Here is a 115,343-nt window from a genome sequence, read left to right as displayed (position 1 = left end):
AACGCTCATAGACGTATCGGCCGGAGAAGAACAGCAAGGCCAGCAGTGGCAGGCAGACCACCAGCAACATTTTGTGCGCCAATCCCAGCTTCTTCATCGTTGCTCCCCATTCCATTGTTGAAGTGGTCAATTATAAGTCCGCGTGTCGATAATAGAATCGGCCAGCGTGCCGATGGTGGCCGATGAGGGACAAAGGCCGGCTTTTTTGCCATAATGCCGCCTCATTTCACGCCGACCGAGATACCATGACCGACGCTGTTCACACCCTCAAGGGCCGTTTTCGTGGCTTTTACCCCGTCGTCATCGATGTTGAAACCGCCGGGTTCAATGCCAGAACCGACGCCTTGCTGGAAATCGCCGCCTATACCCTCAAGATGGACGAGCAGGGCTGGCTCGTGCCCGACCAGATCTTCCATTTTCATGTCGAGCCGTTTGAAGGGGCCAATCTGGAAAAAGCGGCGCTGGAGTTCACCGGCATCGATCCCTTCAATCCGCTGCGCGGCGCCGTCAGCGAGAAAGAGGCGCTGACCGAGATCTTCAAGGGCATCCGCAAGGGGATGAAGGAGCAGGATTGCGGCCGCGCCATCATAGTGGCCCACAACGCCACCTTCGATCACGGCTTCGTCATGGCCGCCGCCGAGCGGGCCGGCCTCAAGCGCAATCCGTTCCATCCGTTTGCCACCTTCGACACCGCCACCCTCTCCGGCCTGGCGCTGGGCCAGACGGTGCTGGCCAAGGCGTGCCAGAGCGCGCGCATTCCGTTTGACAATAAAGAGGCGCACTCCGCCCTCTACGACACCGAGCGCACCACCGAGCTGTTCTGTCATATCGTCAACCGCTGGAAGAGCCTGGGTGGCTGGCCCCCGGCCCACCCGGACGAGGTGGCCGACGACGCCAGCGAGTAACGACGCCCCCTTCCCAAGAGGCTGCCACGGCAGCCTCTTTTCTTGCGCCATCTGGTTTGACCAGAATGTCGAAAAAAGGCCCATCCAGCACCGTTTTTTACCTCTCCCGACTCATTACCTGGGTTGAACCGCCGGGAATGCTGTAGATAGGCCATTCACCTGATTTTTTACTCGACATTTGTCACATTTTTCGCAAACTAACTGCCTTTCACACGACAGACAGCAACACAAACTATAAGGAAAGCAAATGAATCCTGTTGTTATCGCGGTGGCGCTGATGCTGGTGCTCAGCCTGCTGCGGATCAATGTGGTGGTCTCTCTCGCCATCGGCGCCATCGTCGGCGGCCTGATCGGCGGTCTCTCCCTCGAGCAGACCCTCGGCACCTTCAGCGGTGGCCTGGGTGGCGGTGCCGAGATCGCCCTCTCCTACGCCATGCTGGGGGCCTTCGCAGTCGCCATCTCCCGCTCCGGCATCACGGATCTGCTGGCGCGCAAGGTGATCAGCCAACTCGGCAAGGATGCCAGCAGCTCGCGCATCCTCTGGGTCAAGGCCCTGCTGCTCAGCTCGGTGCTGGGGGTCTCCATCTCCTCCCAGAACCTGATCCCGGTCCATATCGCCTTCATTCCCATCCTGATCCCGCCGCTGTTGCACGTCATGGCCCAGATGCAGATCGACCGCCGTCAGGTGGCCTGCGTCATCACCTTTGGCCTGACCGCGACCTATATGCTGCTGCCGGTGGGCTTTGGCGGCATCTTCCTCAACAACATCCTGGCCAAGAACCTGATCGACAACGGCGTGCCGGTCGAGCACAGCCAGCTGCCGCTGGCGATGGCCATTCCGGTGCTGGGCATGTTCGTCGGCCTGCTGATCGCCGTCTTCTTCAGCTACCGCAAGCCACGCCAGTATGATCTGGAGAAGATCCTGGCCGCCGAGCCGGAGACGGTCGATCTCAACCTCAACCACATCTGGGTCGCCTTGCTGGCCATCGCCGTGGCGCTGGGGCTGCAGCTGATGACCAACAGCATCGTGCTGGGAGCACTGGCCGGCTTCGTCATCTTCACCTGTGGCGGCGTCATCAAGTTCCGCGAGAGCCAGGATGCCTTCACCCAGGGCGTGCGCATGATGTCCCTCATCGGCTTCATCATGATCTCCGCCGCCGGCTTCGCCGCCGTGATGAAAGAGACCCACGGGGTGGAGAGCCTGGTACAGGCCGTCTCCGGCATGATGGCGGGCCACAAGGGGCTGGCCGCCTTCCTGATGCTGCTGGTGGGCCTGCTCATCACCATGGGGATCGGCTCCTCCTTCTCCACCGTGCCCATCATCGCCACCATCTATGTGCCGCTGTGCCTGCACCTCGGTTTCTCCCCGCTGGCGACCATCTCTCTGGTCGGCACCGCCGGCGCCCTGGGGGATGCAGGCTCTCCCGCCTCCGACTCGACCCTGGGCCCCACCTCGGGCCTCAACGCCGACGGCCAGCACGACCATATCTGGGACAGCGTGGTGCCCACCTTCATCCACTACAACATCCCGCTCATCATCTTCGGCTGGATTGCCGCCATGGTGCTCTAAGCCCCCAAGATAGATGCATAAACATAAAAGGCGACCTCAGGGTCGCCTTTTTGCTGCCTTCACCGCGATGGCATAGACCCGGACAATCCAGCTCGGGCCCCCCCTCTCAATCTGCTCTTGCTGCTGCACTCTTCCCTTTTATGCGGATGTGGCTCGCAGCCCCCCGCTACCCAGCGTTCACACGTATCTTCCCTGCCCCATCCCACTCCACACAGTCAGGACGATGTCAGACCAACCCATCGGCAACATCAACGGTGTGCCATGGACTGACCCTTTCACATCCCCTCATGCGGCGCTGCGGCGCCTCCTGGGTGAACGAGGGGCAACAAAAAGGCCGCTCGATGAGCGGCCTTTTTAGCTAGCAGTCAGGGTTTAGCTGTCGCGGCGCTTGCCACCGAATTTACGACCCTTGTCGAAACCGCCTTCACGGCGATCCTTGTTGAAGGGACGGTCACCCTGCGGACGGCGATCCTTGTTGAAAGGACGGTCGCCACGGAACGGACGATCACCGCGGGGCGGACGGGGAGCAGTGTTGCTGCCGGCCGGCACTTCGGTATAGCGGCTGATCTGCAGCGGACGCTGGCAGACACGGGCCTTCTTGATCACTTCCAGCACTTCGGCGCTCATGCCCTTGGGCAGATCGACGGTGGAGAAGTCATCGGCGATATCGATGTTGCCGATGAAGCGGCTCTCGATGTTCGCTTCGTTGGCGATGGCACCCACGATCTGGCCCGGCTTGACGCCGTGATGGGCACCCACGTCGACGCGGTAGCGCTCCATCTCCACGTCCGGGTTGTCTTTGAGCGGACGCGGCTCCAGGGACGGCATGCGACGAGCCGGGCGATCGCCACGGTCGGCGAAATCACGGCCACCACGGTCGTTGAAGTCACGACGCTCGAAACCACCGCGATCGTTGCCGGCGTTGAACACCGGATCCGGAATGGAGTCATCCAGCAGCAGCGGTTGGTCGCCCTGTACCAGCTTGGCCAGTGCGGCAGCCAGCTCCAGCGGATCGGCAGAGTCTTCTTCGATCAGCTCGTTCACCAGGTTCACGTAGATCTCGAGCTCTTCGCCCATCATGGTTTCGCGGATGCGTTCCTTGAACTTGGCCAGACGGTGCTGGTTGATGTCCTCGGTGCTCGGCATCTTCATCGGCTCGATGGCCTGACGGGTTGCGTGCTCGATGGCGCGCAGCATGCGACGCTCGCGCGGTGCCACGAACAGGATGGCTTCGCCCTTGCGACCGGCACGGCCGGTACGGCCGATACGGTGAACGTAGGATTCGGTGTCGTAGGGGATGTCGTAGTTCACCACGTGGGTGATGCGCTCAACGTCCAGACCACGGGCCACCACGTCGGTGGCGATCAGGATGTCCAGCTGGCCCTGGCGCAGCTTGTCGACGGTACGCTCACGCAGCTTCTGCGGGATGTCACCGTGCAGCGCTTCACAGGCGTGACCACGGGCAGCCAGCTTGCCAGCCAGTTCTTCGGCGGCGTTCTTGGTGCGTACGAACACCAGCAGGGCTTCGTAGGGCTCGACTTCCAGCAGACGGGTCATGGCGTCCAGCTTGTGCAGACCGGTCACCTGCCAGTAACGCTGACGGATGGTGGTGGCGGTCGCAGTCTTGGAAGCGATCTTGATCTCTTTGGGTTGCTTCAGGTGCTTCTGGGCCACACGACGGATCTGCTCCGGCATGGTGGCGGAGAACAGGGCAACCTGGCGACCGGCCGGGCACTGTTCCATGATCCAGTCCACGTCGTCGATGAAGCCCATGCGCAGCATCTCGTCCGCTTCGTCCAGCACCAGGGCTTTCAGGCCGGAGAGGTCCAGGTTCTTGCGACGGATCAGGTCCATCACGCGGCCCGGGGTACCCACGACAACCTGAGCACCGCGGCGCAGGGCGCGGGTCTGGGTTTCGTAGGAGGCGCCGCCGTAGATGGGCAGCACGTGGAAATCAGGCATGTGGTGGGCATAGCGTTGGCACGCTTCAGCCACCTGTAGGGCCAGTTCACGAGTCGGTGCCAGCACCAGGATCTGGGTGTTGCGGTTACCAGCTTCCAGACGAGACAACAGAGGCAAGGCAAAAGCAGCGGTCTTCCCTGTACCGGTTTGCGCCTGCCCCAGCAGATCGTGGCCCGCCATCAGGTGGGGAATTGCTGCGGCCTGGATGGGGGACGGGCGCTCATAGCCCACGTCCTGCAGCGCTTTCAGTACAGGCGCGGCCAGTCCAAGCTCACTAAAAAGGGGCAGTTGTTCGGTATCAGACATAGATTCTTCCAGATTAAGGCAGGCGGCTAACACCGCGGAATAGCAAAAAGGCGGCGATTATAGCGCCACTTTGTTCTGCTGTCTTGAAAAATGTGATAAGCCTCTCAAGACGTTGGCAATTATAGAGGGATCTTGCGACTATGGCTTGCTTATTTTTCACTCATGGTGCGTTATTGCAGATCACGCTTCGCCAGAGTCCTTGTCACGCTTGTGTTTGAGCACCGCCATGGTCAACCGGCTGGTGCACAATAAACGACCACGTTCATCGCGAATTTCTATCTGCCACACCTGAGTGGTCGCCCCCAGATGCAGCGGCGCGCAACGCCCCGTCACCACCCCTTCCCGCTTGGCCCTCAGGTGGTTGGCGTTGACCTCCAGCCCCACGCAATAACTATCAGGCCCGACCGCCATGTTGGCCGCCAAGGAACCCAGCGTCTCCGCCAGCACCACGGAGGCGCCGCCGTGCAGCATGCCAAGCGGCTGGTGGGTGCGGTGATCCACCGGCATGGTGGCCTCCAGCCAGTCAGGACCAAAGGCGGTATAGACGATGTCGAGGTGAGCCATCAGGGTGTTGCGAGAGCTGGCGTTGAGCCCTTCAAGGCTCATGGGTTTGCGCCAGATGGGGCTGTTTTCTTGACTCATGGTGAGCGGACTCCTTGCGTGATCAACGGGTTATCGCTGCGCCGTAGCGGCAAACCAGCAGTGTCGGCGAAAAAGGAGCAAAAAAAAAGATGCCCACGCTGGGGCATCTTGCATCGAGGTTGACTCTCACCAGGGATAGGTCACCCCCGGCCACTCGGCCCAGGGCTGGTCGCGCCCCGGCAGGCGCGGCTCGGACCACTGCCACACCTTGCCGAGCCAGGCGCGCAGTTCGGCCTCCAGTTCGGCATCGGTGAGCGGCGCCTCGGCCACCTTCCAGAAGAAGAGCTCTACCGCTACCTCCGGCAGCACCGAGGGATAGAGGTAAACCCCGCCCCAAAACTGCGGCTCCCTATCCGGGCTCCAGAGACCATAGGCAAAGGAGCGTTTGGCCAGAAACTCGGAGTGCTGCCATTCCAGATCGGCCTCGTGCTGGCTCAGGCTGAAATTGGCGGAGGGCCACACATCGTCCAGGCGAAACAGCTGATGAAGCTGCTCGCGCTCGCGCAGCATGGCGACGAACTCCACCACCGCCTGGGTCGGATTGACCGGCAGCAGCAGGAAGTGCGGGTGCCGGTAGGCTTGCGGCACCCGAAACCGCTTGGGGAGCGTCAGCATCAGAGCAGTTCCAGCAGGGCCTGCAGCGGGTGCTTGAGTTTCTCCCCCTCCATCCGCTTGACCTGGCTGCGGCACGAATATCCGGTGGCCAGACAACGGGCTTGCGGCAGGCGAGCCAGGGGCTCGGCCCAGCTCAGGCCATAGATGCCCTTGGAGTTATCCACCTGTTTGGCATCGTGGCCATAGGTGCCGGCCATGCCGCAGCAGCCCACCGACACCGGTTGCAGCGTGGCACCGAAGCGGCGGAACAGGGTACTCCAGTCACCGTGGGTGGAGGGCTTGGCGGTCTTCTCGGTGCAGTGGGCGAACAGATACCAGGGCTCGGCGCCGGCGTCCGCTTCTCGCACCGGCAACGCCTCGGCCGGCAAGGAGAGCAGCCACTCCTGGGGCAGCAGCACCTGGAAGTCGCCACGGGCGGGGCCGAGCGCCTTCACGTATTCGTCCCGATAGCAGAGCACCAGGGAGGGATCGACCCCCACCATGGGGATGCCGAGCGCCGCCACCTTGTTGAGGAACTGGGCGCTGCTGGCCGCGGTACGGGCGAAGGCGCGCAGGAAACCCTTCACGTGCTGGGGCTTGCCGTTGGGCTTGAACGGCAGCAGATAGGGCTGCAGGCCGAGCTTGCTGACCAGTTTAACCAGATCACGCACCACGGGGGCGTCGTAGTAGCTGGTGAAGGGATCCTGCACGATGAGCACCACTTTTTGACGCTGCTCGGGGCTCATGGCCTCCAACCCCGGCAGATCGAAATAGCGGGCACGATGGTCGCGCAGCTCCTCGGCCAGGGTCGGCACGCTCAATAGCGGCACGTCCACCATGCCGATGCTCTTCTCGGTCGCCTTCTGGGCCCACTCCTTCTCGAGGAAGAAGTTGACCAGTTTCGGTGCCTTGGCCAGCAGGGGGGCGTAGCTTTCCACCGTGCCGACGAAGTAATCCTTGGGGCCACGCAGATAACGGCTGTGATAGAGCTGCATGAAGCGGGCGCGGAAGGTGGGTACATCCACCTTGATGGGGCACTGGCTGGTGCAGGCTTTACACGCCAGGCACCCCTCCATCGCCTCCATCACCTCGTGGGAGAAGTCATACTCGCCGCGGGCGCGGGCCACCGTGTTGCGAAACTTGTCGACGATCTGCTTGAAGCGCAGACCGCCGCTTTGCAGCGCCACCTCCTCACTCAGCGGATCGAAGCCCTGCTGTGCCAGCTGGCGCAGCCATTCGCGCATCAGGCCGGCCCGCCCCTTGGGGGAGTGACGGCGATCGCGGCTGATCTTGACCGAGGGGCACATGGGGGAGTCGGTCTCGAAGGTGAAGCAGAGACCGTTGCCGTTGCAATCGAGGGCCCGGGTATAGCTGGTGCGCACCGCCAGCGGGATCTGGCGGTCAAACTTGCCGCGCTTGGGCCCATCCACCGACACCAGCTCGGCGCCGCTGCCATAAGGCATGCAGATCTTGCCCGGGTTGATGCGGTTGGCGGGGTCGAACGCCCCCTTGACCCGTTGCAGCTCCTCCCACAGCTCGCCGAAGAAGGCGGGGCTGTATTCGGAGCGAAAGCCCTTGCCGTGCTCGCCCCACATCAGGCCGCCGTATTTGGCGGTGAGCGCCACCACCTGATCGGAGATGCGCCGCAGCAGTACCTCCTGCTCGGGATCGCACAAGTCCAGCGCCGGGCGCACGTGCAGCACCCCGGCATCGACGTGGCCGAACATGCCGTAGTCAAGGCCATGAGCATCCAGCAGGGCTCGAAACTCCATGATGAAGTCGGCCAAGGATTCCGGCGGTACGGCGGTGTCTTCGGTGAAGGCCACCGGCTTTTTGCGCCCTTCGGCGTTGCCGAGCAGCCCCACCGACTTCTTGCGCATGGCGTAGATGGTCTCGATGCTGGCCAGGTGGTTGCACACCTGATAGCCGATGATCCCCGCCTCCCCCTTGGCCAGCAGGGCGTCGATGCGCCGGCACAGCTCGGCCACCTTGGCCTTGTGCTCATCCTCGTCAGTGTCGGCAAATTCGACGATGTTGAGCCCCTGCAGATCCTTGCCCGGCACCTCCTGAATGAACTCTTTGACCGAATGCCAGATGATGTCGGCACGGGCCAGTCCCAGCACCCGGGAGTCCACCGTCTCCACCGACAGCGCCTGGGCCTCGACCATAAAGGGGGCATTGCGCAGGGCCGACGGGAAGCTGTCGTACTTGACGTTGACCAAGGTGCGGTAACGCGGGATGGGAGTGATGTTGAGCCTGGCTTCGGTGATAAAGCCCAAGGAGCCTTCCGAGCCACAGAGCACCCGGCTGACGTCCAGGGTGTCGGTATCGGGCTGATAGAGGTGCTTGAGATCGTAGCCGGTCAGAAAGCGGTTGAGCTTGGGGAAGGTGGCTTCGATGTCGGCGCGCCGCTCGCGGCCGATGCGATAGAGGGTGCGATAGATCTCCCCCTCCCGGCTCTCCAGCGCCAGCTTGTCCGCCAGACGCGGGCCGGTCACCGGCTCGGTGGCCATGAGATCGCCGTTTTCCAGCACGGCTTTGAGGCCAAGCACGTGATCCGAGGTCTTGCCGTACACCAAGGAGCCCTGCCCCGAGGCGTCGGTGTTGACCATGCCGCCCAGGGTAGCGCGGTTGGAGGTGGAGAGATCCGGCGAGAAGAAGTAGCCATGGGGCTTCAAATAGGCGTTGAGCTGATCTTTGACCACCCCGGCCTGGGCCCGTACCCAGCCCTCTTCCAGATTAATTTCCATGATCTGGTTCATATGGCGCGAGAGATCGACGATAATGCCGCCGCCCAAGGATTGACCATTGGTGCCGGTACCGCCGCCGCGAGGGAAGAAACTCAAGGTCGCGTACTCGGGCCCCTGGGCCAGCTTGAGCATCACCGCAATATCGTCCGCACTGCGCGGATAGAGAACCGCCTGAGGTACTACCTGATAGACGCTGTTATCCGTCGCCATCGCCAACCGGCTTGCATAAGACTTTTCGATATCACCACGAAATGCTGATCGCGCCAGCAACTCAAGAAACTGCAGGGTTGTAGGTGACAAACTGTCCTGGTAATCGAGTCTCGGGATCATGAATCCTTGTTCCCTTCCTTTGCTTGATGCCGGAACTCCGGCGACAACGACCGTTCGGGCCAGCCTCTTCGCGGGCCCCCGAACCAGTCCGCTCACATGTGAGCGGGCAGTATATCAGCTAGAAAACCGCTTGCGCGCGCAATCTTCACCATTTGAAAGGAGGACTTTTATGGCTCATTACAGCCATGTTATCAGTACGCTTATTCGCACCGAAAAACAGGCGCTGACCCTGTCGCTGTTTGGTTGCATCACCTTTGCCATTTTCGGGATCGGCTATGGCCTGTTCGTCGGTTCCAACGCCATCATGCTGGACGGCATCTTCACCCTGTTCAGCATGGGCATGACGGGCCTGGGGCTCATCACCGCCTACCTGGTTACCCGTCCCTCCGACGCCCGCTTTCAATACGGCTACGCCCACTTCGAACCCATCGCCAACGTCATCAACGGCACCATCATTCTGCTCCTCTGTCTGGCGGCACTCTACAACGGCCTCACCACCCTGCTGGCGGGCGGACGGGAGATCGATCTCGGCCATGCCCTCATCTATGCCGTCGTCTCCACCTTCTTTTGCGGCATCATCTACCGGGTTGAGGCCGACGTGGCCGAGCGGGTCAACTCCGAGCTGGTGCGGGTGGACTCCAAGGAGTGGCTGGTCGACACCCTGCTCAGCACCACCCTGCTCATCGGCTTCGTGGTCGCCATCGGCCTCGATGCCATCGGCTACGGCCACTACAACCGCTACATAGACCCGGTACTGGTCTCGCTGCTGGCCCTGTGCGCCACCCTCATCCCCATCAAGGTGCTCGGTCGCAACCTGCGGGAAGTGCTGAAGATCGCCCCCAAGGGGGATGTCTCCCGGCTGGTGGCCAGCGAAGTCGAGGCCCTGCGCCTGCGCCATGGCATCGAATGCTACAGCCATCTGGCGAAAAGCGGTCGCCGCTTCGATCTCGAACTCAACATTCTGGTGGCCCCCGGCCAGGAGTGGCCCGTCGAGCGCCAGGATGCCCTGCGCCAGGAGCTCTGGTCTCGCCTTGGCGATACCCTGGGAGACGCCTGGCTATCGGTCTGCTTCACCCGCGAGAAACGCTGGCTGTAAGCCGCAAGGCGGGGCTTGCCTGGCAAGCTCCGCCCGCTCCTGTCGCCCCAGAGGGCGAGCGTGCCTTTCCCGGTGCTTCCCCCCCTCTTGCCAAATACGGGATTCCCGTTATCATCAGGGCTCACTTTTAACCCAAGGTTTTATTGCCCATCATGGACAATCCCCGAAGTTGCCCTTCGTTTCTTCCCGTCAAAGCCTATCTTTATCTGCTTAATCAGCGCCTCTGAATAACGCCATTGCCTTGCTGTCACTGCGGCCATCGTACGCCGTGCCTACTCTCTGCTCTGTCTGTTTTTTATTGAGGTCACTACATGGAATTGCTGCTGGATCCCCACATCTGGATCGGTCTGTTTACCCTGATCGTCCTGGAAATCGTGCTCGGGATCGACAACCTGGTCTTCATCGCCATCCTGGTGAAAAAGCTGCCCCCCGCCCAGCGGGACAAGGCCCGCGTCATCGGCCTGTCGCTGGCCCTGCTGATGCGCCTGGGGCTCCTGAGCGTGATGTCCTGGCTGGTCACCCTGACCACCCCCATTTTGCACCTGTGGGATCACCCCTTCTCCGGTCGGGACCTGATCCTGATGGGGGGAGGCCTGTTCCTGCTGTTCAAGGCCACCTCCGAGCTGCATGAGCGGCTGGAGGCCAAACCGCCCGAGGACGGGCCGGTCGGCGTCTACGCCAGCTTCGGCGTGGTGATCACCCAGATCCTGGTGCTGGATGCCATCTTCTCGCTGGACTCCATCATCACCGCCGTCGGCATGGTGGAACACCTCGGCGTCATGATGGCGGCCGTCACCATCGCCATGCTGGTGATGGTGCTTGCCTCCAAGCCGCTGACCCGCTTCGTCAACGCCCACCCCACCGTCGTGGTGCTCTGTCTGAGCTTCCTGCTGATGATCGGTTTCAGCCTGGTAGCGGAAGGGTTCGGCTTCCATATTCCGAAGGGTTACCTCTACGCGGCCATCGGCTTCTCGGTGCTGATCGAATTCTTCAACCAGCTCTCCCAGCGCAGTGCCGAGCGCCACGAGGCCAAGCAGCCCCTGCGCGAGCGCACCACCGCCGCCATCTTCAAGCTGATGGGCAGCAAGGCGTATCAGGACCGGCCGGACGACGATCTGGACGCTCCCGCCGCCGAGCCGGTGAGCTTTGGCGAGGAGGAGCGCTACATGGTGACCGGGGTGCTGTCGCTGGCCGAACGCTCCATCCGCACTATCATGACCCCGCGCTCCGAGATGGCCTGGATCGACGTCAACGACTCCAACGACGAGATCCGCGCCCTGCTGCAGCAGGAGCCCCACAGCCTGTTCCCGGTCTGTGACGGCGATCTGGACGAGGTGATCGGGGTGGTCAAGGCGCGCGACCTGCTGTTTGCCCTCAACGAAGGGCAATCCTTGAGCGAGCTGGCCAAGCAGAACGACCCCATCATAGTGCCGCAGACCATCAACGTGATTAAGCTGCTGGCGGAGCTGCGCCAGGCCAAGGGCAGCCTCATCCTGGTGGCCGACGAGTTCGGCGTGATCCAGGGGCTGGTGACCACCCACGACCTGCTGGAGGCCATCGTCGGCGAGCTGCCCGATGAAGATGAAACGCCGGACATCGTCCGCGATGGGGAAGGCTGGCTCATCAACGGCAGCACCAACATCCACCATGTGGAGCAGGTGCTGGAACACGAAGGGCTGGTGAGCGAGAGCGACGAGTACGTGACCCTGGCCGGCATGCTGCTCTCCCACTTCGGCACCTTGCCCGCCCCGGGCCAGCAGCTGCAACTGCAGCAGCTCGGCTTCGAGGTGGTCGAGGTGAGCGAGCGGCGCATCGAGCGGGTGCGCGTCATGCCGCTGGAGGCCTGACGCCATTGCGCGAACCATGCTGAACAAGGGGGCCTTGCTGGCCCCCTTCTTTATTCAGGCGCCTCCCCCTGCCACTCCCTCTTTTCACCATTGCTGTCATCAGCACAATTCTTTTCTGCAATTACCCCTCTTTTTCGCAAGGGATGCCGGCACTAGAGTGAGCCCATCATCATTATGAGGAATTCACCATGCACCACGATCACCTGTTCTGCCCCCTGCGTCTCGGCCAGCTGCACCTCAACAATCGCATCGTCATGCCCCCCATGACCCGCTCCCGCGCCAGCCAGCCCGGTGACGTGGCCAATGCCATGATGGCCACCTACTACGCCCAGCGCGCCGGGGCCGGCCTCATCATCAGCGAAGGCACCCAGATTGACCCCATGGGCAAGGGCTACGCCTGGACGCCGGGGATCCACAGCGCCGAACAGGTGGCCGGCTGGAAGCAGGTGACCGACGCCGTCCACGCCAAGGGCGGCACCATGTTCGCCCAGCTCTGGCACGTGGGCCGGGTCACTCACCCTGACAATATCGGCGGTGCCCAGCCCATCTCCTCCTCTGCCATTCAGGCAAAAGGGGTACGGGTATTCGTCGACAACGGCAGCGATGCCCCCGGGTTCGTCGAAACCGTCACCCCGCGCGCCATGACCCAGGCCGACATCGACGCGGTAGTGGGCCAGTTCCGTCAGGCGGCTCGCAACGCCATGCTGGCCGGTTTTGATGGCATCGAGCTGCACGCCGCCAACGGCTACCTCATCAACCAGTTCCTCGACTCCGAGTCCAACACCCGCACCGACGGCTACGGCGGTTCGCTGGAGAACCGGCTGCGCTTCTTGAAAGAGGTAACCGAGGCGGTCTGCAGCGAGATCGGGGCCGACCGGGTCGGGGTGCGCCTCGCGCCGCTCACCACCCTCAACGGCACCGTGGATGCCAACCCGCAGGAGACCTACCTGGCCGCCGCCCGCCTGCTGGGCCGGCTCGACGTGGTATACCTGCACATCGCCGAGGCGGACTGGGACGATGCCCCGCTGATGGCGGAAGGCTTCAAGCAGGGGCTGCGCGACGCCTTCCCCAACACCCTCATCTATGCCGGCAAGTACGACGGTGAGCGTGCCCGGGCGGCGCTCGAGGCGGGCTGGGCCGACATGATAGGCTTCGGTCGCCCCTTCGTGGCCAACCCCGATCTGCCCGAGCGGCTGCGCCACGGCTATCCGCTGGCCCCTCACGATCCGGCCACCCTGTTCGGCGGTGGCGAAAAGGGCTTGATTGACTACCCGACCTATCAGGCGGCCGCCCAGCCCCACACGGCCTGAGTCAAACCCGCCCAGGCATAAAAAACGCGCCCACCAGAGATGGTGGGCGCGTCGTTTCTGCCTGTCATGCTTGCCGGCACCACAAGCTAATGGAGGCTGACCCCGTAGCAGGCGGCGTAGCTTCTGATCTCCCGGGTCAGCCGCGCCTTGTCGGCCAGGCTCAGCCAGCTCGCCTCCACCGCGTTCAGTGACAAGCGGCAGAGCTGGTTCATGCTGGCCCCCAACTCATGGGCCAGGGCGTGGAAGTTGGCATTCATGTAGCCACCGAAATAGGCGGGATCGTCGGAGTTGATGGTGACGCACAGCCCCTGCTCCAGCAGCGCCAGCACGTTGTGGTGGGCCATCTTGTCAAACACCTTGAGACGGGTGTTGGAGAGGGGGCAGACGGTGAGCGGCAACCGGGTATCGGCCAGATAGCGCAGCAGATCGGGATCATCGACGCAGCGTACCCCGTGATCGATGCGCCGCACCTCAAGCTCCCGGATGGCCTGCCAGATGTAGTCCGCCGGCCCCTCTTCGCCGGCGTGGGCCACCACCGGCAACCCCAGCTCGCGGCAGCGGGCAAAGACCCGGGCAAACTTGCTGGGCGGGTTGCCCTTCTCCCCCGAGTCGAGGCCGATGCCGTGAATGCGCGACAGAAAGGGAGTAGCCTGCGCCAACGTGGCAAAGGCATCCTCCTCGCTCAGGTGGCGCAGGAAGCTCATGATGAGCCGCCAGCTGATGCCAAACTCCCGCTCTCCGCGCTGCAGCGCCCGCTCGATGCCGCCCAGCACGGTGGCGAAGGGCACGCCGCGGGCGGTGTGAGTCTGGGGGTCGAAGAAGATCTCCACGTGCACCACCTTGTCGGCGGCGCAGCGTTCCAGATAGGCCCAGGTGAGGTCGAAGAAATCCTGCTCGGTGATGAGCACGCTGGCCCCCAGGTAGTAGAGATCGAGGAAGGATTGCAGACAGTCGAACTCATAGGCGGCGCGCACGCTGGCCACGTCGGGCCAGGGCAGGGCCACGCCGTTGCGCTGGCCCAGGGCAAACATCAGTTCCGGCTCGAGCGAGCCTTCGATATGGAGGTGCAGCTCCAGCTTGGGCAGACCGGCAATAAAGTTATCCATGATGACGGCTCCATCGGTTCACAGACAGCGGGACCAGCCAGTGGCAGAGCGGATCCCTCCCCTCTGTCGTTCATTGTGCACCTATCTCTGTTTATGGGGGAGACTTGTCATCAAACAGACTTATAATGGCGTCACAAAAACAACATAACTATTTGAAGATCTTGAGAGTTGGCGCAACTTTCCGCCGCCTCTTGCGCCTACACAAGGAGTCCCCATGAAGAAAAACGTCATCTGCGACATCGACGGCGTCATCCTGCACAACAACGATCTGGTGCCCGGTGCCGACCGCTTCGTCCACCGCCTGCTGGAGCAGGGCAGCAAGCTGCTGTTTCTGACCAACTACCCGGCCCAGACCCAGAAAGATCTGCAAAACCGCTTCCGCTCCGCCGGGATCGAGGTGCCGGAGGAGTGCTTCTACACCTCCGCCATGGGCACCGCCGACTTTCTCAAGCGCCAGGACGGCAAGAAGGCCTATGTGATCGGCGAAGGGGCGCTGACCCACGAGCTCTACAAGGCCGGCTTCACCATCACCGACATCGACCCCGACTTCGTGGTAGTGGGCGAGACCCGCAACTACAACTGGACCATGATGCAGCTGGGGGCCAAGTTCGTCGATCAGGGGGCCCGCTTCATAGCCACCAACCCCGATACCCACGGCCCCATGATGCACCCGGCCTGCGGCGCCCTGTGCGCCCCCATCGAGCGGATGACCGGCAAGAAGCCGTTCTACGTCGGCAAGCCGAGCGCCTGGATCATCCGCGCGGCGCTCAACCGGATGGAGGCCCACTCCGACGACACCATCATCATCGGCGACAACCTGCGCACCGACATTCTGGCGGGCTTCCAGGCCGGCCTCGAGACGGTGCTGGTGCTCTCCGGGGTGAGCAAGGTGGCCGACATCGACCGCATGCCGTTTCGGCCGAACCACATCTTCGATTCAGTAGTGGATATCGACATCGTCTGATCCCTGCCGGCTGACGGGCCGGCCTGGCGCACGGCCCAGGTCGGCCTCGTTACCCCTGAAGGACGCGCAATGGAACCTGTCATGATCGCCGTGGCCTTCGGCTGCGGCATGCTGGTCAACCTCATCGGCCTGCCGCCCCTGCTGGGCTTTCTGGCGGCCGGTTTTCTGCTCAACGGCATGGGCTATCAGAACACCCCGGCCCTGAACGAAATCGCCGATCTCGGCGTCACCCTGCTGCTGTTCACCATCGGCCTCAAGCTCAACGTCAAGATCCTGATGCGGCGCGACGTCTGGGGCACCACCAGTTTGCACCTGCTGCTCTCCACCCTGCTGTTCACCGTGGTGCTGCTGGTGTGCAAGGGGCTCGGGCTGGCGCTGGCCATGTCGCTGGACTGGCGGCTGGCGCTGCTGCTGGGCTTTGCCCTCTCCTTCTCCAGTACCGTGTTTGCGGTCAAGGTGCTGGAGGAGCGCAGCGACATGAACGCCCTCTATGCCCGTCTCGCCGTCGGCGTGCTGGTGATGCAGGATCTGTTCGCGGTGGCCTTCCTGGCAGTCTCCAGCGGTCAGTGGCCCAGCATCTGGGCGCTCTGGATCCTGGGGCTGCCGCTGCTGCGCCCCTTGCTGCTGAAACTGCTGGAGCGAGCCGGCCACGGCGAGCTGCAGGTGCTGTTCGGGATCTTCCTGGCGCTGGTGGTGGGGGCTGCCGGCTTCGAGGTGGTGGGGCTCAAACCCGATCTTGGGGCGCTGGTGATCGGCATGCTGATCGCCTCCCACCCCGCCTCCGCAGGGCTGGCCAAGTCGCTGTTCAACCTCAAAGATCTGTTTCTGATCTGCTTCTTTCTCACCATCGGCCTCAACGGCCTGCCGACCCACGACACCATGTTGCTGGCGCTGGCGCTGGTGCTGGCCCTGCCGCTGAAAAGCGCGCTCTACTACCTGGTCTACAGCGGCGCCCACCTGCGGGTGCGCACCGCCCTGCTCTCCACCCTGGCGCTCACCAACTTCTCGGAGTTCGGCCTCATCGTCGCGGCCATCGCCGCCAAGGCGGGCTGGATTTCCCACGAGTGGCTGGTTGCGCTCTCCCTGGCGCTGGCGGCCAGCTTCATGATCTCGGCCCCCCTCAACGGCCAGAGCGAGCGCATTTACCATCGGCTCGGCAACTGGCTGCGCGGCATGCAGGCCACCACTTTGCATCCGGAGGACAGGCCCATCGAACTCGGTGATGCCGAGGTGATCATCCTCGGCATGGGGCGGATCGGTCAGGGCGCCTACTTCGAGCTGGAGAACAAGTACGGCACCGTGATCCTCGGGGTGGAGAACGACAGCGAGAAGCTGCCCACCCTGCGCGCCCAGGGCATGAACGTGATCGAGGGAGACGCCACCGATACCGACTTCTGGGACAAGGTGCTGCTCTCCAACCAGGTCAACCTGGTGCTGCTGGCCATGCCTCACCACTCGGGCAACCTCTACGCCATCGAAAAACTGCGCAACCACGGCTTTGCCGGCAAGATTGCCGCCATCGTCCGCTTCGAGGACGACATCGCCTCCCTGAAAGAGCAAGGGGTGGATGCGGTGTTCAACGTCTACGACGAAGCGGGCAGCGGCTTTGCCCGTCACGTCATCAAACGGCTGCAGCCACGCTGACGGGGGGCGGCACGCCCCTTGGCAAGGGAGGCGCTATCGTTTACGTTATGCGCAACCTCGTTTAATAAAACGAACAATCACGGGGCCTGGATGGCCCCGTTTTTTATCCCTTGCCAAGGAGGCAGCATGAAGACCCTCAACGACTGGATCCTGCTCGACCGCCACGAGGCGGCCCCCACCCCGCTGATGCCCGCCCCCGAGCGCCTGCGCGCCGGCAATCCGCGCCAGACGGTATGGAACCACTACTCAGACCCCAGCCAGCAGTTTCACGTCGGCTTCTGGGCCTGCGAGCCCGGCCGCTGGGCCATCCACTACACCGAGCACGAGTATTGCCAGCTGCTGGAGGGCGAGGCGGTGATCCACGACGGCCAGGGCGGCAGGCTGCCCCTCAAGCCCGGCGATCAGTTCGTCATCCCGGCCGGCTTTGTCGGGGAGTGGGAGACCCTCACCCCCTGCCGCAAGCTCTATGTGATCTTCGAGCCCGCCGCGACTTGACGTCTGCGTCAACCCGGGCCGCCGTCGCCGCCCTTTTTCAGGCCGACTGGGTTGACGTGAGCGGCATGATTTTCTGCGGTTTTCCCGCTTGCAAAAGGTTTTTGCACTAGGCATTGTGATTGGCGAGGAATGTAAATGGAATTTCGAGCCCGAACGTGGGGGGCTCATATAAAAATCAAGAGGATTACCGCCAATGTGTTCTATTTTCGGCATTCTGGACATCAAATCCGATGCGGCCGCCCTGCGCAAATCGGCGCTGGAGATGTCCAAGCGATTGCGCCACCGCGGTCCTGACTGGTCCGGCGTCTACAGCTCCGACAAAGCCATTCTGGTGCACGAGCGCCTGGCCATCGTCGATCCGGGCAACGGCGCTCAGCCGCTCTACAACCCCGAGCGCACCCACGTGCTGGCCGTCAACGGCGAGATCTACAACCACAAGGAGCTGGAGAAGAACCTCAAGGTCGACTTCCAGTTCCAGACCCACTCCGACTGCGAGGTGCTGTTGGCCCTCTACAAGGAGAAGGGTCCCGCCTTCCTGGATGACCTGAACGGTATCTTCGCCTTCATCCTCTATGACGCGGAGCAGGATGCCTACCTGATTGGTCGCGACCACATGGGGATCATCCCCCTCTACACCGGCCGCGACGAGCACGGCAACTTCTACGTCGCCTCCGAGATGAAGGCGCTGGTACCAGTCTGCAAGAGCGTCGAAACCTTCCCGCCGGGACACTACCTGTGGAGCAAGGATGGCGAGCTCAAACAGTGGTACAAACGCGACTGGATGGAATACGGTGCGGTCGAGCACAACGTCAGCGACAAGGCCGAGCTGAAAGCGGCGCTGGAAGCGGCGGTCAAACGCCAGCTGATGTGCGACGTGCCCTACGGCGTGCTGCTCTCCGGCGGGCTGGATTCGTCCGTCATCTCCGCCATCACCAAGCTCTATGCCGCCCGCCGGGTGGAAGACGATGGCAAGAGCGAAGCCTGGTGGCCGCAGCTGCACTCCTTCGCCGTCGGCCTGGAAGGCTCGCCGGATCTCGCCGCCGCCCGCAAGGTGGCCGATCACCTCGGCACCATCCACCACCAGATCCACTTCACCGTGCAGGAGGGTCTGGATGCCCTGCGGGACGTCATCTATCACCTCGAGACCTATGACGTCACCACCATCCGTGCCTCCACGCCCATGTATCTGATGGCCCGCTACATCAAGGCGATGGGGATCAAGATGGTGCTCTCCGGTGAAGGCTCCGACGAGCTGTTCGGCGGCTACCTCTACTTCCACAAGGCGCCCAACGCCCGCGAGTTCCACGAAGAGAACGTGCGCAAGCTCGCCTCGCTGCACCTCTATGACTGCCTGCGCGCCAACAAGTCGATGGCCGCCTGGGGTGTCGAGGGTCGCGTGCCCTTCCTCGACAAGGAGTTCATGGACGTGGCGATGCGCCTGCAGCCTGCCGACAAGATGTGCGGCAAGGGCAAGATCGAGAAGCACATCCTGCGCGAAGCGTTCGAGGATCTGCTGCCCCACGAAGTGGCATGGCGCCAGAAGGAGCAGTTCTCCGATGGCGTGGGCTATTCGTGGATCGACAGCCTGAAAGCCATGGTCGAGGAAGAGGTGACGGATCAGATGTTCGAGGCGGCCGCCTTCCGCTTCCCCGTCAACACCCCGCTCACCAAGGAGGCCTACTTCTACCGTGCCATCTTTGACGAGCACTTCCCGCTGGAGTCCGCCGCCCGCACCGTGCCCTACGGCAAGTCGGTCGCCTGCTCCACCCCGACCGCGCTGGAGTGGGATGCCAAGTTCAAGGAGATGGCCGACCCCTCCGGTCGCGCCGTGATGGACGTCCACCAGCAGGGTTACTGATCTGCCGGCAACCTCCTTTGCCTCAATGCCAAGCCCCTCCTGCGAGGGGCTTGGTTCTTTTCCGCCGACCCATTCCCGTTTTTTGCATAACAAGCGCCCATCTCGCCCTTGGCGGTCGGGCTCGCTCGTGTCACATTGTTGCGGCTTGGAAGCAACCACAACAACACAAGGAGCACGTGATGAACCGACTGCTATTGCCACTGGTGCTTGGCACCGCCCTGTTTCATGGCGAGGCGTACAGCGCCGGCCACCTCTGGAGCCAGACCCTGCCCGATTACAGCCAGGGTTATGACGAGCAGCGGGACCCGGCCCGCGATCTCGCCGCCGCCACCGCCAAGGCCAGCGCCGAGGGCAAGAAAGTCCTGCTGCTGGTGGGCGGTGAGTGGTGCAGCTGGTGCCAGGAGATGAACCACTTTCTGGACCAACAACCCGATCTTGCCGGCCAGCTCAACCGCACCTTCGTAGTGGTCAAGGTGAACGTCAGCAAGCAGAACAAGAACGAATCCTTCCTCAAAGGGTATCCCGAGTATCTGGGGGTGCCCCACTTCTACGTGCTGGATGCCAAGGGCAAGCTGCTCGAATCCTTCAACACCGGGCTTCTGGAGAAGGGGGACAGCTACGACGGGGAGAAATTCGGCAAGTTCATCGCCTTCTTCCAGCCCAAGACCACCCACGGCTGACTCACCAATCGCTGCAATCAGGGCCCCGCACGGTCGGTGACTGTGTTGGGCCTCGATGGCCGTGCAAGCAGGGGTTGTAGGCCTGCGGCAAGCCGGCCATCCCCCCGACAAGGACGAAAAGATGTTACGGATACTGGGCAAGGCCTCCTCCATCAATGTGCGCAAGGTGCTGTGGACCTGCGCCGAGCTGGATCTCCCGTTCGAGCTGGAGCAGTGGGGGTCCGGCTTCAAGCCGACGGATACCCCGGCGTTCCTGGCACTCAACCCCAATGCCATGGTGCCGGTCATTCAGGATGACGACTTCACCCTGTGGGAGTCGAACACCATCATCCGCTACCTGGCGGCGCGTTACGGCGACAACGCGCTCTATCCCGTCGAGGCGAGAGCAAGGGCCCGGGTCGATCAATGGATTGACTGGCAGGCATCAGACTTGAACAGCGCCTGGCGCTACGCCTTCCTGTCGCTGGTGCGGCGCTCCCCCCAGCATCAAGACCATCAGGCCCTTCGCGCAGCTTGCCTGCAGTGGTCTCACTGTATGGGGATCCTGGAGAAACAGCTTCAAGCAACCGGGGGATATGTGGCCGGCCCCCACTTCTCGCTGGCAGACATTCCCATCGGGCTGTCGGTCAACCGCTGGCTGGAGACGCCCTATGATCGCCCGCAACTGCCGGCCGTGAACGACTACTACCAGCGACTGGGCGAGCGGCCCGGCTTTCGGCGCCATGGGTGCAACGGAACGCCCTGAGGCGAACGGGAAGGGAGGGTGTTGGCAGAGTGAACACGGCAGGCCGGGCCGGGATGACCGGACCCGGCCTGCCGTATGTCAGGGCTGGGCATCCGGCTGCTGCTCTGGCGCGGCCTTGATAAACGCCTGCAGCTGCTCGCAGTTGGCGACAATGCGGTTGATGGTGGGGTAGTCTTCCAGCGACATGTCGTAGCGGCGGGCGTTGTAGACCTGGGGCACCAGCATGCAGTCCGCCAGGGTCACCTCGTTGCCGACGCAATAGATGCCGGCGGTGGTCATCAGCAGTTGCTCCAGCGCGGTGAAGGTCTCGTCAATCCAGTGGCGATACCATTCGTCGCGGTGTGCCTTGCCCTGCCCCAGCGACTGCTCCAGATAGTTGAGCACCCGCAGGTTGTTGAGGGGGTGGATGTCGCAGGCGATCATGTTGACGATCTGGCGTACCCGGGCGCGCTCCTGCGGGGCCGAGGGCATCAGCGGGTGGGCTGGATAGGTTTCGTCGAGGTACTCCATGATGGCCACCGACTGACCCACCTGCACCTCGCCATCCACCAGAAACGGCACCAGCCCCTGGGGGTTGAGCCGACGGTAGGCCTTCTCGCGCTGCTCGCCCTGCCGCAGATTGACCGGATGCTGCTCATAATCGAGCCCCTTGAGCTGCATCACGATCCGTACCCGATAACTTGCCGATGAACGCCAATATCCAAACAACTGCAACATAATCTGTCCCTGTGTTGGCAGGTGCAAGGGCACCTGCCGCTCACCAGCCGGCCTCGTATCCATGCTGGCCCCTCACTTCGTCTGACTGGCCTCCGCCGGCGTGACCCGCTGCAAAATGGTGCCAAACAGACTCATCCCGTTGCGATCCTGCATCGCGATGGACACTGTATCACCAAAGCGCAGAAAGGGTGTAGTGGCTTGACCTGACTCGATAATTTCCAGCATTCGCAGCTCGGCGAGGCAGGATGAGCCGCGGCTTCGGTCGTAGTTGGAGACGGTGCCCGAGCCGATGATGCAGCCCGCCCCGAGCGGCCGGGTCTTGGCGGCGTGGGCGATCAGCTCATAAAAGTTGAAGGTCATGTCCACCCCGGCGTCGGGGGCCCCGAACAGGGCGCCGTTCAGATGGGTCAGGAGCGGCAGGTGCACCTTGCCATCGCGCCAGTCATCCCCCAGCTCGTCCGGGGTGATGGCCAGCGGCGAGAAGCTGCTGGAGGGCTTGGACTGGAAGAAGCCAAAGCCCTTGGCCAGCTCCCCCGGGATGAGGTTGCGCAGGCTGACGTCGTTGACCAGCATCAGCAGCTTGATGTGGCCGGCGGCCGCCTGCGGGCTGGTGCCCATCGGCACGTCGTCGGTAATGACGGCGATCTCCGACTCGAAATCGATGCCCCACTCCTCCGACCCCATCGGGATGGTGCCACGGGGCGGCAGGAAGCAGTCCGAGCCCCCCTGATAGATCAGGGGATCGTGCCAGAAGCTTTCTGGCATCTCGGCGCCGCGGGCCTTGCGCACCAGCTCCACGTGGTTGACATAGGCGCTGCCGTCAGCCCACTGGTAGGCGCGCGGCAACGGGGAGAGACAGGCCGTCTCGTCGAACGGGAAGGCGTCGGCGCAGGCGCCATCGTTGAGCTGCTGATAGACGGCAATCAGTTTGGGCGCAAGCTCGGCCCACTCGTCGAGGGCCGCCTGCAGGGTGGCGGCCAGCTGCGGCACGCGCACCGCGCGGCTCAGATCGCGACTCACCACCACCAGGGCGCCGTCCCGTTTACCATTGTTCAGGGTTGCCAGTTTCATAGGGATTCCTTTTATTTGCCGTTCGTGGCTGGCGTGAGTTCCGGGCGTAGCCAGCTGGTGACGTAACGCGGGTTTTCCACCCCGTCACACAGGCTGCCGACGTTGAGCGCATCGCGGGTATCGAGCATCACCGCCACCTCGTCGGTGAACTTCTTGGCATAGGCCTGACCCGCCGCAAACGCCTTGGGATGGGGACCGTGGGTGAAGCCGGCAGGATGGAAGGTGACCATGCCCCGCTCGATGTTGTCCCGGCTGAAGAAATCCCCGGCGTGGTAGAAGAGCACCTCGTCGTAGTCGTCGTTGCTGTGGTAGAAGGGCACCTTGAGGGCGCCGGGATCGCTCTCGATGGGGCGCGGCACGAAGGTGCAGACCACGAACCGGCTCGCCACGAAGGTGGAGTGAGCCGAGGGCGGCAGGTGGTAGCGATGGCTCATCAGCGGGCGGATGTCCCGCCAGTTGAGGCGCACCACGCAGAGATCCCCGTGCCACCCTTGCGCATCCAGCGGGTTGAACGGCCAGGTGATGACCGAGACCTGGTTGTGACGCTTCACCTGCAGCGACCAGGGGTTCTCATCCTGCTGGGCCAGGAAGCGCTCGTTGATGGCCGGCACGTCCAGCGCTGCCGGATCGAAGATGGCGTGATTGCCCACCAGCCCCTTGTCCGGCAGCTGGTAGCTGTCGTTGGTCGCCTCGATCATCAGGATGAACAGGGGCGCCGTCGGCTCGATGCGCCACATGGTGCCGCGGGGGATCACCAGGTAGTCGCCATCGCGCAGGGTCAGGTGGCCGTAGTCGCAGTAGAACTCGCCGCTGCCCTCATGGATGAACAGGAGCTCGTCGCCGTCGGCGTTGCGCACCAGAAACGGCATGGGCTCATGCAGGCGCCAGATGCGGTAACGGCAGTGGGGGTTGCTGAGAATATCCGGCATCACCCAGGGGGAGAGGGAGCTCACCTCCTCGCCGAGGGCATTGAGATCGAACAGGCGCGGGCGCAGCGGCCCCTCCCAGTTGACCCAGTCGGTGGGGGCATGCTTGTGGTGCATGTGGGTGGCCGGCCCGAAAAAGCCGGAGCGGCCCAGTTCGCGCTCATAGATGGCCTGCTCGGGCAGGTCGGCATGAGCCTGGCGGGAGTGTGTCCCCTCCCGGTGGGGAAAGTTAATCCAGTTGCGCATCGCCAACCTCCCTTGCTTGACAACCAACCCGCCCGTGGCAGTTCCCGTTACGCATCATTGAGCACCCCGCGGCGGATCTGATCCAGCTCGATGGATTCAAACAGTGCCTGGAAGTTGCCCTCGCCAAAGCCTTCGTTGCCCTTGCGCTGGATGATCTCGAAGAACACCGGGCCGATCACAGTGTCGGTGAAGATCTGCAGCAGAATGCCGTCCTTGGTGGGAGAGCCGTCGATGAGGATGCGCAGCTCTTTGAGCGCCGCCAGATCCTCCTGGTGCCCCTCGACCCGGCTGTCCACCTTCTCGTAGTAGGTGTCCGGGGTCGGCATAAAGCCGGTACCACGGCCACGCAGGGTACGGATGGTGTGGTAGATGTCGCTCGACGCCATGGCGATGTGCTGGATCCCCTCCCCCTTGTACTGACGCAGGTACTCCTCGATCTGGGACTTGTCGTCGGAAGATTCATTGATGGGGATGCGAATTTTGCCGCAGGGGGCGGTCATGGCGCGGGAATGCAGGCCGGTCAGCTTGCCCTCGATGTCGAAGTAGCGGATCTCCCGGAAGTTGCCGATCCGCTCGTAGAAATTGGACCAGACATCCATGTTGCCGCGCTGCACGTTGTGGGTCAGGTGGTCAATCTCATACAACCCGGCATCCACCTCGGCCATACGCGCCTGCCAGTCGGGATAGAAGACGAAGTCCACGTCATAGATGGAGCCCTTGTCGCCGTAGCGGTCGACGAAAGAGAGGGTGCTCTCGCCGATGCCGTAGATGGCGGGTATGTTGAGCTCCATGGGGCCAATCTTGCCGACGAACGGCTTGGCGCCCTTGCCGATGGCGTACTGCTGGGCCTTGCCGGCATCGCTCACCCGAAACGCCATGCCGCAGACGCTCGGCCCGTGCAGGCTGGCAAACTGCTCGGCCTGGGAGTGGGGCTCGGCATTGACCACGAAGTTGATGTCTCCCTGGCGGTAGAGCCAGCACTGCTTGTGCTTGTGCTGCGCCACCTCGGCAAAGCCCAGCGAGACGAACAGCGCCTTGAGGGCGGCAATCCCTTTGGCATCCGGCGCCGTGTACTCGACGAATTCGAAACCATCGGTGCCGAGCGGATTGATGGTGTGAGTACGGGCAGAAGAAGTGGTCGTCATGATGCGCTCCTTGCGATTGACTGATAACGAAGAGGGTCACACCGGGGCGCTGCGGGCAGCCGCCACCGGCATTGTTAACAACTTGTTTCATTAGAGGTGGCGGCGCGGTGGAAGAGAAGAGGCGGCGTTCAGATAGTTTGCCGGGGGGGATGGCCAAAAGATGTAAATAGATTGTGACATTGAGGCCGCAGCCTTGTGGCGCGCTCGGTGGCGCCCCGCAAGGCTGTCAGCTTTGCCTTACAGGGACCAGTATCTGGGCTCGATGCGGGGCAATGCCTGCTGCGCCTGTTGCAGCCGCGCCGGGGTGGGGTTGATGAGCCAGGCCGCCTGCCCCTCTGCCAGCAGCGGCAAGTCGTGCAGGCTGTCGCTCAGGGCCAGGGTGGCGCCGAGGGCGTGGATCCCGGGCAGGATCTTGTGACGGCCGTGGCAGTAAAAACGCGGCATCAGACCGCCGACGCGATAGTGCATCCGCGAACCCAGAATGCGATGAGGCAGATGGCCGGGCAGTTGCTGATGGAGCTGGCCCCGCACCAGGGCGCGAGGGCTGGCAGAGAGCACCCAGCAGCGCTGCCCTTCGGCCAGCAGCAGGGCGCGCGCCTCGCGAAACAGCCCAGGCCGGGTGCGGCAGTAGGCTCGCACCAGGCGGCGCCACCCCAGCGGCGACAGCCCGAGGGTGATGGCCCACCAGATCAGTGAAATGCCGCGCCGGCGCTGGCTTGGCAGCAGATAGACCAGCCCGCCCAGCGCCATCACCGGCCACAGCAGCAGCGGCCAGATGCGACGACGCAGGATGAAACGCAGCAGCCCGGCATGGCTGTCATCCGGCGCCAGGGTGTCGTCAAAATCCGCCAGGATCCAGCCGCTGGCGGGCAGATCCGGCACGCCTGGCACTGTCACCCCCTTCATTCGGCCAGCCCCGCGATGGCGGCGTGCAACTCGGGCAGCACAAACAGCGTGCCTTCGTCGGGCGGGCAGACGAAGTCGAACGCCTCCCCCGCCAGGGTGAACGCGAGGCGCCAGGCGTGCAGATAGCCGCGATCGGCCGCCGTGCCGCCGTAGCGCTCATCGCCGAGGATGGGCGCCCCCACGCTCTTCAAGGCCACCCGGATCTGGTGGGTCTTGCCGGTTCTAGGCTTGATCCGGTAGAGCCGCAAGCCCTCGCGCACCGAGATGGAGTCGAACCAGCTGATGGCCGGGTTGTCCTGGCTGCGCGCCAGCATCCAGCTGCCGCCCCGTCCCTTCTGCATGTCCCCCTTCACCCAGCCCTGCTTCTTCTTGGGCTTGCGATCGGAGAGGGCCAGATACTGCTTGCTCACTTCCCGCGCGGCAAAGGCCATGCTGAGGGCCCGGTTGGCCTCGGTGGTGCGCGCCAAGAGCACCAGCCCGGAGGTCATCTTGTCGAGCCGATGCACCGGATAGAGCAGCAGACCGGTGTCGGCCTTGACCCGACTGACCAGGCCCGGATGGAGCAGACCGGCCTCGTCGGTCTCGTCATGCATGCCGAGCCCGGGCCCCTTGTTGATAACCATGAAATCTTTGTGCTGCGCTAGTATCCGGTACATCAATAACCCTTTAGAATGTTTTTAATTACAAGAACATGACCCTGCGGGGTCGCACCCCATGAACACTCAGAACAAGACTCGCACGGATGAAGAGATACCTGCTTTGGCTGCTGTTGATTGGCATCAGTCATGCTGTTCCCTTGCGGGCCAGCGAATCCACCCTTGAGGCACCGGAGCGGGTCGTACTCCAGCTGCGCTGGCTGCATCAGCCCCAGTTCGTTGGCTATCACATGGCCAAGGCCAAGGGCTTTTATGCCAGTGCCGGGCTGGACGTCGAGATACGGCCCGGCGGCAAGGACATCAGCCCGGTAGAAGAGGTGCTGAGCGGGCGGGCCGACTTCGGGGTCGGCAACACCGAGGTGCTCACCAGCTACGCCAGCGGCCAGCCGCTGTTGGCGCTGGCCAGCGTCTATCAGCACTCCCCGTCCATCTTTCTGGCTCGCCGTGACAGCGGCATTCTCACCGTTGACGACATGCGTGGCAAACGGATCATGATGTTTTCGGCCCATCAGGACGCCGAACTGCTGGCCACTCTCTTCTATCAGGGGCTCAATGAGCACCAGCTCATCCCGCTGCCCACTTCGGTCAACATCGAGGATCTCATCGAGGGCCGGGTCGATATCTTCAACGCCTACCTCAGCAACGAGCCCTTCTATCTGGAGGAGCGCGGCATCCCCGTCTCCGTCATCAATCCGCGCAACTACGGCATCGATTTCTACAGCGACATCCTGTTCACCACCCAGGCACAGGAGCGCGCCCATCCGGATCGGGTGGCCCGGTTTCGGGCCGCAAGCCTGGCGGGCTGGCGCTACTCCCTCGCCCACCCGCAGGAGGCCATCGCCCTGCTGCGCAAGGAGTATGGCGTCAACCGCAGTCAGGCCCACATGGAGTACGAGCTGCAGGTGAGCAAGGAGATGATCCAGCCGCTCTATGTGGAGATCGGGTATATGAATCCCGATCGCATGACCCACATCATGCAGCAGTTGGTCGAGATCGGGCTGGTGTCCAAACCGGTCTCCTTACACGAGTTTCTCTATCAGGCCCCTTCCGAGCAGTGGATCTTCTGGCGTCCCTGGTTCCTGCTGAGCCTGGCGGCCTGCGTGCTGATCCTGCTGCTGGCCCTCTATCTATTGATGTGCAATCAGCGGCTCAATCGCGAGATTGCCCTGCGCCGCCAGCGGGAGGAGGAGATCTGGCAGCTCGCTCGCCGCGACCCGCTCACCGGCCTGCCCAACCGGCTGAGCCTGATGGAGCGGCTCGATGCCCAGATCAAGGGCCCAGCCCCCGGCTGCCTGCTGTTTTGCGATCTTGACGACTTCAAACAGGTCAACGACAACTTCGGCCACAGCCACGGCGATGCCCTCCTCTGCCAGCTGGCTGAGCGGATCAGCCGCAGCCTCGGGCCACAGCACTTCTTCGCCAGACTGGCCGGTGACGAGTTCGTGCTGCTGTTGCCGGGCCATGATCAGGCGCAGGCCGACGTCATCGCCGAGCAGATCAGGGCCACCATGCAGTCGCCGTTCGAGGTGGAAGGGGTCCCGCTGGCGGTCGGCATCAGCGTCGGCATTAGCCAGTACCAGCCGGGCTGGCGCGCCGAGCAGTGGCTCATCCAGGCCGACCGCGCCATGTACCACGACAAGGGGGCTCCGCTGGCGGATCCCCCAGGCTGATCCCAAGCCCCCGACAACAATAAGGCCACCCGCGGGTGGCCTTATTGTTGTATGGATGGCAGCGGCGGCTAACCGAAGGTCTGCCCCAGGGACTTGAGCTGTCTGGCCTTGGTCAGCAGGATCTCGCTCGACTCATCGACATCGTGCATCTTGCTGCTGTTGGCGTGGGAGTGCTGAGAGATGAGGTTGACGTTCTGGCTGATGTTTTCCACCACCGCCTGCTGCTCCTCCGCCGCCGCCGAGATCTGGGCCGAGAAGTCCATCACCAGCTCGATCTCCGTTAGTACCTGGTGCAGGCTGTCCGATCCCATCCGGGTCATCTCTACGCAGGCCTGGGTCTGTTGCAGGTTGTTCTGCATCATCCCCTTCCAGCCGTTCAGGGTGCGCTGGATCTGGCCGATGCTGCTCTGGATCTGTTCGGTCGCCTTGTGGGTGCGGGTAGACAGGGTACGCACCTCGTCCGCCACCACCGCAAAACCGCGCCCCTGTTCGCCGGCCCGGGCCGCCTCGATGGCGGCGTTGAGCGCCAGCAGGTTGGTCTGATCGGCAATGCCCTGAATTTCCCCCATCAGCACCCCGATGCGATCCGACTCGCTGGCCAGTGCCACCGCCGAGGCAAAGGCGTGCTCCGCCTCCTTCGCCAGATCGGTGATCTTGTGCTCGGTCTCGATCAACTGCTGATCCGTGTGCTGGCAGTGAGCCTTGGCTTCGGCAATCTGGCTGTTGGTATCCTGGATGTTGCGGGCGATCTCCTGGGCCGTGCTCGCCATCTCGGTGATGGCGGCCGCCATCTGCTGGGTCTGGGCATCCTGCTCGGCGATGTCCGAGCTGGCCTCGCTGGAGGCACTCTTCAGGTGCACCGCCAGATCCTGCAGGGCGTGAGTGGCATCATCCACCCGGCCGAGCACGGTGCGAATGCGGGCCTGCAGCAGCTTGATGTGGAAGTCGGCGATGGCGCTTGGCTCCTGGCCCGAGTAGATGAGCCGGGTCAGGCTGTCGTACTCGCCGGCCAGTTGCTGCAGGTAACGGGGGGTGGTGATGAGCTCATGGCGATAGAGCAGCCCCAGCAAGATCAGCGGCAGCGCCATGTAAAGCGCAGCCCAGCCGCCCAGTTGCACGGTGCCGAGCCAGCCCAGCGCCAGCAACCCGGCCACCGCGACCCCGTGGCGCAGCCGCGCCAGCGAAATCCTGGGCTTGCCACCGCCCTGCTCCGCCGCCCGCAGCCGCGCATAGGTGCGGGCTGCGATCTGCTTCATCTGCGGATCGGCACGGCAGCGCACCGACTGGTAGCCGCTGATCTTGCCCTGCTCGAAGATGGGGGTGACGTAGGCATCCACCCAGTAATAGCGACCATCCTGGCAGCGGTTCTTCACCATGCCGCGCCATGGCTGGCCCTGCTTGAGTTTGCCCCACAAGTCGGCAAATGCCGCCTTGGGCATGTCGGGATGGCGCACCATGTTGTGGTGCTGCCCCACCAGCTCGGCCCGGCTGTAACCGGCGACCCGGCAGAAGTTGTCATTGGCGTAGGTGATCACGCCCCGCAGATCCGTGGTGGACACCAGCTGTTCATCAGCTGCGAAATCCACTTCCTGATCAACAAGATGGCCTTTTTGTTCGCGCATGTAGCCCCCACTCTTACGTTGTTGCTCAGTAGAGTGTTGGGAAGCAATCAGCACCTGTAAAGGTCAATTCAAAAAGATTCTGACGAGCCGAGAACGGATCGGGCCGGCAGGAAATAATCATTGATTTAAATCAACATTTCCTGCCGACGCGCGATATTTATTGCAGTGAAAGATGGCTGGCAATGGTCTTGAACAGCACCGGATAGTCATCCTCGAAATGGTGCGAACCGGGCAGGGTCACAGTGGTCACGTTGGGCTGTTGCAGACGGGGACAGAGCCGCGCCGGCGAGTCGTCATCCGCCCCCTGCACGCAGAGCATCGGCAGGGTGTGGATGGCGTTGACCTCGGGCTGGGTGGGATAGCTGCCCGCCTTGTCGTGGGTCACCATGTCGCTGACGTGGATCTCGAAGTCGGAGGCGGTCGAGGGTGAGAGCATCACGGCCCCGATCAGGCTCTTGCGATAAGGTTCGGGCAACCGGTTGATGACGAAGGGCACTATCTCGGCACCGAAGGAGAAGCCCACCAGCAGCCAGCGCTGGCGCCCCCAGCGGGACTGGTAATCATCCAGGATCCGCACCAGGTCGGCGGTGACCTGCTGTGGATCCTTCTTCTTCCAGTAGTAGGTGAGCGAGCTCCAGCCCACCACCGGCATGCCGTGCTGCTGCAGCTGGGCGCTGAGCCCCTTGTCCAGCGCCGCCCAGCCGCCGTCACCGCTCATGAACACCACCATGGGGGCGCTTGAGGCTTGTGCCACCGGCAGCTCCACCAGCCCCAGCTCCTCTTTCACCGGCGCGGCAGAGAGCGAAAAGGCGCAGCACGCCAGCAGCAATAACAGGATTTTCATGGCCGACTCCTATTTTTTGATGAGCCCGAACGGGCCTCGGCTGATCAGGGATATCAGGTTGGTCAGCACCCTCGGCAGCACCAGCTTGCTGGTACAGAGCAGGTAGCGCGGCTCCCAGTCCGGCGAGAACTTCTCCTTGTAGCGTCTGAGTCCCTGAAAATTGTAGAAACGGCTGCCCCGGGTGAAGATGGTGTTGCCAAGCCGGGCCCAGTAGCCGCTCAGGGGGTGATCGTTGAAACCGGACATGGGCGCCATGCCGAGGTTGAAGCTGGTGTAGCCCTCGGCCTTGCCCCACAGCAGCAGCTCGACGAACAGGAAGTCCATGATGGGCGCCGTGCCCGTGTCCAGGCTGTAGCGCATCAGATCGATGGAGAGGCTCTCCTTGTTGTCGCTGACCCAGAGGTTGGCAAAACCGACGATCTGCCCCTCGTGACGCACCAGCGCGGCCGGGCTCAGGCTGAGGTAGGCGGGCTCAAAGCTGCCCACCGAGAAGCCCTTCTCCTTGCCTTGCTTGCTCTGCAGCCAGGTGTCTGACACCTCCTTGAGGCGCGGTAACAGTGCAGGCACGCATTCAGGCGCCACCACCTCGAACGACAACCCCTCCCGCTTGCCCTTGGCATGGCTCTGGCGCAGGTTGCGCAGCCGGCTGCCGGCCAGCTCGAAGGCCGCCAGATCGACGATGGCCTCCTCCCCCAGCTTGAACGGGATCAGGCCCAGCTCCAGATAGAGCGGCAGATAGCGGGCCGACACCTGGTAGAACACCGGGCTGGCATCGTGCTGGTCGCACAGCTCGCGAAACTGCCAGAGCAGCTCCTCGATAAGCTCAGGCTGACCGATGGGATCCCCCATTACGATCCAGCCATTGCCCTCGACGCCGTACATCAAAAATGCCTCGCCGCCGGGATGAAACAGCAGTGACTTGTCGCCAAGCTGGGCCAGGTAGCCATGACCGCCCCCCTCGCGCAGCACCAGGGCATGGGCGCGGGCCAGCTCCTCCGGCTCCGGCTTGCGCCCGGAGACCCGCAGCGGCGCCAGCAGCTGGGCCACCCCGACCACGGCCAGCACGGCCACCACGCTGCCCATGGCCCGCAGCCCGCGGGAGGCGGCGCCATGGGGCGAGAAGTGGAACCAGAGGGCGTGGTCATATTCCACCTGACGGTAGGAGAAGAGCAGCAGCCAGAGCGCCCCCAGCAGCACGGCCCCCACCGAGATGAGCCAGCCCGGAGTGAACTGGGCGTGCAGCAGGGAGCCCTTGCGATAGAACAGTGATCGGCAGGGAGTGATGATGAGCAGGAACAGCCCGAGCAGCAGGGCCGACTCCCAGTCGAACCCCTTGAGCAGGGAGAAGATCATCCCCAGCCCCAGCAGCAGCTGGGTGATGCGAAACGCCGCATCGTGGCGCCGGTAGAGGCTGCGGGCCAGCAGGATCAGCAGCACGCCGCTGACGCTGCCAAGCACATGGGAGAGCTCCAGCAGGTGCAGCGGCAATACCTGCAGGAACATCTCGATGCGCCCGCGCATGGTGGGGATCATCCCCGAGCAGAGCAGCAGGCTGCCCGCCGCGAACGCTCCCAGGCTGATCAGCGCCGGCAGGAACTCGCGTACCGCGGTCATGATGCCCTGCAACCGGCTCCAGCGCGCCTTCTGCTGCAGCAGCTCCTGGCTGGTGAACAGCAGCAGGGCGCACAGGAAGGGCAGCACGTAATAGATGCAGCGATAGAGCAGCAGGGAGGCCAAGAGCTTGTCCACTGGCAGGTATTTGGCCAGCAGCAGGCTCATGCTCGCCTCGAACACCCCGATCCCGCCGGGCACATGGGCCAGCACCCCGAGGAAGCTGGCCAGCACGAAGGCACTGAGCAGCACCGGATAGGAGACGCTGTCCGCCGGCAGCAGCACATAGAGCACGGCGGCGGCAGCCATCCAGTCCAGCAGCGCCACCAGCAGTTGCAGCAGCCGGGTTCTGAATACCGGCAACACCAGCTCGTGGCCACGCCAGACCAACGCAGGCTTTGGCCAGAACAGGTAGCCAAGCACCGCCAAGAGTGCCAGTCCACCCGCCACGTTGAGCAGCTGATCGGCCCACAGCGGCCAGTCCGGCAGCAAGGTGGTGGCCTGCCCCACCAGCAGGGCCGTGCCCCCCCAGGCCAGCAGGCCGAGGAAGAAGGTCACCGAGCAGAAGACGATGATCCTGGCCACCTCCCCGGTGCCGAGCCCCAGCGACGAGTAGATGCGATAGCGCACCGACGAGCCGGTCAGCAGGGCGAAACCCAGGGTGTTGGAGAAGGTGTAAGCGATGAACGAGGTAACCCCCACCTGCTGCCAGGGCAGCCGCTTGCCGAGGGCGTGCACCGCCAGCATGTCGTAGCAGCAGAGGCAAACATAGCTGAGCAGGGTCAACAACAGAGCACCGCCCAGCAGCGGCAGCGGCAAAGACCAGATGGCCAGCCGGATGTCGTGCCAGTGCCAGAGGTGAGTCAAACGATAGAGCACGGCCAGGGCCGCCCCCAACAACAACAAGCTACATAACGGGCCTAACCAGATAAACAGATGACGCCGCATTGCCGATCCCTACCGACGCGAGGCCATGGCCATGCGCGTCACGTTGCTGAACATGGCCACCCGCAGCGGGAAGCACAGACTGCACTCCTTCGCGCCTTGGCCTTCAAATAGATGTTTTATGGGCCGTGGGCGGCGAACAGTCGGCACTGATGACATGGCCAGTTTGGCCCTGGCTGCCCGGAAAATGCCCCCGCCCAGCATGGCATCCCACTTTATATCGACTTTTTTGCAAAAGACGAGCCTCGCCCCCGAAATAAAATTACTCAGCTGCTGGCAGATTAATTCGCCGCTTTCCCTGGAGGTCAGCTTCGCCACATCCCGTTGGCACACAGCACAATAAATGAGCAATGACATCATACACCAGATAACGCGGTTTACCCGACCCATCTGGTCAGGTTGGCAAGCCGCTCACGGGTCATCATCAGGCTGCGCCCAAATAAAAAGGGGAGCCAGGCTCCCCTTTATCTCAATATGGCGTTACTGCACGCTGCGACACTGGCTGAAGATATCCAGCTGCTGGTCATATACCGCCGTATTCACATCCCAGATCCCCAGCATGGACGAAAACAGGTTGTCGTGGGAATAACGGGTATTGGCTGCCTTTTGCTGCAGACAGTCGAGGTTCATTCCCTTCTCTTTGGAGAAACCGGGCGACATCCACACCTGCATGGGCACCCGGGTCTGATCATCCGGTGCAAATTTGTAAGGGGTGCCGTGCAGATAGAGCCCCAATGCCCCCAGTGACTCGCCATGGTCGGAAATATAGATCAGCGCCGTGTTGTATTTGTCTTCATATTTTTTCAGCCGTTCGATCATGCTGGCAATCACAAAATCGGTGTAGCGAATGGTGTTGTCGTAGGTATTCTCCAGCTCCTGATCGGTGCAGTTCTCGATATCGCTGCGCTGGCAATCCGGCAGGAAATGGCGATGCGACCCCGGATAACGCTTGTAATAGGTCGGGCCATGGCTGCCGATGAGGTGGAAGCCCACCAGCTTGTCCCCCTTCATGCCGGCCAGCTCGTCGTCCAGCCCCTCCAGTACCACCTCGTCATAGCAGGTGTTCTTGTCGCAGAACTTGGGGTGATCCTTGGGCTTGACCACCATGTTCGGCACCCGATCGCACACGCCCTTGCAGCCGCCGTCATTCTCCTTCCAGAAGATGGAGATACCGCTCTTTTGCAGCACATCCAGCAGCCCTTCGCTGTTGCGGGCCTGGTTGCCGTCGAACTGGTTGCGCCCCATGTTGGAGAACATGCAGGGTACCGAGACCGCCGTCGCCGTGCCGCAGGAGCGCACGTCGTTGAAGGAGATGATCCCCGCCTGCTTGCTGGTGAAGGGGTTGGTCTCCTTGTGATAGCCGTTCATGGAGAAGTTCTTGCCGCGCGCCGTCTCCCCCACCACCAGGAACATCATGGTCGGCTTCTCCTTGCTGGCCACCCGCTTGGCGTCGTCGCCCATGCGCTGGAACGGCACCGGCTCCGCCAGATAGCGTTTGTAGAGATACTTGGTGGTGCTGTACATGTAGTTGGCCGGCGTGATCTCCCGGTTCAGGGTCTGGTTGTTGCGCCCGACCGAGGCATAGTCCTGATAGTAGGCTGCGGCGACGAGCCCCAATACCGCCAGCGAGGCCAGCATGGAGAGCCCGCGCTGCAACAGGCCCTGATACCATTTGGCCGGATACTCTATCTTGACGAAGAACAGCAGTACCGCCGGCAGCACGCCGGCCAGCAATACCCAGACCACGATGGGTACGCTCAGGTAGGAGTAAGCCTCGCTCTGGTTGGTCTCAAAGATGTTCTGGATCATGTCGCCATCAAACAGCACCTTGTATTTCATCATGGTGTAGCTGGCAATGGCACCGGTGATAAACAGAAAGGCAAAGAAAGGCTTGATGAAATAACGCACAGAGAATGGCATGAATACAAAGTTCAATGCCGCTACCAATACGATGGGAATGGAGATGGCAAACCCGATTTTAAAATGCTCAAGCTGCGTCAATATCTCATAAAAATGCAGCAGGACTGGCCAGTTGAGCAAGAAGGCAAAGATAAATGCCAACAACAAAATAAATGGAACAATTCTTATTCTAAGAAAAGAAGGCATGCATATCTCCCTGTTACGCTTCTTTATTACACGTCGAAATAGCCGAACCAGAGTCGACACGCCGATATTTGGCGCCGGATAGTAACAGCGTGCTGAAAACACCAAATATACTATTTTCAAATATCTTCAATAATGTGTTGCATATCAACAAGCATCAGCAAACTGACAGCCTAGCCGACGATACTTAAGGAAAAATTAAGATACCCGTGTTATGCAACCGCTCAAAAAAACAGCCACGCATATACTACTCATCTTCCCGCCTGGCGCTCGCACCACTCTTTTTCAACACGGCCGCTCGTCCTTAAGTTTTGCTTAAGACTGCTCGGCGAGGCTGTTCCCTGACGAGTCCTCGTCACACGACAGATGCGAGAGAGGGTTAACATGCACAACAGCAACAGCGCAGCAATCAGCAAGGTGCCAGAGATCACCCTGGCATTCTGGGTCATCAAGATTCTGGCGACCACCTTGGGGGAGACGGGGGGTGACGCCGTATCCATGTCGATGGAACTCGGTTATCTGGTGAGCACGGCCATCTTTGCCGTGATTTTCTTCGTGTCGGTCAGCGCGCAGATCGCAGCGACCTCCTATAACCCCCTCCTTTACTGGACCACCATCATCGCCACCACCACGGTCGGCACCACCCTGGCAGACTTTGCCGATCGCTCGCTCGGGCTGGGTTATGCCGGTGGTTCCACCCTGCTGCTGGCCTTGCTGATGGGCTCCTTCCTGCTCTGGTATCGGCTGCAGGGCAGCATCTCCACCGGCAGCATTACCACCCCGCGCACCGAGCTGTTCTACTGGGTCACCATCATGTTCTCCCAGACGCTGGGCACCGCACTGGGTGACTGGACCGCAGACGAGGCCGGCTTTGGTTATGCAGGCAGTGCCGTGCTTTTCGGTGGCATGCTGGCCGCCATCGTGGCGACCTACTACCTGACCCGGGTGTCGCGGACCCTGCTGTTCTGGGCCGCCTTCATTCTGACCAGGCCGCTGGGAGCCGTGGTGGGGGATTTTCTGGACAAGCCGCTCAGCAAGGGCGGGCTGGAGCTGAGCCGTTACTCCGCCTCCTTCACCCTGCTGGCCGCCATCGCCACGCTGGTGCTGATCTCCACTCTGCGCAACCGGCAACTGGTTCGGGCTGAGATCGATATCGAACAGTAATCACGCAGCAAGCCAGCCCGGCCGCCTCTGGGTCGCCGGGCTGGCTATGCTCTGTGGGAACTGATGCTAGGCAAGGCTCCCCCCGATGACGACAGGCAACAGACAAGACTCGACCCCACCCTCCCGCCAGATCCCGCGCGGGGTCTGGGTACTGGGCTTCGTCAGCCTGCTGATGGACATCTCGTCCGAGATGATCCACAGCCTGCTGCCCCTGTTCATGGTGACCGTGCTCGGCAGCAGCGCCCTCACCATCGGGTTCATCGAAGGGATGGCGGAGGCCACGGCACTGATGGTCAAGGTCTTCTCCGGCACCTTGAGCGACTATCTGGGGAGACGAAAGGGGTTGGCCCTGCTGGGCTACGGGCTGGGAGCGCTGACCAAGCCGCTGTTCGCCATCGCCACTGGCAGCGGGTTGATACTGACTGCCCGCCTGCTGGACAGAATTGGCAAAGGCATTCGGGGCGCCCCCCGCGATGCGCTGGTGGCCGACCTTACCCCCCTTGAGCTGCGCGGTGCCGCCTTTGGCCTGCGCCAGTCCCTCGACACGGTCGGCGCCCTGCTGGGGCCACTGCTGGCCGTCGGATTGATGCTGCTCTGGCACGATGATTTTCGCGCCATCTTCTGGCTGGCGGTCATTCCTGGGCTGGCCTCGGTCGCCCTGCTCGCCATCGGCCTGCGTGAACCCAAAGAGAGCGACCGGCGCGAGCGACGCGACAGCCTGCGCCGGCTAGGTAAACCCTATCGCTGGGTGCTGCTGATCGGCGCCCTGTTTACCCTGGCCCGCTTCAGCGAAGCCTTTCTGGTGCTGCGTGCCCAGCAAAGCGGCATGGCGCTGGCGCTGGTGCCGCTGGTCATGGTGGCGATGAATCTGATCTATGCCCTCAGCGCCTACCCGTTCGGCCGCCTCTCGGATCGCATGAGTCACCGCACCCTGCTGATCTGGGGATTGCTGGTGCTGATTGCCGCCGACCTGGTGCTGGCGACCAGTACCCACTGGGGCGTGCTGCTGGCAGGGGTGATGCTATGGGGCATTCACATGGGAATGACCCAGGGGCTGCTGGCCGCCATGGTGGCCGCCACGGCCCCGGCGGATCTGCGCGGCAGCGCGTTTGGCTTCTTCAACCTCATCTGCGGCCTCGCCATGTTGCTGGCCAGCCTGCTGGCCGGCCTGCTGTGGGACCATCTGGGCCCCGCTTTCACCTTCTACGCCGGCGCCGCCTGCTGCCTGCTCACCTTGCTGGTACTCAATAAATACCAGCCGCCGATATCCACCACGGTGCCATGACCCGAATACACCGGCACCCGGATAGCAAAAAGCCCCCGGCAACCAAGTTGCCGGGGGCTTTTCTAAAGATGGCGGAGGCGCTCAACTCCATCATCAGCGGTGATTTTCAGACAAATAGATTGCTAGCCTGGACGGGGACCGCATCCTCTCTGCAACAGCGGCAGCAGAGTGACATATACTCTGTGGCGCAAATCGCCTGACATGGTACGAATTAATGAGCAGGATGGTCGCCCCGCTCAAGCGTCATGGAAATGGCCCGTGACAGTGCCTCCAGCTGACCATCCAGACTGGCATCAATGATCCCCACTTCGGTTTCCAGGATACACCCCCCCTGATCGAGCCGGGCATCGGCGGAAATATCCAGATAACCGATCTCCGGGAAATCCTTGTGTACCCTGGCGATTTGATCCCGTACCGCCGTGACTTGCTCAGGGTGCACCCGCACCGTGACCTGCTTCTGGTTGCTCACCAACGAGAGTGCCTCGCGCACAACCTTGAGGGTCAACGCAACCTGATCATAGTCATGCAGGATCTTGCGCACGGCCTGCAACACCACCTCGCTCATCTGCTGTTCTACAGTGCGATAGTACTCTTGGCACTGCAGTTGAGTCTGGTGGATCAACACCGCCTGTTCACGGCGAGCCTGCTCCATGCCAGCTTGCCAACCAAGCTCGCGCTGTTGCTCGTACACGGTACGAGCGTCCTGCACAATCTCGGCCGCCTGTTCCCTGGCCGCCTCAACCAGTGCCTGGGCACTCAGATAAGATTGGTAATCCTGACTGCGCAGGATCCGCTGACCAGGCTCCAGTTGTAGGTGTTCACTCTTTATTTCAACAAATGGCAGCATTGTGGTGTGACCTGTTTGGCGATTTTAAGACAGAGCGCCCGAGCCAGTGGCAACGACTCACTCGCCAGATGCCAGGATGGTACGGTGGATGATGGAGGAAGACGCAGGGCAAGCCTGCGAGCCCAGCCAGGTTCAACATTCCCTGCGGCTGCCAACCAGAATTGCAAGCCAGCCGCTTCCAGATAAGAGCCATTCAGTTCAAGCGGCAACGGCTGCTGCCAGCCTGCAGGCCAGGGGCCGATCAACAGATCAAGCTGGGACAGCAGATTCCTGTGCCCCTCTTCCCCCAACAAGCCGATGATATGGCGCAGCGTGCTCCCCTGCAGACAATGACGAATGGCCTCCCCATGCAACACGGCGCCAAGGTGTGACAAGGTACTCGCGAGCTCAGACTGGGGGAATAATGCCAAGCCGCCAAGGGATGAGGGCGACTCATAGGCAATGTCCAAGGCCAGCTCCTCAAGCAGCGCTTCATTAACGGCGGGGTGGGTACGCCAGTCAGGCAGTGCATCCTGCAGCCAGCGCCATGAATCGGGAAAATGGCCGTCATCAAGATAAGCTGCCGGACAGAAGCGCAATTGATAAGGTGTCAGGCCTACCGTCATCAACGACTCCGGCTCCGGTGCCACATGTACTGGGCCAGATTGGTGGTCACGACCAGCATCAACAACAGGGCAATCAGCCCTGCCAGCCGCCACTTCGACGACTCACTCACCTCGATGGAGAAGAGGCTGGTGTTTCGCGATACCAGAGGCATCTGGCGAATATCGGCCGAAGGTACCAGCACCACGCTGATCCGATCGTAAGCCAATCCTTCAATGCTGTTGTTGACCAGCTGCTTGATCTGCGGAATATAGCTGTCCAGCTGGATATCGGCGGCATGCTTGATGAAAACGGATGCCGAAGCGGGTAAGGGTTTCTTGCTGATCCCTTCATTGCCTTCAGGCAGCACCACATGTACTCTCGCGACCAATACGCCATCGATCTCCGAGAGGGTATGGGAAATTTCCTGGGCTTTGGCGTAGTTGAGCCTCGCCCGCTCTTCGGTAGGCGAAGAGATGAGACCATCCTTGGGAAATACATCCTGCAAGGTGGAGAAACTCTCCCGCGGATAGCCCTTGCGCTTGAGTGCCTCGATGGCTTGCGCTACATCGGACTCCTCCACCAACAACTTGATATTGCCATCCTTGTCCGGCTGCTTGTCTGAGGAGATCCCCTCGGTACGCAGCAACGCCAGCATTTCATTACCTTCTTTCTGACTGACTCCGGTATAGAGCTCCACTTTGCAGCCACCTAGCAGCAGTGAGGTGCACAACACCCCCATCAGCATCGATCTCTTCACACTACCTCACTGGGTCTTCAACAGGGTTTCTACGTTCTGACTCATCTTGCCAACTGTCTTGGCAATCAGCTCTTCCTGCATGGTGATACGCATCAGCGCCCACTGCATCTGCATCAGGCTGTTGGGATCGTCTCCCGGCGTCGACAGCTCGGCCCGCAGGCTCTCCTTGGCCTCCACAAACTGCTGCTTTATTTCCCCCAGCTCACCAAGCAAAGAACCGCCTATGCCTTGGGATGGAGCGCTCATCGCCTGTTCAAAGCTGGCAACTTGGGAAGAGGCAGTGTCCGCCGTTTTCAACTCATCCAGGCTGGTCACGACCGCCTGGGCTGACTGGGTAATCTCCATTACGCCTCCAGATCAAGTTTGTGTGAATGCCGTATCAGGTTGTTCACCACGCCGTTAAGCGGGATCAACGTCATCAGCTCACGACGAGCCAATTCCTCGAGATATGCCAGGTCAACCTGAGTTCCGTTGGCAGCCTTCTTGATATCTGCCATCACATTCAGCAGCACCGTTTCCCGCCGTGATGACAGTGGATCAAACTCTCGCATCAGCGCGCGCAGCTCAGGCTGGTCAATGGCAGCAACGACAGGCAGCTGACGGCCGGAAAAATGTGCCACCAACTTGTCGGTGACAGGCTGGAACAGTCGCTTGCCAACCGCCTGGGCATGTTCTCCTCCCTGCTGATGGATCTGCCAGAGCAGGTCCCGCTGAGCAGAAGGCGAAGCACCCTCGAGCAGGGTCTCAAGCCCAGCCCCCTGCTGCCAGCGACTGAACAGGGTAGGCTCATCTGCTTTTGCCAGCAGCCGTTCAAACTGATGTTGAATCTGTTGCCTGGGAAGTAGTTCGGTATCAGCAAATCCGCTTTGAGGCGGACGCTCACTGCCTTCAATCTTCATGACGCCATCTGCTCACGCAAGCCGGCCGCAAACTGACACAGGGAGGGCTGACCGCTCGCTTCCAGCCTTGCCAAGCGCAATACCAGCTCATCGTGCATGCCGAGCCGCCATTCACACAGGGCGAACCAGGGTTCAACATCCGCAGAGTGGTGCGAGGTTTCCAGCAGCAGTGCGCTCTGATAGTCCCCCTGATTCATCAAGGATGAGAGGCGGATCAACGTGACGCATTCGGCCATGCACTCCTCTTGCGCCAGCCAGTCGGCAATGGATGCGGCCTCCTGGTGGCAATGATGCCCTGTTCCAGCCAAGGCCAGTTCTGCCAGTTGTTTTTTGAGTTGGACGTTCATCATCAGATCTTCTGTAAAATGCCCTGCATCAAGTCTTTCATCGCCCGCGTCACGGTAGAGTTGATGTTGTACACCACCGACCATTTGTTGATCTTGTGCTGCAGCTCGGCCAGCAGGGCCGGGTTGTCAGAGGCATTTTTCATGTCCTCGATTGCCGCTTTGACCTCTTTATTGGCGGCATTGGCCTGTGTGGAGAGGTTTGATGCTACCTGGTCGAGGGTAATGGAACTCGTATTCTTGTACTCGAAGTAATCAGCCATGGTTGTGCTCCTCTATCTTGCCAATAATCTTGAGCCCCGCCTCGATGGCGTCGGCTTCCTGTTGCCACTGCTGATACTGCAGCTGGGTACCCCCGCGCAGCAGTTGCCGCTTCACGTCACCCAGCGCCTGGACAAGCTGCGCATGCAGCTCGCGGGCAAATACCGGCTCAGCGCCGGACAGTCGCGTTTCCAAATTGGTCATCATGACGCTCGACTCCTTTTAACTTGACGATGTATTGCTGTTTGCCCTTGCTGACCACCACGGCATCAGGACGAATCGCTAATACGCGAACCCCATTGGCAGTCGCCCCACCGATTGGATACCGCTGGTTATCCGCCAGGGTCACGTAAGGAATCCGGCCAAACGAGACACTGCGTACCTCAAACTCCAGCTCATCCTGACGTGGGATCCGCTCCTGATTCACCAGCTCCAGCACCGGGTGGGAACCGAACTCGCGCTTGAATTGCTGCTGGGTCAGTTGAAACTTGGCAAGCTGGGCACTGTCCAGCTGGCCGGACACCTCGATACGGCCGCTGGTTTCAGCCACGCGCAACAGCCCGGCCAACCCCTGCTCCTGCAGCAGGTCATCCAGTCGTTTGCGATAGGCCCCTGCCACCTGAACCTGATTCTCAATCCCCAGCACACCGGGCACCTCTTGCCTTAGTAGCGTATCGAGCGTGCTCCATTTCGGATCCTGCGTATCAATCTCGCCACTTAGCCGCAGCCAGCCAGGTTCCTTGCCATTGCGGATCTGGAGTCGCTCATACCCCAGCTTTTGCAAGATGAAGCCGGCCCCCTGACGCAGATCCTCCATGGTGCGAACGTCCAGCCGATAATTAAAGCCGTTCCCCTCCAGATACTGCTGCAGGGCTAGTCGCGTGCTGTTCTCATCGACATAACCAGCCAGCTGCCAAATGCCATGGGCATCGTTAATCAGCGTGACCTGCTGATAGGCTGGCGCAACAAGGAAACGCTTCAGAGCCTGCTCCTGGCGTGCCGCATCATTTTCACTGCTCCCCTGCCACCAGCCATGCCCTAGCAGTGCCAGCACGGCGATGATCAGCATCAGGCATAGCCCTCCCATCCAGACATCGGCGCGTGCAGCCCGTTTCGGTGGGCGAAGGGCCGTCTGCACGGTAGTCAGTGGCTCAAGTTGCTCTGGCAACGAACGACTGCTATCACAAAAACTCCAGAGCAGCGGGCCCGCTTCCAGCCGGGTTGCCGCCTTGAGCAAAGCCCCAGCAGCCAACACTTCCCCATCCTGAGTCGGCATCACGCCCTCGGCCCACTCCTGCAGTACGATGCCCTCCGCCGTCACCATCAACATCAGATGAACAGGCGCCATGCCCTCGTCCACCAATACCAGGTCGGCTTGCAGCGGATCGGCACCGATTATCAGGCGCCCCTCCGGCAGGGGCACTTCAACGCCGTGGTTCAACCCGCGGTATATGCGACATTTCCAGCTCATCGGGCTTCCCCGGCTTGCACGCACCAGGTCAATGCCGGCGTACACTTCTGCGCCTTGCCCATTTCGACCAGCCGCCACCCCAGTTCATTGCCCATCTGGCATTGCGTCAAAGAAGAACTCTTGCCTCCCTGGCGCATCAGTTGCTGCACCTCGCGAGCGGCCGCCAACGGCTGACACTGGGCACCTCCCAGTACCTTGCCAAGGGAGAGACTCTGGTTCGATATCTCGTCAACCCCCAGCACACCTGCACGCAGATCCTGGCCATGCCCCAGCGACAGATAGTGAGCGATGCCATCGTCGATCAGCCGAGGCTCGATGATGAAGAGCCGAACCTGACGGCGTGTCTGACTCTCTTTGCTGCGAAACAGGGCGCCCAGGTAGGGGATGTCGCCCAAAAAAGGCACCTTGCTCAGGCTTTCGCTCAGTTCATCGCGGTAGATACCGCCGATCAGCAGGCTCTGGCCATGCCCCACCCGAGCTATGGTATCCACCACGGTACGACTGATGGTGGGAATGCCATCCAGACCCGAGCTGTTTGGTTTTTGATTACCATCCTCGATATGCAGGCTCAGACTCACTTCCGGTCTGTCCCCCAGCTGGATCACTCTGGGTGTCATTCTCAACATGGTGCCATAGGTGATCCCTTTCAGCTCCGCCACCCGCTCGCCACTGATCTTGACGTAGTAGGTTTCGCTGTGGTCGATCACCGCCTGGGTGTTTTCCTGGGTCAGCAGTGTCGGCCGGGAGACAACCTGGGCATTGCCCTGGTTCTCCAGCAGATTGACCCGGGCCAGCAGATAGTCGAGTCCCTTGGAATCAACCAGGCTGCCGAGGGCTGCGCCCCCCTCAATGCCCTTGCGATCGCCGGTGGTCTTGATGATCACCTGCTGGTTGGAGCCGGTACGGATCCCGACTCGCCAATCTACCCCCAGCTGGGAGAGATCCTCGGCATTGATATCAATGATGGAGAGCGCCACTTCAATACGGGCAGACGGCTTGTCCAGTGCAGCAATCAATTTGCTATACATGGCCATCCGCTCCGGAGCATCGCGCACCAGCACGGCATTAAGGGAAGGATCAGCCTGCACAATTGCCTGCCCTGAATGGGATGTGCCCCCTTTTGTGCCCTCACCATTGACCATCTGTACGCCAGCATCGCTGAGCAAGCGAGAGAGAATGGTGGCAACGCCGGGTGCTTCAACATCCGTATCGCGATACTGAATGGAACGATCGGTCGCGGAAGCATACTTGAGCGGGAAGATCTCGATGGCAAGCGGTCCCGTCTTCTCGCTACGCAATTGGGACTGTTGCTCCAGCGCCAGGGCAGTTTGTTCAACCAGCTCAAGGTAGCGGGGAGGGCCGGAAACATAGACCAGGCGATTGTCTGTGTCTGGTCGCCAGCCAAAACGCGCCTCCCAGATCCCGGCACGCTGCAGAGCTTGCTGCAATTCCGCCGCACCAGTCTGTGCCAATTTGATGAGACGAGACTGAACTTCACTGTTCTTGAACACGTACAGCACGTTGCCATCGTAGTACCAGACCAGGTTGTAGAGAGAGGCAAGCTGCTGCAAGAACGCCTGCGGCTCATCATGTTCGAACTGGCCATTGACCTGATCATTGACCTTGTCGCTGACGACGACCGATACCTCGTAGTTGGCACCGAAGTTGACCAGCACATCACGCAGGCTTTCCCCTTCCGCCACATAGCTATAGGGCATGGGCAACCAGTCAAGCTCTTGTGCCAATGTGGGACGCGACCACATCATCATCCCCATGCCGAGCCATAGCAGAGGATGCAGCAGACGTTGCATGTTTACGGATGCCATATCATCTGTCTCCATTCCGGGGCTAAGGCCGCCTCATTCAACTGGGGTTCCAGCCGCTCCAGCAAGGTAATGTGCTGGCTCAGAAAGACTTCCAGCTGGTGTTCATCAAGTCCGTCAAGCTCCAGCCTGGCTTCCAGTTGCAGATTGCCGAGCTCATCGAGTGTCAGAGCCTGGGGGGCATGGCGTCCCCAGGCCACAACCTGTTGCAAGAGGCGTTTCAACAATGCCGGATCCAGAGATTTACCTTCTGACATGACGGCGCTTGCCAGGGGAGTGCTCAGCAGCAGTTCGTTGTGCCTGGGTAGCAAAAACAGAGGATAACCATCGAGTCGCAAATGATATTTGCCCTGAACGTCGGCAACAAAAGGCCCTTGGCCAAGCTTTTCGGCCAATCGATTAAGTAGATTTTGCATAGTTCCTCGGGTTATCTAGCGGGCCGGTGGCTGCCAGTAGAAGCGGTCCTGAGAAAGGGCCAGCCCTCTTTCAGCAAGCCACTCGTGCAACATCTGAGCAGCTGTGGATTGATGCGGTAACACCTGCAGGGCATGCCAGAATGCCTCCAGCTCGAGCGGTACCGGCATGAGCACATTCGGGTCACCCTCCTCAGTCTTCTGCCCATACCAGGCAGGCCAGGCCAGATGAAGGCGATCTTCACATTCGGCTTGCAGCTGTTGCAGTTCCCGTTCACGCTGGGTCAGCTGAGCCAGCTGGGCTGCAATCTTGCTCTCAATGCCAGACTGTACATCCACCACCGTCTGCCAGAAGGCGGCCTGAGCATGCAACTGCCGCCGCATGACCTGCAACTGTGCCAACTCATTGATCCAGCCGGTGTGGAGGGGTTCCTGATGACAGACCCACCAGCGATGCAAGGGATATAATACCCAATGCCATAACTGCGACCGCTCTGCCAGATTGATGCTATCCCCCAGTTGGGCAATCCAGTCACCCTCCTCACCCGCAGCCAACCGCAGGATCCGCTGCAGATCCTGACGTGACACGGCCATGGCGACATCCACGCGGCGCTGAAACCAGACCGATGCCAGCAGACACTCCAGACGGGTTCTGGGCAACACCCGCTGCAACAGGCTCATCTGCTGGGCAGTCAACACACCGGCATCCTGATAGCTGAGCACGGACTGCTGACCAACCAGCTGGTCTTTACAAAGAGACGCTGACTGGACGACAGTGACCCGGCGGCCTGCAAACAGACCTCGTTTGGGAGATTGGTGATCTTGCTGACTCATGCTATGCCTTGCTCATTTTGCTGCGGGCAATAATGGGATAATGTTTTGATATGCGACCATTCTATCCATTAAGCCCTTCCCTGACTTATAAAAAACGTCAGATTATTTTAGTCCGACGTTAATCTTTGCCATGTCTGGCGCGACTTGGCGTACAACCGAAACGGCGGCGATAACTCTGGGTGAAATAGGACTGGCTGGAGAACCCGGCTTCCATCGCAATATCCACTATGCTCATCTCGCTATTGAGTAATAACTGATGAGCATAAAGAATACGCCGCTCGCTGATCCAGGCTCGGGGAGACACTCCATAAATAGACCCGAAAAGCTCCTTGAATGTGGTCAAGCCCATGCCAAATTCTTTGGCAAATTCACTGAGTTTCCACTCCATCAAGTAATGCTTTTCCATGAAGTGCTGTAATCGTTCAACCTGGCGGTTGCTCAATTGACGCAGAATCGACATCAATTGAGGGCCGGACTCACCAAAAGCCAATAGAAACAACAGCTCCTCAGTACGTAACTGAGCTAATGTCGGCGGGTATTCATGTTCGGTCAAGCCACGTAAACCCTGAATACATTGGGCCAATAGTGGCGAGGCACAAAATGGCAACAGACTGGGTGCCATGGAGTCAATTCTGGGCACGTCGCTCAGCAGTGAACCAAAACGTTGCAAGAAACCTTGCAGAAAGGTATTTGAAAGGGGTAACCAAAGCAGGTGGCAAGGTGCTTCACCGGTACAAACCGCATAATTGCCACGGCGTACGAACATCAACTCATTGGCGGATAACTCGTAGGTATCGGTGCAGTCTTGCCAGGTCATGGAGCCTTCCAGCAGGATGTATATTCCCTCCTGTGTATGCTCAATGACGTTAAAAGCAGACATGCACCACTGGAGCTGGGCTATATCGCCCTTCTCTGTGGTTGTAATGCCTTTCATATTTTTCGTTTTCCTGAATCTGCGTGTGGTGCCTGTGACGCCTCAGCAAAGACAGGATTTCTGCTGGGAGTCTTATTATTGGCGTTTTATTTTTAAATTAATTCATCTCAATACCAGCAACTAATTAATCACCATTGAAATGAGGGGGAGCATCCTACAACAGCTATACGCAAGAAAACCAGCCACAAATTAGAGTCAATACACTAGCCATGCGTTATTTGGAGATTCAAATTAAGTTACTGTTATATGCTGGGATAGTTTGTTACAAAAAGAAACTTTCCCCTTGAATCATAAGAGCCATAAACAGCTGATTTCAGTATTGTTTGTGAACAATGTCATTATTGACATAATGGATAGCAAGTCTTGGGCTGCAAATTAATGACGTAACCATCAGGATTAAACGCCTTAAAAACTTTCTGCTGATGACTGGCTTGTACTGCTGAACTGCCGATGAAACGCAATCGCGTACGCAGATATAAGTCACCTTCCGCCATTTGCAAAGGTGTCAGGCGCAGCTCAAATACCAATGGCAACATGGTCACGTCATATTCCGTTGCCGCCACAGCCAAAGGACGACCATCGATCACGCTCAGCACAGTGACCTCCACCCGGGCTGGGAAAGGCAATCTTCCTGCCAGACGCACCTCTCCTTTTACCTGTGTCAACGCGGGTTTGAACACGGGTGTCGTGACGCAACCACTCAGCGCAATCAGCAGCACCAGCGCAAGCCATATTCTCATACGACCCTGATCCTGCGAGCGGACAGCGGCAAATGCTCACCCTGCTGCAGACGCTGCAACGACACTTCCTGAACCCGATCGAGGGTAATGGAACCACGCAACAATACCGACAAGGGCTGCTGAACGCGGGTCATGGGGAGCACATGCATCGCTCGCCCGGCAAAGCTGCCATCTCTTGCTTGGAGCGTGCCTTGCGATACCGTTACCGCTTGCTGTTCCTGTATCTTCATGGCTATACCCGAACTCCCATCATCTCATCATGGCCATGATCGACTTCATGCCGTGATTGCAGCAACTCCTGCCAGAACTCTGCATGTTCCAGCATGCTGGCCAGACTCTCTTCGAAGGCTGTCAGTGTCAGTTGACTGGCGGACATCTGACGATATAGCTGTACCGTCAGGCTCTCGTCATCAAAACCGAAGTGCAGATTGAACTGATACCAATGGCGGTTGAAACTGGCCAGCTGACGGAAAATACCTTCGCCAACCTGATGCAATTCGGCGACATCAACCTGCAAAACCAGATGATCCCGCTCTGGCACCAGGATCAGACCCAGCTTTATCTGGTCATCAAAGCACAATGCCGCAACGCCTTCCTGATTCAAGGCTAAAGATGGCAAGCCATATTTGGTAGCAAACTCAGCAAACAGCTGATTGATGGTGAGGGTTAGATCCATGATGTCCTCCAGCAGAGAGGAGAGGATGTTAGCCTGCCTGTACCACGCTGGCTGTCACTCAAAGACGGCTCTTTTAAGAAAAATGATAAAAAAAGCGCCCGGATGGGCGCTTGACATACATTGGTGATGAGGCCGTTATGCCACGCCAAATGCGGCACGCATGGCCTGATTGTGGCTCTGGGCGTATTGCTGCATCATCTGAAGCACATCTTTCATGAAGTTGTTGTTGAAGTTCATCAGATCTTCCACTTTTTGCTTCTGCGTCTGGGCGATGCTGGAGCGCACTTCATCTTCCTTGGCATCGGCCTGGGAATAGCCCTGGAAAACCTGTGTGGTGCTATTGCCCACTTGGGCAGACCCTTGCAACACAGTGCCAGCCAGCTGCTGACGCGCATTGTTGGCCTCAAACTTCTTGTTCAGTGTTTTCAAGGCAGCCTTGTCATGCTGGTTCCTGGTCATTAACTCCTGACCAGCATCCCCCATTTCTTGCCCCGTACTCTTCTTCACGTCCGCCATTTTTTGCAGATCTTTCTCTCGACCCGCCATATTGGCGTTCAGTGCCTTGTCCTGTTTGATGGCTTTGGCAGACTTGCTTAAGGAAAAGCCGCCCATGACGGCCGAAGCAACGGTCATCACACCGGATACCACCGCCATGGCGATCATCAAATTGGCGCCATGTCGCATCTCGCTCACCTGATCCTTCTGGGCGGCGATCACGGCCTGATTTTCCATGTCCCGCTGCAGCAAGCCCATCTCGCGGGCCTTGCGCGCCATCTCGAACAGCAGGCTCATAATACTGAGAACGTTGTCGAGCTCAGACCCCCCCTTGCTCAGCAGGCTCGAATCCAGCCCCTGACGTGGCCCTATCAACTCGGGCAACGCTTGACGTTGCGGGGTCATGTGCACTGTTTTGTGACCTGGCTCATGGGTGGTCCCCTGCCCTGTCAAGCCCTCTTTGTTTTCTACCCCCTGCCCATCGGCAGGCGCAACATAGGTGTTACCCGGGATGTAGTTACTCGCATTGATATTGTTCATCTCGCATTCTCCTTAAATGGCTGTCGGTCTGCTGGCAAGGCTGTTGAGCATGGCCCCCTTGGCCGTGATCATCTGGAAAATCATCTCCATTACCTGCTGGAATGATTCCGTCATCTGCGACAAGGCTTCCTTGAGTTTGTCCATCACCCCTTGCAGCTCTGTCATCACCTGCCGATTCTCTAGCAGGCTCGCCTGTTTGATCTGCGCATCGGCCTGCAACCCGCTATCGATGGCCTTGGCTGTCCCGGTGCCAATATCAACTACAAGATCGGCCGCCTGAGTGGCAAATTTGACTGCCTTCATGGCGGTACTGGCGGCACTTGCCCCAAAGGTGACCGCAATAGAAACAATGGCTACTAAAATCTCGGCCGCAATCATGATGGGCCCCAATACCTTCATCGTTTCAGGCGAAATACGGCCATCTGCAGCGGCTTGCTGGATCGCCATATTCGCGACCCCAACGGCTCCGCCGACGATCATCATGGCTCCAACGGCGGCCCCTACGCCAGTAGCGATCAAGATGGCACCGATGACCATGGAAGCGATGGCGCTGATCCAGCCAAAGATTTTGGAAGCCAGACCAGACTTCTTGGCCTTGTCGGCAGCCTCGCTGGCTTCCTTCATCTTGGTCTGGTTTTCATCAATTTTTTTCAGATTCTCGGCACGGATCCGCTCGAGATCGGCCAGTTTCAACTTCTTCTGGGTTTGCTCCAGTTCGCTGGTCATCTTGCCCAGCTCAATCTCGAACTCTTCGGGAGACGCAAACGCCAGTTTGTTCAGCAAGGTACTGCTGCCCAGCAGCTTGGCCGCGTTGGCGGTCCCCAGCTGCGCCGTCTTCCTCAATTGATCAAGTTCCTGCTGTTGGGATGCACTCACCTGCTGCCTGATACCTGGCATGGGTTGTGGTAACACCACCCCCTGCCCATGTTTTTCGACGTGGCGATGGCTATCCCCGGCAGCCACCTGAGTGGCTTGACTGCTCCCCTTGTTGTCCTCGACCAGAGGGGGTTGAACCCCTCCGATGGAGAGAGGGCGTTCACTGCTTATCGAATGCATGCTCCATATCCTTTTTGGTTTTGACTACTTCCAACATGATGCCGGCACGGGCGGCCAGTTCCGCCAGCTCCGGCTTTGCTGCCGCCAGCAACTGGGCCGAGTGGAAGCCACTCTCGGCCCCCTCGAGTTCTCCCAACTGCAGGAGACACTCGGCGGCATGGAAAGGAAAGCGGGGCTCCTGCAGGTCCATCATGGCGCCATAGCTGTAACTATCGATAGCTAAACGAAATTGCCCCAGCGCCTGGCGGCAAGCCCCCAGTCCCAGAAAAAAACGCGCTTCATAATGGTCCAGCACGCAGAGGGCCTGAAAAATCTTGTGTGCCTCGTCATGCTTGCCGGCGTGATATTGATTGAAACCCAGGGTATAGAGCTGCTCGAGGGTATCGGTAGATACATCGTTGAGCATGGCGAGGGTGCCACCATCCTGCAGGAAGGCCTCTACCGCCTGCTCATTCACTTGGGTCATGTCGTGTTCCATTACTGCTCCTGAAAATTAAATAGCCTGAAGGATCTGCTGCATTACGCTTTCATATTTCTGGATAAAACGATTGAGCGCTTCAATAACCGAGTTATAACGAGAGCTGATATCATTCAGCTCCGTGGTCTTCTGGCCGAGTTTGTCATTGAGAGGTTTGGCCCGGTCACCCACTGTGGTCGCAAAATTGCTCAGTGGATTATTATCTTTTTCATATTTATAGGAATAATTAACGCTGCTCAGCGCGCCGGTATCCTTCTTCGGTGAGATCAGGAAATCTCTAGCCGAGAGGAATACCTGCTTATCATTTTCAAGATCAGCTAGCTCTGTTTGTAATTTAGTACGGTAGTCCTCTAGCGAAAAACCCTGGGCAGTCGCTTCGGCGCGTAATAAAGATTCGTCCTTCAACACTGTCTCTTTTCTCTCGACAGCAATTTCTTTCAGCAGCTGGTACTGAGGATTATATTGGCCATTGGCATCTTTCTTGGCAAAAGCTTCATGACTGTCATAACCATAATGCTTGTAATCGAATATATTGACGCCTTTTCTACCGACTTCTACGGTACCGTTATGCTGCTGTGCGGTACTGATCTCCGTCTGTATGATCGAGTAGCCTCGCAACTCGGCGGTCAACTTGCCCACCTCGTGCTTGAGCGTATCCCGTTTGCTGCTGTGGCTGCCCATGGCATCGAGCATGGCTCCGATGACATCATCATCGATGCGATCGGGGGTCAGGGAAAAGTGGGTGGCAGCCAAAAACTCTCGCAGGGTAAATTTCGTCTTGCCAGCGGCGGCAGCCTCATTAATTAACTTATGAAGCTGCTCAAATCCAGCTTTTATCTGAAGATCGTATTGTCCGCCCGGATTTTTCGAGTCGGCAGGCATAAAATAGGCGAGTACTTTTTTAAAAAGTGCTTCATTGTCTGTTACGACTTGGCTGTCAAAATATTTACCGTCTATTTTAGGGTCATGGGTCGCGGTAATTACTATTTTCTTATCTTTGATAAGTTTGACCAGTTCATCTAATGCCGACGAGCTGCCACCTTGCAGCTGATTCAGTTCAACCTTTCCAAGATCCGACAGAAACAGTTGGGGATCTTTTTTGTACGAGCTAATTTCCATCGCTATATCCTATATGACCAAACCGCGCATCATGGCCGGGCGTCTGGGACGAGCCCCACTGTTTTTTTCCTGTGGGGAGTGTTGACGACGTCGATGCAGCTCCCCCAGCAACTCCTGCTCAGCCTGTGACTTTTGTGCCGCCGAACCTTCTGCAAACAACAAGTGGGTTATTTGTGGGCTGATACCAAGGGAATCCCACATTTCATTCAACAAGGCGGCGCGCTGCTCACTGTCTTTTATGGCCAGCTCCGCTTGCGCAATCGTTGCCTCATCGGTATTGCCCGGGCGTTCTTTCATCTTGCCTCCCATTTTAATTTTGCGTGCCGTCCCTTCCTATCAAGGGAGGTCGCTGTTTTGTTGTTTTCTCATGGATGTCAACGAGATAACTTTTGCAACATCGAGTGAAAACCAACCTGGCTGCGGCTCACTTGCACCGGCCCAACAACGGTAGAAACGAGATAGCCGGTCACTGCTCAGGGGGCTGTCCCCCAGCACACAGACATTGCCATACAGCACATAACCGCTCCCCAAGACGGAAAAGCCGGCTCGGGCCAAAAGATAAAGGGCGGCGAATGGATTACTGAGTCCTGCTCGTTCATGCACTCTTTCAATAAATACAATCCAGATACGCCGCTCTGACGCCTCGACACGCCAGGCAACCCGTAGCCCTGCATGCTCAAACACATGCCCAAGCGGGATAGGCGTTCTGCACAGGGTATGCACGGCGCAGGCAATCCCTCTTTCTGCAAACCAGGGCAACAAGGGATCCTGCGTCATAGACCCACTCTCCCCAGCGGCTGAATGTTGATCTGCTGAGTCAACTCCTGATAGGAGAGTACCGGCAGCGCATGGTAATCACCTTCGATGAGCTTGCGCACATAGCGGCGGATATCCATGGAGACGATGAGTACCGGTTTATTCTGCATCTGGGTCAGGTCTCCTACCGTATGGCGCACCTGATCGAGGAAGCTCTGGGTAATAGTGGGGTCGAGCGCCAGGTAACTGCCCGCGCTGGTTTGACGAACACCACCACGGATCTGCTCCTCCACCTGCTGATCAAGCAGATAAGCAGGCAGAATATTGTTGCCGTTGGCGTACTTGTAGCAGATGTAGCGTTTGAGGCTGCTGCGGATATATTCGGTGAGCTGCACCACATCCTTCTCCTTCTGACCCCATTCAACCATGGCCTCCAGAATCGCACGCATGTTGCGGATAGAGATGTCCTCCCCTACCAGCCGTTGCAATATTTCAGTCATACGCTGCAACGGGATGATCCGCTGAGCCTCTTTCACCAGCTCTCCATAGCTCCCCTCCATCTGCTCCAGCAGATAGCGGGTCTCCTGAATACCGATAAAGTCCTCGGCATATTCCCGCAGCACATGGGATAGGTGCCAGGTCACCACCTGATCGGGGGTCAGAGCAGCAAGACGCATCTTCTCGATCCGCTCCTGATGCTCCTTGGCCACCCACAGGGTGGGCTGCCCCGGCAACAGCGGAGTGCCCTCTTCATAGGGGATCCCCAATAGCTCGAGCTGAGAGGCATTCTCCTGTACCAGCAGATAGCCTGGTCTTAGCAGGCCACGGGCTACCGGCACCTCCTGTAGCTGGATCAGATATTCACCAGCACCCACACCTTCGTTGAATCGCAAGTGGATCCCAGGAAAAGGCACCCCCAGATCGAGGTAGAGAGCCCGCCTCACCCGCACCAGCTCGTCGTTGAGGGCTATCGCCTCCAGCTCAGCTTGCAAGGCGGCATCCACATCGATCAGCAGAGGAACCGTCATGGCAAACTCTTCCTTTTCACCGAGCTTGCCGCGGGATTTACCGCCGACCTTGGGTTTGCTGCGAGCCGCCGGGGCCCCTGCCCCCTGCGCCAGAACTGTGGGCAAATCCTGGGTACTGCTCTGCGCGTTGCGCTGGCGCAATCCGATAAAGTAGCCACCAGCGGTCACGACGGCGGCAAGGGTGAAGAAGGTCACCATCGGGAAGCCAGGGATCAAACCAAACAGCACCAGCAGCACACCACCGATCAGCATCGCCTTGGGCTGGGCCACTACCTGGGCACCGATGTCGGAACCGAGGTCGGCCGACTCTTCGGAAGAAACCCGGGTCACGATAATGCCCGCCGTGATAGCGATAAGCAGCGCCGGCACTTGGGAGACCATGCCGTCCCCCACCGTCAGGATGGAGTAGAGCTGCAACGCATCGGCCGCCGACAACCCCTTTTGGGTCACCCCTATGGTGACGCCACCGAGTATGTTGACAAAGATGATGATGAGGCCCGCGATGGCGTCCCCCTTCACGAACTTCATGGCGCCATCCATGGAGCCAAACATCTGGCTCTCCTTCTCGATGACGCTGCGCCGCTCCCGCGCCTCATGAACGTCGATCACCCCGGCACGCATGTCGCCGTCGATACTCATCTGCTTGCCGGGCATGGCATCGAGGGAGAAGCGGGCGCTAACCTCCGCCACCCGCTCCGAGCCCTTGGTGATCACCAGAAACTGGACGATGGTGATGATGAGGAAGATGACGATCCCCACTACCAGATTGCCCCCTACCACGAAGTTGCCGAAGGTGTAGACGATCTGGCCGGCATCGGCCTGCAGCAAGATCATTCGGGTAGTACTCACCGAGAGGGCGAGCCGGAACAGGGTGGTGATCAGCAACACCGCCGGAAAGGCGGAGAACTGCAATGGTGAGTTGATATAGACCGCCATCATCAGCAGCACCACCGAGATGGTCATGTTGATGGCAATGAGAATATCGAGCGCCACCGGCGGCAACGGCAGTACCATCATGAAGACGATGGCAAGCAGCAATACCGCCAGCATGATGTCCTTGCGCTCGCCAATCCGGCGCAGCAGTTCAAGGGTGCGTTGATTCATTCTGCTCTTCCAGTTCGAGATAGTATTGATAGGCAAAACGGGCTTCATCGAGTCGCCCTGCCAGCTGGCAGGCTCGGCTGCGACAGAGCCATAAAGCCTCGTCGGTCACGCCTTTTGAGACCAGATAATCGACATGAGCCAGTGCCTCTTCTCCTCTGCCCAGCTTGAGCAAGGCCACCAACAGCGTACGTCGCCCGCTCTCATGTCCTGGATGGAGCTGCAGCAGCGCCGTCAGCAGGGTACGGGCACGATCAGGGTGGCCGTACTGCAAATGCAGCCAGCCGGTGAGCAACAGCAGATCCTGTTGCTGTGACGAAAGGGTCATGGTCATACCTTGTGCAACAGATGAAGCGTCATCTGCATCAGTTGTTCATCTTCATGCATCTGTTCGAGCAATACCGACGCCGCCATGAGCTCGTCCGTTCCCCCCTCTTTCAATAGGGCTCGCAACCCCTGCATCGCCAGGGTGAAATCCCGTGGCCGCAGCAAATCGTGAAAGCCGTGGGCGGGAGCGGCAAAGTCCAGCAGTGCTCGTTCAGCCAGGCGTTCGGGATAAAGTCGGTTGATGTGAGGTTCGATGGACTGTCCATCAGGCAACAGGGCGTAGCGCCCGGGCAAGCTCTGCTCTTGCTCATCCAGAGTAAGGGCGCTGAGCTGCTCTATGCCGATATGGGCGGCAGTAATACGGCTCATCGTCTCCATCCCTTGCGAAAGAGCCCAGCGATGTCCTCGGAACAGGCGATTGCTGGATGACAGGCTGTCGTGATCCAGCTCATGGTGCCAGGGCCTCTCGTTGCAGTTGCGTCAGGGTTCTCAGCGCCTGATGCAGCAGCGGCAGAGTGATCGCTCGCTCATCCAGCGTCACAAACAAAAGCAGTTGATCCTCACCCAGCCAACCACAGCGCACTGGCAAGACGGGAGCCTGCGCCGCAGCGGTAAGGGTCATCGCATGGCGAATGGCATCCGCACTCTGATGCCACGGCACTCGGCGAGCCAACCAGAGGGTGAGCCGTCCCTGATGACGCTCCAGTTGCAACGTACCGCTCTGTTCCAGCTCCAGCTGGATCAGGTGGTGAGGGTGCTCTCCAATGGGAATGCCCAGATCCTGGCAAAACTGTACCAGCTGAGGTTCAATCCAGTTCATGACGGGTCTCCAGACAATTCATCCTCTTCCCGCTCGATGGCGTTATCGAGCGCCCCCTGACAACATTGCAGCAGGTTTTGACGCTGCTCTTCCTCACTGAACAATTCGATCGGCAACAAACGGATCAACCGCTTGAGCTCCTGATAGAGCTGCACCTGCTGCCGGGTATCCGCCAATTCCAGTGCAGTCCCGACCTGCTCTACATCCCGTACCGTTGCCCAGCGCTTCTCCACCAATGCAATCAGATCGCCCATCAGATCAGAAGGCCCGTATGCCATGGGCCGCCCCCTCCTTCACCCGCTGCCACAGTTCATCTACCTGAGCCGAGAGGGTATTGAGCAACCGCAGCTTGTGCATGTCGCTCATCACCCGTTCCAACTTGACCGGATCGAGCCAGCGCTGCTGTGAGTCCAGATCAGCACTGAGTGCCTTCATCATGAAACCGGTTACCTTTTCCAGAGAACCGTTGCCAAAACGATGGTGAATATCACGCCACGCACTGGAGAGGGCGCGATAGTCCTGCACCGCATCACGATAGAGGTCCCGCAGTGCCTGCTCACTCCCCACACCTTGCCTGGCAGCTTCGGCTGCCGGGCCCGTGATGCGCGCGCCAAGTACGATGGCAGTTCCCTGCTCATCAGCCAGTTTGGCCAGCGCCTGTTCAATGAGATTGAGAGTGCCCTGCATCTCGGGGCGTCCTGCCAGATTTTTTCGCGCCTGGCAAAGCGCTTCAAACTGCTCGCTAACCTCACCGGAATAGCTCTCCAGGTAGGCCAGAAGTTGCGATAGATTGGCCAGTCGCCCGCTGCCAAGATGACTCACCATTTCCTTTATCTTCTGTTGGCGTTCAAGCTCGGGAACCTTGTCCAGGTACTCCCCCACCAACGCCTCGATCTCGCTGATCCGGGCATGGCTGTCACTCAGCTTGCGCTTGGACAGGGATAATTCGGCTCGTTCGGAAAAGGCAAACGTGAGCTCTTCAGCCGCATCAGCCAGGGATTGGGATGCAGGCACCAGTACGACCCGCTCGCCCTGAAATTGCCCTCTCTGCGAAGCGGGTTGCCGGGACACCTCCTCTGCCGCGCGCCCTTCAGGCTGGGCGGCAGAGAGGTAGGGGTTGCTCTGGATAATGGCCATGGAAACTCCCGTGATGAATGGATTGACGAGGATTGCATTATAAAAATCACCGTTCCTCACCTATGCCAAAATCAGCCGTGAATTTTTAGCCCTCTCCCAACTGTTTTCTAAAAAGTCCCGACTCGCGCTGAAATCCAGCTCTGGCTGCCATCACTTATAGTGCTCACCGTTTTTACTGGTGTTGCTTCCTATGAATCTTTCCTTCGACCACATTGCAGGCCAACTGCGTCACGCCATTGACGACGCCCGGTTGATCCAGATCCGTGGCCGTGTCACCCAGGTGACCGGGACCCTGCTGAAAGCCGTGGTCCCCGGCGTTCGCATCGGCGAGTTGTGCCATCTGCGCAACCCGGACAACACCCTCTCCTTGCAAGCAGAAGTGATCGGATTTGCCCAGCATCAGGCGCTGCTCACCCCCCTTGGCGATATGTTCGGCATCTCCTCCAACACCGAGGTGAGCCCTACCGGCGCCATGCATCAGGTCGGAGTGGGCGAGCATTTGCTTGGCCAGGTATTGGACGGGCTTGGCAATCCTTTTGCCGGCGGACACCTGCCAGAGCCAGCCGCCTGGTATCCGGTCTATCGGGATGCTCCTCCTCCCATGAGCCGAAAACGAATCGCTCAACCCATTTCGCTGGGCATTCGCGCCATCGACGGTCTGCTGACCTGTGGCGAGGGACAGAGGATGGGGATCTTCGCTGCAGCCGGTGGCGGCAAGAGCACCCTGCTGGCTTCGCTTATTCGCAGCGCAGAAGTGGATGTCACCGTGCTTGCCCTCATCGGCGAACGTGGCCGGGAAGTGCGGGAGTTTATCGAGGCGGATCTGGGGGAAGAGGGGTTAAAAAAGGCCGTGCTGGTGGTGGCCACCTCTGATCGCCCCGCCATGGAGCGCGCCAAAGCCGGCTTTGTCGCCACTTCCATCGCTGAATACTTCCGGGATCAGGGCAAACGCGTGCTGCTGTTGATGGATTCCGTCACCCGCTTCGCCCGTGCCCAGCGCGAGATTGGCCTGGCCGCCGGTGAACCGCCAACCCGCCGCGGCTACCCGCCGTCGGTGTTTGCCGCCCTGCCCCGTCTGATGGAACGGGCAGGCCAGTCGGACAAAGGTTCCATCACCGCTCTTTATACCGTGCTGGTGGAAGGTGATGACATGACCGAGCCGGTGGCCGATGAGACCCGCTCCATCCTCGATGGCCACATCATCCTCTCGCGCAAGCTGGCGGCCGCCAATCACTACCCGGCTATCGACGTACTGCGCTCCGCCAGTCGGGTGATGAACCAGATCATCGAGCCTGAGCATCAGGCACAGGCCGGTCGCCTGCGCAGCTGGCTGGCCAAGTACGAAGAGGTCGAACTGCTGCTGCAGATCGGCGAATACCAGAAAGGTCAAGACAAGGTGGCCGACGAGGCAATCGCCCGCATCGAAGCAATCCGCCAGTGGCTCAAACAAGGCACCCATGAGCCGAGCTCGCTACCCGAGGCGCTCGCAACTCTGGAGGCGTTGACCCGATGATCAGCCGTCTGCAACAGATAAAACAGTTGCGGCTGGAGAGGACCGAGCAGCAACTCGCCGCCCAGCAGGCCAGATTGCAGCAGGCCCATGCCCGGCAACGAGAGGTGCAGCAGGAGTGCCTTGACTACCGTCAGTGGCGCCTCGTCGAAGAAGATCGTCTGTTTGCCCTCTGTCAGGCAGAGCAGCTTGATCGCAAAGGACTCAAAGAGTGGCAACAGCAGGTCGCCCTGCTGCGAGAACAAGAAGCCCACCTTGAACAACTGGCCGCCGAACAGGGCGAGCGGGTAGCCGAAGAGCGCATCCGACTACAGGCATGCCAGCTAGCGGTGCACCGAGCCCGCCAGCAGCAGGAAAAGTTTGCCGAATTACACCGGCAGGAGCTGACAGCCCAGCAAGCCCTGCGCGACTACAACGAAGAGCAGGAACAGGAAGAGTTCCGCCAGCAGATCAGGATGTGACCAGAGATGAACCGACTCACCGCCCCCCGCGCTGATACCAAGATTGCTTGCGAGCAGCACAGCTTGCAACGCGAAACTAACAAGGCTGATCCGGCGCAGCAGCAGCGCTTCGAGCAGGCCCTGCAGCTCGAGTCCGCATCACAGAAAGTGCTTGATCAAAAAAGAGTACCAGGCAAACAGGAGCAAGAGCGCCGATCAAAACCGGATGCCCCCCAGTCAAACAGCAAAGCGACTAACAAGGAGGCGAAACTGGCAGAGAGGACGCTGGCACGTCCAGCCCCACACGCCAAAACCCCTCATGACAAGCAAGAGGGAAGCGACTGGCAGGAATCCCAGTTGCTTCCTGCGACATCGCTACAGATCCACGAGGGGATGCAGGCACCAACCACGCAACAAGAGCGTCAGACAGCACAAGCCGAGCCGACAGAGCAAGCCAGGAGGTTACCACGTGAGATCACCAGCGGCCCTGAGTTGATTACCGTAGCCGAACCGGACACCCAAAAAAGACTCAATAAGAGCCCAGCCGGGCTGCCGTTGACGACTCCAAAAGGCACCCAAACCAAACCACGACAGGATACATTGTCAATAGAGAGCAACCTGCTGGCCAATCGTCACAAGTTACCTGTAGCAGACGACTCGGACACTCAGGACAAAGTCGATGAATGTGCCTTGGACCAGACACTGCCTATACCAAACAAAATACTCACCCGGCTACAGCAGAGCGAAAAGCCCGCCGAGAGTATCCAGCTAAGCGACAGCAACAAACTGCAAGGGCCCAGCGAACTGGCCACTCGGCCTGAGGTCGGCGAACGGCTGCAAACAGAAGATGAACCTATTGAACTGGCACCAGTGGCCAGCGAGGAGGAGTTGCTTGCCAGAGAGAACTTTGCCGGCTCTGCCATCCGGGTTCTTCCTCTCGCGACAACGCCGGGAGATCTGCTGCTGGCCCGGGTAACGCCCAGTTTTGATCATCACGAACTGGGCCAGCTGATCAGCCGGCTGGCAGTGGATATGCACCTTGAACTGGGTCGTCTGGATCGCCCCCCTCTGCTGCAACTCTCCCTGCCCGCGCTCGGGGAACTCACCATCCGCATCGAGCGCCATCAGGGCATGCTGCAGGTGGAGATGCTGGCCAGCGAACAGGGCTCCCAGCTACTCAATCAGGGTCGCAGTGAGCTTATCGATCGCCTGCAACGTCTCTACCCCGGTGAGCGAGTCGCCGTTGATCTCTTTACCCGGGGCGACAGCGAGCAGGGGTCGCGCCAGAAACGATCCATCTATGACGAATGGGATGCCGACGCATGACATCGATTGCCTTTACCTCCGCCTCACCAGCGGAGCTGACCCTGCAACAGCGGCTCAGCCAGTGCCGCCACCACTATGGCTGGAGCTATGGCGAGCTGAACCTCGCCATAGCATCGCCGCCAGCGTCCCTCGACTACCGGTTGCAACTGCAGTGGCAGGGGCTCTCCCTGTCGCTTTTATGCCACGGCGCCGAACTGGCCCGCTGGCTTGCGCCGGACTTGCAGCAGGCAGCGCTGTTCAGCCTGCCAGAATCGCTGCAACTGGCGCTGATCGAGCGCCTTGGTCAACCTCTTGGCAACCTCAGCTGCTCGGCGTTGGCTCCGCTCGCCACCAGCGACGTCGCCGGTCAGCCGGTACTACAACTGCTACTCAAGCGGGAGGGAGCTACCCTCACCTTCTGGCTTGCCGAGCCTGACCCGTTGTTTGGCAAGTTGCCCACACGACCAAGCCAACAGCGCCTGGCGCTGCCCCTCACCCTCTCCTTGCAGTGGGGGGCAATGCGGGTCGCCATCCGCGAGCTTGAGGCGCTGAGCTGCGGCGATGTGTTGTTGCCGCCGCCTCACCCGTTGCTCGGCCAGCAGTTGCTGGTCTGTGTCGAGGGGCGACCCTTTGCCTATTGCCTACCCCATCAACAACATCTGGAACTGACTGCCATGCACAACGCCGCCGATGACAATCTCGATGCCACCCAGCTGGATAACCTCCCCATCCAAGTTACCTTTGAAGTGGGCCGCCAGACGCTGGACTGGCACTCTCTGACCACCTTGCAACCGGGTTCCCTTATCGATCTAGGCACCCCCATCGACGGCGGGGTACGCATCATCAGCAATGGCCATCAGCTCGGTAGCGGCAGACTGGTTGAGATCCAGGGACGACTCGGTGTGCGGGTCGAGAGCCTCAAGAGCGAGCCAGCGTCATGATCCAGTTGCCAGACGAGCTAAACCTTATCGTAGGGCTGGCGCTGCTGGCGCTGCTCCCCTTTATTGCCGTGATGGCTACCTCCTTCGTCAAGCTGGCGGTAGTCTTCTCGCTGCTGCGCAACGCCCTGGGAGTACAGCAGATCCCCCCCAACATGGCGATGTACGGACTGGCCATCATCCTCAGCATCTATGTGATGGCCCCGGTCGGTTTCGCAACCCAGGATTACCTGCGCCAAAACGAGGTCTCGCTGGCCAAATCCGAATCGGTGGAGAAGTTTCTCGACGAGGGAATGGCTCCCTATCGCGCCTTCCTGAAAAAACAGATCAAGCCGCGGGAGCACGCCTTCTTCATCGACAGCACCAAACAGCTTTGGCCCAGCGAGTATGCCGATCGACTGGAATCCGACAGCCTGCTGATCCTGCTGCCTGCTTTTACCGTAAGCGAGTTGAGCCGGGCCTTCGAGATAGGGTTCCTGATCTATCTACCCTTTATCGCCATCGACCTCATCATCTCCAACATTCTGCTGGCGATGGGGATGATGATGGTGTCCCCCATGACCATCTCGCTACCCTTCAAACTGCTGCTGTTTGTGCTGCTTGATGGCTGGGCCCGTCTCACCCACGGGCTGGTCATCAGTTACGGAGGCTAATATGAGTCACGCCGATATCCTCCACTTCACCAGCCAGACCCTCTGGCTGGTGCTGATCCTCTCCATGCCGCCGGTGTTGGTGGCAGCGCTGGTGGGGACGCTTGTCTCTTTATTGCAAGCCTTGACCCAGATCCAGGAACAAACACTGGGCTTCGTCGCCAAACTGCTTGCCGTGGTGATCACCCTGTTTGCCACTACCGCCTGGCTTGGCAACGAACTCTACAGTTTTGCCGACATGGTGTTATTCAAGGTGCCCCAGATCCAATGAGCCTGGATAGCCTGCAGGGCCAGATGCTGGCCTACACCCTGTTGCTGCCGCGCTTTATCAGCTGTTTCGTCATGTTGCCGGTACTGAGCAAACAGATGCTGGGGGGGGCGATGATCCGCAATGGCGTAATCTGTTCGCTGGCCCTCTTTGCCTACCCCATGGTGGCCGACACGTTGCCACCCACCATCACAGCACTGGATCTTGCCCTGCTGGTAGCAAAGGAAGTACTGCTTGGTCTGCTGATCGGCTTTGTGGCAGCCATCCCCTTCTGGGCTATCGAGGCAAGCGGCTTTCTCATCGACAACCAGCGTGGCGCGGCCATGGCCTCCATTTTCAACCCGAGTCTTGCCAGCCAAACCAGTCCGACCGGACTATTGCTGACCCAGACTCTTATCACCCTCTTCTTTGCCAGCGGTGCCTTTCTCGCCCTCCTTTCTGCTCTGTTTCAGAGCTATGCCAGCTGGCCTGTCGCACACTTCTTCCCCACCATCGGCGATCACTGGGTCAGCTTCTTCTACAGCCAGTTCAGCCAGATGCTGCTGCTTTGCGCTCTGCTGGCCGCACCGCTGCTTATCGCCATGTTTTTGGCTGAATTCGGGCTGGCACTCATCAGCCGCTTTGCCCCCTCCCTCAACGTCTTCGTACTGGCAATGCCGATCAAGAGCGCCGTTGCCAGTCTGCTGCTGGTTATCTACATCAAGTTGATGATGGACCACGCCTATAGGCAGGTACTGGCGGTCATGGATCCGCTGCAACTGCTGATCCCCATTCTGGAGGCCCGATGAGCGGAGAGAAAACCGAGCTGCCCACCCCTAAAAAATTGCGAGACGCACGCAAGAAGGGGCAGGTGGTCAAAAGCAAGGAGGTGGTTTCCACCGCCATCATTCTGAGCCTTATCGGCATGTTGATGGCGATGTCCGATTACTATCTGGAACACCTGGGCAAATTGATGCTGATCCCGGAATCCCATCTCAACCTCCCTTTTACCCAGGCCCTCAACCATGTGCTGGAAAACCTGATGCAGGAGATGGCTTATCTATGCATCCCGCTGCTCGGCGTCTCGGTACTGGTGGTTCTCATCTCCCACTTTGCCCAGTACGGCTTTCTGCTGAGCGGCGAATCCATCAAACCGGACATCAAGAAGATCAACCCGGTGGAAGGGGCCAAGAAGATTTTCTCCATCAAGAGTCTGATGGAGTTCGTCAAATCCCTGCTCAAGGTCACTCTGCTCAGCCTGCTAGTCTGGATCACCATCGAGGGCAACCTGCAGGCGCTGTTGCAACTGCCAGGGTGCGGCATGAACTGTATTCCTCCTGTACTGGGAGGCATGCTGGGCCAGCTGATGGCAGTCTGCGCCATGGGCTTCGTGGTGATCGCCATCGCCGACTACGCCTTCGAACACTATCAGCACACCAAGCAACTCAAGATGAGCAAGGACGAGGTAAAACGGGAATACAAAGAAATGGAAGGGAGTCCAGAGATCAAGAGCAAGCGCCGTCAATTCCATCAGGAGCTACAGTCGAGCAACATGCGTGCCGACGTGAAGCGTTCCTCGGTCATCGTCGCCAACCCGACCCATATTGCCATCGGCATCCGCTACGAGCGAGGTGAGACCCCCCTGCCTGTGGTGACTCTCAAATTCACCGATGCCCAAGCACTGCTGGTTCGCAAGATAGCCGAAGAGGAAGGTATTCCAGTACTGCAGCGTATCCCATTGGCCCGTGCCCTCTATCGAGATGCTCTGATCAACAACTACATCCCTGCCGATCAGATCGAAGCAACAGCCGAGGTGCTGCGCTGGCTGGAGCAGTGGCGCCAAAACGAAGGGCCGCAATGGTAACCACCATCGGGTTATCTGCGCACCGCTTCACCTAAAAATACCCGGCTTCAATTTATATCCAGTTGGCCCCTGTTCTTGCGATCCTGTGCGCCAATCATCAACCACACGAAGAGATGGGTATGGAACTCAATTCCCGATTGACCCGACTGGCTAGGCAACTGGAGCCTATCAACCCAATCAACTGTCTACCGACGAGTGGCGGCTGCTCGCAGCGGATAGACGCTCGCCAGCCGACACTCCAGACAGAACATTGATGACTGATCGACGGCCACAAGCAACGTTCGTTTTTGACACCACCAGCCAGGAATTCCCATGACATTCGATGCCATGCTATCCGCCCTCTGCCGCCATCTGTACCTGCCTCCGCACTACCGACATGCCGATGGACTGGACATCCCGGCGGGCTCCTTCACTCTTCATATCAGACAACAGGATCGGCTGGTGACTCTGTTCATTCCACTGGGCGATATTCAGGCCACATCGCTCGCCAACATGGCTGATTGGCCGATACTCCAGCTCAGCAATACAGATGAACGTAATACCCTACTCTGGGCTCGCGAGTGGCTCGACAAGCTCAACCAAGAAATCATGGTGGATTTGATTAGCCGCATGCTGCATCAGGCACAAGCCTTGACGCTGAACTGCCAACCGTCCACGACTTTGTCAGACAATCGACACTCTGCAGATCTTCACAGCTAAATGCACTATAGGGAATTCATCCCGACAAGACTCAGGCTAAATATTAAGCACCCAGATAGCAAAAGCCCCCGGCAACTAGGTTGCCGAGGACTTTTCTGAAGATGGCGGAGGAGGTGAGAAGTACGTGACCTTTGGTGGACCGCATTCTTAAATGTTCTTTTTTAGCTTTGTTAGCCATTGATGACATCTTGTCAAAACATAAGCGACAGAAAAATTCCCCCCCCACAAATTAATTTTAGATTAATTAGGTTTTGTTATCCTTGAGCATTAACTGCATATTACGGTGGAATTGAACAGACATCCGATGCCATTAGCAATGGTTGTTAGTGTACATCATTTTGGTTTTCAGTAATTTTCGTGGAAACCACTTTGTTCATAACTGACAATTTTTACAAGATGGTACTGGCCTAACGATTACGGCCACTCTAATTTATTAATAATAAAAAAGGCGCCTAGTTTGGCGCACTTTTATAATAAAACCTCGTTAGCTAATAATTGATCTTCCCTTTGCTTCACTCAGCCAACCAGAAAACTCCGTAAGCAACTTGTCATACAGGAGCTCATCTGAAACACTTTGGAAGTCATCTATTGGAAAAAGTCTGTATTATCGATCACCCGGTCGGTAAAATTATCGAGATTTTCCAGAATACCGTAATTTGACCCACCTAGCCCGACAAATTTCCAGAATATTGGGTAGTTGGCAGATTCTCGGATCGCCTCTTTTATTGCTCGTGTCTTGCTTATGCCACCATCTGTGATAAAGACAATGTAGACCGGCTCCTTGCTATCTCTAAAATTATCAATAATTTCATTCATCACAGGAGGTTCGTTATTCGTTCCACCCAATGTTGGGAGCAGTTCAAACAGACCTCTCTTACCAGAGGACTGGATACTTGATATATACCCCTTCAGATTACTGAGAGAGACATTGGGATATTTTTTGTGCCGCTCAGCAAACCCCCAAACGTCCATCTGTCCGTCATCGTCAAACTGAGCAGCCAGCACTGCGATCCTTTCCAAAACAGCTTGGACATTGCCACGCTTGAACTGCGAGGTCATTGAGCCGGAGCCGTCTAGCACGAAAGCAACCTTGGCTTTCACTTGCTCAAGCTTGTGCTTCGCCAGACTCACACCAACAGGTTTTGCCAAACTGACAAGGTAAGGGGCCTGCTCAGCCAGCTTCTTCTCAAGGCTCACGCCTACAGGGGACTTACGAGGTGCTGGAATGGGGGCCGGGGTCGGGGTTGTGGGCTCATCATCAACCACCACACCATAGTTGGTTGCCAGAGCGGCCAGACCGCCGTTAAAGCCCATCCCAAGGGCCTTGAACTTCCACGCTCCGCCGTGTCGGTAAATCTGGCCCATTATCAGAGCCTTCTCGCTGCGATCCACCAGAGGCACTTGATAAGTAACCTGACCGGCAATGCTCAACCCCAGAGAGGAAAGATGGGAGACGGTACTGCTGCCGTCAATCACCACTGTCAGAGCGATCTTCTGAATCGCCTCATCTACCTTTGAGGTGTTCACCGTATAGCGGCCCCCAGTGGCAGTCTTCTCGTAGCTGACTGCGCCATCCGGTGACTCGGGCTGATTGTAGAAGATAAAGTCGCTGTCGCTACGCACCTTATCAACATTTGTTAATAAAAATGCCGATGTATCAATGTCGCCACTGAATTCCCCCCCCCTGCTGATAAGTCACCTCGATAACAAGCTCATGACCCGACAACTGCACGTTCTGACCAGAAATTAATTCCATATCACACCCCCACATACTTCTTAATAAATCAGTAGCCGAAATCTCGCCCAAACCTTACAGAAGTTCTGGCCTGCAAGGCAGATAGACATTCATCGCGTTTTTGTTTATTGCTGAAATTTATCTTTCGCGAACCAAAACGCCCATGAATAAAAAAGTTCACACCTTTCTCTCTCGTTACGCTAGAAATATCTTTAATGTCAATCGCCTCATAATCGCCCATCTTCCTGATGAAGCTCAAACGAAGATTTTCGCCAAAACTTGAGTTTTCAAGATCTGCCGGGATCACAATCTTCTTGTCATTGTCGTCGAAGATAACCCCGAAATATCGTACCGCTACTCGCTCTGCCATCTTTTTTATTGGGTAAAAAAAGGCAATCACAACCAGTGCATCAACGCCAAAAAGTACCTTCGCATATTCAGGAGGAATAGCCGAAAGCAAATAGCTATTGGTGTAAAACATGGCAATAAGGCCAGTGGTGATAATTCCAGAGCTAAATATGATACTTCGCCACAGCAAGCCAGTATCATACACCCGCTGGGTGCCAGAGCCTTTCATGTGGCGTTTTTTAATATTATTATAGTGAAGATATGAAAACAACATGAACGGGAGAAATAAAATCACCCCGATAGCCATGAATATAAATCTCATAATCTCTTCATTAGCGCGATCATTCCTTGCCATAACTTCCCCTAAATTATCAAATGAAAAAGGGCAACATAGGGTTGCCCTTGAATTAATTTTTTTGGTCTATTAAGCCAGATTTACGCCATGGACAGTAGCCAGAGCAGGCAGGCCACCAGCAAAACCTTGACCAACGGCCTTGAACTTCCATTCGCCATTGTTCAGGTACAGCTCGCCGAAGATCATGGCGGTTTCCACGGACGCATCTTCGGACAGGTCGAAGCGGGCAAGTTCTACTTGGCTTTCGTTGTTGGACATGCGGATGAAGGCGTTGGAGACCATGCCGAAGTTTTGCTTGCGCTGATCAGCTTCGTGGACGCCAAAGCCCCCCAGTTCCCTAGACACCTCAGAGCCTTAAAATGAGGCAACTATTGGAGGTGTTATGTCCCGTCAACGTTATCCAGAAACATTCAACATCGAATCGGTTAAACAAATCACCGAGCGCGAACAGCCGGTAGCTGATGTTGTACGAGCCTTTGGGGTAGGCTCAGGCAGTACGGTAAGCCTGCTAACCCCGCGGCACGAAGAATCTGCCTTGCAAGCCGAGATACGCCGTCTGAAAGACGAACTGCGCCAAGTCACCGAGGAGCGCAACATTTTAAAGGAGGCCGCTGCGTACTTTGCCAGCGAGTCAAGGAAAGGTACGCGTTCATAACCTCCTGACTCGGCCGGTACAGTGCGTTACCCTGTGCAAGACCCTTGGGGTTCATCAAAGTAGCTTCTACGCGTGGTTTAAACAGCCCGTATCGTTGTGTCAGCAGCAGGACGAACGGCTGACCGGATTGGTCAAGCAATCCTGGCTGGAAACTGGTGCAGTCTAGGGTTATCGCAAGATCTATCGCGACCTTCGTGACGCAGGGGAAGCCTGCGGCAAGCACCGTGTGGCCAAATTAATGAAGCGAGAAGGGCTGCGTTCGCAAACGGGCTATCAACGTCGCCAGGGGCATTATGGGGGCAAGAGCCCACAGGCAGCCCCAAACATGCTGGCACGTCAGTTCAAGGTGCTAGACCTGTTCTCTCGCCAAACCGTCAGCTGGTCGATGAAGTCACGCATGGCGGCAGACTTGGCGGTGGATGGCAGGACTTTCTGAAGGCCCGCGACTTGCGTTGCCGTATGAGCTGGCGGGGTAACTGTCACGACAACGCTGTCGCCGAGAGCTGCTTTCCATTACTCAAGCGCAGGATTTACCCGACAAGAGATGAAGCCCGCAGCGACGTATTTGATTATATCTAGATGTTTTACAACCCAATCAGGCACCATGGTTCCAATGATGGGCTGTCGCCGGTAGAGTTTGAAATGCAGTTTATTTTTCAGCAACAGAGTGTCTAGAAAACCAAGGGCGATTCACCCCAGGATTTGGATAAATATTTAGGTGGTGGTCTATAAAGCCGCTAGGGGTTTTCATCCTGAGCGCTAGCCTGGTAAAACAAGGAACTGGACACCAGAAATTATAGTGGAGCTCAATCCGGAAAAGGAACGTCAAGCGGCATGAACAATGACAACTATCTTGAAAAATACCGTTCATGAATGGCCGAAAGACAAAAAACCATTGCATACCTCCGTTTGGTGGCTGTCAATGAGCTTGAGCTGACCGTTTTGCTCGAGCATGACCTGGAATTCAGCTTCCGACTCCTGCACTCAAAAAAGGTCAGTGAGCAGGTATGTCGACCGCCCCTCTGGCTATGGCAGTGGTCCGAGGGTAGAGTTCTTGTTGATCATGGCATATCACCTCTGTTGATTTATATTTCTTGCTGAAATCACTCAGCATAATACTTCATGTTCTCCCTCCCCCAACACGCCATAAATAGCCATAACTCCCGTTCGGAGGCATCACCTACTTACTCGGAGATTAATAAAAGGGAAGTTTCTTAAGCTAGTAAATAGGGGGAAATAGGTCTGAGGTGACCACCGGTGGCGGCATTTCCTGATTTAAAAACTGGCCATGATTATAACTGTCAATCACTTTTATCCAGCCATGCACCTCAAACTCGTATTGCTTACCATCAAGCCTGCCCTGCTCGTCATAATTGGCGATTTGGAGCACATAATCTTCAGATGAGCGCAGTTCCCAATGGCCGACTTGTTTACCCTGGTCGAAACGACCATACCAATAACGTCTTTCAGGATTGGGTATTGGGCGGAAGCCGTACTCACCATCGGTAAATATCCAATCGCCATCCTGTTGACCATTGCGGTATACGCCTTTTTCATACAGTTGACCATTGTTGGCGTAACGTTGCACTAAGCCGTCGGAGGTGCCATGGTTAAAATTTATTAATTCAAGCAGTTGCCCTGAACTTGTCTCATTACGAAACTCGCCATGGAGTTCACCATTGTCATCATAGCTAAAGGTGAGGCTGGCATCTTCTTGCTGCTTCTTCCATTTGCCAGAGGGTTTGTCATTGGTATATTGACCCTGTTCAGCCACCCAACGCTTACCAGTTTCATGGTCGAATTTCACCATTTCATAGGGGCCTTCACGCTTGCCTGCGTTAAAATGCTCGCGGGTGATAACGTCTGTACCACTACGGCGCTTGACGGAGTCCACATACAAGCCTGTTAATATTTTATCGAGTTCCTCGCGACGATTCACTAATTCACCTTGCTCGTAGTCTTCGCTAAGTGACCAGTTTTTGAGTAGATCGTTTTCTGTGCTCTCAATCAGTTGGCCTTTACTAAAGCGCTGCTGTTTACGATAAACCCAGCGATTACCTTGGTATTTACTGTCAGTGGTTTTTTTAATTTTCCCTTGTTCATCGTATTCAATGGCTTGGAGGGCATTACCTTTATCGTTAGTCAGTTCCTTTAATTGGATCTGACCATTCTCATAGTAAGTCAGTTGCTCACCAACCTTATAATCACCTTGAAATCGGTAATGGCGTTTGACTTTGCCATTGTCAAAATATTCAAAATAGTCACCGTGCCTTTTGTCTTTAACGTACTCTTGGGTCGAGATGACTTGCCCATTTAGGCCCCAAGTGGTCTCAGTACCTTGCAATAAACCATCAACGCGATGTTCTTCACGGTTAAGTTTACCAAGATTAAAATATTGACTCACGCAGGTTGGGTCATTGCAGATCTTGGCGGTGACTTCACCTTCGGGGCCAAAATGTTCACTGATGCCGACTTCTTGGCCATCTTTAAAGGTGGTTTTGTAGCGGATATTGCCACCATTCCAATAACCCTTTTCTAGACCTTGTTTCACACCATTTTCATAGTGCGATTCAACATACAGTTGGCCCGTGGCAATGTATTTTTTAAGCAAGCCATGAAGTTGACCTTGCTCGTTACGAAAGCCTTGTTCATATGGCTTGCCATCCTCAAAGTAACATTGATAAGCACCACGGAATTGTTCGCTGATAATTTTTTTACCGATGTTGTTATCGGCGAGGGCACTAGCGCAAAAAAGCATACCTTTGTTTTTGTAATAAATCTCAGCCTTATAATGACCGTCTATTACTTCAGTCGATAGCTTTAAATAGTACTGAGCTTGTTTTTCATCTTTGACGACCTTCCAATGAGCATCTAGTAACACCTTTTCCGCATTAGCATGGGTGCTGATAAGTGCAAGTGCTCCTAGGAGGAGTTTTACTTTAAATAAACGCACAACAGCTCCTTTTTATGGCAAAGGTTTAAAGGTGAACTCATAGGGAATATCTCTGGGTTCTTTGGCTATCGTCATATAACTCACCTTGGCGGCGGGGCCTGCAACACTCAAATAGCGCCCATCGACTAGCACCTCGTTAATCGGCTGAACAGTATTTTCGGGGAGTCTAATGGTTAACAGATTACCTTGAGCATCTTCGACCTTGAAGTAATTTTTAAGATCGCTACTCGGCTCATTGCCATATCCGGTTTTTGTCAGCCAAGATTGTAAGTCGATTAACCAAGGGCGGTCTGTCACTGCCAGTTCTAAAGGCTGCCAATTGATATCACCTTGGCACCGGATCTTGCCTTTAATCTGTTTATCGTAGAAAAACTGCCGAATTTTATCCTGAGTCATTAAGATATAGGCGGCACCGTTTGGGGCATTGGAATCAAACTGCCAAGTGACTGTATTTTTACCCTCATTAAAAGTTTGTTCTACTTCAGGTTTACAGGAAGTCGCCAAAGCCGCTGACATGGGAATATACAGATTATGACCATTATCAGTCACAAGTTTTATCCCCTGGATCGTACTTACTTCAGCTGTTGACGCATTTAGATCAGGCTTGGAGAAGCTACCTAGGCTAGTGCTGCCAAACTCGCTGGGAGGGTTTGCCAGATTTTTGTTGTACTCGGTAAATTGTACAAAGCGGATCGTCTTGGTTTGAGTCAACTCCGGCTGGTTTTTTTTCTCGATTAACACCACGGTTTTTGGGGGCTCATCGAGCTTGAGTAACAGTGCGTTGCTGGTGAGGTGATGGCTCTCATCGGCCCCAATTAATTGTTCTAGCAGCTCCTTTTCTGTCGCCGTTAACCAGAAGGGATAATTACCTTCGCGACGGGCCTCTGCGATCATGCCTTTAAACTGTTGGAAAGGCAGATTAATACTCTGATCTTCACTCTGTTTTGATATGACTTTAAAAAGTTTCGCCTCGGCATCGAGCACCTGGATTGTTAGGCTGGCATCGCCAAAGGTGTAAGGTGTTGCCAGTAATTCATCCCACGACTTTTCGACGATCTTATTCGTCTGTGGGATAAGCGTTAGCTTGGCATTAATATGGTCTATCTGCTTGATTTTATTAGCAGTGTTATCCCAACCAGTAGCAACAATATCGATTGAAGACTCAATCGTGCGATTGTAATTCCTCGCCGACCCTTTGCCATGCTGCCAGAAATGAATATCAATCGGTTTGCCACTTGCATCAAAGGCAGTTAAGTCTTCATAACGCACATCGGCTTCCACATATTGCTGACTCATATTGTGGACAAAGCGTAATTGCAGATCTTCAGGGGTATCAGTACCCCAACTGCCAATATTATCTAAAATACCTTGTTGTTCCGGTAATAAGGATTGTATAAATGTCTTATTATTGGGGAGATACTCCCGCTGCACATCACTAATGCGGTACAGTTCTTTTTTCAGGTCATCCATATCACGGTCAGTATCGTAGGTATCATCGGCATGCCAAAGCATGCTCATGATATAAGGCCTATCCTTAGGTGCCATGACGATACGATGGGTGAAGGTGCTACCTTGGCGCTCTTCCCGTTGAAAAAACGCCATGCTCTCTAACCAACCGGTTTTGCGGTTAAGTTCGAATTTTCCATAGGCCTTATACTTGCCTTTCTCTCCTTGCAGTATGGCGATCAACTTATCTTCACTAACCTGCTCAACTGTCCAGGTTAAGCGCGCATCCATGGGGGCGCTGATGCTATAACCGACGCTAGGCTCAAGCGCTACAGGCAAGGTTGGAGCTTGTTTAAACAAGCTATTCAGAGTCACCCAGTGGTCAAATAATTCCTTGATGTCTTTTTGATCCATCTTGGCAATAGGAGTCAGTTGGCGGACTGTACCATTGTTAAATTCTACATTAAAGCCATCTTTAACCAATTGAAATATTTCATTGGAGTTGCCTTTAGGGTCTATATTACTCACCGGAATCGGCATACCATAGTCGCTAATTTGCAGCATATTAGGTTGGATAAAAAAACGGGCGTTAGGAGTTAACGGCGTTGTTAAGCTGGCCACCTTGCCCTCTGCGTCTTGTACTTGGTAATCCAGCAGTAATCGTGCCTGCAGCACTTTGCGGGTTTCGAAACCATCATTGAGGTGTGAGGTGGAGATGATCTGATACTCGCGCTCAGTAGGAATGTCTGTCGACTGGTCAGAAACGCTATTATCGCAAGCCGTTAACCCAAACGTGAGCATGACAGTGGTATAAACTACCCTGCATATTCCTATAGTCATCTTAACTCCATTGAAATTTATACAATGATATTCGTTCAGAAAGTTATGGTGTTGCACAAAAATATATTGACTTATGGTATTGGCATCAATCCACAGGATGAATGAGCCATGGTTAATTAAAGCCTTGTTGTATGAATAACTGTTGGTGAGTGGGAAGCAACTTGCAAATAATACAGATTTGAATGGAATGGAGGTGCTAAGCTCACCACCATCTCAATTAGTTCCATTCAAGCTGAATCGATTTTTTCAACGACCCTCAAAAATGATAAAATAAAGACAGGAGACCATAGGTAGTTATAAAAGGCCAGAAGGCCTTTATTGGATTACTTGATAGTTTGTTTGCCGTAACGCTCTAAATAGTCGCGAGCCTTGTTGCGCGCCTCGGCTGTTTGCCCAGTCTTGAGCAAATGAGTGACACGTTCTAGGTCCGGCTGACCAGACTCAAAACCGTTTTTTACTGCCACATCCATCCAAGCATAGGCCTCGACCATATCCTGCTTGAGACCATGCCCATTCTCATAGAGCCAGCCCAAACTGTATTGAGATTTCGCATAACCGGCTTCAGCTGCACGGCGAAACAAATTGGCAGCCTTTTCATAGTCTTGATTTACCCCATCACCTTCGACATAGATCCAACCTGCCGCATTCGAGGCCGCAGGGACCTTATTATCAGCCGCCATCAAGAACAGAGTGAGTGCCCGTTTCACGTCCTGTTTCACCCCTCGTCCTTCGCGATACATCCATCCCAGCGAATCTTGGGCCAAACCAAACCCCTGAGCGGAAGCCATGTCGAAATAGCGTACAGCCATGGCATCGGATTTGACTACCCCATTCCCCTGTTCATATAAAAGTCCCAGATTGTACTGCGCTTCGCCATAGCCTTGATCGGCCGCTTTACGAAACAGTTCGACGGCCTTGGCGTAATCCTGCTCCACTCCTTCACCACTACTGTAGAGCACCCCTAGGCTGCCCTGCCCGGCTGCATAGTCCTGTGCAGCACTCTTTTCAAACCAGAAACGAGCTTTGTCATAGTCAGGTGTTTCACTGCAAAACGAGTAGAGGCAACCGACCAGATACTGAGCTTCGGCATCTCCTTGATTGGCAGCTTTTTCCATCCAGAGGATCGCATTGGTATTATCTTGAGCGAAGCTATAGCGCTTGCCCATGATTTTTTGTGCCTGTATGTCTCCCGCTTGTGCGGCAACCAGAACGACCTCCATCGTCTCCGAGGTCCAGTCACGAGGGACTGGTGATGTACAGCCGGTAATAACAACGGCTAGTAAAATACTCATTAGCTTCTTCATCTATGATTTCCTGATTGATACATTTTGAGATAGAGTTTTATTAAATCACGCAGTAATATCGTGACGACGTGAGCTTGAATATGATTGAGCGTTCACCTTGTGGAATAAGCTGATAGCAGTGGCCTATGGGTATTAGCGTTTGCTCGCCGATAGGCCACATCGCTAAACCAATTTTGCGACAGTTTTTGAGCCTGTCAGACTTCGTGCCAATGGGATGACCGCCCCTACCTGTGCTAATCACTCTTACTTGCTGGGGAGGTAACTCCCCAGCTCTCATCATGCCCTTTTAAAAACTGCGGTGAAAATAAGCCGAACCGCACTTTAAGTTAAAATATTGGGTATGACTTATTGTTGACCACTCAGGTATTTAATTCTAGCCTTGGTCATCTCAGTTTGGCATTCATATATTTCTATTCTAGCTGATGTGGAGAGACTGGCGTTATTTGCCCGTTCAATGCCGCCACATTTATTTTCCTTATCCCATACCCAAGATACCTGTTCATTTTTCATAGATGCTCTGAAAGATGCTGGTATAGATTTCCAAATTTTGTTTAAGTGAACATCTTCAGCCTCATAAGCTTTCTTAGCAATGGCAACTTTAGAAGGATCATTTCGTTGAATGATATCATCTTTAGTTATCGACAGGTATGATGCCTTAGCCAAGGACATTGTAGTTTCGTAGGCATCACCTAATGTTACTGAAATATCTTTACCATTGTCAGACAATCTTATTCTATAAGAGATTCCCTTCCATGTTAAGTTACCATTTTTATACAAGCCTCGACTTTCCCTAATAAATTCAGAGAATACTTCTGGCGCCTTCTCGGCTAACTCCATCAATTCAACCGATACTGCCATTGATACAGTTGCTAGACACTTCAACTCTGGAGATGAATCATTGGTGGTAGACACTTCAGATATACTAAAAGGAACCTTTTCAACTTGATTTTGAAAGCGTTCGAGCATCTCTGGTGAAACTGAAATTCTTGACAAAGCATTGTCATGCAATGCTACCGTTAGTGCGTTCACAGCATCTTCACGACCACACTTGAAAGGCAACGTGTCTTTTTGGGAGTCAAAAAAACCAGCATTAACTGTACTTGATAGTCCAAGTATGGATACCAAAACAAGGAATTTACACTTCATATTAATTCAACCTTGAAATTAAAGTAAATAAACAAAAAACACCCATAAAACACTGCTTTTCGCTCACGCCTAAGCAATATTATCCACTGTGCTGGGTACTACCCAAGCTATCATCACCGATGTCTCGAACATCGAGTTTATTGATAACTTATCGAACAGCGCTTCTCTCGAAAGGTGGATACATAATTATGTCATTTTCTTTTATCCTCCCCTTTATTCTTATGCAATTCTTAGAGTTCAGGGATTAACATCTTTTGATAGGTGTTTGCCCCCAAAGAAAGGCTGCTGTGACAACAATAAATATTACCATATTGTGTGGGTCGCGGCACCAGAGCCCAGGGCCACAAACTCACTAGCGGAGTTCGGGTATTATAGTAATTTGGATCGTTGCTCTCCGAAGAGATTTCGATGCTATCAAGCTGCCAGCCACAGCGGGTGCCGCCATCAAGAGCGCCCCTGACTGAATAGTGGCCAGATTTGGGATAAATCAGAGTAAAGTATGTTGCGAGATCGCCACTGTTACGAGTACAACCCTTGGTTGAATAGTAATTTGGCACTATGGTCACTTTGACCTCTGGCGGGATCTACCCATCAATGGTGAGCTAGCGGTTCTGCTGCGGCAGGTCCAACGGCGGGTGGTTATAATCCTGTTTGAGACGGCGCGCGAAACGCAGCCGCTTAACAGGGTGAAGCAGCGCAGGGTTAGCACTTTTATTTTCACGTTCATGATACTGGCCTCTATTTACGGGGAGCTTGCCATCGGCGGGTAATGACAAACTGCTCCGGCTCAGTTTGCCCCTGTGGAGATAGGGGTTGTAATTGGTTGTCGACCTGTAGCGCGACATGCTCACCCTTGCATATAGAGCCATCGATTCAGCACTGACAATTATGTTCTGCCTCCGCAAAGAGGGCGATAGGCTTGCCCGTCATTCGTCACACTAATAGATGTTCATTGCGGTCTCTTGCTGGACAAGCAGTGCCTAAGCCCTTGCCAACTCTTGCACCCACACACCCTCGCCGCGCAGCCACGCTACCGCCCTCTCCTGTGCCACAAGGGCCACCAAAGATAAGGGGGTTAACAGGTTACGAGCGGTTCGGGTCTGCATCACAGGATACCCTTTAGTGCTTTGCCATCCCTCTGCGCTCACCGGCGGGGCATCAAACCCCGGCAGGGGAATGGCAAAACAGAAAAGCTCCAGCTAACCCATTGGCCGGGCTGGATAAAATGCACGAGACAAAACATAACCCCAAAAAATCAGGGTGGATTACAAGGCATGTCAGGGTTGAACATGAGACTTACGCCTCAATCGGCGCACACCAGTCATCGGTGCCAGAGGTACCGGCAACGATGGTGGCATCGGTCAGCACAGTAGAGAAAAAAGACTCCTGCTTACTCTCGACAGAGGTGCGGTACCCCTTCAGGGTCACTTTCGGCAGCATTTCGCCGGATGCCAGCGAGTTGTAGATCAGCGGCACGGCTTTGTTCAGCGCAACGGTGAACTTGAACGGCTTGTGGACACGCTGACCCGCAGGCTGACTAGATTGCGAGTCAGTCGGGACTGTAACGACGTTCTGGAACTCTTGTACCAGTATCTCGTCTTCGTGACCTTGCACGAAGATGTTGTCTGTGGAGTCATAAGTGAAAGCACTGGCAGTGATGTTGCCCAGGGTTTTACCTTCGATGCTGATATAACATGGCGTTGGCATGGGTATGCTTCTAAATAGGTTGGTTAAACGAGATAGCTCTCAGCCTCAAGCAAAGACCGCGCCACATTTTTTTTGTTATTTATCAAAAGCTTAATGAAACAAATCCCCACAATAGCTTAGACGAGAGCAATATCTTGCTTATATTTCGTAAAAAATCTACAGATCATTGCCTTACTAGGGATTTAAACCGAAAAAATAACAACTTATTGCTCAATTCAGAGAAAAATTCTGAACTTGATAGTGTTATCTACTTCTGCCACCCCGATATTCAGACGTATCAATCCCTGCTTAAGGGCCCAGGGGAATGCCTGGCTCTTACTGCTAGGGAAGGTGCGAACAAGTCCCTGATGTGAGATCATGAGCCCCACTTGGCATCAGGGATGAGGTACAGCATGAGTCACCAACTCACCTTCGCGGACTGCGAGTTCAATGGCAAACGTCGCAAAATCCGCAAAGAGATATTCTTGGCCCGAATGGACGCTGTACTCTCATGGTCAAGGATGTTGGCGGTCATCGAATCCGTCTATCCAAAGGCGGGTAACGGACGTCGTCCCTACCCACTCGATACCATGCTGCGCATTCACTGCATGCAGCAGTGGTACAACCTCAGCGACAGTGCCATGAAAGATGCTCTCTACGAGATTGCCTCGATGCGTCTGTTTGCCAAACTCTCCTTGGACCTGGCCATCCCTGACCGCACTACCATCATGAACTTCCGTTATTTGCTGGAGCTGCATCAACTGACCCGCCAGATCTTTGAAGCCGTCAACCAGTTGCTTTGTGAGGCTGGCATCATGATGAAGCAAGGCTCGTTGGTCGATGCCACCATCATCGAGGCCCCCAACTCCAACAAAAACAAGCGTAAAGGGCGCGACCCCGAGATGCACCAGACCAAGAAAGGCAATCAGTGGTATTTCGGCATGAAGGCTCATATCGGCGTCGATGCCAAGAGTGGCCTGACTCACAGTCTGGAGACCGCGTCAGCCAACGAGCACGACCTCAATCAGGTGGGTCATCTGCTCCATGGCAAGGAAGAGTTTGTGTGCGCTGATGCGGGATATCAGGGGGCAGAAAACCGTGAAGAGCTGGCGGATGTAAAGGCACAATGGGCGATTGCCATGTGCCCTGGCAAGCTCAAAGAGCTCAAAAAGCATCCTCGTAAAAACAAAGCAGTTATTGCCTTTGAGAAGCTCAAGTCCAGCATCCGCGCCAAGGTGGAACACCCGTTCCGGCTCATCAAATGTCAGTTCGGTTTTGTGAAAGCGCGGTACAAGGGACTGCTGAAGAACGACAACCAACTGGCGAATCTGTTTCGAGTGGACCAGATGATACGGGCATGGGGTAACTGTGCCCAACAATTGAAATAAGCCTCGAAAATGAGGCTAAATGTCGTTTAATAGCCCGATACTTGAGGTAAAAAGTCAGGTTTTTGGAGTGATGGGCATTTCAAATGCGGACAAGGAGTTCGTAATGAAGGTGCGGCCCACTTGTTCGCACCTTCCCTAGCTCCCAGTTTCTCCACAATGCGTTCCAGATGAAGGTGACAATCTGAAGAGTGATACCCAGAGTTTGGGCGATATCACTGGCTTGCCTCCCCTCTACTGCCCACTGACAGACCTCCGACTTCCACAAGCTCAAAGCGTGACGAGATGGCATGGATGACGTACACACCCGTACGACAGCTTCGAAGACATGGCCATTAAGCCCATGCCACGGAATGGTGATGCCATCACGTGGCTCAGCTTTTTGGACTATGCTCCGTTCTCAAAATGCTGGTTTTCTGTTCACACATAACTCGCGCAAGCAGCGAAGGCAGAAAGCCAGTTTGATAAAAGCAGCAAAACTCTTGGCTAGCTTTTCATATCTCTTTGAAAGCTGACGAAACTTCTTCAACTAATCGCAGCCCAACTCCACGACATTGCGTCCGTGGTAATGCACCTTGTCCAGTACCAATGAACGCCCCTTATGGCACCGTTGCTGGTCGCTGCCATGCGGAATAGCCGCCTTATCCTTCTCCATCGTAGCTCAGCTGCTATAAGCCTTGTCTCGCGTTCGGTAGCCATCTGATGACCTTGGTATCCTCGCCATGGCCAACGCGCTTGTCGCATAGCTCATTTTCGCTGATTGCCCCGGTGACAGGCAGAAGCTCAGTAGTAAGCCATAACCGTCAGTTTTACTGCCCCCCACAAAAAGCCAAGCGATTGATTAATTGATATTTTCTACGTGACTCGGCAGCACCTTTGGATGCTCTGGCATTGGAACCGTCCAGGCACCACAGGTTGAAATCGATGAGCCCTCCTTCATTAAGCTTGAGTTGCAGCGCTTCCAGAATGGCATCAATCCGGCCTACATCCTGCCAACGCCGGAAGGTGTTGTAGACTGAATGCTATGGTACGAAACGTATTGGGAGGTCTGGCCAAGGAGCTCCGGTGTGAAGTATCCAGAGAATCCTATCGAGCACTTGGCCCGGTTCACAGATAGGGTGCCCGAGTAGACATCGAGAAGGAAAGCTAGGGCTCAATAAGCCCCCATTGTGCATCAGTCAGCTGATAACTGCGGACACGGAATGGATCGTAAGCGGTTGAGAAGATATGAGATTATATCTTCATCACTTTAAGAGCACAGCTTAGTGCTAAGAGATAAATGGCCAACGGCAGTCCCGAATCCTGAATTTAGGGGACGATGTTAATGATCCAACGTCTGCACGCACACCGACCGTGGCAGTAGGGTATGGTAATAGCCCTCAACGCACCTCCAGACGAAAAGCTCAAAGCCTTCGTCCTATCTATCGTGCTTTCATCAACTTTCCGCATGACCGTGACATATCTTTGGAGATCCCAGGAATTCAGACTGACAATTACCTGATAGTGTTCAAAAAATTAGGCAGTTCAATTCTGAAGTACCCCAACACGAAGATCTATTATTCCGAGTTGTTGTGGCTACCGCTCATCCAGAACGAGGAGCGGCTGATTATCCCTCTAGCAGGAGAATGGGAAGACCGGAAAACCTCGAAAACTATCAGGAATGAAAATCTTGGTCAAAAGCCAAGAAAACCTTGTTACTTAACGAGTTAGATACGGCAAAGGAAGAAGCCAAACAGGCTAGAAGAGCGGGGAATAAAGATAAAGCATGCGTGTTCTTTATTGGGGAGCAGAAAGCAGATCGCCTAGAAACGTTTTATGCCAGTGATTCTCGCCTGAACTGCTCGATTATTGGCAACATTGTCTATCTGAAGTATGAATTGGCAATACCATGAAACATACAGGACATCACTGGTATTGGTAACGAGCCACGTTTCGTCAGTAGTTGTGAAAGAGGCTCCCACCAAAAAGGTTGAACCGACACTTGTCCGAAGAAATGAAATCAAAGAGAAGGGCAGCCGACATCCAATCACATACCTGGTGGCATGCTGAAAATCGCAGATGAAAAATCCAACTTAATCAATTAGTTGGGTTATAGATATGGCGGAGGAGGTGGGATTTGAACCCACGGATGGTCGCCCATCGCCGGTTTTCAAGACCGGTGCATTCAGCCGCTCTGCCACCCCTCCGAACGGCGTGCATACTACGTCAGCCCCTTGTTCATATGCAATACATATTTGATTTGGGATAGTAGGGGGCAACAGGCTGGGGTGGGGCTTGAAATCAGCGCTCGTCATCCCGACATTCAGTGCATACAATGCGTTAACGAGGCGGATTGCCGCCTCACCCTGGAAATCAAGAGGACACCCAAGATGGATACCCGTTCTATCTATACCGGCACCCAGAGTGCCGCGCGCGATACCAACAAGGTACTGCGCAACACCTATATGCTGCTCTCCCTCACTCTTGGCTTCTCTGCCGTGGTGGCCGGGGTAGCCACCGTGATGAACATGCCGCCCCTGCACTGGGCCATCTTCCTCATCGGCGTCTACGGTCTGATGTTCCTGACCGAGAAGAATCGCGAAAACGGCATGGGGCTGGTGTTCACCTTCGCCCTGACCGGTCTGCTGGGCTATAGCCTCGGCCCCATCATCAACATGTATATGAACAACGGCGGCGGCGAGATCGTGATGACCGCGCTCGGCGGCACCGCGCTCACCTTCTTCGGTCTGTCGGCCTATGCCCTGACCACCAAGCGTGACCTCTCCTTCATCGGCGGCATGCTGTTCGTCGGTTTCTGGGTACTGCTGGTGGCCATGATCGCCAACATCTTCCTGCAGATGAGCGCCCTGAGCCTGGCCCTGTCCGCCATGTTCATGCTGTTCTCCTCCGGCGCCATCCTGCTGACCACCCAGCAGATCGTACGCGGCGGCGAGACCAACTACATCTCCGCCACCGTCACCCTGTACGTCTCCATCTACAACATCTTCCTGAGTCTGCTGAGTCTGCTCGGCGGCAACCGCAACTAATCAAACACCCCGCTTCGGCGGGGTTTTTATTGGCACCTGTTTCTGTCAGGATAAGTTGTAAATCAAGGATATGAAGCGAAGTGGCCCTGATCCAAATCAGGGCCGTTTCGTTGTTGACCGGTTATGCTCTGTTTTCGTTTCGCTCAAGGGTTGCGCTCTCCCATGCCCATGGATTTCTCTGGCCTGTTGCGCCGTTTGCTGACTGACAGTCATATCTATTTCGCCCTCAAGGTACTGCTGGCCATCATGGGGCTGCTTGCCTTCACCCTGGCGACCGGCGACATCCAGCTCACCGTGCTGCTCTCCCTCGGGGTGGTGGCCGGCGCCATCGCCGAGACCGACGACAGTCTGTGGGGCCGGGTCAAGAACCTCGCCATGACCCTGCTCTGCTTCCTGTTCGCCTCCCTGTGCGTGCAGTACCTCTTCCCCACGCCCTGGCTGTTCGCCCTGGGGCTGGCGGGCTCCACCTTTATCTTCGTGATGGTGGGGGCGCTCGGTCAGCGCTACGCCACCATCAGCTTCGGCTCCCTGCTCATCGCCATCTACACCATGCTGGGGGCCGCCAAGGCGCCGGATCTCTTCTATCAGCCACTGGCCCTCGGCGCCGGGGCACTCTGGTATGGCCTGGTATCGCTGGTCTGGCTCTGGCTGCTGCCCTACAAGACCCTGCACGAACAGCTGGCCCAGAGCTACTTTGCCCTCTCCCGCTATCTGCTGGAAAAATCCCGCTTCTTTCCGGCCGACGAGCACGGCGCCCAGGCCATTCGTCACAACCTGGCCCAGCTCAACATCAACCTGGTCAACGCCCTGACGCTCACCAAGTCGGCGCTCAACGCCCGTCTCAGCACCCGTCACCGGGCCTCCCCCGAACTGGCCAGCCTGCTGCGCCTCTACCTGCTGGCGCTGGAGATCCACGAGCGGGCCACCTCCAGCCACTACCCCTACAGCAAGCTGGAGGCCGAGCTCAAGCAGGGCATCGTGCTTGACGGCTTTCAGGAGGTGTTCCTGCAGCTCTCCGAGGCGTGCCAACGGCTCGGCTACGCCATCCTGGTGCACAAGCCCTATGCCCACAACAAGCGCATCCACTGGACGCTGGAGGCCCTCGGCGATCAGCTGGAGTTCACCCACCTCAAGCAGCACTACCCGAAAACCCTGCTGACGCCGATGAAGTTCCTGCGCCGCAACCTGGCCAGCATCAACCAGCTGCTGCAAAGCGCCGAGGAGCTGCAAAATCCCGAGCAGGCCCCGCAGAGCCTGCCGCCCCTGGCCCGCCCTGCCCGCCTGCCGCTGCTGACCCAGCTCAAACAGCACCTGACCCCCAACTCCATGGTGTTTCGCCATGCCCTGCGGCTGTCGCTCGGGCTGGTGGTGGGCTATGGCATTCTGCAGGCGTTCCACCTGGACAAGGGCTACTGGATCCTGCTGACCGTGCTGTTCGTCTGTCAGCCGAGCTACAGCGCCACCCGTCGCCGGCTGGTGCAGCGCATGTTCGGTACCTTCGCCGGCCTGCTGGTGGGGATCCCGGTGCTCTGGCTGTTCCCGGAATTGCACGTACAGCTGGTGGTGATGGGGCTGGCCGCCTTCCTGTTCTTCACCCAGGTGCGCAGCAACTACAGCGCCGCGGTCTGCTTCATCACCCTCTACGTGCTGATGGCGTTCAACCTGCTGGACGGCATCGGCTTCGCCATCCTGGGGCCGCGCATGCTCGATACCTTCCTCGGCTGCCTGCTCTCCTACGCCCTGGTGGCCTGGCTGTGGCCGGACTGGCAGTACAAGCGACTGCCAACCCTGATCGCCAATTCGCTCTCGGCCAACGCCCGCTATCTCTCGGCGGTGCTCGCCAGCCTGCAGCAGCAGCGGGATGAGTCCATCGACTACCGGGTAGCGCGCAAGAGCGCTCATCTGGCAGACAGCGAGCTGGCCATGGCCTGGCAGAGCATGCTGGTGGAGCCGCAAAAGCGCCGCCGTTTTCTCGACCTCTGCTTCACCCTCACCTGGCGCAACCACGCCCTGCTCTCCTACATCTCGGCACTGGGCGCCCATCGCGACAAGCTGGAGGCCATCGGCGAGCTGGACGAGATCAGCCGTCACCTGAGTCACACCCTGGAGCGGGCTGCCGGCCATCTGGCGGGAGAGATGCCGGAGCAGATCGAGGGGCAGTGCCCGGTCATCACCCCGGACAGCAGCGAGGAGCAGCTGATGCTGACCCAGCAGCTCAACCTCATCAGCCAGCTGGCGGATGAGTTGCTCACCCTGGCCAACGAGAGCCGGTTGCTCACCCGGGAACAAGGCGCTACCATGCCCGCCCAATCCTGACAGGCCACAAGGAGCCCACCATGTCCGAGCATCACCAGCTGGAATTCAACGGCCAACTCATCGAAACCGATGCCAAGGGTTATCTGCTCAACAGCAACGACTGGAGCGAGGCGCTGGCACTGGTACTGGCCGAGCAGGAAGGTATCGTGCTGGAGGAGCCGCACTGGGAAGTGGTGCGCTTCGTGCGCGCCTTCTATCTGGAGTTCAACACCTCCCCCGCCATCCGCGCCCTGGTCAAGGCGATGGAGAAGCAGTACGGCCCCGAGAAGGGCAACAGCCGCTACCTCTACAAGCTGTTCCCGGAAGGCCCCGCCAAGCAGGCCACCAAGATTGGCGGCCTGCCCAAACCGGTGAAATGCATCTAAAAAAATACCGCGCCCATCCAAGATGCAGCGCGGTATTTTTTACCTTGTCGACCCTGTTAGGGGTTGTAAGCCACCACGGAGCCACTCAAGCCGGTCATCTGGCCGATGCGGCTCTGCATGCCTTGCAGCTTGGCCTTGGAGACATCCGGCCCGATGAAGACCCGGTTGAGCTGACCCTGGACCGGCGTGCGCGGCGAGGTGTGCGCCGAGTAGCCCGCAGCCCGCAGCTTGCCCACCAGCGCATTGACACTGTCGACGTTCTTGAACGCGCCGAGCTGCAGGATCCAGCTGCCCTGGGCCGGCGCAGTAGCGGCAGGCACCGGGGCAGTCGTCGTGGTCGGTTGTCCCATCTTGCTGGCGATAAGATCGTCCATCGACTTGATCTGGCCCGCCTGCGGCTTGTTCTCAACCGGTTTTTGCACCTCGACCGGTTTGGGCGGCACCACTTTGGGCTTGGGCTGCTCCACCGGTTTCTTGACGATCACTTCAGGCTTGGGCTGGGGCTTGACCACAGGCGGAGTGACGGGCTGGGTCACCGGCTTGGCGGCCGGTTGCTGCACCGGCGGCTGGCCCTGCTTGGCCCCCAGGGTTACCGGTTCAGATACCTCTTCCACCTGCCACTGCTGCGCGGCAGAGGCCTGCTGCTGGCTGGCCAGGTGTTCCGCCGGCAAGGTACTGGCGGCCGATACCTGCAAGGCAGGCTTGGCGGGCTCCAGCTCCGGGCGCAGCGGGATCTTGGCAAACGCCTCTTCCTTCTGCTCCAGCTTGTGGCCGTCCATCAAATCCGGCAGAAAAATGACAACCAGGGCCACCAGGATGACGGTGCCCACCAGACGGTTTTGAAACTTAGAGGCCAAGTTGAATCCTACCTTTACGTAACTCAATATGCGATTCGGCTCCCCGCCAGAGGGCCGGGGAGCCGGGGTGTGGCCTAAACGGCGACACCCGCCAGAATGTCGGCAACAGTGTAAAACGAACCAAACACAATGACCATATCATCAGGACTCGATGCGGCCAACGCAGCAGCATAGGCCTGCCCCACGCTGTCAAAGGTGGTCGCCGGCCCCCGCTCGCTGCCAAGAGCGGCCGCCAGCTGGGCCGCGCTCGCCGCCCGCGGACCGGTCAGGCTGGCCAGATACCATTCACCGATGAGGCCATCGAGCTCGGCAAGCGAGCCCACCATGTCCTTGTCCTTGAGCATGCCGACCACGGCGCGGCGCACGCCGATGCAGGGCATCTTGCGCAGCTGGGCTGCCAGATAGGCGGCTGAATGGGGGTTGTGGGCCACATCGACGATGACCAGCGGCGCACTTTGCAGTTGCTGCATCCGCCCGGCCAGCCGGGCATTGACCAATCCTTGCCGAATAGCCTCTTCCGGCAACGGCAGACCGAGGGACTCCAGCGCCGCCAGCACGGTGACGGCGTTCATCAGCGGCAGGGCTGGTTTGGGCAGGTCGCGCCACTGATGAAGGCCGTGATAATCCCAGCCGCTGGCGTGCTCATCGCCACGAAAATCAATGCCGACCTGACGCAGGCAGGCACCGAGGCGGGCAGCCTCGCTGGCGATGGTGACGGGCGGATTGGGCTCACCGCTGATGGCGGGTTTACCGGCGCGATACACCCCCGCCTTCTCCACCGCCACCGCCTCGCGGGTATCCCCCAGCCAGTCGCAGTGATCGAGCGCAATGGAGGTGATCATGGCGACATCGGATTCCACCACATTGGTGGCATCGAGCCGGCCGCCCAGCCCCACTTCCAGCAGCAGCACGTCCGGCGCGGCGCGCCGGAACAGCCACAAGCCCGCCAGGGTGGCGAACTCGAAGAAGGTCAGGGCAATCCCGCCGCGGGCCGCTTCCACCTCGGCAAAGGCGGTGCAGTGATCGCTGTCGGCCAGTTCGGCCCCGTTGATCCGCACCCGCTCGGTGAAGCGCAGAAGATGGGGAGAGGAGTAGACGCCGACCTGGTAGCCGGCTTCCATCAGTATGCTGGCCGCCATGGCACAGCTGGAGCCCTTGCCGTTGGTGCCCGCCACCGTGATCACCTTGAACGGCAGCTGGGTAAGACCCATGCGGCGGGCCACGGCGCCGACCCGATCCAGCCCCATGTCGATGTTGACCGGGTGGATCTGCTCCAAATAAGAAAGCCAGTCGACCAGCGACCGGCTTTGGGATTGTTGCATGTTGGAACTCATCTTCACTCTTCGATGACGTGAGTATTCAGCATTTTGGCGAGCAGGCTGGCCAGACGGTTGCGCATCTCGCGGCGATCGATGATGAGGTCGATGGCGCCCTTCTCCAGCAGGAACTCGGAGCGCTGGAAGCCTTCCGGCAGCTTCTCGCGCACGGTCTGCTCGATGACACGCGGACCGGCAAAGCCGATCAGTGCCTTGGGCTCGCCCACGTTGATGTCACCCAGCATGGCCAGACTGGCGGAGACGCCACCCATGGTGGGGTCGGTCAGCACGGAGATATAGGGCAGGCCGGCTTTGGAGAGCCGGTCCAGCGCCGCACTGGTCTTGGCCATCTGCATCAGGGAGAACAGCGCCTCCTGCATGCGGGCACCACCCGAGGTGGAGAAACAGACCAGACCACGACCTTCCTTGATGCTCTCCTCGACGGCGCGCACGAAGCGGGCACCGACCACGGAGGACATGGAGCCACCGATGAAGGAGAACTCGAATGAACAGGCGACGACCGGCACCCCCTTGAGGGTCCCCTTCATCACCACCAGCGCATCTTTTTCTCCCGTCTCTTTCTGGGCGGCAGACAAACGATCCTTGTAGCGCTTGGAATCCTTGAATTTCAAGACATCCTGCGGCTCCAGCTCGGCACCGATCTCGGTGCGGCCCTGCTCGTCGAGAAAGCTCTCGAGACGGGCACGGGCGCTGATGCGCATATGATGATCACACTTGGGGCACACTTCGAGATTGCGCTCCAACTCTGCCCGGTAGAGCACCTGTTCACAAGCACTGCACTTGGTCCACACCCCTTCCGGAATGTTGTGACGACGAGGTGTAGTGATCTTGCTCTTGGGAAGGATCTTCTCAAGCCAGCTCATGGAATTCCTTAATGCTTTTGTGCCTGACAAAACGCATCGAGCCTAGATTGTTCAATGACTTAATAGCTCGATGGCAATAAATGACGGATCATTAAACCACAAATTTTCGGGGCCAGTTACTAAAAACTGGTCGTACCCGGTGCCGAGTCCGGCAGCCACAACGGGCCCAGCGGCATCCGCGGCAACCCCAGTTCTGCCGGGTAATCCACGTCCACCAGATAGAGTCCCCCCGCCTTGGCAGTCGGGCCCGCCAGATTGCGATCCTTTGCTGCCAGCACCTCGGCAATCCACTCCACCGGCTGGAGCCCCTGCCCCACCAGCAGCAGGGAGCCGGTGATGTTGCGCACCATGTGGTGCAGGAAGGCGTTGGCCTTGATGTCGAGCACGATGTAGGGGCCGGAGCGGCTGACACAGAGGTGGGTCACATTGCGCCAGGGGGTGTTGGACTGACAGGCGACGGCCCGGAAGGTGCTGAAGTCGTGCTCCCCGAGCAGGCTCTGGCCCGCCTGGTGCATCAGATCGGCATCGATGGTTTCGTGGTAGTGACTGACGCCACTGCCGAGGATGGCCGGCCGGTAGTTGTGGTTGTAGATGACGTAGCGGTAGCGACGGGCGGTGGCGCTGAAGCGGGCATGAAACCCCTCGTCTACCTGCTTGACCCAGCGCACGGCGATGTCCGGCGGCAGGTTGGAGTTGAGGCCCAGGGTCCAGGCCCCTTCGGCGCGATTCGCATCGGTATCGAAGTGGATCACCTGGCCGGTAGCGTGGACTCCAGCATCGGTGCGCCCTGCGCACTGGATGGAGACGGGGTGATTGGCGATCCGGCTGAGGGCCTTTTCCAGCTCCTCCTGTACGCTGATCACTTCGCGCTGACGCTGCCAGCCAAAATACCGGCTGCCGTCGTATTCAATACCTAGGGCAATTCGCATGGATAAACTTGTCTTCTGATGAAAAGGGGCGATGAACGAAACGGGGCGGATTATACGCGTCTCCCCTCAAAAATCCCAAATAGCCGCGTCCAGGCCAGACCAGGCGCCAGAAACACCGATGCCAAAAAGCAGGGGCAGCCTGTCGGCTGCCCCTGCTTTCACCACTATGCGCTGGCTCTCTAGCCAAGGCGCTTGAGCAGCTTCTCGGCCTCGGCCCGTTGATGCTCGGTGCCCTGCTCCGCGGCTTCTTGCAGCAGTTCGCGGGCGCTATCCTTGTCGTCGATCTCGAGGTAGGCACGAGCCAGATCCAGCTTGGCACCCACACCGCCATCGTCGGCATCCACGTCAAACCCGGTGGACTCCGGCAGCACCTCGGGGAAGCCATCCAGCCCCACATCCAGCGAGAAGCCCTGATAGGGTTCCTGTTCGGTGGTGGTGGCGTCCGCCTCGGCCAGCAGTTTGTCGATCTCGACATAACCGCTTTCCTGGGCCTGCTCCCGTGGCTTCACCTCGCCCGGATGGGACTCCACCTCGGCGAAGGCATCCTCGAAATCGGCCAGGGCCAGCTCGTTGGGATCCCACTCCAGATCTGCAGCGGCCTCCTGTTTCCCCTTGGTCGGCTCGGGCTCCAGCCCCAGCTCCGCCAGCAGCTCATCGGCGCTGGCATCGGCCGTGGCACTGGCCTTGTCGGCGCCTGGCTCGGCAAAGGCGGTCTCGAAGTCGCTCAAATCGAAGGAGGCGAGATCCTCGTCGCTGACCATGGGGTTGGCATCGGGCTGACCGTCATCGCTGCCGTCCAGCGCCAGATCGGCTTCCAGATCTGCGTCCAGCTCGGCGAACAGGGCTGCCTGCAGCTCCTCTTCGCTCATGATCTCGTTGCCAGCCTTGGGCTTGGGATTGAATTCGCTGGCAAGGTCCAGATCCGGCTCGGTGTCGAGGGTGATGGACTCGTCATGGGCCAGATCCAGCTCGGGCACCAGATCCGGATCCCGGATGGCGGCCTTGGCGGGCGGGGTCGGCTCGGCATCGAAGCTGGCCAGATCCATCTCGCCATCGTCGCTGAACACCAGATCGGCCGGCGCGGCAGGCTCTTCCACCGCCATGTAGCCATCCGGCGTGTTGAGATCCGGGCGCGGTCTTACCGGCTCGTCGTCGGTGATGCCAACCGTCATCAGCTCGTCAAATTCGCTGCTCTCCTGATCCATCACCATGGCGGTGGATTCGGACAGGCTCTTCTCCTGCTCCTCCAGCTCGCGACGGGCCCGCGCCCGCAGCCACAGGGTCACCAATGCCAGCACCAGCAGTACCGGCAACAGGATGATCATGGCCAGGTTGAGCGGCGAGGAGAGCAGGTCCATCAGCCAGTTCTGCTTGGGCTCGGGGGCCGGAGCCACCGGCGGAACCGGCTTGGCCTTGAGCTCGGCAATCTCTTTTTGCAGCGCAGTCTGATCCTGCAGCTGGGCCTTGAGGGTCTCCACCTCTTCGGTCAGGGATTGCAGCCGCAGCTTGAGCCTGTGGTTCATCTCGGTGACCTGGCCGAGCTGGGCATTGGCATCTTCCAGCGCCAGCGCCATCTCGGTGGAAGGCTTGCCGACCGGTTGATTGACATCGGCCGGCAACGGCGCCGGTGCGCTGGCCGTGGCGGCGCTGGTGGCAGCCGCCTGGCTGGCTACCGGCTCGGGAGCCTTGGCAACCGCCTTCACCTCGGTGGCCGGCTGGGGTGTCTCCACCTTGGGTGCCGGGGCCGGAATGGGCGCCGCCTTGGCGGGTGCGACCTTGGCTACCTCGGGTTTGGCCGGCTCGGCCGCCTTGGTCGGGGCCGCTTTGGTGGTCACCGGCTTGGCCGGCTGGGTATGCTTGCTCGCCAGGTATTTCGGGCTCAGCCCTTTCCAGCTGGCGTTGTCACTGCGGAATTTGGCGCGGGCCTCGGCATCGGTGATGACGCTGGCCTCGGCGGTGGTGGGCAGCTGGATGCGCGAGCCCACCAGAATGTGGTTGATGTTGCCATCGGCGAAACTGCGGGGGTTCTTCTCGTAGATCGCCACCATGGTCTGGTAGACGCTGACACTGCTGGAGGGACGGTACTTGCTGGCCAGGCTCCAGAGGGTGTCGGTGGGACGAATGGGGCCATAACTGCCGGCATTGCTCGCGACCTGCCGCACGATCGGCTGGGCCGTGGCTCGGCTGGGTTGGGACGTGGCGCGAGGAGCGGCGACGGGTTGTGCCAGCGGCTGGGAATTGACGGCGGGCGGAGCCGGCTCGTCCGGGCCTTTGAGCTCAACAAAAAAAGGCTCCCGCGCCGAGTCTTCGGCCTGGGCCGTGCCCAGCAGACCCAATGCGAGTAGCGTTGCCAATGTTATGCGGGAATGTCCCATATTCGTTCCTTCGTATGACGGCCCTATCACATTGAAAAATCTGGATAGTTACCCCAAAACAGTCGGTTCAATATAAATCAGGCTCAGGTTGCAAGCCAGCAGTCCGACACATTTAGCACCCAACTTGCCCCTGAGTGTAGGAAAAAACTTAATCAGTTGATATCGCGAAAAATTCTCGGGGCTACAGAGTGCGCCCCCGGTCACATCCACCCCATGGGTGCACAGGCTGGCAGCCTGGCGGATTTCCCTCCCCGCCAGGCCAATGGACCCGACGATCAGAGGTAATCGCGCACCAGCAGTTCGGCAATCTGCACGCTGTTGGTCGCCGCGCCCTTACGAACGTTATCGGCCACGATCCACATATTTATACCGCAGGGGTGAGAAATATCCTGGCGAACCCGGCCCACCAGCACCTCGTCCTTGCCGGTGGCGTCGCGCACCGGGGTCGGATAGTCGTTCTCGTCGTCAAACAGGGTGACGCCCGGCGCATTGCGCAGCAGCTCTTTCACCTGTTCGGCGTCGAGCGGCTGATGCAGCTCGACGTGGACCGCCTCGGCATGGCCGTAGAACACCGGCACCCGCACGCAGGTGGGGTTCACGGCGATGCTGGCATCCCCCAGGATCTTCTGGGTCTCCCACACCATCTTCATCTCTTCCCGGGTGTAGCCGTTGTCGGTGAAGCTGTCGATCTGCGGGATCAGGTTGAAGGCGATCTGCTGCGGGTAGAGGCTCGGCTCCACCGGACGACCGTTGAGCAGGTGGGCGGTCTGGCCGGCCAGCTCGCTCACCCCCTCCTTGCCGGAGCCGGAGACGGACTGATAGGTCGCCACGTTGATGCGGGCGATACCTACTTCATCGTGCAAAGGCTTGAGCGCCACCAGCATCTGGATGGTGGAGCAGTTGGGGTTGGCGATGATGTTGCGGTTGCGAAAATCGGCCAGCGCATCCGGGTTCACTTCCGGAATGACCAGCGGGATGTCTTCGTCGTAACGGAAGCAGGAGGTGTTGTCGATGACGATGCAGCCGTGCTCGGCGGCAATCGGCGCCCACTTGGCAGAAACCTCGGCCCCGGCGGAGAAGAGGGCGATCTGCACCTGGCTCCAGTCAAACTCCTCCACATCCAGGATCTCGACATTCTTGCCGGCAAAACGCACCGTGTCGCCGGCGCTGCGGCTGGAGGCCAGCGGATAGAGGGTGGCGATCGGGAAGGCACGCTCTTCCAGGATCTCGATCATCGCCTCGCCCACGGCGCCGCTGGCGCCCAATACCGCTACGTTGAATTGCTGACTCACTGCTGTTCTCTCCTATGATGGTGCCGGTGACGCGCGCTGGCATCACCGCTGGCAGGCGGACCTGCCTGATAGCGGGTCTGGCGTCGGGCCAGACCGGGTGTGGGCGGGACAAGGCTCCCGCCCCTTCAAGTATGTAAAGTGTTCAGTCTGGCTGGCAGACAAACCCGAGCCGGGCCAGGGCATCGCCGGCAAACGGCCCTTTCAGCTGCAGGGAAGAGAGCTCGCGCCGCTCCGGATAGTGTTTCCGCTGCTCATCGAAACTGCCCGCCACACCGAGCCGGTTGCGAAAACGGGCGTCATCGCGGCGCACGTCATAAATAAGGTGGACCAGTTGCTTGATCAAGGCCTGATCCGCCGGCTGGCCCGGTGTCACCTCGCGCACCTCGGGAATGGGTAGCAAGCTCTGCAGATCCTGGCGCGGCGTGCGCCCCAGTTGCCGGCAGAGCGCCTCATAGAGCATCCAGGTGCCGCGGGCCTTGCCTTCCAGGCTGTAACCGGCGATGTGCGGGGTCGCGAGCTCGGTGTGGGGCACCAGGGCCTGCAGCGGCTCCGGCTCCCCTTCCCACACGTCCATCACCAGCCGCAGCGGCGCCTGACTCTGCTGGCGCGCCAGCAAGGCACGGTTGTCCCACACCTCACCACGGGAAGCGTTGATGAGGATCTGCCCGGCCGGGCGGGCGGCAATCTGCGCCGCATCCAGCAGATGGAAGGTGGCATCCGGCCCCTGACGGGTGATGGGAACGTGGAAGCTGACGATGTCGGCGCCAAGAGCCTGCTGATAGTCGACAAACTGCGCCGCCTCGTTGGCCTCGGCGGCGCGAGCACGGGGCGGATCGCAGCGCAGTACCCGCATGCCGAGGGCCTCGGCCTTGCCTGCCACACACTCGCCGGTATTGCCGGCACCGATGACCGCGAGGCTCATCGCGTTCAAGTTGAGCTCATGGCGCTCGGCCAGCACCAGCAGAGCGGAGAGCACATAGTCGCCGACCGAATATTTGTTGCAGCCAGGGGCGCTGAAGAAGGGAATGCCCCGCTCGGCCAGCAGCCCCTTGTCCACGTGATCGGTGCCGATGGTGGCGGTGCCGACGAAGCTCAGTCGTGGGCAGCTGGCCAGCAGTGCGGCGTCCACCCGGGTGACAGAGCGCACCAGCAGCACGTCGGCCTCTTGCAGATCCGCCGCCAGCATCTGCCTGCCGGGCAGCGGGATGACCTCGCCAAATTCGGCAAACAGCTCACGGGCGTGGGGCATATTTTCATCAACGACGATCTTCATCGGGCTCTCTCACTTCGCTAGCGGCCACAAGCGCGCCATTCTAGCCCAAACAGACCGAAGTTTCAGATGCTTATTCATCCATGAGCGGCCGCCGCCGCGACTTTCTGGCGGGAACCTGCGCGCTGCTGACTCATCTCTGCTCAACCGAGTGGCGCGGCCTGCACAAGCAACCTCGGATGCTCCCCCTTGCCACCAGCCAGATTGCACGCGGCGGGTCAGCCATCACCACACTCATTTGTAACCCCGTGTTACAGCGAGCGGGCGCGACTTGACCGACCGCACTGGGCTGGCACAATGGCGCCTCTTTTTTTGCTGCCCATGAATGGGCACCTTGCCGAGCCCCGTTATGCCGACTCACGCCTCTTCCCTGCCGCGCCGCCAGGTGCTGTGTTTCAGTGCCGCCCTGATCCTGCCGCTGCTCCTGCTGGCCTGCCTGCCCTGGCAGCCGTTCATGAGCCAGGCCCTGCACTCGGACTGGCTCTGGTGGCCCTACGCCCTCACCCGCATGGTGGATGTGCCCGGCATCGCCGGCAGCATCCTGGCCCTGCTGCTGCTGACCCGACACAAGCTGACGCTGAGCCTGCCGGCGCTGCTGGCCCTCGGCGGCGCCCTGTTTGCCGTGCTGGCCGGCGACTGGCTCATCAAGAGCCTGATCAAGCATCTGACCGAGGAGCCCCGCCCCTACCTGCTCTGGCTGGAGAGCCAGCAGCTGATCCCCGCCATCCAGCAGTTCTATGCCGGCAAGGTGGAGGTGCGCAGCGAGCAGGTCCATGCCGCCAGCCAGCTGCTGGCGCTGCCCGAGTGGCTCGCCAACCACTGGCAGGCGGAGGTCAACTACGCCTTCCCCTCCGGCCACAGCATCGCCGCCATGAGCCTGGCCCAGTTCTTCGGCCTGATCTGGCTGGCGCGCGCCCCTGTCGGCGCCTGGCTGCTGCCGCTGTGGGCCATCGGTGTCGGCCTCTCGCGCATGCTGATCGGCATGCACTGGCCGCTGGATGTGCTGGCAAGCGCCCTGCTCGGCAGCCTCACCGCGCTGTTCGCCGCCCGCTGGTGGCTGCGCCATTACTGACATCTGCACGACACAAAAACGGGCACCCGCGGGTGCCCGTTTTTGTTCAAAGCCGTTCAAAGCCTGTGACGCTGGCGACTCAGTTGCTCGCGCTCGCGCCCTGCCACCCTTCGGGGTATTTGTAGCCGACGAAGCGCTTGGCGGCATAAGCCTTGAAGGCGGCCGAGTTGTAGGCCGCAGCCACATCCTTGGCAAAGGGCTTGTCTGCATCGGCACTTTTTACCACCACCCAGTTGATGAAGTTGTAGCTGCGCTCAAGGAACAGGCCTGAGCTGAAGGGAATGCCGCTTGAGGCGGCAAAGTTGCCGTTGATGACCGAGAAGTCCACGTCTTCGCGCGAGCGGGGCAGCTGGGCCGCCTCCAGCAGCACCAGCTTGAGGTTGTGCGGGTTTTTCACCACGTCGAACTCGCTCGCCTTGAGCGGGTTGATCCCCTCCTTCAGGGTCAGCCAGCCCAGATCCTGCAGCATTAGCAGCGCCCGCGCCTGATTGGTGGGGTCGTTCGGAATGGCCACCGTGCTCCCCTCCTTCACCGCCTTCAGCTCTCCCAGCTTGCCGGCATAGAGGCCCATGGGGCCGGTCGGTACCTGGGTGATGGGGGCGAGCGACAGCCCCCGATCCTTGGCAAAGCTCTCCAGATAGGGCTTGTGCTGGAAACAGTTCACGTCGAGCGAGCCGTCGGCCAGCGCGATATTGGGGGTCACATAGTCGGTGAACTCCACCAGTTTGACCTGATAGCCCTTGGCTTCGAGCTGCGGCTTGATGGAATCGGTCACCATGTCGGCAAAATCCCCCACCGTGGTGCCGATGACGATCTCCTGTTTGGCCGGATCGGCAGCCAGCGCGGCCAATGGCAGAGTACCGGCCAGCAGGGCCAGGGCGGAAAGGGTAAAGAAGGAACGACGCTGCATAAAAACTCCCTGTAAACATCTCAACGGCTGGCGCGATGGCAGAGTCGTGCTTGAACCACCGCAACCATCTAGCCATCCAAACGGCTAATTAAGCACACCATAACAGAGCCGTTTCGCTTCGCCAAGCAACAAAACCGGGCAAGCTTTACCGGATGACAGTGAAGCCCGGCACTCAGCTCTGCCGGGTACCCATGACAAGAAATCTTTGATAAACCACACAGTTATTGCTTGACCCCCTCCCCAAGCGGGCCTCAAGTGACTTATTGTGGTCACTTCATGGCTATTGCATTTGATTAATCTTGTTATTCAATCAGCAAAGGAACCGCTGTGGACACATATCTGGGAGTCAATGCTCACATTTTGCAGGCTGAGCATATTTCATACATGCAGCAGACTGCCGCACAGTTATTATTCCAAACAGGGATAGTTTCTAGACCGTGATACGTTTTTTACAACTGTATTTATTGTAATGACAGGAGGTCACTTGAAGGATAAAGAGAGAATTGCGGTCTTTATCGATGCAGATAATGCACCAGCCGGCAAGATGGACAGGGTATTGTCAGAACTGGCTCGCTATGGTGTAGTCAATATTCGTAAGGCATATGGTAACTGGAAAAACCCAACCCTCAAGTCATGGGAGGAAATACTGCACGAGTTTGCAATTCAACCAATCCAGCAATTCGACTTGACCAAGGGGAAAAATGCCACCGATATGGCACTGGTGATTGATGTCATGGATGTTCTCTATACCAAGGATGTCGACGTTATTTGCCTCGTCTCTTCTGACTGTGACTTCACCCCACTTGTTACTCGATGTCTGGCTGATGGCAAGTTTGTGATCGGGTTTGGCGAACGGAAAGCCCCGATGCCTTTCGTCAATAGCTGCTCTCGTTTTCTCTATCTGGATGCCGAGTTGCAGGATATTCAAGAAGAGCAGCCAATTGCCAAACAAGCCAAGAACCTCAAGAGTGATACACGCCTCATCAATTTACTCAGGCAAGCCATTGAAGCAGTAGAGGAAGGTGGTGGCTGGGCAAGATTAAGTCCAATTGGCAGCCATATCTCAAACCATGCCTCATTCGATCAACGAAATTATGGATTTAAAAAACTCAGTGATCTGTTCATGGCAATTGATCTATTCGAAATGAAGAAAACTGACAACTCGGTCTTATGGGTAAGAGATAAAAAGCGGGCATCCCAATTGACCAAATCCAAGTGAAGCAATGATCGTTTTTTCGACTGGCAAGCTGACATAAGGAACACGGCTTACCTCAAGTTTTCATTGTATAGCCAGGCTGCAACTAAATTTACATTTTGCATTACTTTATTTTTGACCTGTTCCAGCCCTGCCGGTAGTTTGCGGAAGTGATTCACATCGTCATCCCAAACGTAACAGATACCACCTTCAGGAGTAACCATGACCCCCAAACAACATCTGCTCGCCAAGGCCATCTTTATCGTTGCGACCATGCTCTCCCTCGCCATGATTGCGTTCGTTGCCTGGGCCGTCGTCACGGTCAGCCCGCTCCACCCGGCTGACATAGCACCATCGCAGAGTCTCAGCCTTGGCCTGGCAACCGCCATCGCCCTGTTTGTGCTCGCCTTCAACTATGTGGCCTACCGCGGGCTCACCGAACAGGTGACGGCCTTCAAGGTGGTCTTCTGGTGCTTCGTCGCCCTGCAGTTGTTCGCCTTTCCGATCGGTACCGTCATCGCGCTGACCCTTATCTATCTGTGGAACCAGTCGCGCGCACCACTCGGCGCCACTGTCTCACTCTGATCCGGGAGAGTATCCATGCTGACCACCACGAACACCGGCCTGCTGGTCGTCGATATTCAGGGCAAACTGGCCCGGCTGGTCGAGGGGAGCGACGCCCTGATCGCCAACACCGCCAGACTGGTGGCGGGGGCCAGACTGCTGGGCCTGCCGGTTGTCTGGCTGGAGCAGAACCCGGACAAGCTCGGGGCCACCGTGCCCGAGCTGCAGTTGGTGCAGGCAGGCGATCTTGTGCTGCCCAAGCACAGCTTCGGCGCCTTGGGGGAACCGGCGCTGGCCGACGCCCTCGCCCGCCAGGGCGTCAGCCACTGGCTGGTGTGCGGCATCGAGGCCCATATCTGCGTCTACCAGACGGTGCTGGGGCTGCTGGACGCGGGCAGCCAGGTGTCACTGGTGGTGGATGCGGTGTCGTCGCGCAGCGCCGCCAACCGGGAGCTCGCCATTCACAAGCTGGCGGCACACGGGGCCGAACTCACTTCGGTGGAGATGTGCCTCTACGAGCTGCTGGGCGATTGCCGCCATCCGGCCTTTCGATCCATTCTGGCGTTGATCAAATAGCTCTCCTGCCGACCGGCTACTCCATTCGACACGGCGCCATTACTAGCGCTGATCAAATCGCCTTCCCTGCCGACCAGCGGCTTCATCCCAAACGGCGCCATTGGCGCCGTGTGGCTTGCCTGCACTGACCCTCACTCTGCTTTCGATCTCGGCGGCCCCCCGCCAGCACGGGGCGCCTCCCATTTCACGCCGCTCCGCACACCCCTTTCGCACCGGCATCCTCACCAAACGTTAATGAACAGTTACTAATAGGTTGATCTACAAAGATAAATATCAACACCGGCCAGCTGAGAAAAGTTCTCAATACACCACATAAAAGGATTCACAGGAACCCCCACATGGTCTGTAAAATATTTGTTGTGGGATTTTTTTGAGCCTTATCTCAGAATCAAAACGAGTGCTTTTTGACTCTGTTTTTCCCGTGTATAGATGCCAGTCGCACCCAGGACGGTGCGATATAAGATGGAGTTTATTAATGAGAAAAACATCGTTAGCGTTGGCAATCTCGGCCCTGCTCTCGGCCCTGCCCATCGCTTCAGTTCAGGCGAGTGAGAGTTGCACCCCATTGACCGGCAAGGAAGCCGGCCTCGATACCGGCCGCAGCAGTGCAGCGCGCTGCCTGCCCGGCATCAACCCGCTGCAGGATCAGCAGTGGCACCTGCTCAACAGCGGCCAGAATGCCTTCAGCCCCCGCGGCGGCGTGGCAGGCAACGACCTCAACCTCTGGTGGGCACACCGTACCGGCGTGCAGGGTCAGGGCATCAACGTGGCCGTGGTGGATGACGGCCTGGCCATCGCCCACCCGGACTTGGCCGACAATGTGCGCCCCGGCTCGAAGAACGTGGTGACCGGCAGCAGCGACCCCACCCCGACCGATCCGGACAGTGCTCACGGCACCTCGGTCTCTGGCCTGATCGGGGCGGTCGACAACGGCATCGGCACCCTTGGGGTGGCCCCCCGCGTCCAGCTGCAGGGGTTCAACCTGCTGGATGAGCGCAGTAAGCAGCTGCAGAAAGACTGGATCTATGCGCTGGGCGGCAGCACCGCCACCGCCGACAACCGGGTCTTCAACCAGAGCTACGGCATGAGCCTGGTGGATCCGCAAAGCGCCAGCGGGCTGGATCAGGTTCAGCTCGATCGCCTGTTCGAGCAGCAGACCCAGCAGGCGCAGGGCGCGGCCTACATCAAGGCGGCAGGCAACGGCTTCAACCGCATCGCCGCAGGCGACTACATGTTCAGCCGCACCGGCGCCCTGCCCAAGCTGCCGTTCGAGAACAGCAACATAGACCCCTCCAACAGCAACTTCTGGAACCTGGTGGTGAGCGCCATCAACGCCGACGGAGTGCGTTCTTCCTACTCCAGCGTCGGCAGCAACGTCTTCCTGAGCGCCCCCGGCGGGGAGTACGGCACCGATGCGCCGGCCATGGTGACCACGGATCTGCCCGGCTGCGACATGGGCTACAACCGCACCGACGATCCCAGCACCAACCGGCTGCACAACAACCCGCAGCTGGATGCCACCTGCGACTACAACGGCGTGATGAACGGCACCTCGTCGGCTACCCCCAACACCTCGGGCGCCATGGCGCTGCTGATGTCCGCCTATCCGGATCTGTCGGTGCGGGATCTGCGCGATCTGCTGGCCCGCAACGCCACCCGCATCGATGCCGGCCAGCAGCCGGTTCAGGTCAGCTATACCGCCGCCAACGGTCAACCCCGCCAAGTCACCGGCCTGGAAGGGTGGGAGCGCAACGCCGCCGGCCTCTGGTACAGCCCCACCTACGGCTTTGGTCTCATCGACGTGAACAAGACCCTGACGGCCGCCGCCAACCACACCCCGCTGCCGCCGCTGGTGCAGTTGCCGGCTCAGAAGGTCACGGTACCGCGCAGTGAAGGGAGCATCGCGGATGTGGGCAGCAGTGCCACCCGCTCCAGCACCCAGGTTGCGCAGGCCTTGACCGTGGAAGCAGTCCAGGTCACCGTGAGCCTGGATCATCAGCGCCTGCCCGACCTGCTGATCGAGCTGGTCTCCCCGTCCGGCACCCGCAGCGTGCTGCTCAACCCCAACAACAGCCTGGTGGGGCAATCCCTCGACCGGCAGCAGCTGGGTTACGTGCGCACCAAGGGGCTGCGCGACATGCGCATGCTCTCCCACAAGTTCTATGGCGAAGCGGCCCAGGGCGAGTGGCGACTGGAGGTGACCGACGTCTCCAACAGCAGCCGCCAGCTGACGCTGGTTGACCTCAACACCAACCGCCGCAGCACCCTGACCGAGCGCAACAACAGCCAGCCGGGTCAACTGCTCAACTGGTCCCTGCGGGTGATCGGCCACGATGCCGCCCGCTCATGATCACAAGGAGTCACAAGATGAAACACAGCTTACTCGGCCTGGTCCTGGCCGGCCTCCTGGCTTCGGCCGGCGTGCACGCCGCCGATGAGTCGGTGGTGATCGACGGCAAGCAGTACCGCACCATTGAGGTGAACGGTCAGACCTACCTCACCCCGGACAACGGCAGCAAGCAGCGGGTCGCCCGCAGCGCGGACGGCAAGGCGCCCCGGCAAACCCTGCGCAGCGGCGACGTGTTGCTGCAAGGGGTGGCCAGCCCGGAACTCACCGCCAGCGGCACCCTGCTGGTGGAAGCCGATGACAACCAGGCCAGCGCGCTGGCCAGCCGTCACGGCCTGCGCTTCAAGCAGAGCAGCGGCGGCATCGCCCTGCTGGAAGCCAAGCCGGGCACCGATCTGAACGCCGTCGCCACGGCGCTCAAGCAGGAGGGGGTCAAGGTGCAGATTGAACTCGCCGGGGCCCTCAAACAGCCCAAGTGAGCCGTCCCGGGCCATTGCCCGGGCATATCAGCTGATCTTCGAGGGGGCCGCCGGCCCCCTCGCGCGTTGCTCGCAGTCATCCTCAGTGACCATCAGGCCACCCGTTTTCCCAATCTCCCCTGCCCTTCTCCCCTCTTGTCACTTTCAGCCCTTGGTTTGGCACCGCCTTTCGATGCGACCTTGCTCACAACTCGGCCCCCTTGCTCCCGTCGGCACATTTCTCGCTCCCCCGGGGCAAGGCGGCCATCGCCCGGCTTGTTAACCTGCCTGCAGCCAAACGTCTGCCCACGGGCCCGTTCGGCCTTCCTTGCGATATCCAATGGCAGCCGCCAGCAGAGCGGCCCAGCCCGGACGGATGCCTTCCACCCGGTGTCGATATCTCCTTTTTATTTTTATTCAGACAGTTACGAGGACGTCTTCATGCCTATCACCACAAAATTGAAAGCGGTTTCACTGGGTGTCAGCCTGGCGCTGGCCGGCCTGCTGGTCGGTTGCAACCAGAATGACTCGGATCCCCTGGTCAAGGACGATGCCTATTACCGCGGCCAGGCCGAGGCCATGGTGGCCAAGCTGACCCTGAGCGAGAAGCTGGACCTGCTCTCCGGCCCCGGTTACGGCAGTGCCAACGGCGCCATCAACGTCAAGCAGGACGTGCCCGGCGTGGCGGGTTACATCAACGGCGTGCTGCGCAGCGCGGACGGCATCGACATTCCGGCCCTCAAACTGGCGGACGGGCCGGCCGGGGTGCGGATCAACGCCAACCGCGACGGTGACAGCGCCAGCTACTACGCCACCGCCTGGCCCATCGGCTCGCTGCTCGCCTCCAGCTGGGACGTCAAGCTGGTCAAGGCCGTCGGCGAAGCCATGGGGGACGAGGTACGCCAGTACGGGGTCGACATCCTGCTGGCCCCGGGCATGAACATCCAGCGCAACCCGCTCAATGGCCGCAACTTCGAGTACTACTCGGAAGACCCCCTGCTCACCGGCAAAATCGGCGCTGCCATGGTCAACGGGGTGGAAAGCAACGGGGTGGGCACCACCATCAAGCACTACTTTGGCAACAACTCCGAGACCAACCGCAACCAGATCAACGACATCGGCGAACCGAGAACCTTCCGCGAGATCTACCTGCGCGGCTTCCAGATAGCGGTGGACGAGGCCCAGCCCTGGGCGGTGATGACCTCCTACAACAAGGTCAACGGCACCTATGTCAACGAGCGCAGGGATGCGGTGACCGACCTGCTGCGCGGCGAGTGGAAGTTCGACGGTCTGGTGATGTCTGACTGGTTTGCTGGCGATGTGGCCAACAACGCCTACAAGCAGGTGCTGGCGGGACAGGATTTGATCGAGCCTGGCAACGTCAAGGAGCAGTTGCAGCAATCCATCGAGCACGGCGATCTTGACGAGGCCAAGGTGAACGAGGCCGCCATCCACATCCTGACCCAGGTGATGAAGAGCCCCTCCTACAACCAGCTGGCCATCAGCAACAGCCCGGATCTGACCGCCCACGCCAAACTGGCCCGTCAGGCCGGTGCCGAGAGCATGGTGCTGCTGCGCAACGACGCCGCGGCCCTGCCGCTGGCGGCAAGCAGCACGCTGGCCAGCTTTGGCATCAATCAGATCAACACCTACAAGGGTGGCACCGGCAGCGGGGATGTGAACGCCGCCAGCACCACCACCATCGCGCAGGGACTGGCGGCACGCTTCCCGGTCAACGAGGCGTTGCAGAGCTACTACCGCGATTTTTACGAGAACAACAAGGTCTATCACGAGGGGCAATTTGGCGCCAAGGGCTACTACACCTGCGCCGAGGCGCCAATCAGCGGCGATCTGGCGGCCCTGATCACCAATGCGGCCGCCACCCAGCAAGCCGCCGTCATCAGCATCGGCCGCCAGGCCGGGGAAGGGGCGGATCGCAGCAGCGGCAAGGGGGACTATCTGCTCGGTGATGACGAGCGCGCCCTCATCGACGCGGTGAGCAGCGCCTTCCACGCCCAGGGCAAGAAGGTGGTGGTGGTGCTCAACGTCAACGGCGTCATCGACACCGCCCAGTGGAGCGACAAGGTGGATGGCATCCTGCTGGCCTACATGGCTGGCCAGGAGACCGGCCACGCGGTGGCGGACGTGCTCTCCGGCACGGTCAACCCGAGCGGCAAGCTGGCCCAGAGCTTCCCGCACAGCTACGCCAGCGTTCCCTCCGCCAGCACCTTCCCGGGTGAGGACACCGACGGGGACGGCGAACCGGACGATCTCTACTACAACGAGGGGATCTACGTGGGCTATCGCTACTACAGCACCTTCGAGCAGGCGGTCTCCTACCCGTTCGGCTTCGGTCTCTCCTACACCAGCTTCAGCTACACCAGCCCCGCCATCGCCAGCAATACCCTGGAGGGCGGCAGTGCCGGCAGCCTGGTGCTGACCGCCACCATCACCAACACCGGCGCCGTGGCAGGCAAGGAGGCGGCCCAGGTCTATGTGACCGCCCCCGAGGTCAAGCTGAAGAAACCGCTCATCGAGCTCAAGGCCTTTGCCAAGACGGAGCAGCTGGCACCGGGGGCCAGCGAACAGCTGAGCTTCACCATTCCGGCCAGCATCCTCGCCAGCTTCGATGAGGCCAGCAACCAGTGGATCGTGGAGCCGGGTCGCTACAGCGCCTACATCAGCCCCTCGTCGGATGTCTCCGCCAGCACGCCGGTCAGCTTCACTGTGAGCAAGGAGATCATGGTGAGCAACACCACGCCAGGGGCACTGGCACTGCCGGCCGGGGTGGATCCCGCCAGCGTCACCACAATCACCCGCTAACAGAGGCAGGCACGGCCGGGCACCCAGCCCGGCCTTGCCCGACAGTTGCCCAACAATGACCCGACCACGGGACCGGCCTTGCGCCGGTCCCGTTCTTATTGGCGGGCGTTGCGATAGGCCAGCGGCGTCATCCGGGTGTTGGCCTTGAAGAAGCGGTTGAAGGCGCTCTGGGACGAGAAGCCGACCCGATCGCTGATGTTCTGCAGCGGTTGATCCCCCTCACCCAGCAAGCGGCAGGCTTCGCTCACCCTCGCCTCCCTCAGCAGGGTGGAGAAGCTGCTCCCCTCCCCCTGCAATTTGCGATTGAGGGTCCAGCGGCTGACATTCATGGCCGCGCACACCTCCTTGAGCAGGCTCTCGTCGCTCTCCAGCTCCCCTTCCCGGATCTTGTGGCGGATCCGCTCCCCCACCAGATAGGCAAAAGGGGCCCGCTCGGCGATGCCGGCGCAGATCTGCGCCAGCTGGGCCAGTTGCAGATGACCCAGCGGTTCGTTGTAGCAGTGGCTGGGGCAATCGAGTTGGGCATTGTCGATGGTCAGGGTGTTTTCCCCCTGCTCCCAGCGGCAGCGAGTAGCGAAGAACTGATCCAGCAGTTGATGGCGCGGTGGCGGCCGCCCCGTGAAGCTCACCGAGACCCGAGGATCCGCCAGATAGACCCGCAAAATCCGGTAGAGCATGATGAAGTTGGGGATGGCCTGACTCGCCCCCAGGCTGGCAGGCCCCTGATTGACATACAGGTATTGGCTGGCCTGCGCCCCCCGCCGCACCCGCAGCTCGTCACAACTGCCGATGATGGGGCGATAGGCCAGCAGCACCTCGAGCGCCGCCCGCGGCGAGGGCTGGTTCAGGCACAGGCTGATGAGGGGTGGATAGTGCTGGTAGAGCTGGCCGATGTCGTAGGAGAGGATGGTTTCGTGAAAACTGGCCAGATAGGGCTGCATCAGTTGCAGCATCCGGTAGTGGCTGTGGGCCGGCAGCCGGCCCTGCTCCCGCTCGATGTCGAACGACGTGAGGCCGCCCGCCATCAGAATGGCATCGGGATCGCCCCCCTGCTGCTGGCAGGCTCCCAGCATTCGTCTGATGACCTGGTTTGATACGCTCTGTGACATCTGCCGTCCTGGCCTCCGTGCTGACAGGAAACTACTCGTGATCCCCCGGCCTGCCACTGACGGCGGACCTGCCACCCCGTACAGCGGGCTGGCGCGACCATTATGGGACGGTTGCAAAGCGAGCAGATGTAACGGAGTGTAAAAGCACGCGCCAGCGCGCCATTTTGGGCACATCTGGCCGCCATATCGGACCAGTTTCGTCAGGTTCGGCCATGAAAAATGGCGCCCGTGGGCGCCATTTTGATGGGGGCTGTGCAGCCTGTGTCAGCTCGCCTTGTGCTGCTCGGCCAGATAGAGCCAGGTGTCGACCACGGTATCCGGGTTGAGGGACACAGAGTCAATCCCCTGCTCGACCAGCCAGGCGGCGAAGTCCGGGTGATCGGATGGCCCCTGGCCGCAGATCCCCACGTACTTGCCCGCCTTGCGGGCGGCGGCAATGGCCATCGCCAGCAGCGCCTTGACCGCCTCGTTGCGCTCGTCGAACAGGTGGGCGATAAGGCCCGAGTCCCTGTCAAGTCCGAGCGTCAGCTGGGTCATGTCGTTGGATCCGATGGAGAAGCCGTCCACGTGCTCGAGGAACTTGTCTGCCAGGAGGGCGTTGCTCGGGATCTCGCACATCATGATCACCTTGAGCCCCCGCTCGCCACGGCGCAGACCGTTCTCGGCCAGGATGTCGATCACCTGCTCCGCCTCGCCTACGGTGCGCACGAAGGGGATCATCACCTCGACGTTGGTCAGCCCCATGACATCACGCACCCGCTTGATCGCCTCGCACTCGAGGGCAAAACAGGGGCGGAAGCTGTCGGCGATGTAGCGCGACGCACCGCGGAAACCGATCATCGGGTTCTCTTCGTGAGGCTCATAGCCACAGCCGCCCACCAGGTTGGCGTACTCGTTGGACTTGAAGTCCGACATCCGCACGATCACCCGCTCCGGCCAGAAGGCGGCGGCCAGGGTGGCGATGCCCTCGGTCAGCTTGGCGACGTAGAACTCACGCGGGCTCTCGTAGCCGGCAATCATCTTGCCGATGGTGGCCTTGAGTTCAGGGCTCTGCTGGTCGAACTCCAGCAGCGCCTTGGGGTGTACCCCGATCATCCGGTTGATGATGAACTCGAGGCGGGCCAGCCCAACACCGGTGTTCGGCAGCTGGGCGAAGTCGAACGCCCTGTCCGGGTTGCCGACGTTCATCATGATCTTGATGGGCAGGCGCGGCATGTTGCCCACCTCGGTCACCGCCACATCGAAGTCGAGTTCGCCGTCGTAGATGAAACCGGTATCCCCTTCCGCGCAGGAGACGGTGATGAGCTGGCCCGGTTCAATGCGCTTGGTGGCATCACCGCAGCCCACCACCGCCGGAATGCCCAGTTCGCGAGCGATGATGGCGGCGTGACAGGTACGGCCGCCCCGGTTGGTGACGATGGCGGAGGCCCGCTTCATGATGGGCTCCCAGTCCGGGTCGGTCATGTCGGTGACCAGCACGTCGCCGGGCTGTACTTCGTCCATCTGGCTGATGGAGGAGATGACCCGCGCCGGGCCCGCCCCGATCTTGTGGCCGATGGCGCGCCCCTCGATCAGCACCTTGCCCGCTTGCTTTAGGGCGAAGCGCTCGAGGGTGTTGGCCTCCTGGCGGCTGCGCACGGTTTCCGGGCGAGCCTGCACGATGTAGAGCTTGCCATCCTGCCCGTCCTTGGCCCACTCGATGTCCATCGGCCGGCCATAGTGCTGCTCGATGATGAGGGCCTGCTTGGCCAGCTCCATCACCTCGGCATCCGTGATGCAGAAACGGCTGCGCTCGGCCTCATCGGTGTCGACGATCTGTACCTGGCGGCCGTGGCTGGCATCGCCGGAATAGGTCATCTTGATGAGCTTGGAGCCCAGCGTCTTGCGCACCACCGCCGGGCGTCCTGCCTTGAGGGTCGGTTTGTGCACGTAGAACTCGTCGGGGTTGACCGCCCCCTGCACCACCATCTCGCCAAGTCCCTGGGCGCCGGTGATGAACACCACGTCGTTGAAGCCCGACTCGGTATCCAGGGTGAACATGACGCCGGAGGCGGCGAGATCCGAGCGTACCATGCGCTGGATCCCGGCCGACAGGGCGACCCCCTTGTGGTCATAGCCCTGATGCACCCGATAGGAGATGGCGCGATCGTTGAACAGTGAAGCAAACACATGCTTGACGGCAATCATGACGGCATCGATGCCGCGCACGTTGAGGAAAGTCTCCTGCTGGCCGGCAAAGGAGGCATCCGGCATGTCCTCGGCAGTGGCGGAGGAGCGCACCGCAAAGGACGCGTCAAGCCCACCGCTGAGCTTGTCGTAGGCAACCCGGATCGCCTGTTCCAGCGCGCTCTGGAACGGGGCTTCGATCACCCAGTCACGGATCTGCTGGCCGGCCCGGTTGAGGGCGGCGATGTCGTCCACATCCAGGCTGTCGAGCAGATCGTGGATCTTGCCGTTGAGGCCGCTTGACTCCAGAAACTCGTTAAACGCAAAGGCGGTGGTGGCAAACCCGCCCGGCACGGATACGCCGGCACCAGAGAGGTTGCTGATCATCTCGCCAAGGGATGCATTTTTGCCGCCAACTCGTTCTACGTCCTGCATTCCGAGTTGCTCGTACCAGAGTACGTACTGTTGCACTTGCATGTCTCCAGGTTGGTGGGCACTGTGCCGCCATGGCACCTTGTGCGCCAGTTTATGTGCGTTATTGTCTGTTTCTACTGTTGCCAACGACCATGAAAACGTTTTCTACTTATTGTCAAAAAAATCCCCGAGCAAGATTTGGGGATGGTCGAATGACACAGACATTCTACAATGCCAACACAAAAAGGTAACGACTCAGGTTTGCAAGCCACTTCACAACTTGGGCACGGCAGACCGGTTGACAAAAACGATATGGTTTCGAGAGATACTTCTTGCTTGCCAGCTCGTCGACCCCCTCACAGGAGCCCCCAGTGCACACCGTATTCTATGTTTCAGACGGCACCGCCATCACCGCCGAAGTGTTCGGCCACGCCGTGTTGAGCCAGTTTCCGCTGGCCTTCGAGCAGATCACCATCCCCTTTGTCGAAACCCTGGAGAAGGCGCGCCAGGTACGGATGCGCATCGACGAGCAGTTCCGCCAGACCGGGGTACGCCCCATTTTGTTCCACACCATCGTCGATCATCAGGTGCGCGAGGAGGTGCTCAAGGCCCAGGCCAGCAGCCACGACTTTCTCAACACCTTCGTCAGCCCGCTGGAGCACGAGCTCGGAGTGAAGGCCGAACCCAGGCTGCACCGCACCCACGGCATGGAGAACCGCAAGCTCTATGACGATCGTATCGAGGCGGTCAACTTCGCGCTGGCCAACGACGATGGCATCACCACCAAGGAGTACGAGGAGGCCGACATCATCCTGATCGGGGTCTCCCGCTGCGGCAAGACGCCGACCAGCCTCTATCTGGCGCTGCAGTTCGGCATTCGCGCCGCCAACTACCCCTTCATCGAGCAGGACATGGGAGTTCTGGATCTGCCGGCTGCCCTCAAGGCCAATCGCCACAAGCTGTTCGGCCTTACCATCGCTCCCCAGCGGCTGCACGAGATCCGCAACCAGCGCCGCGCCAACAGCCGCTACTCCTCGCTGGAGCAGTGCGAACAGGAGCTGGCCTGCGTCGAGCGGCTGTTTCGCCAGGAGGCGATCCGCTTCCTCGACACCAGTTCCCACTCGGTGGAGGAGATCAGCGCCAAGATACTCGAGGCCACCGGCCTGCGCCGTCAGCTTTATTGAGCAGCGCTGCCCGCCGGCAAGCTGACGACACGGCAAACGCCAATAAAAAAGCGCCGGATACAACCGTATCCGGCGCTTGTCGGCTGGACCTCAGCGGGGCTGGGAGCCCGGGCGGTTCAGCTCTCTGTTGTTCATCAGCATGGCGTAGAAGTTGAGCACACCGTGACGCCGGCGTACCCGCTCGGTCAGCCAGAGGGCCGGCAGCAGGCCGATGGCACCGGCGATCAACAAGACCGTTCGCAAGTGCATCACCAGATAATCATCACCCTGCACGGCCCACACCAGCAGACACCCCGCCGCCATGGTCAGCAGCAGGGGCGAAAGCCACACGGTGAGCCACAGCGCAACGGCCAGCAAACTGCCAATAATACGTTGCATGAAGTGCATCCTTGTTGCAAAGGAGGCTTCATAAAACAGGAATTGCCGATAGTGTCAACCAAACCGCGCCCAACTGCTCATAATGCAACCAATCACTTCCCTGCCAGCTTCACCACTCCCTAAAAACCTGCCTTTCGCCGAAAAAACCAGCGAATGATGAGGAAAACAGGTGCATCCGCGATGGATTATCACTATTCTGCTTCCGTTGGTAGTCGCCATAAAAAACAGAAAGCGACTCACTGTAACGAAATAAATACGGATTTCGTCACGTTTCAGGCACGCTTTGCCGTGCACGGTCACATGGAGTGACCCGACGGACGAGATGACAGACGAATGACTTCAGAAGACGTAAGGAAGGAAGAATGGATCTTCAACAAAACGGCGAGGAGCTGAAACGCGGTTTGAAAAACCGCCATATCCAGCTCATAGCACTGGGCGGCGCCATCGGTACCGGCCTGTTTCTCGGCATTGCCCAGACCATCAAGATGGCGGGCCCCTCCGTGCTGCTTGGCTATGCCATCGGTGGTTTTATCGCCTTCCTGATCATGCGCCAGCTGGGCGAGATGGTGGTGGAAGAGCCGGTAGCCGGCTCCTTCAGCCACTTCGCCTACAAATACTGGGGTGACTTCGCCGGCTTTGCCTCCGGCTGGAACTACTGGGTGCTCTACGTGCTGGTGAGCATGGCCGAGCTGACCGCGGTGGGCATTTATGTCCAGTACTGGTGGCCCGAGATCCCGACCTGGATGTCGGCGGCCTTCTTTTTCGTACTGATCAACGCCATCAACCTCTCCAACGTCAAGGCGTTTGGCGAGATGGAGTTCTGGTTCGCCATCATCAAGGTGGTGGCCATCATCGGCATGATCGGCTTTGGCGGCTACCTGCTGGCCAGCGGCAACGGCGGCCCGGACGCCAGCGTCAGCAACCTGTGGGCCCAGGGCGGTTTCTTCCCCAACGGCATCAGCGGTCTGGTGATGGCGATGGCGGTGATCATGTTCTCGTTCGGCGGGCTCGAGCTGGTCGGCATCACGGCTGCCGAAGCCGACAATCCCGAGAAGAGCATCCCCAAGGCCACCAATCAGGTGATCTACCGGATCCTCATCTTCTACATCGGCGCCCTGGCCGTGCTGATGTCCCTCTACCCCTGGGGCAAAGTGGTAGAAGGTGGCAGTCCCTTCGTCATGATCTTCCACGCACTGGACAGCAATCTGGTGGCCACCGTGCTCAACATGGTGGTACTGACCGCGGCCCTGTCGGTTTACAACAGCTGTGTCTACTGCAACAGCCGCATGCTGTTTGGTCTGGCCAAGCAGGGCAACGGCCCGCGCAGCCTGCTCAAGACCAACAAGAGCGGGGTGCCAGTGGTGGCCATCTCCGTCTCCGCCGCAGCAACCCTGCTGTGCGTACTCATCAACTACCTGATGCCGGGCAAGGCGTTCGAGCTGTTGATGGCGCTGGTGGTCTCCGCCCTCGTCATCAACTGGGCCATGATAAGCCTCGCGCACCTGAAGTTTCGCAAGAGCAAGCAAGCCGAAGGCGTGGTTCCCAAGTTCAAGGCGTTCTGGTACCCGTTCGGCAATTACCTCTGCCTCGCCTTCATGGCCGGCATCCTGGTCATCATGTACCTGACGCCGGGCATCCAGATCTCGGTACTGCTCATCCCGGTCTGGATCATCGTGCTGGCCATCGGCTATCAGTTCAAGCAGAAGCGCCAGGCTCGCGTCGCGGCCAATCTGGGCTGATGGCATCAGCCTCATCGTCCCTCAAAAGCCGGTCACTGACCGGCTTTTTTCTACCCGGATATTACCGCCGCAAGTAGGCATTACTCGCCTCCCCTCTTCAGTCCACCATGACCCTGTGAGCTCGTGCTCAGCAAGCGGCCATCGCCAGCCCTCTCTCTTTGGCAAGTATCCTGCTCGTCTAAAAACAACAAGCCCGAGACAGAGTGCTCGGGCTTGTTGCAAAAAGGCAGGTAGAAAGCCGCGCAGGATTATTCCAGCAGGAAGACGGCTTCCACGTTGTCCGTGATGGTGATCTGCTGCTGTTGGTAGCTGTTTTCCATCATGTCAGCGGCAGGTGCCATGGCGGCAGCCTTGAGGGCCCGGCTGTAGATCGGCATGGGGCTATTGTTGCGGTACTCGACGCTGTAAACCTTGCCGAGTTTCATACCAAACGCCTTGGCCAGAGACTCAGCCTTGTTTTTGGCATCTTCAACCGCTCCGAGGCGTGCCTGCTCCTTGATGGTTTGCGGTGCCTTGAGACCGTACTCAATCTGGGACACGGATTCCAGCCCGGCCTTGAGTGCGGTGTCCATCAGCTCGCTCAGCTTGTCAAGTTGATAGAGTTTGACCGCGAGCTGGCGCTGGGCACGGTAGCCCACCAGTTCCGGCTTCTTGTTCTGCGGATACTGGTATTCCGGGGAGATCACCAGATTGCCCGCCTCAACATCGCTACGCTTGATGCCCAGCCCTTCCAGCTGGCCAAAGAAGGCGGCAACCTTGCCATCCACCTGCTGCTTGGCCTTGATGCCCTGCTTTTCCAGTGCCGTTACGGAGACATTCAGCGTCAGCATGTCGGGCTCGGCTTTTTGTTCGGCATAACCACTCACCACCAGATGGGGGGCTTGCGGCACTTCAAGGGCAAACAGGGGTGCACTGATAACCAGAGCAGACAGGGTAAGCAGGGGACGCCACATAAAAAAAGACCTCAATCTATTGGAGTGAGGTCATTATGCCCGTCGTCGAATGGGATTCATATATCGTGCAACGGCGGGATCTGATCCAGCACTTGATTGGTCATATCGATATTGATGCTGATCTCGCCACCCGGCAGCCCCTGATGAGTAGCAGCCAGTGGCGTGGCGCTGCGGGAACCCAGCAGCACATCATCATCAAAATGGAAGGAGTCCCACGACAGAACATGTCCGGCCAGCGGAGCTACCGGCTCTGTCATCGTGGTGGTCACCAGGGGGGCACAATCGATGTTGTCGGAGTGGCCGAGCAAATCCTGCAGGCAGACATCGCTCAAACTCTGCAACGTATACTCCTGCTGCCCCTGTTCATGACCGACCAGCACCATCATGTGGGGTGGCGCGGTATCCACGGCTGGCGTGAATGAGATAGTGGCCGCCGCAAAGTCCACATTCAGTGAACCAGCAACCTCGCCATCATCGCTCTCCAGATCCAGCGCATCAATCCGATCACCCTCCATCGTGGCATGATAGCCAAACTGGCCGGTACAGGTAATGCTGCCCTGCCCGTCCCAGCTATAGCGAATGCCATCGATATCAACCCAATTAAATGACTGCATGGTGACCCTCTCCTGTACTGCCGCTATCTTAGCCGCCCCCTCAGTCAAAAAACAGGGGCCAGGTATTACCCGGCCCCCTTGGCTGGTTACGGATCAACCTTGAGGTTGCCGTCATCCAGCAGTTGCTTGATGATGTCGTGGTTGGTCGTCAGCCCACCGCTGTGATCCAGATCCAGGCTGCCCTGGAACTGTACCGTCAACTGTGAACCACCACTGGTAAGCCCATTTGTATCAATGGTCAGCTTGTTGGTTGCAGTATCAAACTTCAAGTAGTTGTCCAGCGCCGTCGCCAGATCGTTGTTGTTGGCTGCCGAGGGAACACCAACCAGCAGATCCGACAGATCCAGTACATCACCACCGCTGGTCGGATTGCCCAACGTAAAGTCGGTAATCTTGTCGGTACTGCTATCCGCATCGCCAGCAAGCCACTTGAAGGTATCGCTACCGGCACCACCCGTCATGGTATCGCTACCCAGACCACCGATCAGCAGATCCTTGCCATCGCCTCCTTGCAGTATGTCGTTGCCAATCCCGCCGATCAGGGTATCGTCACCAGCCTCCCCGTAGAGAGTGTCGTTGCCACTGCCACCATCCAGTACGTCGTTGCCCTTGCCACCGACTAGGGTATCCTTGCCACCCATTCCGTACAGCAAGTCATCACCATCGCCGCCGGACAAGATGTTGTCCAGACTGTTGCCCGTGATGCTGTCACCGAAATCAGACCCGATGGCGTGCCCTTGTGTGCTGTTGAAGGTCACATTCACACCGCTGGCAGAACTGTCGTAGTCCAGGGTAAACGGTGCTTCCGGCAGCAGGCTAAGACCAATGTTGCTGTGAACTGTGTCGCCATCTCCATCCGTCAGCGTAACCGGCAGCTGCAAACTGACCGGGATCCCGGGAGTGGCAACACTGGAACCGAAGTCCCCAATTTTGAAGTCACTCCCGGCCGCATAATGGAATTCCAGGCTGTTATAGCCATCCGCGGTGTAGGCCGCCAGCTTGGTATTGGACACAACCCCTACCACAGTCGCGGCATATGCAACGCCAGAGGTGGGATCATCGTCAGTAAAGTTGACTGTAAAGCTGCGGCCTCCCACCGCCACAGTCTGGGACATGCCAGCACCGATGCTGACGATCCTGGTCGAACCGTTGTAGCTGATTGCAACGGCGGTCAGCGACTCCTTGTTGCCATCGCCAATATCGTTGTCACTATCGACATCCTGACGGGCAACCACTTTTACACTGGAGCCACCGCTGCTGATTGATGTGAACAGGGCGGAAGCGCCATTCACATCGTAGTGGGCTTCAAAGGCATGGGTCTGGTTGGCCAGGTTGCCGTAAGACCCACCACTGACCGGATTACCTGTCAGGTCGATGACAAAGTCGATCCGCATCGCCTCACCAGATCCAACCGATGCCCCACTGCTAATCCCCCCCGTATTAGCAGAAGTGTTGACGGTGCCACCATCAGCACCATTGGTCATCGCCGTCAACAGCAGATCCTTGCTGTTGTCATTCGCAATCGTATTAAAGCCGGCCCAGGAAGCATTACCACCGACGAAGTTGTAATCACCACCATTGAAGTCGATCGTGGTCTGTCCGCCATCGACCTCACCAATCATCTGAACCTGATAGGTCCCGGATGCAGGTTGCAGGGTGGCAATGAACACAGTACCCGCCGCCGTTGCGGCAGTCAGCGTAATGCCATCCGAAGACAGGGTATAGGTGACAGGTAAACCGCCCGAGGTCATGCCACTGCTGCTGCCATTCAAACTGCTGTCGAACCGGATTGAACCACCATCCCCCCCGTAGTTGTTGGACAAAGTGCCATCACCATCCAGCAGGAAGATGCCAGTCACCCCGGACTGATTCAGCATGACCCCCATGGCCGGAGTCATGACAACCGGCACATCGTCTTCAACCTGTACGATGAAGTCGCGAACCAGCGTCACGTTATCCACCCCTTCGTGGGCCGTGATCGCACTGGACAGATTCAACGCCTTCAGTTCCAGGTCGTTGCCATCAGCCAGGGCATGATCAATCGGGCCCTGCAGGGTAAAGGTGTAATCGCCATCAGCCTCGACAGCCAGCGTGAAGATGGGTTTGCTGCCTGCCACTGCAACCAGGGTATCGACTCCGACACCGTGGATGATGCTGTAGGTAATCGCCACACCACCTGAGGTCAACGCAGGCAAACCGGCTGTACTGCCGACGCCGAAGTTGACGCCGATACTGTCGACCACCATATGGGCCAGAGAGCCTGCAACGGTGGTCAGGGCTGGGTTGTTGCCAGGCAGACCGGCAGGCAGGCCATCTTCGAACACGGAAGCCGTGATCGGAGTGGTATCCAGCACCAGTATCTTCAACAGAGCGCTGGAGGTGTCACCATCGGCATCCACAATGGTGTAGGTAAAGGTCTCCTGTGTATCGACGGCCACATCATTGGGCGGAGTGTAGGAGTAGGAACCGTCCGCATTCACGGTCAGATGCCCACCCAGAGGTGTAGTCATGGGGCCGGTCGTTCCTCCTTGCACCAGGAAGGTCACCACATTGCCATTCACACTGTCGGCGACCCCGACATAAGCGGCCGGATTGCTGACGGTAAAGCTGACCTGCAATACGGTCACGGGGGTATCGGCACCGGCACTGTCCACACCGGCACTGGCATCCACATCCGTGATCACATTGCCGGTAGCTGGTGGCGGTACGGTGGCCTGGAGTGTGGCGTCCAGGTCATAGATGTTGTTGACCAACGTGACGGCATCCCCATGGTCCTCCACCAGACCAAGCTGAGCGATCGCCGTCGCATTGCCACTGACGTTCAACCCCACCGCGTAAACCTCAACATTGTTGCTGTTCACAAAGCTGGTCCAGCCGGCCGGGACATTCCCCTCGTTGGGAGCGCCATCCGACAGGAAATAGACCTTGGTTTCATACCCAGCCAAAGCGGGGTTCGCCAGATCCGCCGTCAGTTGATTCTGCGCCAATACGAGTGGTGCGTTGTAGTTGGTACCGCCACCATCTGTCGGCAAACCGGAAATACTGGCCTTGGCCACATCAGGATCACTGGTTTGCGGGATCAATACAGCTCCACTGGCAAAATCAATGACCGTGAAGACCAGCGGCACACCCAGCGCCACATAGGAGTCAATCATGTGGTTTAGTGCATCCTTCGCCAGCTCCAGGCGATTTGGCGAACCATTTGTCGACGTACCGATCTGCCACAACATGCTGCCTGATGTATCGATGACCATCACCAGGTTGAAGGGTGGCAACCCTGCTTCAGTGATGACGACGCTGTTGTCTTTAGCTGTCGGTACATCATCTTCGAACCGGATGTTGCCACCAAGGTCCGCACTCACCGTGCCCGTCGCGGTGTCGTTGTCACCATCCACCACCGTCACGGTTGCACTCAGCAGCACCTTGCCATTGGCCAAACTGATGAGGTTGTTGTCGTTGCTGTTGTCCACGTCCTCCGGCAGATGGTCCAGCTCCGCCGACTGCGTCAGCGTCACCGTGCCATTGCTCGCCACGCTGATACGGAACACC

102 protein-coding genes, 1 tRNA gene and 3 pseudogenes (1 of these 106 running past the window's edge) are annotated in these 115,343 nt (G+C 58.6%); 38 read left to right on the top strand and 68 right to left on the bottom strand.

Going from position 1 to position 115,343, the window contains the following annotated elements; all coding sequences use genetic code 11:
• On the bottom strand, positions 1 to 97 hold the 5' portion of the coding sequence (locus ACB032_RS18960) for a methyl-accepting chemotaxis protein (RefSeq protein ID WP_241417714.1). It extends 1,877 nt beyond the left edge of the window; 97 of the gene's 1,974 nt are visible here — the first part of the coding sequence; its start codon is at positions 95 to 97; its stop codon lies off the left edge, out of view.
• Positions 98 to 245: 148 nt separating this feature from the next.
• On the opposite strand from ACB032_RS18960, the gene rnt reads away from it, so the two are divergent.
• Positions 246 to 905 (top strand): ribonuclease T, encoded by a 660-nt coding sequence (gene rnt / locus ACB032_RS18955; RefSeq protein WP_371138551.1) that lies wholly within the window; start codon positions 246 to 248, stop codon positions 903 to 905.
• Between the two features lie 247 nt (positions 906 to 1,152).
• Complete coding sequence (locus ACB032_RS18950) at positions 1,153 to 2,475, top strand: Na+/H+ antiporter family protein (protein WP_371138550.1); 1,323 nt, start codon at positions 1,153 to 1,155, stop codon at positions 2,473 to 2,475.
• Positions 2,476 to 2,847: 372 nt separating this feature from the next.
• On the opposite strand, the gene ACB032_RS18945 is transcribed toward ACB032_RS18950, so the two are convergent.
• The 4 genes from ACB032_RS18945 to ACB032_RS18930 form a co-directional block, all read right to left on the bottom strand.
• The gene (locus ACB032_RS18945; RefSeq protein ID WP_016351112.1) at positions 2,848 to 4,743 is read right to left on the bottom strand and encodes a DEAD/DEAH box helicase; all 1,896 of its coding nucleotides are present in this window, start codon (positions 4,741 to 4,743) and stop codon (positions 2,848 to 2,850) included.
• A gap of 180 nt (positions 4,744 to 4,923) precedes the next feature.
• Positions 4,924 to 5,385 carry a hotdog fold thioesterase gene (locus ACB032_RS18940; RefSeq protein ID WP_241417713.1) on the bottom strand — a complete coding sequence of 154 codons (462 nt, stop codon included), beginning with the start codon at positions 5,383 to 5,385 and terminating at the stop codon, positions 4,924 to 4,926.
• A gap of 126 nt (positions 5,386 to 5,511) precedes the next feature.
• Complete coding sequence (locus ACB032_RS18935; RefSeq protein WP_371138549.1) at positions 5,512 to 6,000, bottom strand: hypothetical protein; 489 nt, start codon at positions 5,998 to 6,000, stop codon at positions 5,512 to 5,514.
• Positions 6,000 to 9,059 carry an FAD-binding and (Fe-S)-binding domain-containing protein gene (locus ACB032_RS18930; RefSeq protein ID WP_371138548.1) on the bottom strand — a complete coding sequence of 1,020 codons (3,060 nt, stop codon included), beginning with the start codon at positions 9,057 to 9,059 and terminating at the stop codon, positions 6,000 to 6,002. The genes ACB032_RS18935 and ACB032_RS18930 overlap by 1 nt, the downstream gene beginning before the upstream one ends.
• 169 nt (positions 9,060 to 9,228) lie before the next feature.
• Here ACB032_RS18930 and ACB032_RS18925 point away from each other — a divergent pair, with 169 nt between their 5' ends.
• From ACB032_RS18925 to ACB032_RS18915, 3 genes are all read left to right on the top strand, one after another.
• On the top strand, positions 9,229 to 10,155 hold the full coding sequence (locus ACB032_RS18925; protein WP_011706465.1) for a cation diffusion facilitator family transporter: 927 nt from the start codon (positions 9,229 to 9,231) through the stop codon (positions 10,153 to 10,155).
• Between the two features lie 311 nt (positions 10,156 to 10,466).
• Positions 10,467 to 12,002 carry a TerC family protein gene (locus ACB032_RS18920; RefSeq protein WP_011706466.1) on the top strand — a complete coding sequence of 512 codons (1,536 nt, stop codon included), beginning with the start codon at positions 10,467 to 10,469 and terminating at the stop codon, positions 12,000 to 12,002.
• 188 nt (positions 12,003 to 12,190) lie between these two features.
• Entirely contained in the window at positions 12,191 to 13,312 is a 1,122-nt protein-coding gene (locus ACB032_RS18915; RefSeq protein WP_371138547.1) for an alkene reductase, read from the top strand.
• Positions 13,313 to 13,398: 86 nt separating this feature from the next.
• Here the strand turns inward: ACB032_RS18915 and ACB032_RS18910 are convergent, their stop codons facing one another.
• A complete protein-coding gene (locus ACB032_RS18910; protein ID WP_270811755.1) occupies positions 13,399 to 14,418 on the bottom strand; it encodes an adenosine deaminase in 1,020 nt (339 codons plus the stop codon).
• Between the two features lie 214 nt (positions 14,419 to 14,632).
• On the opposite strand from ACB032_RS18910, the gene ACB032_RS18905 reads away from it, so the two are divergent.
• The 6 genes from ACB032_RS18905 to ACB032_RS18880 all read left to right on the top strand — a co-directional run bounded on the left by ACB032_RS18905 (position 14,633) and on the right by ACB032_RS18880 (position 20,804).
• A complete protein-coding gene (locus tag ACB032_RS18905; protein ID WP_011706469.1) occupies positions 14,633 to 15,382 on the top strand; it encodes an HAD-IIA family hydrolase in 750 nt (249 codons plus the stop codon).
• Positions 15,383 to 15,451: 69 nt separating this feature from the next.
• A complete protein-coding gene (locus ACB032_RS18900; RefSeq protein ID WP_371138546.1) occupies positions 15,452 to 17,026 on the top strand; it encodes a cation:proton antiporter in 1,575 nt (524 codons plus the stop codon).
• Positions 17,027 to 17,152: 126 nt separating this feature from the next.
• Positions 17,153 to 17,521, top strand: a complete 369-nt coding sequence (locus tag ACB032_RS18895) for a cupin domain-containing protein (RefSeq protein ID WP_017784880.1) — start codon at positions 17,153 to 17,155, stop codon at positions 17,519 to 17,521.
• Between the two features lie 193 nt (positions 17,522 to 17,714).
• A complete protein-coding gene (asnB, locus tag ACB032_RS18890) occupies positions 17,715 to 19,379 on the top strand; it encodes an asparagine synthase B (RefSeq protein WP_024944497.1) in 1,665 nt (554 codons plus the stop codon).
• A gap of 179 nt (positions 19,380 to 19,558) precedes the next feature.
• The gene (locus ACB032_RS18885) at positions 19,559 to 20,059 is read left to right on the top strand and encodes a thioredoxin family protein (RefSeq protein WP_139393380.1); all 501 of its coding nucleotides are present in this window, start codon (positions 19,559 to 19,561) and stop codon (positions 20,057 to 20,059) included.
• A gap of 121 nt (positions 20,060 to 20,180) precedes the next feature.
• On the top strand, positions 20,181 to 20,804 hold the full coding sequence (locus tag ACB032_RS18880; protein ID WP_371138545.1) for a glutathione S-transferase family protein: 624 nt from the start codon (positions 20,181 to 20,183) through the stop codon (positions 20,802 to 20,804).
• A 78-nt stretch (positions 20,805 to 20,882) separates the two neighbouring features.
• On the opposite strand, the gene maiA is transcribed toward ACB032_RS18880, so the two are convergent.
• The 6 genes from maiA to ACB032_RS18850 form a co-directional block, all read right to left on the bottom strand.
• Entirely contained in the window at positions 20,883 to 21,521 is a 639-nt protein-coding gene (maiA, locus tag ACB032_RS18875) for a maleylacetoacetate isomerase (RefSeq protein WP_039214563.1), read from the bottom strand.
• 72 nt (positions 21,522 to 21,593) lie between these two features.
• A complete protein-coding gene (locus tag ACB032_RS18870) occupies positions 21,594 to 22,592 on the bottom strand; it encodes a fumarylacetoacetate hydrolase family protein (protein WP_371138544.1) in 999 nt (332 codons plus the stop codon).
• An 11-nt stretch (positions 22,593 to 22,603) separates the two neighbouring features.
• Positions 22,604 to 23,764, bottom strand: a complete 1,161-nt coding sequence (locus ACB032_RS18865; protein ID WP_011706477.1) for a homogentisate 1,2-dioxygenase — start codon at positions 23,762 to 23,764, stop codon at positions 22,604 to 22,606.
• 47 nt (positions 23,765 to 23,811) lie between these two features.
• Entirely contained in the window at positions 23,812 to 24,909 is a 1,098-nt protein-coding gene (gene hppD, locus ACB032_RS18860; protein WP_017408053.1) for a 4-hydroxyphenylpyruvate dioxygenase, read from the bottom strand.
• A 237-nt stretch (positions 24,910 to 25,146) separates the two neighbouring features.
• Positions 25,147 to 25,815: an HAD family hydrolase gene (locus tag ACB032_RS18855; RefSeq protein WP_371138543.1), complete on the bottom strand. Its 669-nt coding sequence runs from the start codon at positions 25,813 to 25,815 to the stop codon at positions 25,147 to 25,149.
• A complete protein-coding gene (locus ACB032_RS18850; RefSeq protein ID WP_039214567.1) occupies positions 25,812 to 26,471 on the bottom strand; it encodes a TIGR01621 family pseudouridine synthase in 660 nt (219 codons plus the stop codon). The genes ACB032_RS18855 and ACB032_RS18850 overlap by 4 nt, the downstream gene beginning before the upstream one ends.
• Positions 26,472 to 26,557: 86 nt before the next feature.
• On the opposite strand from ACB032_RS18850, the gene ACB032_RS18845 reads away from it, so the two are divergent.
• Positions 26,558 to 28,141: an ABC transporter substrate-binding protein gene (locus ACB032_RS18845; protein WP_371138542.1), complete on the top strand. Its 1,584-nt coding sequence runs from the start codon at positions 26,558 to 26,560 to the stop codon at positions 28,139 to 28,141.
• A gap of 68 nt (positions 28,142 to 28,209) precedes the next feature.
• Here ACB032_RS18845 and ACB032_RS18840 read toward each other — a convergent pair whose 3' ends face one another.
• The 4 genes from ACB032_RS18840 to ACB032_RS18825 all read right to left on the bottom strand — a co-directional run bounded on the left by ACB032_RS18840 (position 28,210) and on the right by ACB032_RS18825 (position 35,269).
• On the bottom strand, positions 28,210 to 29,763 hold the full coding sequence (locus ACB032_RS18840) for a PAS domain-containing methyl-accepting chemotaxis protein (protein WP_017408049.1): 1,554 nt from the start codon (positions 29,761 to 29,763) through the stop codon (positions 28,210 to 28,212).
• Between the two features lie 157 nt (positions 29,764 to 29,920).
• Positions 29,921 to 30,607, bottom strand: coding sequence for an AcvB/VirJ family lysyl-phosphatidylglycerol hydrolase (locus tag ACB032_RS18835; protein ID WP_371138541.1), 687 nt, complete (start codon positions 30,605 to 30,607; stop codon positions 29,921 to 29,923).
• A 9-nt stretch (positions 30,608 to 30,616) separates the two neighbouring features.
• Positions 30,617 to 33,166, bottom strand: a complete 2,550-nt coding sequence (gene mprF, locus ACB032_RS18830; protein ID WP_371138540.1) for a bifunctional lysylphosphatidylglycerol flippase/synthetase MprF — start codon at positions 33,164 to 33,166, stop codon at positions 30,617 to 30,619.
• Positions 33,167 to 33,643: 477 nt separating this feature from the next.
• Positions 33,644 to 35,269, bottom strand: a complete 1,626-nt coding sequence (locus ACB032_RS18825; protein ID WP_371138539.1) for an MCR-3-related phosphoethanolamine--lipid A transferase — start codon at positions 35,267 to 35,269, stop codon at positions 33,644 to 33,646.
• Between the two features lie 381 nt (positions 35,270 to 35,650).
• On the opposite strand from ACB032_RS18825, the gene ACB032_RS18820 reads away from it, so the two are divergent.
• Positions 35,651 to 36,430, top strand: coding sequence for a hypothetical protein (locus ACB032_RS18820; RefSeq protein ID WP_371138538.1), 780 nt, complete (start codon positions 35,651 to 35,653; stop codon positions 36,428 to 36,430).
• A gap of 85 nt (positions 36,431 to 36,515) precedes the next feature.
• Positions 36,516 to 37,715 carry an MFS transporter gene (locus ACB032_RS18815; RefSeq protein ID WP_371138537.1) on the top strand — a complete coding sequence of 400 codons (1,200 nt, stop codon included), beginning with the start codon at positions 36,516 to 36,518 and terminating at the stop codon, positions 37,713 to 37,715.
• A gap of 211 nt (positions 37,716 to 37,926) precedes the next feature.
• Here the strand turns inward: ACB032_RS18815 and ACB032_RS18810 are convergent, their stop codons facing one another.
• The 28 genes from ACB032_RS18810 to sctW form a co-directional block, all read right to left on the bottom strand.
• The gene (locus tag ACB032_RS18810; protein ID WP_029300209.1) at positions 37,927 to 38,562 is read right to left on the bottom strand and encodes an HrpE/YscL family type III secretion apparatus protein; all 636 of its coding nucleotides are present in this window, start codon (positions 38,560 to 38,562) and stop codon (positions 37,927 to 37,929) included.
• On the bottom strand, positions 38,541 to 39,167 hold the full coding sequence (locus tag ACB032_RS18805; protein WP_254199958.1) for a Yop proteins translocation protein K: 627 nt from the start codon (positions 39,165 to 39,167) through the stop codon (positions 38,541 to 38,543). The genes ACB032_RS18810 and ACB032_RS18805 overlap by 22 nt, the downstream gene beginning before the upstream one ends.
• On the bottom strand, positions 39,167 to 39,904 hold the full coding sequence (gene sctJ / locus ACB032_RS18800) for a type III secretion system inner membrane ring lipoprotein SctJ (RefSeq protein ID WP_269382400.1): 738 nt from the start codon (positions 39,902 to 39,904) through the stop codon (positions 39,167 to 39,169). The genes ACB032_RS18805 and sctJ overlap by 1 nt, the downstream gene beginning before the upstream one ends.
• Before the next feature lie 6 nt (positions 39,905 to 39,910).
• Positions 39,911 to 40,249, bottom strand: coding sequence for a type III secretion system inner rod subunit SctI (gene sctI, locus ACB032_RS18795; RefSeq protein WP_017408041.1), 339 nt, complete (start codon positions 40,247 to 40,249; stop codon positions 39,911 to 39,913).
• Positions 40,249 to 40,803, bottom strand: a complete 555-nt coding sequence (locus ACB032_RS18790) for a YopR family T3SS polymerization control protein (protein WP_371138536.1) — start codon at positions 40,801 to 40,803, stop codon at positions 40,249 to 40,251. Before ACB032_RS18790 ends, sctI begins: the two co-directional genes overlap by 1 nt.
• The gene (locus ACB032_RS18785; RefSeq protein WP_065476965.1) at positions 40,800 to 41,153 is read right to left on the bottom strand and encodes a YscG family type III secretion system chaperone; all 354 of its coding nucleotides are present in this window, start codon (positions 41,151 to 41,153) and stop codon (positions 40,800 to 40,802) included. Before ACB032_RS18785 ends, ACB032_RS18790 begins: the two co-directional genes overlap by 4 nt.
• A complete protein-coding gene (gene sctF / locus ACB032_RS18780) occupies positions 41,153 to 41,410 on the bottom strand; it encodes a type III secretion system needle filament subunit SctF (protein ID WP_017408038.1) in 258 nt (85 codons plus the stop codon). Before sctF ends, ACB032_RS18785 begins: the two co-directional genes overlap by 1 nt.
• Positions 41,403 to 41,615, bottom strand: coding sequence for an EscE/YscE/SsaE family type III secretion system needle protein co-chaperone (locus ACB032_RS18775; protein ID WP_323876813.1), 213 nt, complete (start codon positions 41,613 to 41,615; stop codon positions 41,403 to 41,405). Before ACB032_RS18775 ends, sctF begins: the two co-directional genes overlap by 8 nt.
• Positions 41,578 to 42,879 (bottom strand): type III secretion system inner membrane ring subunit SctD, encoded by a 1,302-nt coding sequence (gene sctD / locus ACB032_RS18770; protein ID WP_371138535.1) that lies wholly within the window; start codon positions 42,877 to 42,879, stop codon positions 41,578 to 41,580. The genes ACB032_RS18775 and sctD overlap by 38 nt, the downstream gene beginning before the upstream one ends.
• Positions 42,876 to 44,720, bottom strand: coding sequence for a type III secretion system outer membrane ring subunit SctC (sctC, locus tag ACB032_RS18765; protein WP_371138534.1), 1,845 nt, complete (start codon positions 44,718 to 44,720; stop codon positions 42,876 to 42,878). Before sctC ends, sctD begins: the two co-directional genes overlap by 4 nt.
• The gene (locus tag ACB032_RS18760) at positions 44,693 to 45,118 is read right to left on the bottom strand and encodes a YscB family type III secretion system chaperone (RefSeq protein WP_029302729.1); all 426 of its coding nucleotides are present in this window, start codon (positions 45,116 to 45,118) and stop codon (positions 44,693 to 44,695) included. Before ACB032_RS18760 ends, sctC begins: the two co-directional genes overlap by 28 nt.
• A gap of 15 nt (positions 45,119 to 45,133) precedes the next feature.
• On the bottom strand, positions 45,134 to 45,949 hold the full coding sequence (locus ACB032_RS18755; RefSeq protein ID WP_371138533.1) for a T3SS regulon anti-activator ExsD domain-containing protein: 816 nt from the start codon (positions 45,947 to 45,949) through the stop codon (positions 45,134 to 45,136).
• Positions 45,950 to 46,067: 118 nt separating this feature from the next.
• On the bottom strand, positions 46,068 to 46,883 hold the full coding sequence (locus tag ACB032_RS18750) for an AraC family transcriptional regulator (protein ID WP_124251414.1): 816 nt from the start codon (positions 46,881 to 46,883) through the stop codon (positions 46,068 to 46,070).
• A gap of 338 nt (positions 46,884 to 47,221) precedes the next feature.
• On the bottom strand, positions 47,222 to 47,623 hold the full coding sequence (locus tag ACB032_RS18745; protein WP_223951360.1) for a YscW family type III secretion system pilotin: 402 nt from the start codon (positions 47,621 to 47,623) through the stop codon (positions 47,222 to 47,224).
• On the bottom strand, positions 47,620 to 47,853 hold the full coding sequence (locus ACB032_RS18740; RefSeq protein ID WP_223951361.1) for a T3SS regulon translocated regulator ExsE family protein: 234 nt from the start codon (positions 47,851 to 47,853) through the stop codon (positions 47,620 to 47,622). Before ACB032_RS18740 ends, ACB032_RS18745 begins: the two co-directional genes overlap by 4 nt.
• Positions 47,854 to 47,855: 2 nt before the next feature.
• Positions 47,856 to 48,299, bottom strand: coding sequence for a type III secretion system chaperone (locus ACB032_RS18735; protein WP_223951362.1), 444 nt, complete (start codon positions 48,297 to 48,299; stop codon positions 47,856 to 47,858).
• A gap of 135 nt (positions 48,300 to 48,434) precedes the next feature.
• Complete coding sequence (locus ACB032_RS18730; RefSeq protein WP_371138532.1) at positions 48,435 to 49,334, bottom strand: YopD family type III secretion system translocon subunit; 900 nt, start codon at positions 49,332 to 49,334, stop codon at positions 48,435 to 48,437.
• Between the two features lie 12 nt (positions 49,335 to 49,346).
• Positions 49,347 to 50,390 (bottom strand): type III secretion system translocon subunit SctE, encoded by a 1,044-nt coding sequence (gene sctE / locus ACB032_RS18725; RefSeq protein WP_371138531.1) that lies wholly within the window; start codon positions 50,388 to 50,390, stop codon positions 49,347 to 49,349.
• Complete coding sequence (acrH, locus tag ACB032_RS18720) at positions 50,371 to 50,868, bottom strand: SycD/LcrH family type III secretion system chaperone AcrH (protein ID WP_017408026.1); 498 nt, start codon at positions 50,866 to 50,868, stop codon at positions 50,371 to 50,373. Before acrH ends, sctE begins: the two co-directional genes overlap by 20 nt.
• Before the next feature lie 15 nt (positions 50,869 to 50,883).
• Positions 50,884 to 51,987: a virulence-associated V antigen gene (locus ACB032_RS18715; RefSeq protein WP_371138530.1), complete on the bottom strand. Its 1,104-nt coding sequence runs from the start codon at positions 51,985 to 51,987 to the stop codon at positions 50,884 to 50,886.
• A 9-nt stretch (positions 51,988 to 51,996) separates the two neighbouring features.
• Positions 51,997 to 52,284, bottom strand: a complete 288-nt coding sequence (locus ACB032_RS18710) for an LcrG family type III secretion system chaperone (RefSeq protein WP_026080077.1) — start codon at positions 52,282 to 52,284, stop codon at positions 51,997 to 51,999.
• A gap of 39 nt (positions 52,285 to 52,323) precedes the next feature.
• Positions 52,324 to 52,764, bottom strand: coding sequence for an LcrR family type III secretion system chaperone (locus tag ACB032_RS18705; RefSeq protein ID WP_041213428.1), 441 nt, complete (start codon positions 52,762 to 52,764; stop codon positions 52,324 to 52,326).
• Positions 52,761 to 54,923, bottom strand: coding sequence for a SctV family type III secretion system export apparatus subunit AscV (gene ascV / locus ACB032_RS18700; RefSeq protein ID WP_371138529.1), 2,163 nt, complete (start codon positions 54,921 to 54,923; stop codon positions 52,761 to 52,763). Before ascV ends, ACB032_RS18705 begins: the two co-directional genes overlap by 4 nt.
• Complete coding sequence (gene ascY, locus ACB032_RS18695; protein WP_017408022.1) at positions 54,856 to 55,200, bottom strand: type III secretion system chaperone AscY; 345 nt, start codon at positions 55,198 to 55,200, stop codon at positions 54,856 to 54,858. The genes ascV and ascY overlap by 68 nt, the downstream gene beginning before the upstream one ends.
• Positions 55,201 to 55,202: 2 nt before the next feature.
• Positions 55,203 to 55,568 (bottom strand): type III secretion system protein AscX, encoded by a 366-nt coding sequence (gene ascX / locus ACB032_RS18690; protein WP_029302718.1) that lies wholly within the window; start codon positions 55,566 to 55,568, stop codon positions 55,203 to 55,205.
• A 79-nt stretch (positions 55,569 to 55,647) separates the two neighbouring features.
• A complete protein-coding gene (acr2, locus tag ACB032_RS18685; RefSeq protein WP_044800275.1) occupies positions 55,648 to 56,019 on the bottom strand; it encodes a SycN family type III secretion system chaperone Acr2 in 372 nt (123 codons plus the stop codon).
• Positions 56,016 to 56,297, bottom strand: coding sequence for a TyeA family type III secretion system gatekeeper subunit (locus ACB032_RS18680; protein WP_017408019.1), 282 nt, complete (start codon positions 56,295 to 56,297; stop codon positions 56,016 to 56,018). Before ACB032_RS18680 ends, acr2 begins: the two co-directional genes overlap by 4 nt.
• Positions 56,278 to 57,156: a type III secretion system gatekeeper subunit SctW gene (sctW, locus tag ACB032_RS18675; RefSeq protein ID WP_371138528.1), complete on the bottom strand. Its 879-nt coding sequence runs from the start codon at positions 57,154 to 57,156 to the stop codon at positions 56,278 to 56,280. The genes ACB032_RS18680 and sctW overlap by 20 nt, the downstream gene beginning before the upstream one ends.
• Before the next feature lie 190 nt (positions 57,157 to 57,346).
• On the opposite strand from sctW, the gene ascN reads away from it, so the two are divergent.
• The 9 genes from ascN (at position 57,347) to ACB032_RS18630 (ending at position 64,809) form a co-directional block, all read left to right on the top strand.
• Positions 57,347 to 58,669 (top strand): SctN family type III secretion system ATPase AscN, encoded by a 1,323-nt coding sequence (gene ascN, locus ACB032_RS18670; RefSeq protein ID WP_371138527.1) that lies wholly within the window; start codon positions 57,347 to 57,349, stop codon positions 58,667 to 58,669.
• Positions 58,666 to 59,127, top strand: a complete 462-nt coding sequence (locus ACB032_RS18665; protein ID WP_371138526.1) for a YscO family type III secretion system apparatus protein — start codon at positions 58,666 to 58,668, stop codon at positions 59,125 to 59,127. The genes ascN and ACB032_RS18665 overlap by 4 nt, the downstream gene beginning before the upstream one ends.
• Positions 59,128 to 59,133: 6 nt before the next feature.
• On the top strand, positions 59,134 to 60,432 hold the full coding sequence (locus ACB032_RS18660) for a type III secretion system needle length determinant (protein WP_371138525.1): 1,299 nt from the start codon (positions 59,134 to 59,136) through the stop codon (positions 60,430 to 60,432).
• Positions 60,429 to 61,352, top strand: coding sequence for a type III secretion system cytoplasmic ring protein SctQ (gene sctQ / locus ACB032_RS18655; protein ID WP_371138524.1), 924 nt, complete (start codon positions 60,429 to 60,431; stop codon positions 61,350 to 61,352). The genes ACB032_RS18660 and sctQ overlap by 4 nt, the downstream gene beginning before the upstream one ends.
• A complete protein-coding gene (ascR, locus tag ACB032_RS18650) occupies positions 61,349 to 62,002 on the top strand; it encodes a SctR family type III secretion system export apparatus subunit AscR (protein WP_017408013.1) in 654 nt (217 codons plus the stop codon). The genes sctQ and ascR overlap by 4 nt, the downstream gene beginning before the upstream one ends.
• A 1-nt stretch (position 62,003) precedes the next feature.
• Complete coding sequence (gene ascS, locus ACB032_RS18645; RefSeq protein WP_371138523.1) at positions 62,004 to 62,270, top strand: SctS family type III secretion system export apparatus subunit AscS; 267 nt, start codon at positions 62,004 to 62,006, stop codon at positions 62,268 to 62,270.
• Positions 62,267 to 63,055, top strand: a complete 789-nt coding sequence (gene sctT, locus ACB032_RS18640) for a type III secretion system export apparatus subunit SctT (RefSeq protein WP_017408011.1) — start codon at positions 62,267 to 62,269, stop codon at positions 63,053 to 63,055. Before ascS ends, sctT begins: the two co-directional genes overlap by 4 nt.
• Complete coding sequence (gene ascU, locus ACB032_RS18635; RefSeq protein WP_017408010.1) at positions 63,052 to 64,110, top strand: SctU family type III secretion system export apparatus subunit AscU; 1,059 nt, start codon at positions 63,052 to 63,054, stop codon at positions 64,108 to 64,110. Before sctT ends, ascU begins: the two co-directional genes overlap by 4 nt.
• Positions 64,111 to 64,422: 312 nt before the next feature.
• Positions 64,423 to 64,809, top strand: a complete 387-nt coding sequence (locus ACB032_RS18630) for a hypothetical protein (protein ID WP_017408009.1) — start codon at positions 64,423 to 64,425, stop codon at positions 64,807 to 64,809.
• Between the two features lie 484 nt (positions 64,810 to 65,293).
• On the opposite strand, the pseudogene ACB032_RS18625 reads toward ACB032_RS18630, so the two are convergent.
• The 3 genes and pseudogenes from ACB032_RS18625 to ACB032_RS18615 all read right to left on the bottom strand — a co-directional run bounded on the left by ACB032_RS18625 (position 65,294) and on the right by ACB032_RS18615 (position 67,592).
• Positions 65,294 to 66,432 (bottom strand): annotated as a pseudogene (locus tag ACB032_RS18625) (VWA domain-containing protein).
• 161 nt (positions 66,433 to 66,593) lie between these two features.
• Positions 66,594 to 67,247 carry a hypothetical protein gene (locus ACB032_RS18620; RefSeq protein WP_371138522.1) on the bottom strand — a complete coding sequence of 218 codons (654 nt, stop codon included), beginning with the start codon at positions 67,245 to 67,247 and terminating at the stop codon, positions 66,594 to 66,596.
• A gap of 69 nt (positions 67,248 to 67,316) precedes the next feature.
• On the bottom strand, positions 67,317 to 67,592 hold the full coding sequence (locus ACB032_RS18615; protein ID WP_371138521.1) for a TerD family protein: 276 nt from the start codon (positions 67,590 to 67,592) through the stop codon (positions 67,317 to 67,319).
• 37 nt (positions 67,593 to 67,629) lie between these two features.
• Here ACB032_RS18615 and ACB032_RS18610 point away from each other — a divergent pair.
• Positions 67,630 to 68,577: pseudogene (locus tag ACB032_RS18610) on the top strand (IS3 family transposase).
• Between the two features lie 544 nt (positions 68,578 to 69,121).
• Here ACB032_RS18610 and ACB032_RS18605 read toward each other — a convergent pair.
• From ACB032_RS18605 to tssD, 5 genes are all read right to left on the bottom strand, one after another.
• Positions 69,122 to 70,855 (bottom strand): toxin-antitoxin system YwqK family antitoxin, encoded by a 1,734-nt coding sequence (locus ACB032_RS18605; protein WP_371138520.1) that lies wholly within the window; start codon positions 70,853 to 70,855, stop codon positions 69,122 to 69,124.
• 12 nt (positions 70,856 to 70,867) lie between these two features.
• Positions 70,868 to 73,141, bottom strand: coding sequence for a hypothetical protein (locus ACB032_RS18600; protein ID WP_371138519.1), 2,274 nt, complete (start codon positions 73,139 to 73,141; stop codon positions 70,868 to 70,870).
• Between the two features lie 323 nt (positions 73,142 to 73,464).
• The gene (locus ACB032_RS18595) at positions 73,465 to 74,445 is read right to left on the bottom strand and encodes a tetratricopeptide repeat protein (protein ID WP_017407989.1); all 981 of its coding nucleotides are present in this window, start codon (positions 74,443 to 74,445) and stop codon (positions 73,465 to 73,467) included.
• A 345-nt stretch (positions 74,446 to 74,790) separates the two neighbouring features.
• A complete protein-coding gene (locus ACB032_RS18590) occupies positions 74,791 to 75,591 on the bottom strand; it encodes a lysozyme inhibitor LprI family protein (protein ID WP_164672830.1) in 801 nt (266 codons plus the stop codon).
• Between the two features lie 1,296 nt (positions 75,592 to 76,887).
• Positions 76,888 to 77,298: a type VI secretion system tube protein TssD gene (tssD, locus tag ACB032_RS18585; protein ID WP_017407987.1), complete on the bottom strand. Its 411-nt coding sequence runs from the start codon at positions 77,296 to 77,298 to the stop codon at positions 76,888 to 76,890.
• Between the two features lie 392 nt (positions 77,299 to 77,690).
• On the opposite strand from tssD, the gene ACB032_RS18580 reads away from it, so the two are divergent.
• Entirely contained in the window at positions 77,691 to 78,665 is a 975-nt protein-coding gene (locus ACB032_RS18580) for an IS5 family transposase (RefSeq protein WP_026080070.1), read from the top strand.
• Positions 78,666 to 79,062: 397 nt separating this feature from the next.
• Here the strand turns inward: ACB032_RS18580 and ACB032_RS18575 are convergent.
• Positions 79,063 to 79,889 (bottom strand): annotated as a pseudogene (locus ACB032_RS18575) (IS5 family transposase).
• Positions 79,890 to 80,353: 464 nt separating this feature from the next.
• Between ACB032_RS18575 and ACB032_RS18570 the strand changes: the two are divergent.
• Complete coding sequence (locus ACB032_RS18570; RefSeq protein WP_171283099.1) at positions 80,354 to 80,554, top strand: hypothetical protein; 201 nt, start codon at positions 80,354 to 80,356, stop codon at positions 80,552 to 80,554.
• A 206-nt stretch (positions 80,555 to 80,760) separates the two neighbouring features.
• Here the strand turns inward: ACB032_RS18570 and ACB032_RS18565 are convergent.
• Positions 80,761 to 80,848 (bottom strand) — tRNA-Ser (locus ACB032_RS18565).
• Between the two features lie 183 nt (positions 80,849 to 81,031).
• Here ACB032_RS18565 and ACB032_RS18560 point away from each other — a divergent pair.
• From ACB032_RS18560 to ACB032_RS18550, 3 genes are all read left to right on the top strand, one after another.
• Entirely contained in the window at positions 81,032 to 81,688 is a 657-nt protein-coding gene (locus ACB032_RS18560) for a Bax inhibitor-1/YccA family protein (RefSeq protein ID WP_016351136.1), read from the top strand.
• Positions 81,689 to 81,850: 162 nt separating this feature from the next.
• Entirely contained in the window at positions 81,851 to 84,004 is a 2,154-nt protein-coding gene (yccS, locus tag ACB032_RS18555; RefSeq protein WP_371138518.1) for a YccS family putative transporter, read from the top strand.
• 20 nt (positions 84,005 to 84,024) lie between these two features.
• The gene (locus ACB032_RS18550; RefSeq protein WP_011706490.1) at positions 84,025 to 84,369 is read left to right on the top strand and encodes a TusE/DsrC/DsvC family sulfur relay protein; all 345 of its coding nucleotides are present in this window, start codon (positions 84,025 to 84,027) and stop codon (positions 84,367 to 84,369) included.
• Positions 84,370 to 84,425: 56 nt separating this feature from the next.
• Here ACB032_RS18550 and dedD read toward each other — a convergent pair whose 3' ends face one another.
• The 7 genes from dedD to ACB032_RS18515 form a co-directional block, all read right to left on the bottom strand.
• Complete coding sequence (dedD, locus tag ACB032_RS18545) at positions 84,426 to 85,226, bottom strand: cell division protein DedD (RefSeq protein ID WP_371138517.1); 801 nt, start codon at positions 85,224 to 85,226, stop codon at positions 84,426 to 84,428.
• Between the two features lie 74 nt (positions 85,227 to 85,300).
• Positions 85,301 to 86,560 carry a bifunctional tetrahydrofolate synthase/dihydrofolate synthase gene (gene folC, locus ACB032_RS18540; protein ID WP_371138516.1) on the bottom strand — a complete coding sequence of 420 codons (1,260 nt, stop codon included), beginning with the start codon at positions 86,558 to 86,560 and terminating at the stop codon, positions 85,301 to 85,303.
• 2 nt (positions 86,561 to 86,562) lie between these two features.
• Positions 86,563 to 87,426, bottom strand: a complete 864-nt coding sequence (accD, locus tag ACB032_RS18535; protein WP_011706493.1) for an acetyl-CoA carboxylase, carboxyltransferase subunit beta — start codon at positions 87,424 to 87,426, stop codon at positions 86,563 to 86,565.
• Positions 87,427 to 87,545: 119 nt separating this feature from the next.
• The gene (gene truA / locus ACB032_RS18530; RefSeq protein ID WP_017407980.1) at positions 87,546 to 88,355 is read right to left on the bottom strand and encodes a tRNA pseudouridine(38-40) synthase TruA; all 810 of its coding nucleotides are present in this window, start codon (positions 88,353 to 88,355) and stop codon (positions 87,546 to 87,548) included.
• Positions 88,356 to 88,534: 179 nt separating this feature from the next.
• Positions 88,535 to 90,730, bottom strand: a complete 2,196-nt coding sequence (locus tag ACB032_RS18525; protein ID WP_029302703.1) for a FimV/HubP family polar landmark protein — start codon at positions 90,728 to 90,730, stop codon at positions 88,535 to 88,537.
• A 275-nt stretch (positions 90,731 to 91,005) separates the two neighbouring features.
• Positions 91,006 to 92,022 carry an aspartate-semialdehyde dehydrogenase gene (locus tag ACB032_RS18520; RefSeq protein ID WP_016351142.1) on the bottom strand — a complete coding sequence of 339 codons (1,017 nt, stop codon included), beginning with the start codon at positions 92,020 to 92,022 and terminating at the stop codon, positions 91,006 to 91,008.
• Between the two features lie 142 nt (positions 92,023 to 92,164).
• Positions 92,165 to 93,295: a 4-phosphoerythronate dehydrogenase gene (locus ACB032_RS18515; RefSeq protein ID WP_371138515.1), complete on the bottom strand. Its 1,131-nt coding sequence runs from the start codon at positions 93,293 to 93,295 to the stop codon at positions 92,165 to 92,167.
• Between the two features lie 346 nt (positions 93,296 to 93,641).
• Here ACB032_RS18515 and ACB032_RS18510 point away from each other — a divergent pair, with 346 nt between their 5' ends.
• The gene (locus ACB032_RS18510) at positions 93,642 to 94,364 is read left to right on the top strand and encodes a phosphatase PAP2 family protein (RefSeq protein ID WP_371138514.1); all 723 of its coding nucleotides are present in this window, start codon (positions 93,642 to 93,644) and stop codon (positions 94,362 to 94,364) included.
• A gap of 79 nt (positions 94,365 to 94,443) precedes the next feature.
• On the opposite strand, the gene ACB032_RS18505 is transcribed toward ACB032_RS18510, so the two are convergent.
• On the bottom strand, positions 94,444 to 95,274 hold the full coding sequence (locus ACB032_RS18505; RefSeq protein WP_029302699.1) for a MetQ/NlpA family ABC transporter substrate-binding protein: 831 nt from the start codon (positions 95,272 to 95,274) through the stop codon (positions 94,444 to 94,446).
• A gap of 484 nt (positions 95,275 to 95,758) precedes the next feature.
• Here ACB032_RS18505 and ACB032_RS18500 point away from each other — a divergent pair, with 484 nt between their 5' ends.
• The 6 genes from ACB032_RS18500 (at position 95,759) to ACB032_RS18475 (ending at position 103,237) form a co-directional block, all read left to right on the top strand.
• Entirely contained in the window at positions 95,759 to 96,493 is a 735-nt protein-coding gene (locus tag ACB032_RS18500) for an NYN domain-containing protein (protein WP_371138513.1), read from the top strand.
• 198 nt (positions 96,494 to 96,691) lie between these two features.
• Positions 96,692 to 97,054, top strand: a complete 363-nt coding sequence (locus ACB032_RS18495; RefSeq protein ID WP_371138512.1) for a hypothetical protein — start codon at positions 96,692 to 96,694, stop codon at positions 97,052 to 97,054.
• A 15-nt stretch (positions 97,055 to 97,069) separates the two neighbouring features.
• On the top strand, positions 97,070 to 97,609 hold the full coding sequence (locus tag ACB032_RS18490) for a hydrolase (protein WP_371138511.1): 540 nt from the start codon (positions 97,070 to 97,072) through the stop codon (positions 97,607 to 97,609).
• Between the two features lie 475 nt (positions 97,610 to 98,084).
• On the top strand, positions 98,085 to 99,959 hold the full coding sequence (locus ACB032_RS18485; RefSeq protein ID WP_171283106.1) for a S8 family serine peptidase: 1,875 nt from the start codon (positions 98,085 to 98,087) through the stop codon (positions 99,957 to 99,959).
• Positions 99,960 to 99,976: 17 nt separating this feature from the next.
• Positions 99,977 to 100,435, top strand: coding sequence for a hypothetical protein (locus tag ACB032_RS18480; RefSeq protein WP_371138510.1), 459 nt, complete (start codon positions 99,977 to 99,979; stop codon positions 100,433 to 100,435).
• Between the two features lie 420 nt (positions 100,436 to 100,855).
• A complete protein-coding gene (locus tag ACB032_RS18475) occupies positions 100,856 to 103,237 on the top strand; it encodes a beta-glucosidase (protein ID WP_371138509.1) in 2,382 nt (793 codons plus the stop codon).
• Between the two features lie 95 nt (positions 103,238 to 103,332).
• Here ACB032_RS18475 and ACB032_RS18470 read toward each other — a convergent pair whose 3' ends face one another.
• The gene (locus tag ACB032_RS18470; RefSeq protein ID WP_371138564.1) at positions 103,333 to 104,310 is read right to left on the bottom strand and encodes a helix-turn-helix domain-containing protein; all 978 of its coding nucleotides are present in this window, start codon (positions 104,308 to 104,310) and stop codon (positions 103,333 to 103,335) included.
• 300 nt (positions 104,311 to 104,610) lie between these two features.
• Positions 104,611 to 106,989, bottom strand: coding sequence for a phosphoenolpyruvate synthase (ppsA, locus tag ACB032_RS18465; RefSeq protein ID WP_371138508.1), 2,379 nt, complete (start codon positions 106,987 to 106,989; stop codon positions 104,611 to 104,613).
• A gap of 308 nt (positions 106,990 to 107,297) precedes the next feature.
• On the opposite strand from ppsA, the gene ACB032_RS18460 reads away from it, so the two are divergent.
• Positions 107,298 to 108,110: a pyruvate, water dikinase regulatory protein gene (locus ACB032_RS18460; RefSeq protein WP_005302533.1), complete on the top strand. Its 813-nt coding sequence runs from the start codon at positions 107,298 to 107,300 to the stop codon at positions 108,108 to 108,110.
• Positions 108,111 to 108,200: 90 nt separating this feature from the next.
• Here ACB032_RS18460 and ACB032_RS18455 read toward each other — a convergent pair whose 3' ends face one another.
• A complete protein-coding gene (locus ACB032_RS18455) occupies positions 108,201 to 108,488 on the bottom strand; it encodes a hypothetical protein (RefSeq protein WP_017407966.1) in 288 nt (95 codons plus the stop codon).
• 362 nt (positions 108,489 to 108,850) lie between these two features.
• On the opposite strand from ACB032_RS18455, the gene ACB032_RS18450 reads away from it, so the two are divergent.
• Positions 108,851 to 110,227 (top strand): amino acid permease, encoded by a 1,377-nt coding sequence (locus tag ACB032_RS18450; RefSeq protein ID WP_010633582.1) that lies wholly within the window; start codon positions 108,851 to 108,853, stop codon positions 110,225 to 110,227.
• Positions 110,228 to 110,475: 248 nt separating this feature from the next.
• Here ACB032_RS18450 and ACB032_RS18445 read toward each other — a convergent pair whose 3' ends face one another.
• From ACB032_RS18445 to ACB032_RS18435, 3 genes are all read right to left on the bottom strand, one after another.
• The gene (locus tag ACB032_RS18445) at positions 110,476 to 111,180 is read right to left on the bottom strand and encodes an SIMPL domain-containing protein (protein WP_026080064.1); all 705 of its coding nucleotides are present in this window, start codon (positions 111,178 to 111,180) and stop codon (positions 110,476 to 110,478) included.
• A gap of 56 nt (positions 111,181 to 111,236) precedes the next feature.
• A complete protein-coding gene (locus tag ACB032_RS18440) occupies positions 111,237 to 111,794 on the bottom strand; it encodes a hypothetical protein (RefSeq protein ID WP_371138507.1) in 558 nt (185 codons plus the stop codon).
• A gap of 86 nt (positions 111,795 to 111,880) precedes the next feature.
• Positions 111,881 to 115,342 (bottom strand): type I secretion C-terminal target domain-containing protein, encoded by a 3,462-nt coding sequence (locus ACB032_RS18435; protein WP_371138506.1) that lies wholly within the window; start codon positions 115,340 to 115,342, stop codon positions 111,881 to 111,883.
• Position 115,343 lies beyond the last annotated feature (1 nt).

It is taken from the genome of Aeromonas sp. S5(2024), assembly GCF_041403025.1.
In the GTDB taxonomy this organism is placed as follows: Bacteria; Pseudomonadota; Gammaproteobacteria; order Enterobacterales; family Aeromonadaceae; genus Aeromonas; species Aeromonas hydrophila.
The sequence above is the reverse complement of the archived record's forward strand: the minus strand, read 5'-3'. Positions and strand labels throughout refer to the sequence as shown.

Bases quoted from the DNA above. Each gene is read 5' to 3' on its own strand.
- ACB032_RS18740 (WP_223951361.1), bottom strand. From the start codon at position 47,853: ATGAAGATACAGGAACAGCAAGCGGTAACGGTATCGCAAGGCACGCTC.
- sctF (WP_017408038.1), bottom strand. From the start codon at position 41,410: ATGGCTGATTACTTCGAGTACAAGAATACGAGTTCCATTACCCTCGAC.
- ACB032_RS18745 (WP_223951360.1), bottom strand. From the start codon at position 47,623: ATGAGAATATGGCTTGCGCTGGTGCTGCTGATTGCGCTGAGTGGTTGC.
- ACB032_RS18790 (WP_371138536.1), bottom strand. From the start codon at position 40,803: ATGAAGATTGAAGGCAGTGAGCGTCCGCCTCAAAGCGGATTTGCTGAT.
- ACB032_RS18925 (WP_011706465.1), top strand. From the start codon at position 9,229: ATGGCTCATTACAGCCATGTTATCAGTACGCTTATTCGCACCGAAAAA.
- ACB032_RS18515 (WP_371138515.1), bottom strand. From the start codon at position 93,295: ATGAAGATCGTCGTTGATGAAAATATGCCCCACGCCCGTGAGCTGTTT.
- ACB032_RS18880 (WP_371138545.1), top strand. From the start codon at position 20,181: ATGTTACGGATACTGGGCAAGGCCTCCTCCATCAATGTGCGCAAGGTG.
- ACB032_RS18665 (WP_371138526.1), top strand. From the start codon at position 58,666: ATGATCAGCCGTCTGCAACAGATAAAACAGTTGCGGCTGGAGAGGACC.
- ascU (WP_017408010.1), top strand. From the start codon at position 63,052: ATGAGCGGAGAGAAAACCGAGCTGCCCACCCCTAAAAAATTGCGAGAC.
- ACB032_RS18885 (WP_139393380.1), top strand. From the start codon at position 19,559: ATGAACCGACTGCTATTGCCACTGGTGCTTGGCACCGCCCTGTTTCAT.
- ACB032_RS18560 (WP_016351136.1), top strand. From the start codon at position 81,032: ATGGATACCCGTTCTATCTATACCGGCACCCAGAGTGCCGCGCGCGAT.
- ACB032_RS18905 (WP_011706469.1), top strand. From the start codon at position 14,633: ATGAAGAAAAACGTCATCTGCGACATCGACGGCGTCATCCTGCACAAC.
- ACB032_RS18620 (WP_371138522.1), bottom strand. From the start codon at position 67,247: ATGGCAAGGAATGATCGCGCTAATGAAGAGATTATGAGATTTATATTC.
- ACB032_RS18895 (WP_017784880.1), top strand. From the start codon at position 17,153: ATGAAGACCCTCAACGACTGGATCCTGCTCGACCGCCACGAGGCGGCC.
- ACB032_RS18845 (WP_371138542.1), top strand. From the start codon at position 26,558: ATGAAGAGATACCTGCTTTGGCTGCTGTTGATTGGCATCAGTCATGCT.
- ACB032_RS18510 (WP_371138514.1), top strand. From the start codon at position 93,642: ATGCCGACTCACGCCTCTTCCCTGCCGCGCCGCCAGGTGCTGTGTTTC.
- ACB032_RS18930 (WP_371138548.1), bottom strand. From the start codon at position 9,059: ATGATCCCGAGACTCGATTACCAGGACAGTTTGTCACCTACAACCCTG.
- ACB032_RS18820 (WP_371138538.1), top strand. From the start codon at position 35,651: ATGCACAACAGCAACAGCGCAGCAATCAGCAAGGTGCCAGAGATCACC.
- ACB032_RS18950 (WP_371138550.1), top strand. From the start codon at position 1,153: ATGAATCCTGTTGTTATCGCGGTGGCGCTGATGCTGGTGCTCAGCCTG.
- ACB032_RS18495 (WP_371138512.1), top strand. From the start codon at position 96,692: ATGACCCCCAAACAACATCTGCTCGCCAAGGCCATCTTTATCGTTGCG.
- ACB032_RS18940 (WP_241417713.1), bottom strand. From the start codon at position 5,385: ATGAGTCAAGAAAACAGCCCCATCTGGCGCAAACCCATGAGCCTTGAA.
- ACB032_RS18580 (WP_026080070.1), top strand. From the start codon at position 77,691: ATGAGTCACCAACTCACCTTCGCGGACTGCGAGTTCAATGGCAAACGT.
- ACB032_RS18850 (WP_039214567.1), bottom strand. From the start codon at position 26,471: ATGTACCGGATACTAGCGCAGCACAAAGATTTCATGGTTATCAACAAG.
- ACB032_RS18760 (WP_029302729.1), bottom strand. From the start codon at position 45,118: ATGCAAAATCTACTTAATCGATTGGCCGAAAAGCTTGGCCAAGGGCCT.
- ascV (WP_371138529.1), bottom strand. From the start codon at position 54,923: ATGAAGCCCGTTTTGCCTATCAATACTATCTCGAACTGGAAGAGCAGA.
- ACB032_RS18750 (WP_124251414.1), bottom strand. From the start codon at position 46,883: ATGAAAGGCATTACAACCACAGAGAAGGGCGATATAGCCCAGCTCCAG.
- ACB032_RS18785 (WP_065476965.1), bottom strand. From the start codon at position 41,153: ATGATGAACGTCCAACTCAAAAAACAACTGGCAGAACTGGCCTTGGCT.
- ACB032_RS18730 (WP_371138532.1), bottom strand. From the start codon at position 49,334: ATGAACAATATCAATGCGAGTAACTACATCCCGGGTAACACCTATGTT.
- ACB032_RS18935 (WP_371138549.1), bottom strand. From the start codon at position 6,000: ATGCTGACGCTCCCCAAGCGGTTTCGGGTGCCGCAAGCCTACCGGCAC.
- ACB032_RS18595 (WP_017407989.1), bottom strand. From the start codon at position 74,445: ATGAAGAAGCTAATGAGTATTTTACTAGCCGTTGTTATTACCGGCTGT.
- sctQ (WP_371138524.1), top strand. From the start codon at position 60,429: ATGACATCGATTGCCTTTACCTCCGCCTCACCAGCGGAGCTGACCCTG.
- ACB032_RS18485 (WP_171283106.1), top strand. From the start codon at position 98,085: ATGAGAAAAACATCGTTAGCGTTGGCAATCTCGGCCCTGCTCTCGGCC.
- ACB032_RS18900 (WP_371138546.1), top strand. From the start codon at position 15,452: ATGGAACCTGTCATGATCGCCGTGGCCTTCGGCTGCGGCATGCTGGTC.
- ACB032_RS18550 (WP_011706490.1), top strand. From the start codon at position 84,025: ATGTCCGAGCATCACCAGCTGGAATTCAACGGCCAACTCATCGAAACC.
- ACB032_RS18855 (WP_371138543.1), bottom strand. From the start codon at position 25,815: ATGAAGGGGGTGACAGTGCCAGGCGTGCCGGATCTGCCCGCCAGCGGC.
- ACB032_RS18910 (WP_270811755.1), bottom strand. From the start codon at position 14,418: ATGGATAACTTTATTGCCGGTCTGCCCAAGCTGGAGCTGCACCTCCAT.
- ascN (WP_371138527.1), top strand. From the start codon at position 57,347: ATGAATCTTTCCTTCGACCACATTGCAGGCCAACTGCGTCACGCCATT.
- ascS (WP_371138523.1), top strand. From the start codon at position 62,004: ATGAGTCACGCCGATATCCTCCACTTCACCAGCCAGACCCTCTGGCTG.
- ascY (WP_017408022.1), bottom strand. From the start codon at position 55,200: ATGACCCTTTCGTCACAGCAACAGGATCTGCTGTTGCTCACCGGCTGG.
- ACB032_RS18525 (WP_029302703.1), bottom strand. From the start codon at position 90,730: ATGGGACATTCCCGCATAACATTGGCAACGCTACTCGCATTGGGTCTG.
- ppsA (WP_371138508.1), bottom strand. From the start codon at position 106,989: ATGCAAGTGCAACAGTACGTACTCTGGTACGAGCAACTCGGAATGCAG.
- rnt (WP_371138551.1), top strand. From the start codon at position 246: ATGACCGACGCTGTTCACACCCTCAAGGGCCGTTTTCGTGGCTTTTAC.
- ACB032_RS18835 (WP_371138541.1), bottom strand. From the start codon at position 30,607: ATGAAAATCCTGTTATTGCTGCTGGCGTGCTGCGCCTTTTCGCTCTCT.
- ACB032_RS18865 (WP_011706477.1), bottom strand. From the start codon at position 23,764: ATGCGCAACTGGATTAACTTTCCCCACCGGGAGGGGACACACTCCCGC.
- sctD (WP_371138535.1), bottom strand. From the start codon at position 42,879: ATGAGCTGGAAATGTCGCATATACCGCGGGTTGAACCACGGCGTTGAA.
- ascX (WP_029302718.1), bottom strand. From the start codon at position 55,568: ATGAGCCGTATTACTGCCGCCCATATCGGCATAGAGCAGCTCAGCGCC.
- accD (WP_011706493.1), bottom strand. From the start codon at position 87,426: ATGAGCTGGCTTGAGAAGATCCTTCCCAAGAGCAAGATCACTACACCT.
- ACB032_RS18870 (WP_371138544.1), bottom strand. From the start codon at position 22,592: ATGAAACTGGCAACCCTGAACAATGGTAAACGGGACGGCGCCCTGGTG.
- ACB032_RS18480 (WP_371138510.1), top strand. From the start codon at position 99,977: ATGAAACACAGCTTACTCGGCCTGGTCCTGGCCGGCCTCCTGGCTTCG.
- sctC (WP_371138534.1), bottom strand. From the start codon at position 44,720: ATGGAGACAGATGATATGGCATCCGTAAACATGCAACGTCTGCTGCAT.
- ACB032_RS18505 (WP_029302699.1), bottom strand. From the start codon at position 95,274: ATGCAGCGTCGTTCCTTCTTTACCCTTTCCGCCCTGGCCCTGCTGGCC.
- ACB032_RS18755 (WP_371138533.1), bottom strand. From the start codon at position 45,949: ATGAGTCAGCAAGATCACCAATCTCCCAAACGAGGTCTGTTTGCAGGC.
- ACB032_RS18715 (WP_371138530.1), bottom strand. From the start codon at position 51,987: ATGGAAATTAGCTCGTACAAAAAAGATCCCCAACTGTTTCTGTCGGAT.
- mprF (WP_371138540.1), bottom strand. From the start codon at position 33,166: ATGCGGCGTCATCTGTTTATCTGGTTAGGCCCGTTATGTAGCTTGTTG.
- ACB032_RS18810 (WP_029300209.1), bottom strand. From the start codon at position 38,562: ATGCTGCCATTTGTTGAAATAAAGAGTGAACACCTACAACTGGAGCCT.
- hppD (WP_017408053.1), bottom strand. From the start codon at position 24,909: ATGACGACCACTTCTTCTGCCCGTACTCACACCATCAATCCGCTCGGC.
- ACB032_RS18775 (WP_323876813.1), bottom strand. From the start codon at position 41,615: ATGATGACCAATTTGGAAACGCGACTGTCCGGCGCTGAGCCGGTATTT.
- ACB032_RS18440 (WP_371138507.1), bottom strand. From the start codon at position 111,794: ATGCAGTCATTTAATTGGGTTGATATCGATGGCATTCGCTATAGCTGG.
- ACB032_RS18920 (WP_011706466.1), top strand. From the start codon at position 10,467: ATGGAATTGCTGCTGGATCCCCACATCTGGATCGGTCTGTTTACCCTG.
- ACB032_RS18680 (WP_017408019.1), bottom strand. From the start codon at position 56,297: ATGGCATACGGGCCTTCTGATCTGATGGGCGATCTGATTGCATTGGTG.
- truA (WP_017407980.1), bottom strand. From the start codon at position 88,355: ATGCGAATTGCCCTAGGTATTGAATACGACGGCAGCCGGTATTTTGGC.
- folC (WP_371138516.1), bottom strand. From the start codon at position 86,560: ATGAGTTCCAACATGCAACAATCCCAAAGCCGGTCGCTGGTCGACTGG.
- acr2 (WP_044800275.1), bottom strand. From the start codon at position 56,019: ATGAACTGGATTGAACCTCAGCTGGTACAGTTTTGCCAGGATCTGGGC.
- maiA (WP_039214563.1), bottom strand. From the start codon at position 21,521: ATGTTGCAGTTGTTTGGATATTGGCGTTCATCGGCAAGTTATCGGGTA.
- sctE (WP_371138531.1), bottom strand. From the start codon at position 50,390: ATGCATTCGATAAGCAGTGAACGCCCTCTCTCCATCGGAGGGGTTCAA.
- ACB032_RS18450 (WP_010633582.1), top strand. From the start codon at position 108,851: ATGGATCTTCAACAAAACGGCGAGGAGCTGAAACGCGGTTTGAAAAAC.
- ACB032_RS18945 (WP_016351112.1), bottom strand. From the start codon at position 4,743: ATGTCTGATACCGAACAACTGCCCCTTTTTAGTGAGCTTGGACTGGCC.
- ascR (WP_017408013.1), top strand. From the start codon at position 61,349: ATGATCCAGTTGCCAGACGAGCTAAACCTTATCGTAGGGCTGGCGCTG.
- ACB032_RS18600 (WP_371138519.1), bottom strand. From the start codon at position 73,141: ATGACTATAGGAATATGCAGGGTAGTTTATACCACTGTCATGCTCACG.
- ACB032_RS18490 (WP_371138511.1), top strand. From the start codon at position 97,070: ATGCTGACCACCACGAACACCGGCCTGCTGGTCGTCGATATTCAGGGC.
- ACB032_RS18660 (WP_371138525.1), top strand. From the start codon at position 59,134: ATGAACCGACTCACCGCCCCCCGCGCTGATACCAAGATTGCTTGCGAG.
- acrH (WP_017408026.1), bottom strand. From the start codon at position 50,868: ATGGAACACGACATGACCCAAGTGAATGAGCAGGCGGTAGAGGCCTTC.
- ACB032_RS18735 (WP_223951362.1), bottom strand. From the start codon at position 48,299: ATGGATCTAACCCTCACCATCAATCAGCTGTTTGCTGAGTTTGCTACC.
- ACB032_RS18915 (WP_371138547.1), top strand. From the start codon at position 12,191: ATGCACCACGATCACCTGTTCTGCCCCCTGCGTCTCGGCCAGCTGCAC.
- ACB032_RS18445 (WP_026080064.1), bottom strand. From the start codon at position 111,180: ATGTGGCGTCCCCTGCTTACCCTGTCTGCTCTGGTTATCAGTGCACCC.
- ACB032_RS18590 (WP_164672830.1), bottom strand. From the start codon at position 75,591: ATGAAGTGTAAATTCCTTGTTTTGGTATCCATACTTGGACTATCAAGT.
- tssD (WP_017407987.1), bottom strand. From the start codon at position 77,298: ATGCCAACGCCATGTTATATCAGCATCGAAGGTAAAACCCTGGGCAAC.
- ACB032_RS18815 (WP_371138537.1), top strand. From the start codon at position 36,516: ATGACGACAGGCAACAGACAAGACTCGACCCCACCCTCCCGCCAGATC.
- ACB032_RS18705 (WP_041213428.1), bottom strand. From the start codon at position 52,764: ATGACGCAGGATCCCTTGTTGCCCTGGTTTGCAGAAAGAGGGATTGCC.
- yccS (WP_371138518.1), top strand. From the start codon at position 81,851: ATGCCCATGGATTTCTCTGGCCTGTTGCGCCGTTTGCTGACTGACAGT.
- ACB032_RS18840 (WP_017408049.1), bottom strand. From the start codon at position 29,763: ATGCGCGAACAAAAAGGCCATCTTGTTGATCAGGAAGTGGATTTCGCA.
- ACB032_RS18710 (WP_026080077.1), bottom strand. From the start codon at position 52,284: ATGAAAGAACGCCCGGGCAATACCGATGAGGCAACGATTGCGCAAGCG.
- sctI (WP_017408041.1), bottom strand. From the start codon at position 40,249: ATGGAGATTACCCAGTCAGCCCAGGCGGTCGTGACCAGCCTGGATGAG.
- sctT (WP_017408011.1), top strand. From the start codon at position 62,267: ATGAGCCTGGATAGCCTGCAGGGCCAGATGCTGGCCTACACCCTGTTG.
- ACB032_RS18825 (WP_371138539.1), bottom strand. From the start codon at position 35,269: ATGCCTTCTTTTCTTAGAATAAGAATTGTTCCATTTATTTTGTTGTTG.
- sctW (WP_371138528.1), bottom strand. From the start codon at position 57,156: ATGGCCATTATCCAGAGCAACCCCTACCTCTCTGCCGCCCAGCCTGAA.
- ACB032_RS18455 (WP_017407966.1), bottom strand. From the start codon at position 108,488: ATGCAACGTATTATTGGCAGTTTGCTGGCCGTTGCGCTGTGGCTCACC.
- ACB032_RS18805 (WP_254199958.1), bottom strand. From the start codon at position 39,167: ATGACGGTAGGCCTGACACCTTATCAATTGCGCTTCTGTCCGGCAGCT.
- ACB032_RS18470 (WP_371138564.1), bottom strand. From the start codon at position 104,310: ATGCTGGGAGCCTGCCAGCAGCAGGGGGGCGATCCCGATGCCATTCTG.
- ACB032_RS18630 (WP_017408009.1), top strand. From the start codon at position 64,423: ATGACATTCGATGCCATGCTATCCGCCCTCTGCCGCCATCTGTACCTG.
- asnB (WP_024944497.1), top strand. From the start codon at position 17,715: ATGTGTTCTATTTTCGGCATTCTGGACATCAAATCCGATGCGGCCGCC.
- ACB032_RS18475 (WP_371138509.1), top strand. From the start codon at position 100,856: ATGCCTATCACCACAAAATTGAAAGCGGTTTCACTGGGTGTCAGCCTG.